The organism is Pseudomonas sp. GW821-FHT09E04, assembly GCF_059416185.1.
This window is the reverse complement of record NZ_JBWKOR010000003.1, coordinates 1-115,343: the sequence shown is the minus strand read 5'-3', so window position 1 is coordinate 115,343 and position 115,343 is coordinate 1. Positions and strand designations below refer to the sequence as shown.

The 115,343-nt window shown below is 60.2% G+C and carries 101 protein-coding genes and 1 tRNA gene (1 of these 102 running past the window's edge); 42 read left to right on the top strand and 60 right to left on the bottom strand.

The window, feature by feature from the left end; genetic code table 11:
• The 9 genes from AC07N4_RS11830 to AC07N4_RS11790 all read right to left on the bottom strand — a co-directional run.
• On the bottom strand, positions 1 to 943 hold the 5' portion of the coding sequence (locus AC07N4_RS11830) for an NAD(P)-dependent alcohol dehydrogenase (RefSeq protein WP_096820620.1). It extends 107 nt beyond the left edge of the window; the window shows 943 of its 1,050 coding nt (coding positions 1-943); the start codon lies at positions 941 to 943; its stop codon lies beyond the left edge, outside the window.
• 127 nt (positions 944 to 1,070) lie between these two features.
• Positions 1,071 to 3,626: a fimbria/pilus outer membrane usher protein gene (locus tag AC07N4_RS11825; RefSeq protein WP_096820621.1), complete on the bottom strand. Its 2,556-nt coding sequence runs from the start codon at positions 3,624 to 3,626 to the stop codon at positions 1,071 to 1,073.
• A gap of 89 nt (positions 3,627 to 3,715) precedes the next feature.
• Positions 3,716 to 4,462, bottom strand: a complete 747-nt coding sequence (locus tag AC07N4_RS11820; RefSeq protein ID WP_493066192.1) for a fimbrial biogenesis chaperone — start codon at positions 4,460 to 4,462, stop codon at positions 3,716 to 3,718.
• A gap of 72 nt (positions 4,463 to 4,534) precedes the next feature.
• Positions 4,535 to 5,125 (bottom strand): fimbrial protein, encoded by a 591-nt coding sequence (locus AC07N4_RS11815; protein ID WP_096820622.1) that lies wholly within the window; start codon positions 5,123 to 5,125, stop codon positions 4,535 to 4,537.
• Between the two features lie 134 nt (positions 5,126 to 5,259).
• Entirely contained in the window at positions 5,260 to 5,907 is a 648-nt protein-coding gene (locus tag AC07N4_RS11810; protein WP_493066193.1) for a response regulator, read from the bottom strand.
• Between the two features lie 43 nt (positions 5,908 to 5,950).
• Positions 5,951 to 9,169, bottom strand: a complete 3,219-nt coding sequence (locus tag AC07N4_RS11805; protein WP_493066194.1) for a hybrid sensor histidine kinase/response regulator — start codon at positions 9,167 to 9,169, stop codon at positions 5,951 to 5,953.
• Between the two features lie 85 nt (positions 9,170 to 9,254).
• On the bottom strand, positions 9,255 to 10,442 hold the full coding sequence (pvrR, locus tag AC07N4_RS11800; protein WP_096820625.1) for a response regulator cyclic di-GMP phosphodiesterase PvrR: 1,188 nt from the start codon (positions 10,440 to 10,442) through the stop codon (positions 9,255 to 9,257).
• A complete protein-coding gene (locus tag AC07N4_RS11795; RefSeq protein WP_493066256.1) occupies positions 10,429 to 13,248 on the bottom strand; it encodes an ATP-binding protein in 2,820 nt (939 codons plus the stop codon). Before AC07N4_RS11795 ends, pvrR begins: the two co-directional genes overlap by 14 nt.
• Before the next feature lie 54 nt (positions 13,249 to 13,302).
• Positions 13,303 to 14,202 carry a fimbrial protein gene (locus AC07N4_RS11790; protein ID WP_096820715.1) on the bottom strand — a complete coding sequence of 300 codons (900 nt, stop codon included), beginning with the start codon at positions 14,200 to 14,202 and terminating at the stop codon, positions 13,303 to 13,305.
• 299 nt (positions 14,203 to 14,501) lie between these two features.
• On the opposite strand from AC07N4_RS11790, the gene AC07N4_RS11785 reads away from it, so the two are divergent.
• A complete protein-coding gene (locus AC07N4_RS11785) occupies positions 14,502 to 15,557 on the top strand; it encodes an alpha/beta hydrolase (RefSeq protein WP_493066195.1) in 1,056 nt (351 codons plus the stop codon).
• A gap of 17 nt (positions 15,558 to 15,574) precedes the next feature.
• Entirely contained in the window at positions 15,575 to 16,726 is a 1,152-nt protein-coding gene (locus tag AC07N4_RS11780; protein ID WP_493066196.1) for a (R)-mandelonitrile lyase, read from the top strand.
• 6 nt (positions 16,727 to 16,732) lie between these two features.
• Here the strand turns inward: AC07N4_RS11780 and AC07N4_RS11775 are convergent, their stop codons facing one another.
• A complete protein-coding gene (locus AC07N4_RS11775; protein ID WP_493066197.1) occupies positions 16,733 to 17,626 on the bottom strand; it encodes a LysR family transcriptional regulator in 894 nt (297 codons plus the stop codon).
• A 215-nt stretch (positions 17,627 to 17,841) separates the two neighbouring features.
• Between AC07N4_RS11775 and AC07N4_RS11770 the strand changes: the two genes are divergently transcribed.
• Complete coding sequence (locus tag AC07N4_RS11770) at positions 17,842 to 19,767, top strand: potassium transporter Kup (protein WP_493066198.1); 1,926 nt, start codon at positions 17,842 to 17,844, stop codon at positions 19,765 to 19,767.
• Positions 19,768 to 19,781: 14 nt separating this feature from the next.
• Here the strand turns inward: AC07N4_RS11770 and AC07N4_RS11765 are convergent, their stop codons facing one another.
• From AC07N4_RS11765 to AC07N4_RS11680, 18 genes are all read right to left on the bottom strand, one after another.
• Entirely contained in the window at positions 19,782 to 21,128 is a 1,347-nt protein-coding gene (locus AC07N4_RS11765) for an ATP-binding protein (protein ID WP_493066199.1), read from the bottom strand.
• Positions 21,104 to 21,769: a response regulator gene (locus tag AC07N4_RS11760; RefSeq protein ID WP_096820631.1), complete on the bottom strand. Its 666-nt coding sequence runs from the start codon at positions 21,767 to 21,769 to the stop codon at positions 21,104 to 21,106. Before AC07N4_RS11760 ends, AC07N4_RS11765 begins: the two co-directional genes overlap by 25 nt.
• 86 nt (positions 21,770 to 21,855) lie before the next feature.
• On the bottom strand, positions 21,856 to 22,293 hold the full coding sequence (locus tag AC07N4_RS11755; protein ID WP_102622160.1) for a hypothetical protein: 438 nt from the start codon (positions 22,291 to 22,293) through the stop codon (positions 21,856 to 21,858).
• A 28-nt stretch (positions 22,294 to 22,321) separates the two neighbouring features.
• Positions 22,322 to 23,086, bottom strand: a complete 765-nt coding sequence (locus AC07N4_RS11750) for a COG4705 family protein (protein ID WP_096820633.1) — start codon at positions 23,084 to 23,086, stop codon at positions 22,322 to 22,324.
• Positions 23,087 to 23,185: 99 nt separating this feature from the next.
• Entirely contained in the window at positions 23,186 to 23,836 is a 651-nt protein-coding gene (locus AC07N4_RS11745) for a 4'-phosphopantetheinyl transferase family protein (RefSeq protein WP_493066200.1), read from the bottom strand.
• Entirely contained in the window at positions 23,833 to 29,979 is a 6,147-nt protein-coding gene (locus AC07N4_RS11740; RefSeq protein ID WP_493066201.1) for an amino acid adenylation domain-containing protein, read from the bottom strand. Before AC07N4_RS11740 ends, AC07N4_RS11745 begins: the two co-directional genes overlap by 4 nt.
• A complete protein-coding gene (locus AC07N4_RS11735; protein ID WP_493066202.1) occupies positions 29,976 to 31,178 on the bottom strand; it encodes an ATP-grasp domain-containing protein in 1,203 nt (400 codons plus the stop codon). The genes AC07N4_RS11740 and AC07N4_RS11735 overlap by 4 nt, the downstream gene beginning before the upstream one ends.
• 86 nt (positions 31,179 to 31,264) lie before the next feature.
• Positions 31,265 to 32,248 carry a cysteine peptidase family C39 domain-containing protein gene (locus tag AC07N4_RS11730; RefSeq protein WP_493066203.1) on the bottom strand — a complete coding sequence of 328 codons (984 nt, stop codon included), beginning with the start codon at positions 32,246 to 32,248 and terminating at the stop codon, positions 31,265 to 31,267.
• A complete protein-coding gene (locus AC07N4_RS11725) occupies positions 32,245 to 33,645 on the bottom strand; it encodes an MATE family efflux transporter (protein ID WP_493066204.1) in 1,401 nt (466 codons plus the stop codon). Before AC07N4_RS11725 ends, AC07N4_RS11730 begins: the two co-directional genes overlap by 4 nt.
• Positions 33,629 to 34,534 carry a class-II aminoacyl-tRNA synthetase family protein gene (locus tag AC07N4_RS11720; protein WP_273541385.1) on the bottom strand — a complete coding sequence of 302 codons (906 nt, stop codon included), beginning with the start codon at positions 34,532 to 34,534 and terminating at the stop codon, positions 33,629 to 33,631. The genes AC07N4_RS11725 and AC07N4_RS11720 overlap by 17 nt, the downstream gene beginning before the upstream one ends.
• A 5-nt stretch (positions 34,535 to 34,539) precedes the next feature.
• Positions 34,540 to 34,797, bottom strand: coding sequence for a phosphopantetheine-binding protein (locus AC07N4_RS11715; protein ID WP_096820639.1), 258 nt, complete (start codon positions 34,795 to 34,797; stop codon positions 34,540 to 34,542).
• Entirely contained in the window at positions 34,785 to 36,536 is a 1,752-nt protein-coding gene (locus AC07N4_RS11710) for a carbamoyltransferase family protein (protein WP_493066205.1), read from the bottom strand. The genes AC07N4_RS11715 and AC07N4_RS11710 overlap by 13 nt, the downstream gene beginning before the upstream one ends.
• On the bottom strand, positions 36,533 to 37,711 hold the full coding sequence (locus tag AC07N4_RS11705; protein WP_493066206.1) for a beta-ketoacyl synthase N-terminal-like domain-containing protein: 1,179 nt from the start codon (positions 37,709 to 37,711) through the stop codon (positions 36,533 to 36,535). Before AC07N4_RS11705 ends, AC07N4_RS11710 begins: the two co-directional genes overlap by 4 nt.
• Positions 37,708 to 38,442, bottom strand: coding sequence for a hypothetical protein (locus AC07N4_RS11700; protein WP_102622168.1), 735 nt, complete (start codon positions 38,440 to 38,442; stop codon positions 37,708 to 37,710). The genes AC07N4_RS11705 and AC07N4_RS11700 overlap by 4 nt, the downstream gene beginning before the upstream one ends.
• Positions 38,435 to 39,298, bottom strand: a complete 864-nt coding sequence (locus AC07N4_RS11695) for a hypothetical protein (protein ID WP_493066207.1) — start codon at positions 39,296 to 39,298, stop codon at positions 38,435 to 38,437. The genes AC07N4_RS11700 and AC07N4_RS11695 overlap by 8 nt, the downstream gene beginning before the upstream one ends.
• 139 nt (positions 39,299 to 39,437) lie before the next feature.
• On the bottom strand, positions 39,438 to 39,671 hold the full coding sequence (locus AC07N4_RS11690; RefSeq protein ID WP_096820644.1) for an acyl carrier protein: 234 nt from the start codon (positions 39,669 to 39,671) through the stop codon (positions 39,438 to 39,440).
• A gap of 52 nt (positions 39,672 to 39,723) precedes the next feature.
• Positions 39,724 to 40,479, bottom strand: coding sequence for a hypothetical protein (locus AC07N4_RS11685; RefSeq protein ID WP_493066208.1), 756 nt, complete (start codon positions 40,477 to 40,479; stop codon positions 39,724 to 39,726).
• A gap of 74 nt (positions 40,480 to 40,553) precedes the next feature.
• On the bottom strand, positions 40,554 to 41,237 hold the full coding sequence (locus tag AC07N4_RS11680) for an SDR family oxidoreductase (protein ID WP_273538080.1): 684 nt from the start codon (positions 41,235 to 41,237) through the stop codon (positions 40,554 to 40,556).
• Between the two features lie 721 nt (positions 41,238 to 41,958).
• On the opposite strand from AC07N4_RS11680, the gene AC07N4_RS11675 reads away from it, so the two are divergent.
• Positions 41,959 to 43,065 (top strand): alkene reductase, encoded by a 1,107-nt coding sequence (locus AC07N4_RS11675; protein ID WP_102622171.1) that lies wholly within the window; start codon positions 41,959 to 41,961, stop codon positions 43,063 to 43,065.
• Positions 43,066 to 43,245: 180 nt separating this feature from the next.
• Positions 43,246 to 44,133: a LysR family transcriptional regulator gene (locus AC07N4_RS11670; RefSeq protein ID WP_102622472.1), complete on the top strand. Its 888-nt coding sequence runs from the start codon at positions 43,246 to 43,248 to the stop codon at positions 44,131 to 44,133.
• 3 nt (positions 44,134 to 44,136) lie between these two features.
• Here the strand turns inward: AC07N4_RS11670 and AC07N4_RS11665 are convergent, their stop codons facing one another.
• Positions 44,137 to 45,357: an MFS transporter gene (locus AC07N4_RS11665; protein ID WP_493066209.1), complete on the bottom strand. Its 1,221-nt coding sequence runs from the start codon at positions 45,355 to 45,357 to the stop codon at positions 44,137 to 44,139.
• A 123-nt stretch (positions 45,358 to 45,480) separates the two neighbouring features.
• Positions 45,481 to 47,448 carry an alkyl/aryl-sulfatase gene (locus AC07N4_RS11660; protein WP_493066210.1) on the bottom strand — a complete coding sequence of 656 codons (1,968 nt, stop codon included), beginning with the start codon at positions 47,446 to 47,448 and terminating at the stop codon, positions 45,481 to 45,483.
• A gap of 103 nt (positions 47,449 to 47,551) precedes the next feature.
• On the opposite strand from AC07N4_RS11660, the gene AC07N4_RS11655 reads away from it, so the two are divergent.
• From AC07N4_RS11655 to AC07N4_RS11645, 3 genes are all read left to right on the top strand, one after another.
• A complete protein-coding gene (locus AC07N4_RS11655) occupies positions 47,552 to 48,463 on the top strand; it encodes a LysR family transcriptional regulator (RefSeq protein WP_493066211.1) in 912 nt (303 codons plus the stop codon).
• A gap of 104 nt (positions 48,464 to 48,567) precedes the next feature.
• Positions 48,568 to 50,772 (top strand): OsmC domain/YcaO domain-containing protein, encoded by a 2,205-nt coding sequence (locus AC07N4_RS11650; protein ID WP_493066212.1) that lies wholly within the window; start codon positions 48,568 to 48,570, stop codon positions 50,770 to 50,772.
• Between the two features lie 76 nt (positions 50,773 to 50,848).
• A complete protein-coding gene (locus tag AC07N4_RS11645) occupies positions 50,849 to 51,304 on the top strand; it encodes a VOC family protein (RefSeq protein ID WP_102622418.1) in 456 nt (151 codons plus the stop codon).
• Between the two features lie 94 nt (positions 51,305 to 51,398).
• On the opposite strand, the gene AC07N4_RS11640 is transcribed toward AC07N4_RS11645, so the two are convergent.
• Together AC07N4_RS11640 and AC07N4_RS11635 are read right to left on the bottom strand one after the other, a co-directional pair.
• Entirely contained in the window at positions 51,399 to 51,863 is a 465-nt protein-coding gene (locus AC07N4_RS11640) for a hypothetical protein (protein WP_102622419.1), read from the bottom strand.
• Positions 51,863 to 52,546: a hypothetical protein gene (locus AC07N4_RS11635; protein WP_102622420.1), complete on the bottom strand. Its 684-nt coding sequence runs from the start codon at positions 52,544 to 52,546 to the stop codon at positions 51,863 to 51,865. Before AC07N4_RS11635 ends, AC07N4_RS11640 begins: the two co-directional genes overlap by 1 nt.
• Positions 52,547 to 52,772: 226 nt before the next feature.
• Between AC07N4_RS11635 and msrA the strand changes: the two genes are divergently transcribed.
• The 5 genes from msrA to AC07N4_RS11610 all read left to right on the top strand — a co-directional run bounded on the left by msrA (position 52,773) and on the right by AC07N4_RS11610 (position 56,682).
• Entirely contained in the window at positions 52,773 to 53,279 is a 507-nt protein-coding gene (gene msrA, locus AC07N4_RS11630) for a peptide-methionine (S)-S-oxide reductase MsrA (protein WP_273538091.1), read from the top strand.
• A 154-nt stretch (positions 53,280 to 53,433) separates the two neighbouring features.
• On the top strand, positions 53,434 to 53,952 hold the full coding sequence (locus AC07N4_RS11625) for a MarR family winged helix-turn-helix transcriptional regulator (protein ID WP_493066213.1): 519 nt from the start codon (positions 53,434 to 53,436) through the stop codon (positions 53,950 to 53,952).
• Positions 53,952 to 55,154 carry an FAD-dependent monooxygenase gene (locus AC07N4_RS11620; RefSeq protein ID WP_493066214.1) on the top strand — a complete coding sequence of 401 codons (1,203 nt, stop codon included), beginning with the start codon at positions 53,952 to 53,954 and terminating at the stop codon, positions 55,152 to 55,154. Before AC07N4_RS11625 ends, AC07N4_RS11620 begins: the two co-directional genes overlap by 1 nt.
• A 164-nt stretch (positions 55,155 to 55,318) precedes the next feature.
• Positions 55,319 to 55,798 carry a hypothetical protein gene (locus AC07N4_RS11615; RefSeq protein ID WP_493066215.1) on the top strand — a complete coding sequence of 160 codons (480 nt, stop codon included), beginning with the start codon at positions 55,319 to 55,321 and terminating at the stop codon, positions 55,796 to 55,798.
• 242 nt (positions 55,799 to 56,040) lie between these two features.
• Positions 56,041 to 56,682, top strand: a complete 642-nt coding sequence (locus tag AC07N4_RS11610) for a LysE family translocator (RefSeq protein WP_102622425.1) — start codon at positions 56,041 to 56,043, stop codon at positions 56,680 to 56,682.
• 22 nt (positions 56,683 to 56,704) lie between these two features.
• Here AC07N4_RS11610 and AC07N4_RS11605 read toward each other — a convergent pair whose 3' ends face one another.
• Together AC07N4_RS11605 and AC07N4_RS11600 are read right to left on the bottom strand one after the other, a co-directional pair.
• Positions 56,705 to 57,613, bottom strand: coding sequence for an alpha/beta fold hydrolase (locus tag AC07N4_RS11605; RefSeq protein ID WP_493066216.1), 909 nt, complete (start codon positions 57,611 to 57,613; stop codon positions 56,705 to 56,707).
• A 58-nt stretch (positions 57,614 to 57,671) separates the two neighbouring features.
• Positions 57,672 to 58,235 (bottom strand): P-loop NTPase family protein, encoded by a 564-nt coding sequence (locus tag AC07N4_RS11600; RefSeq protein WP_102622427.1) that lies wholly within the window; start codon positions 58,233 to 58,235, stop codon positions 57,672 to 57,674.
• Positions 58,236 to 58,399: 164 nt separating this feature from the next.
• Here AC07N4_RS11600 and AC07N4_RS11595 point away from each other — a divergent pair, with 164 nt between their 5' ends.
• A complete protein-coding gene (locus AC07N4_RS11595; protein ID WP_493066217.1) occupies positions 58,400 to 59,527 on the top strand; it encodes a saccharopine dehydrogenase NADP-binding domain-containing protein in 1,128 nt (375 codons plus the stop codon).
• 2 nt (positions 59,528 to 59,529) lie between these two features.
• The gene (locus AC07N4_RS11590) at positions 59,530 to 60,021 is read left to right on the top strand and encodes a DUF2269 family protein (protein ID WP_102622429.1); all 492 of its coding nucleotides are present in this window, start codon (positions 59,530 to 59,532) and stop codon (positions 60,019 to 60,021) included.
• On the opposite strand, the gene AC07N4_RS11585 is transcribed toward AC07N4_RS11590, so the two are convergent.
• Both AC07N4_RS11585 and AC07N4_RS11580 read right to left on the bottom strand, forming a co-directional pair.
• Positions 60,004 to 60,468: a thiol-disulfide oxidoreductase DCC family protein gene (locus tag AC07N4_RS11585; RefSeq protein WP_493066218.1), complete on the bottom strand. Its 465-nt coding sequence runs from the start codon at positions 60,466 to 60,468 to the stop codon at positions 60,004 to 60,006. The genes AC07N4_RS11590 and AC07N4_RS11585 overlap by 18 nt on opposite strands.
• Before the next feature lie 41 nt (positions 60,469 to 60,509).
• Complete coding sequence (locus AC07N4_RS11580) at positions 60,510 to 61,499, bottom strand: zinc-dependent alcohol dehydrogenase family protein (RefSeq protein ID WP_493066219.1); 990 nt, start codon at positions 61,497 to 61,499, stop codon at positions 60,510 to 60,512.
• A 165-nt stretch (positions 61,500 to 61,664) separates the two neighbouring features.
• Here AC07N4_RS11580 and AC07N4_RS11575 point away from each other — a divergent pair, with 165 nt between their 5' ends.
• Complete coding sequence (locus AC07N4_RS11575; RefSeq protein WP_493066220.1) at positions 61,665 to 62,555, top strand: LysR family transcriptional regulator; 891 nt, start codon at positions 61,665 to 61,667, stop codon at positions 62,553 to 62,555.
• Positions 62,556 to 62,571: 16 nt separating this feature from the next.
• On the opposite strand, the gene AC07N4_RS11570 is transcribed toward AC07N4_RS11575, so the two are convergent.
• The gene (locus AC07N4_RS11570) at positions 62,572 to 63,123 is read right to left on the bottom strand and encodes a GNAT family N-acetyltransferase (protein WP_273539647.1); all 552 of its coding nucleotides are present in this window, start codon (positions 63,121 to 63,123) and stop codon (positions 62,572 to 62,574) included.
• Positions 63,124 to 63,326: 203 nt separating this feature from the next.
• On the opposite strand from AC07N4_RS11570, the gene AC07N4_RS11565 reads away from it, so the two are divergent.
• Positions 63,327 to 63,728, top strand: a complete 402-nt coding sequence (locus tag AC07N4_RS11565; RefSeq protein WP_493066221.1) for a DUF8617 domain-containing protein — start codon at positions 63,327 to 63,329, stop codon at positions 63,726 to 63,728.
• A 73-nt stretch (positions 63,729 to 63,801) separates the two neighbouring features.
• On the opposite strand, the gene AC07N4_RS11560 is transcribed toward AC07N4_RS11565, so the two are convergent.
• Complete coding sequence (locus AC07N4_RS11560) at positions 63,802 to 64,197, bottom strand: hypothetical protein (protein ID WP_102622435.1); 396 nt, start codon at positions 64,195 to 64,197, stop codon at positions 63,802 to 63,804.
• Positions 64,194 to 65,117, bottom strand: coding sequence for a LysR family transcriptional regulator (locus AC07N4_RS11555; protein WP_493066222.1), 924 nt, complete (start codon positions 65,115 to 65,117; stop codon positions 64,194 to 64,196). Before AC07N4_RS11555 ends, AC07N4_RS11560 begins: the two co-directional genes overlap by 4 nt.
• 124 nt (positions 65,118 to 65,241) lie before the next feature.
• Between AC07N4_RS11555 and AC07N4_RS11550 the strand changes: the two genes are divergently transcribed.
• The 3 genes from AC07N4_RS11550 (at position 65,242) to AC07N4_RS11540 (ending at position 67,541) form a co-directional block, all read left to right on the top strand.
• Positions 65,242 to 66,672: an aldehyde dehydrogenase family protein gene (locus AC07N4_RS11550; protein ID WP_493066223.1), complete on the top strand. Its 1,431-nt coding sequence runs from the start codon at positions 65,242 to 65,244 to the stop codon at positions 66,670 to 66,672.
• Positions 66,673 to 66,763: 91 nt separating this feature from the next.
• The gene (locus AC07N4_RS11545) at positions 66,764 to 67,117 is read left to right on the top strand and encodes a DUF7660 family protein (protein WP_493066224.1); all 354 of its coding nucleotides are present in this window, start codon (positions 66,764 to 66,766) and stop codon (positions 67,115 to 67,117) included.
• On the top strand, positions 67,110 to 67,541 hold the full coding sequence (locus AC07N4_RS11540; protein WP_493066225.1) for a hypothetical protein: 432 nt from the start codon (positions 67,110 to 67,112) through the stop codon (positions 67,539 to 67,541). Before AC07N4_RS11545 ends, AC07N4_RS11540 begins: the two co-directional genes overlap by 8 nt.
• 75 nt (positions 67,542 to 67,616) lie before the next feature.
• On the opposite strand, the gene AC07N4_RS11535 is transcribed toward AC07N4_RS11540, so the two are convergent.
• A complete protein-coding gene (locus AC07N4_RS11535) occupies positions 67,617 to 69,179 on the bottom strand; it encodes a sensor domain-containing diguanylate cyclase (protein ID WP_493066226.1) in 1,563 nt (520 codons plus the stop codon).
• 225 nt (positions 69,180 to 69,404) lie between these two features.
• Between AC07N4_RS11535 and ycaC the strand changes: the two genes are divergently transcribed.
• Complete coding sequence (gene ycaC / locus AC07N4_RS11530; RefSeq protein WP_085708478.1) at positions 69,405 to 70,037, top strand: isochorismate family cysteine hydrolase YcaC; 633 nt, start codon at positions 69,405 to 69,407, stop codon at positions 70,035 to 70,037.
• Positions 70,038 to 70,117: 80 nt separating this feature from the next.
• Here ycaC and AC07N4_RS11525 read toward each other — a convergent pair whose 3' ends face one another.
• Both AC07N4_RS11525 and AC07N4_RS11520 read right to left on the bottom strand, forming a co-directional pair.
• Positions 70,118 to 70,855 carry a Fic/DOC family protein gene (locus AC07N4_RS11525; RefSeq protein ID WP_493066227.1) on the bottom strand — a complete coding sequence of 246 codons (738 nt, stop codon included), beginning with the start codon at positions 70,853 to 70,855 and terminating at the stop codon, positions 70,118 to 70,120.
• The gene (locus AC07N4_RS11520) at positions 70,852 to 71,115 is read right to left on the bottom strand and encodes a hypothetical protein (RefSeq protein ID WP_102622442.1); all 264 of its coding nucleotides are present in this window, start codon (positions 71,113 to 71,115) and stop codon (positions 70,852 to 70,854) included. Before AC07N4_RS11520 ends, AC07N4_RS11525 begins: the two co-directional genes overlap by 4 nt.
• Before the next feature lie 141 nt (positions 71,116 to 71,256).
• Between AC07N4_RS11520 and AC07N4_RS11515 the strand changes: the two genes are divergently transcribed.
• A tRNA-Lys gene (locus AC07N4_RS11515) sits at positions 71,257 to 71,331 on the top strand.
• Positions 71,332 to 71,356: 25 nt separating this feature from the next.
• The gene (locus AC07N4_RS11510) at positions 71,357 to 73,666 is read left to right on the top strand and encodes a hypothetical protein (RefSeq protein WP_493066228.1); all 2,310 of its coding nucleotides are present in this window, start codon (positions 71,357 to 71,359) and stop codon (positions 73,664 to 73,666) included.
• A gap of 52 nt (positions 73,667 to 73,718) precedes the next feature.
• Here AC07N4_RS11510 and AC07N4_RS11505 read toward each other — a convergent pair whose 3' ends face one another.
• The 5 genes from AC07N4_RS11505 to AC07N4_RS11485 all read right to left on the bottom strand — a co-directional run bounded on the left by AC07N4_RS11505 (position 73,719) and on the right by AC07N4_RS11485 (position 80,215).
• The gene (locus AC07N4_RS11505; RefSeq protein ID WP_493066229.1) at positions 73,719 to 74,981 is read right to left on the bottom strand and encodes an NAD(P)/FAD-dependent oxidoreductase; all 1,263 of its coding nucleotides are present in this window, start codon (positions 74,979 to 74,981) and stop codon (positions 73,719 to 73,721) included.
• 4 nt (positions 74,982 to 74,985) lie between these two features.
• Positions 74,986 to 76,563 (bottom strand): aldehyde dehydrogenase (NADP(+)), encoded by a 1,578-nt coding sequence (locus tag AC07N4_RS11500; RefSeq protein ID WP_493066230.1) that lies wholly within the window; start codon positions 76,561 to 76,563, stop codon positions 74,986 to 74,988.
• Between the two features lie 68 nt (positions 76,564 to 76,631).
• Positions 76,632 to 77,579 carry a dihydrodipicolinate synthase family protein gene (locus AC07N4_RS11495; protein WP_493066231.1) on the bottom strand — a complete coding sequence of 316 codons (948 nt, stop codon included), beginning with the start codon at positions 77,577 to 77,579 and terminating at the stop codon, positions 76,632 to 76,634.
• A gap of 55 nt (positions 77,580 to 77,634) precedes the next feature.
• Positions 77,635 to 78,561, bottom strand: a complete 927-nt coding sequence (locus AC07N4_RS11490; RefSeq protein WP_493066232.1) for a 4-hydroxyproline epimerase — start codon at positions 78,559 to 78,561, stop codon at positions 77,635 to 77,637.
• 22 nt (positions 78,562 to 78,583) lie between these two features.
• Entirely contained in the window at positions 78,584 to 80,215 is a 1,632-nt protein-coding gene (locus AC07N4_RS11485) for an APC family permease (protein ID WP_493066233.1), read from the bottom strand.
• 224 nt (positions 80,216 to 80,439) lie between these two features.
• Here AC07N4_RS11485 and AC07N4_RS11480 point away from each other — a divergent pair, with 224 nt between their 5' ends.
• The 3 genes from AC07N4_RS11480 to AC07N4_RS11470 all read left to right on the top strand — a co-directional run bounded on the left by AC07N4_RS11480 (position 80,440) and on the right by AC07N4_RS11470 (position 82,220).
• Complete coding sequence (locus tag AC07N4_RS11480) at positions 80,440 to 81,210, top strand: AraC family transcriptional regulator (protein ID WP_096820681.1); 771 nt, start codon at positions 80,440 to 80,442, stop codon at positions 81,208 to 81,210.
• Positions 81,211 to 81,274: 64 nt separating this feature from the next.
• Positions 81,275 to 81,547 (top strand): hypothetical protein, encoded by a 273-nt coding sequence (locus AC07N4_RS11475; protein ID WP_102622450.1) that lies wholly within the window; start codon positions 81,275 to 81,277, stop codon positions 81,545 to 81,547.
• A gap of 46 nt (positions 81,548 to 81,593) precedes the next feature.
• A complete protein-coding gene (locus AC07N4_RS11470) occupies positions 81,594 to 82,220 on the top strand; it encodes a DUF3885 domain-containing protein (RefSeq protein ID WP_493066234.1) in 627 nt (208 codons plus the stop codon).
• A gap of 73 nt (positions 82,221 to 82,293) precedes the next feature.
• Here the strand turns inward: AC07N4_RS11470 and AC07N4_RS11465 are convergent, their stop codons facing one another.
• The gene (locus AC07N4_RS11465; RefSeq protein WP_102622474.1) at positions 82,294 to 82,614 is read right to left on the bottom strand and encodes a hypothetical protein; all 321 of its coding nucleotides are present in this window, start codon (positions 82,612 to 82,614) and stop codon (positions 82,294 to 82,296) included.
• A gap of 144 nt (positions 82,615 to 82,758) precedes the next feature.
• Between AC07N4_RS11465 and AC07N4_RS11460 the strand changes: the two genes are divergently transcribed.
• Positions 82,759 to 84,885, top strand: a complete 2,127-nt coding sequence (locus tag AC07N4_RS11460) for a TonB-dependent receptor family protein (RefSeq protein ID WP_493066235.1) — start codon at positions 82,759 to 82,761, stop codon at positions 84,883 to 84,885.
• A gap of 59 nt (positions 84,886 to 84,944) precedes the next feature.
• The gene (locus AC07N4_RS11455) at positions 84,945 to 85,331 is read left to right on the top strand and encodes a DUF5376 family protein (RefSeq protein ID WP_096820685.1); all 387 of its coding nucleotides are present in this window, start codon (positions 84,945 to 84,947) and stop codon (positions 85,329 to 85,331) included.
• A gap of 134 nt (positions 85,332 to 85,465) precedes the next feature.
• Here the strand turns inward: AC07N4_RS11455 and AC07N4_RS11450 are convergent, their stop codons facing one another.
• From AC07N4_RS11450 to AC07N4_RS11395, 12 genes are all read right to left on the bottom strand, one after another.
• On the bottom strand, positions 85,466 to 86,221 hold the full coding sequence (locus AC07N4_RS11450) for an ABC transporter ATP-binding protein (RefSeq protein ID WP_102622453.1): 756 nt from the start codon (positions 86,219 to 86,221) through the stop codon (positions 85,466 to 85,468).
• On the bottom strand, positions 86,215 to 87,276 hold the full coding sequence (locus AC07N4_RS11445; protein WP_096820687.1) for a FecCD family ABC transporter permease: 1,062 nt from the start codon (positions 87,274 to 87,276) through the stop codon (positions 86,215 to 86,217). Before AC07N4_RS11445 ends, AC07N4_RS11450 begins: the two co-directional genes overlap by 7 nt.
• Positions 87,273 to 88,460, bottom strand: a complete 1,188-nt coding sequence (locus AC07N4_RS11440; RefSeq protein WP_102622455.1) for an ABC transporter substrate-binding protein — start codon at positions 88,458 to 88,460, stop codon at positions 87,273 to 87,275. Before AC07N4_RS11440 ends, AC07N4_RS11445 begins: the two co-directional genes overlap by 4 nt.
• Before the next feature lie 64 nt (positions 88,461 to 88,524).
• Positions 88,525 to 90,942 (bottom strand): TonB-dependent siderophore receptor, encoded by a 2,418-nt coding sequence (locus tag AC07N4_RS11435; protein WP_493066236.1) that lies wholly within the window; start codon positions 90,940 to 90,942, stop codon positions 88,525 to 88,527.
• A 93-nt stretch (positions 90,943 to 91,035) separates the two neighbouring features.
• Positions 91,036 to 92,013: a FecR domain-containing protein gene (locus AC07N4_RS11430; RefSeq protein ID WP_493066237.1), complete on the bottom strand. Its 978-nt coding sequence runs from the start codon at positions 92,011 to 92,013 to the stop codon at positions 91,036 to 91,038.
• A complete protein-coding gene (locus AC07N4_RS11425) occupies positions 92,014 to 92,529 on the bottom strand; it encodes a sigma-70 family RNA polymerase sigma factor (RefSeq protein ID WP_039771138.1) in 516 nt (171 codons plus the stop codon).
• Between the two features lie 84 nt (positions 92,530 to 92,613).
• Complete coding sequence (locus AC07N4_RS11420) at positions 92,614 to 93,798, bottom strand: aminotransferase class V-fold PLP-dependent enzyme (protein ID WP_493066238.1); 1,185 nt, start codon at positions 93,796 to 93,798, stop codon at positions 92,614 to 92,616.
• Between the two features lie 14 nt (positions 93,799 to 93,812).
• Positions 93,813 to 95,057, bottom strand: coding sequence for an MFS transporter (locus tag AC07N4_RS11415; protein WP_192560601.1), 1,245 nt, complete (start codon positions 95,055 to 95,057; stop codon positions 93,813 to 93,815).
• A 13-nt stretch (positions 95,058 to 95,070) separates the two neighbouring features.
• The gene (locus AC07N4_RS11410) at positions 95,071 to 96,924 is read right to left on the bottom strand and encodes an IucA/IucC family protein (RefSeq protein WP_493066239.1); all 1,854 of its coding nucleotides are present in this window, start codon (positions 96,922 to 96,924) and stop codon (positions 95,071 to 95,073) included.
• A gap of 45 nt (positions 96,925 to 96,969) precedes the next feature.
• Complete coding sequence (locus AC07N4_RS11405) at positions 96,970 to 98,118, bottom strand: NAD/NADP octopine/nopaline dehydrogenase family protein (protein WP_493066240.1); 1,149 nt, start codon at positions 98,116 to 98,118, stop codon at positions 96,970 to 96,972.
• Positions 98,119 to 98,146: 28 nt separating this feature from the next.
• The gene (locus tag AC07N4_RS11400; protein ID WP_096820696.1) at positions 98,147 to 99,190 is read right to left on the bottom strand and encodes a PLP-dependent cysteine synthase family protein; all 1,044 of its coding nucleotides are present in this window, start codon (positions 99,188 to 99,190) and stop codon (positions 98,147 to 98,149) included.
• Between the two features lie 14 nt (positions 99,191 to 99,204).
• Complete coding sequence (locus AC07N4_RS11395) at positions 99,205 to 100,599, bottom strand: Y4yA family PLP-dependent enzyme (protein ID WP_493066241.1); 1,395 nt, start codon at positions 100,597 to 100,599, stop codon at positions 99,205 to 99,207.
• A gap of 609 nt (positions 100,600 to 101,208) precedes the next feature.
• Between AC07N4_RS11395 and AC07N4_RS11390 the strand changes: the two genes are divergently transcribed.
• The 14 genes from AC07N4_RS11390 to tssI form a co-directional block, all read left to right on the top strand.
• Positions 101,209 to 102,096: an HpcH/HpaI aldolase/citrate lyase family protein gene (locus AC07N4_RS11390; RefSeq protein ID WP_493066242.1), complete on the top strand. Its 888-nt coding sequence runs from the start codon at positions 101,209 to 101,211 to the stop codon at positions 102,094 to 102,096.
• 15 nt (positions 102,097 to 102,111) lie between these two features.
• Positions 102,112 to 102,513, top strand: coding sequence for a ParB N-terminal domain-containing protein (locus tag AC07N4_RS11385; RefSeq protein ID WP_085708451.1), 402 nt, complete (start codon positions 102,112 to 102,114; stop codon positions 102,511 to 102,513).
• A gap of 160 nt (positions 102,514 to 102,673) precedes the next feature.
• Entirely contained in the window at positions 102,674 to 104,878 is a 2,205-nt protein-coding gene (locus tag AC07N4_RS11380; protein WP_273536972.1) for a TonB-dependent siderophore receptor, read from the top strand.
• Between the two features lie 77 nt (positions 104,879 to 104,955).
• Positions 104,956 to 105,333, top strand: a complete 378-nt coding sequence (locus tag AC07N4_RS11375; RefSeq protein ID WP_493066243.1) for a fe2+ zn2+ uptake regulation protein — start codon at positions 104,956 to 104,958, stop codon at positions 105,331 to 105,333.
• 202 nt (positions 105,334 to 105,535) lie between these two features.
• Positions 105,536 to 106,492, top strand: a complete 957-nt coding sequence (locus AC07N4_RS11370; protein ID WP_493066244.1) for an AraC family transcriptional regulator — start codon at positions 105,536 to 105,538, stop codon at positions 106,490 to 106,492.
• Positions 106,493 to 106,633: 141 nt separating this feature from the next.
• The gene (gene benA, locus AC07N4_RS11365) at positions 106,634 to 107,992 is read left to right on the top strand and encodes a benzoate 1,2-dioxygenase large subunit (RefSeq protein ID WP_493066245.1); all 1,359 of its coding nucleotides are present in this window, start codon (positions 106,634 to 106,636) and stop codon (positions 107,990 to 107,992) included.
• A complete protein-coding gene (benB, locus tag AC07N4_RS11360; protein ID WP_493066246.1) occupies positions 107,989 to 108,477 on the top strand; it encodes a benzoate 1,2-dioxygenase small subunit in 489 nt (162 codons plus the stop codon). Before benA ends, benB begins: the two co-directional genes overlap by 4 nt.
• 46 nt (positions 108,478 to 108,523) lie before the next feature.
• Positions 108,524 to 109,531, top strand: coding sequence for a benzoate 1,2-dioxygenase electron transfer component BenC (gene benC / locus AC07N4_RS11355; protein ID WP_493066247.1), 1,008 nt, complete (start codon positions 108,524 to 108,526; stop codon positions 109,529 to 109,531).
• A 27-nt stretch (positions 109,532 to 109,558) separates the two neighbouring features.
• A complete protein-coding gene (locus tag AC07N4_RS11350; protein WP_493066248.1) occupies positions 109,559 to 110,320 on the top strand; it encodes a 1,6-dihydroxycyclohexa-2,4-diene-1-carboxylate dehydrogenase in 762 nt (253 codons plus the stop codon).
• Positions 110,321 to 110,342: 22 nt separating this feature from the next.
• The gene (locus AC07N4_RS11345; protein ID WP_493066249.1) at positions 110,343 to 111,464 is read left to right on the top strand and encodes a muconate cycloisomerase family protein; all 1,122 of its coding nucleotides are present in this window, start codon (positions 110,343 to 110,345) and stop codon (positions 111,462 to 111,464) included.
• Positions 111,465 to 111,482: 18 nt separating this feature from the next.
• Positions 111,483 to 111,773 carry a muconolactone Delta-isomerase gene (gene catC, locus AC07N4_RS11340; protein ID WP_096820706.1) on the top strand — a complete coding sequence of 97 codons (291 nt, stop codon included), beginning with the start codon at positions 111,483 to 111,485 and terminating at the stop codon, positions 111,771 to 111,773.
• A 41-nt stretch (positions 111,774 to 111,814) separates the two neighbouring features.
• A complete protein-coding gene (gene catA, locus AC07N4_RS11335; RefSeq protein ID WP_192560615.1) occupies positions 111,815 to 112,729 on the top strand; it encodes a catechol 1,2-dioxygenase in 915 nt (304 codons plus the stop codon).
• Positions 112,730 to 113,050: 321 nt separating this feature from the next.
• Entirely contained in the window at positions 113,051 to 113,566 is a 516-nt protein-coding gene (locus AC07N4_RS11330) for an Hcp family type VI secretion system effector (protein ID WP_007949952.1), read from the top strand.
• 128 nt (positions 113,567 to 113,694) lie between these two features.
• A partial coding sequence (gene tssI, locus AC07N4_RS11325; protein ID WP_493066250.1) for a type VI secretion system tip protein TssI/VgrG occupies positions 113,695 to 115,343 on the top strand: 1,649 nt, incomplete at its 3' end.

Below are 115,343 nucleotides of genomic sequence, written 5' to 3'. Positions count from 1 at the left end.
CGGACACGATGCCGTGCTCGGCGCAGAAATCCAGCATCTCCTGGGTCTCGGGAATGCCGCCGATCATCGAGCCGGCGATGGTGCGCCGTTTCATGATCAGGTTGAACACGTTCGGCGATGGATGCGGTGAGGCGGGGGCGCCGACCAGTGTCAGGGCGCCGTCACGCTTGAGCAGCACCAGGAACGCATCGAGATCGTGAGGGGCGGCGACGGTGTTGAGGATGAAGTCGAAGCTCTTGGTGTGCGCAGCCATTTCTTCCGGATTGCGCGACACCACCACTTCATCGGCGCCCAGTGCTTTCGCCGCTTCGCGCTTGGACTCGGAGGTGGTGAACGCAACGACGTGCGCACCCATTGCGTGGGCCAGTTTGATGCCCATGTGGCCCAGGCCACCGATGCCGACCACGCCGATCTTCTTGCCCGGCCCGGCGTTCCACTGACGCAGTGGCGAGTAAGTGGTGATGCCCGCACACAGCAGCGGTGCGACGGCGGCCAGTTGTGCTTCGGGGTGTCGGATGCGCAGCACGTAACGCTCATGCACCACGATGTTTTGCGAGTAGCCGCCGAGCGTCCAGCCGGGGGCGTCCGGGGTCGGGAAGTTGTAGGTGCCGATCATGCTGTCGCAGTAGTTTTCCAGGCCGGTTTCGCAGTCTTCACAGTGTTTGCAGCTGTCGACGATGCAACCGACGCCGACCAGATCGCCGACCTTGTATTCGGAAACATGGGCACCGACCGCCGAAACGCGGCCGACGATTTCGTGTCCCGGTACGCAAGGGAATTGTGTGCCGGCCCACTCGGAGCGCACCTGGTGCAGGTCGGAATGGCAGATGCCGCAGAAGGCGATGTCGATCTGGACGTCATGGGCCGCAGGGGCGCGGCGATTGATCTGGATAGGCTCAAGGGGTTTGTCGCCCGCGTGGGCACCGTAGGCTTGAACTAGCATGGGAACGTCCTCGATGGGGTGGTCGAAGGGCCATCTTCCCGTTCTGCCCCGAAGGCACGTTAGTGCATTTCTATCGATTCCTTGCCTGATCCTGCCCGATAGTCGTCGAACGATGAGCCTCGCCCGTTCACGGCTGGCACACCAGACTCACACGCTCGTAGTTCACGGACTTGTCGCGCTCCGGCAACGAATAGGCGGCCGTGCATTGCTGACCATTCCATTTGATCAAGAGCGTGGCTGCATCTTCTTCCACCAGCGCCAGCGCTTTGCCGCCGGGGTCTGAAATCGCAATCTGTTTGCCGGCGCGGTCTTCCAGCGCAGCGCCGAACGGGAGGGGTTTGTGTCGAGCATCGAACAGCTCGAATTGCACGCGTCTGCCGCTGGTGCTGGCGTATCGGGCCAGCACCACGGCGCCGCGCCTTGGCACGACTTGTCGGGTCGCGTTGTCGATCTCGATGTCGGCGCCCAGGTCCCGCGTATCGAGGCTGATCCAGTTCACCCGATAAGGTTGCGCATTGGGCACGACGGCAAAGCCGTTGCGCCCGGTTTCGGCACCGCTGTAGCTGCCGATCTTGACACCGGCGACGCCTGGCACTTCAGCCAGCGCGAAGGTTTCACCCACCGTTTGCCCAAGATTGATCCCGCCTCCGTGGGCCACGACGGCACCGGCAAGGTTGAGGTTCTGCGAGGTGTAGCCACGCCCCTGGCTGTAGCCGGCGCTGACGTTGGCCACGGACGTGCGGGTGCTGAGGTTGGCCGAGGCCGAGTTGCCACCGTTGCTGCTGTTGCCGCCTTGCAGCGAGTAATAGGTGTCGCTGTCTTCCGACAGATAACCGTTGATGCCCACCTGCGTGCTGTCGCTGTCCTTCTGCGTGCTGGCCGAGACGAAGGCACGAGGCGCCCGAGGTCTGGAGCCCAGCGGGAATGACAGGGACAGATTGACCAGAGTGTCGTTGTTCGAAGGACCGAAATCACCGACATCCTTGGTGTAGGTGGCGCCGACGTTGTACGTCATCTCGCCCCAGACGTTGCTGTAGCCGGCCGAGAGGCTCTGGGAGCCCCCGCGATTCCAGTAGCGCTGATCGCTGGCGTTGAGATAGACACTGCCAAATTGCTGTTGACGGCCCAGGCTCTGGTTGACGGTCAGGTCGGTACGGGTTTTCGAGTTGGCGCTGCGTCTTGAGCTGTCGGTGCCGAGTTCTTCGACATGCTGGGTGAGCGTCCGATAGCCCTCGGTGGAGTATCGATAGGCGGCGAGGGTGAAGCTGGTGTCGGTCCCGGTGAACGTTTTTGCATACAACGCCCGCAGGCTGTTGCCCTGGGTGGATTGTCCGGGGGTACGGCTGGCCGAGTGGGTAAGGTCGATCGAAACAGCGCCGATACGGGTGTTGCGCCCGGCACCAAGCGCCAGCGCCTGGAAATTGTCCGAGGCCTGGACACCGACGATCCCGGTCAGGTTGCTGCTGATACCGTAAGCCAGCGTGCTGCTGACAAACTGCGGCGACGTCAGCCCCTCGCTGTTGCTGTTGTACTTGCCCGCCGAGACGCTGTACTTCGCCTGACCTTCACGCACCATGATCGGCAGGCTGGAAAACGCCTGCAGCGTGACTCGGCGACGGCCATCGGCCTCGATGATGGTCACTTCCAGGTCGCCGTTGGAGCCGCTGGGATAGATATCGCTGATCTCGAACGGGCCCGGCGGCACGTTGGCGGTGTAGAGGATGTAGTTGTTCTGACGGATCTCCACCGTGGCGCTGGTTTCCGCCACACCACGGATGATCGGCGCGTAGCCGCGTTCGCTGTCCGCGCGCATGCCTTCATCGGAGGCCAGTTTCAGGCCGCGATAACGCACGCTGTCGAACAGGTCTGTGTCGGAGAAAATGTCGCCCGCACTGAATTGCCCCTTCAGTGCCGTCACATCATGCTGCACGAAGCTGCGGTTGCTCTTGAAGGTGCTCGGTTGCCCGGTGGTGCTGCTGAAGTTCGACTCGTTACGCAGCCGCCAGCCGCCCAGGTTGATCCCGTTACGCAATCCCAGGTTATTGGAAAGTGTGGTGCTGTGATCGGAGCTGTTGCGGTTGCTGCTCAACTGATAGTTGATAAAGGCTGCCGAAACACCCTGATCCCACAGCGCCGGGTCGACATACCCGCGCATGCCGCGCTGCATGGCGATTTGCGGCACGCTGACCATCAGGCGCAGCCGACTGACGTCGTAGCGCACAGTGGCTTTGTCGATCAGCTCGGGAAGGTCATGACACGCGTGCGGATCAAGGGGGTCAAGCTTGCCGGTCGCTTCTAGTTTTTTCATGTCGATGCCCAGTTGCTGGAGCATGTCCAGGGTCAGACAGGCCTGGACCTTGCCGTTCTTCGCATTGCGCCGAAAATCGATATCACGACGCCCCACCAACACCTCGTTGCTGTAGAGGTCTACCCGGTAATTGCCCGGCAGCACGCTGTTGGCCGACAGCAACAGTTGCAGGTCCACGGACGACTGGGCGCCCTGAAGAAACGCGGTGTTGAATTGGTCGAGCGGTTCTTGCTCAGGCTCGGCGGCGGTCGCTGCGATGGGCAGGCAGGACGCAATGATGATGGCCAGCGTTGGGCTCAAGCGTGATAAGGGAATTGCCAGTTGCCAGCTGTGGTTTACGCCACGATCTTGTCTGTCGCGAGTGAGTAAAAACATGCAATTGACCTATATCACCCCCGGTACGCATGACTGAGCGGAGCGAAGTGAAGTACGGTTGATGTACGACTGATAATTAAACAGACGCGTTAAGGCGATTCTTTGGCCAGGCTGGCTTTCGCTGTCGAACTTCCGGCCAGTGCTGTGGCGTAACGCTCTTGCGCGCCGTAGTCGTTGATGCTGGTGAACGACAAGTGGGCGGTTTTGATGTTTGTCAGTTGTTGGGTGGCGAACTCTTTCTGCTCGCCCGGGGCGATCATCAATGAATCAACTACTTTTTCAGCTGATGTTCCTGACTGCAGTTTTATATCCACCATGGACACGTGGTAGAGACCGGGGTTTTTGATGCTCAGGGCTGTTTTTCCTGCCCGTTCCACAAGCGCCCATTGCAGTTCGGTCGGTGCCAGATAAGCGTTGGCGTTCAACCCGGCCGGGCGGAAGAACACTTTGATGCGCTGGCGCACGGCGAGCTGCAGCGTGTTTTGTGTTTTGGCAGCCTGGGGGATCTCCTGGACATTGAGCCAGACCACCGACTCTCTGTCGGACGGCATGCCGGTGCCCTCGTAGATCACCCGCAGCAATTGCTGTTCGTTACCGGTCACCCGGGCCAGCGGCGGGGTCACGGCGAAGGGCACCGAGGCCGTCTCGGACCCGTCGCGGTCGACCCAGGACTGGATAAGTACGTCTTCACCGTTATTGCGCACGGTGATGCCGGCCTCTTTGTGCTTGCCGTCGAACACCAGGCGGGTGGCGCTCAAAGAGATACCGGCGCTGGCCTGGGCAGCCACGAGCAAGCCCAGGAGGCCCAGGCAAAAGGAAAGGGGACGAACCAACATGATGATTACCGATTGATTGCCAAAGAGAGGCGGGGCACCGGGCCCCGCTCCGGGGTCAACGTCTGCGCGGAGTTATTCGTATTGCAGAACGAACGGCAGGGTGGCATCACCACGACCGGCGACAACGGTGTCCAGCGGGCCGGTGGTGACGTAGGCAGCCGAGAACTTCAGGGTGGTGCCGCCATCCTGCAGGGTGTTCTCGATGTGGGCGGTGGCGTCCGAAGACAGATCGATCAGCGCGCCGTTGGCGTCGAGCAGGGCGATACCGATGTTCTTCGCCGCGCCCAGCCCGTCGATCAGTTTCAACACCTTGGTGCCTTCGACGAGGCCCGAACCGGCGCCTTTTTTCGGTTGGAAGATCATCGACACCTTGGTGCCCTTGTTGCAGGTGATCTTCATGTCGAAGTTTTCGGCGCTGAGCTTACCGCTGCCGATCGGTGCGGCTGCGGTGCCCATGTCCTTGATCGACACTTCACCCATCGGCACGGAAATGGTCTTGTTCAAGTCCGAGCTCTGAACCGAGCAGGCGTCGTTGTTGATGATGCCGGAGAAGTTGATGGTGCCGGAGCCGGCCTTGGTTGGAACGACCGGGTCGGCGGCAAATGCATTGCCGGTGGCGCTCAGGATCGACAGGGTCAAAAATGCCAGGGTGAACTTTTTCATTCTGATTTCCGTATGTGTTTGAAGTGCAGCGTTAAAGTGCGCTGCCACGATACGAAAGCTGTTCAGATGAAAAAATCAGACGATCCTTAGAATCACGAAATGCCCATGAATCAACAGTCGCTGATGACGGTTCGTTAGTTGAAAAGTTTGCGCTCGATGCAGTAAGCCAACAAATCCTGATCACTGCTGACTTCAAGTTTGCGCATTGCGGCGATCTTTTGCGTACTGATGGTCTTGGCACTTCTGTTCTGGCCACGGGCAATGTCGCTGACACTTTGGCCTGCAACAAACAGGCGCAGGATTTCATGCTCCTTGGGTGATAGTCGGGCAAAGCGTTCGTCCAGGTCGGCGGTGGACTCGATCACCGAAACCGGCTCTGGGGTCGCACTGCGGAAGGGCCTGCCATTGGCGACAGCCTTGAGCGCGACTTCGATTTCGTTGTGCAACTGATGTTTCTGGATGACCCCGAGGACGCCCAGTTCATGCAGGCGGGTCAGGATCAGCGGATTGGAGATCATGGTCAGCACCAGGATTTGCACATGGGGAAAGTGCCGCTTCAGGTACTCCACCAGTTTGAGACCATCACCATAGGGGGAGTCCGCAGGCATGTTGAAATCGGTGATGACCAGGTCGACAGGCTGGCTTTCGAGCAGCTTGATCAGCCCGTCCGAACTGATGCTTTCGCCCACGACGCTGAAATGCTCGTCCCGTTCGACGAGTTCGCGCACTCCCAGCAACACGATGGGGTGATCATCCGCGATGACAACGTTGAGTTTTTCCATGACCAGGTGTCCGTAAGGTGTCGTTGGGTAAATAAGGGGGAGGTTACTTGAATGTCGCCAGTAACGCGTTCAGGTCTTCAAGAACCTGGTGAACGTCCAGCGTCAGGGTCGGGGTGAGTTTGTGCCCGGTCAGTCGGCATTCCAGCAGGGCGCAGGTCTGGGCGAGGGTGCTGGCCTGAATGACACCCAGTGAGCCGGCGACGCTGTGGAGTTTTTGTGCCGTGCGGTCAGCCTCTTCCTGGTTCAGCGCTGTGCGGATGTCCTGCATGTCCTGTTGCAGGGTGCTGATAAAGAGCTCCTGCATTTTCGCTGACAATTGCACAGGCGCTTCAGTCGAGGAGGGGGCCTCGACTATCGGAGCGCTGTCGGCATGCGCGGCCACGGGCTTCTTGCAGTGTTTGATCAACTGCGTTCGCAATGTTTGCAGGTTCAGAGGTTTGACCAGCCAGGCGTTCATGCCCACGGTGGCACAACGTTCGCCTTCCTCGCGCAGGGCATTGGCGGTGACACCGATAATGGGCAGGTCCGCGCCGCGTTGGCGCAAGGCTGTGGCCAGTTCATAGCCGTTGATGATCGGCATGTTGACGTCAGTCAGCACCAGGTCGAACAGTCCGGGCAGCCATTGGGCCAGTGCCTGTTCTCCGTTGTCGGCCGCTGTTACCGAACAGCCCAGGGCTTCCAGTTGTTCCTTGATGATCGCCTGATTGATCGGGTTGTCTTCGGCCACCAGGATCCGCAGATTCAGATCGGCCGCTGTTTCGGGCAGTAAAAGTGGCTGGTGAACATCCGCACCGTGCAGCGCACGGTTCACGGCCAGGGCGATCGCGCGGACATCGTGAGCGTCGACTTCCCGATCCTGCGTGGTGCCCGACGGCGCTTTGCGGGCGCCTGCGGTGGCGATGATCCGTGGGCCGGGCCAGGGGGCTTCATTGCCAATCGGCAGCATATCCACCAACAGCGCCGACGCCGTGGCGGGTTGACTGTCGCCACCCGCGACCCGGGCGTCCGCACCCAGGCGGTTGAGCCAGGCGCAGAGGTGCTGCGCCAGTTCCTGAGCCTGTGCACGGACATAAACCGGTGGAGTTCCCGGCGTGAACTCGGGGCAATCGGCCAGTTCTCCCGGCAGACACTCCAGTGTCAGTTGCAGGGAAAAACTGCTGCCCAGCCCGGGCTCGCTGACCACTTTGAGCTGGCCCGCCATCAGGTCGCACAGCCACCGGCAGATCGCCAGGCCCAGCCCCGCACCTGCTTCACTGGAGGCATCGCGGACCTGATAGAACGGATCAAACAACTGCACTTGCTGGGCCTGGGAAATACCGATGCCCGTATCGCTGACCTGCCACTGCAGGCTCACGTCACCGGCGCTGCGCTCCAGCACCCGGACCCGCAGAACGACCCGACCGTTGTCGGTGAACTTGATGGCATTGCTCAACAGATTATTGAGGATTTGCCGAATGCGCAGCGGATCACCGCGAACCCGGTCCGGAAGGCTGGCATCCATGCAGGCGTAGAGTTGCAGCCCCTTGGCTTCGGCGAAGGCACTGTAGGTGCGCAAAGTGTCTTCGGTCAGTTCCAGCGGGCAGAAATCCTGGTCTTCCAGCGTCATTTGCCCGGACTCGATCTTCGACACGTCCAGCACATCACTGATCAACTGGAACAAGGTGGCGGAAGACCGCTGGATGGTATTGAGGTACTGCTGCTGACGCGGTTCCAGCGGGGTCAGCCCCAACAGTTCGAGGGTGCCCAGCACACCGTATAACGGCGTACGGATTTCATGGCTCATCGTCGCCAGAAACCGGGTTTTGGCCGCGTTGGCCGAATCGGCGGCTTTGCGTGCGTCTTCCAGTGCGGCGGCATCTTCGACCAGGCGGGTGACGTCATGGATTGCGCACAGCCAGGCATCCTGTCCCTGATAACGGGTGGAGGTGAAGTCGACATGCAGGTGACGGCCATCGATCTCAAGGTCGGTCTGCCCGGAACGGATGAGATCGTGCTGACGATTGAGTACCGTAATCAGTTTGGTGCTGTCCTGCCATTGCTGGGCGCGGCGATTTTCCAGTAACACGGCATGGTCTCTGCGGCGGATGACGCACAGGCCGGCCGGTGCCGTATCAATGACTGTGCGGCTGAACGCTTCGCTTTCGGCGATGCTTTCGTGGGCCCGGTGGGCAGGCAGCACCACGCGGCGCTTGTACCAGCGATTGAACGCCCGGCCACCGCCAATCCCCGCCAGCAGCAACGCGAACAACGCCAGCAACGGCCACAGGGCGTAGTTGAGGAAGCTTTTCAGGCTGATGACGTAAATCCCCGACCAGTGCCGTTCGCCCGGGCTGGAGACTTTGAACACCAGCCCGTCACGGTTGAAGTTCAGTCCTTCATCAATCTTCAGATCAGGTTTTATCGCACCGATCAGCGCTTCACCGGAGGGGGCGATGAGGGTGAAGTGGTCGTAGATCGACCATTGCATGATGCGTTCGATGTTGTTGACCTGAGCCAGGTTCAACAGTGAAGCGACCACCACCCAGGAGCTGGCGCCCTCGATATGCATCGGGGCCGAAGACAAGTCGATGTTGACGTAACCGAGCACGGACGCCTTGGCGCTGTCACCCTCCGCCGCATTGTATTGCACCCAGTGAACCCGGTTATCCAAGGGCTTTGGGTTGGCATCGTGCAGTCGTTGCAGCAACTGCTTCATTACCCCGACAAACTCCCCGCCCTGTATCTGGCCCTCACCGCGCAGACGCCCGGCGGCGGGCACGGCGATGTCGAAGTTGTCCGGGACGTTGAACAGGACAACTTGCGGTGACTGAAAATGCGAGGCCGACCAGAAGGCGCTGTAGTGATCGGCCAGGTGCGCACCGAGGTTGAAGACTTTCAGGTGCTGACTGGGGGCGATCTTGTGCGGATCGACCTTCACACTGAAGGGCAGGGAAAAGGAATGCTGTTGGCCCCGGTAGATATCAGGCCCCTCGTCAGGCATTGCCTGTTGCAGCGACATGGGGATAACCGTCGAGGTCAACATGCCGCCCTCGGCGCTGTGCGCAGACAGCGTTTCGAGAAAGGCTTCCTGTTCGTGCAGATTCTCCAGCAACCGCGCAAAGTGGAATCGCACCGTGTCGTGCTGCTCTTCGAGCGTGCGCTGCACGCCCCAATAGCTGATTCCGATCAGCAGCATGACGGTTGCGCACAGTACGGTCAGGCCTTTGTTCAGGCGCAGCGAACTGTTGGCCAGTTTGTCGAAAATGGCGTTGGGATGATTCATCGCACGGCCACGCGACCGGTGAGCGCAAAGCGGTTGAGCACTGAGACCTCGAAGCAAGAGACGCTGGAACGCACGTGTCTGAGGGTCAATAGGTGCTAGCCGGACCGTCATGGGTCAACAACTGCTGGAACTGATCCGGGGACACGGCATGGGAGATCAGGAAACCCTGAACCTGAGTGCAGTCGATTTTACGCAACAGAGCAAGCTCTTGCGCGGTTTCCACACCTTCGGCGACCACGGTCAGGCCCAACTGCCGTCCGAGGGCGACAATGCTGGTCAGTGCCTGGGCCAGTTCCTCGTTCTCGTTGCAGCCCTGAACCAGCGCCCGGTCAATCTTCAGCTCGGTAAAAGGAGTCGACACCAGGTTCATGTAGGAGCTGTAACCCTTGCCGAAATCATCCTGCGACAGGCCGAACCCCATGATCCGCAACCGGCAGGCACCGGCGTAGAAGTTGCTGATGTCCTGAGGCACCGAACACTCCATCAGTTCAAAGCAGATTTTTCCCGGCACCCCGTGATGGGCGTGCACGAACTCGAGAATCCGGTCGGTCAGGTCATGGCTGTTGAGCAGGTGCGTGGGCAGGTTGATCGACACTGGAATGTCGTACCCCTGATCGCGCCATCGGGCCTGCGCCTCGATCGCCTGACCCAATACGTGCCACAGCAGGTGTTCCTCCAGATTGAAGGCTTTGAGCGCCGGTAGAAACAGGCCCGGCAGCATCAAGCCGTGTTCCGGGTGCATCCATCGCACCAGGGCTTCGGCGGCGACGATGCGCCCGTTGGCGAGGGCTTTCTTGGGTTGAAACCAGGCTTGCAGTTGACCATTGCCCAGGGCGTCAAGAATGGCCTGGCGCTCAATGCCCGGAACGGGCAGTGGCTGAGTGGCCTGGCGCAAACCCATGAGCTGGTCGGTCAGGTCGCGCAGGGCCGTGGATTTCACCGGTTTGGAAATCAGTCCGATGACCTTGACCCCCGAATTGCGCGCCACCAGGCTGGCCCCCATCAACATGCGCCGGGAGGTCGCACTCATGATTGCCAGGGCCGGTCGGGCGTGCAGGGCGGCCAGCCCCTGGATGAACTGCACGCCATCCATGCCGGGCATGAGCAGGTCGGTCAGTACCAGATCGAATTCACGTCGTTGCAGACGGGCGAGCGCTTCTGCGCCATCGCGTGCCGCTTCGAGATGAAAATCACCCAGTTCGCTGAACAGGTGCTGCAAGTACAAATGCTGGAAGGGATGGTCTTCGACAATCAGGATGCTACAGCGCTTCATGGGCAGCTCTTTCATAAGGCACCAGGTAATTGAACAGGGCTTGCAGCGTGAACGGCTTGACCAGGCAGTGGTTCATGCCGGCGGCCAGGCATTGGGCCGCTTCTCCGCGCAAGGCGTTGGCGGTGGCGCCGATGATGGGAAGGGTGCAGCCCAGGCGACGTAGCTCCCGGGCCAGTTCGTAGCCATTGAGGCGCGGCATGTTGACGTCGCTGAGGATGATGTCGAACGGTCCGTCGCGCCACAGCGACAGCGCCTCTTCGCCATCGGCGGCCAGCACCACGGTGCAACCGAGTTCCTCCAGTTGATCACGCAGGATCAATTGATTGATGACGTTGTCTTCGGCTACCAGAATGTGCAGGTTCAGCCGTTTCAGCTCCTGTGGATCGGCGTGTGTCGCAGGTTTTGCCACCCACAATCCCTGTGCCAGGCTGACCGCCTGGTGAATGGCGTGCAGGTCGTTGAGATTGACCTTCCAGCCACCGGACATGATCTGCGGCTCGTGGCTGCCGTCACCGGTGGCGAGCACCAGCGGGCCGGTCCATTCGGATTCAAGGCGTTGCTCGAACGCGCCCGGGTGCAGCTCGATCAGGATGCTCTGGGAGGACGAACCCTGACGCGGAGGGTGGCCGATCTGCGGGCGTGCGCCCCAGCGTCTTAGCCAGCCGCTGATGACTTCGGCCAGCTCGCGGATCGGCGACACCACGTAGACGATCTCCTGCAGCAATCCTTTCAGATTCGTTTGTACTGCGCTGCCCGAGGGTTCTTCCAGTGGCAGGTCCAGGGAAAAACTGCTGCCCAGTCCCAACTCGCTGACCATGCGGATGCTGCCATTCATCAAGTGGGTCAGGCGCTGACAGATCGGCAGGCCAAGCCCCGTACCGGCTACCACATTGGTGCTGCCATCGATCTGATAGAACGGGTTGAAGATCAGCGCCTGATCGTCCTGGGTGACGCCTTTGCCGGTGTCCGAGACCTGCCATTGCAGGCTGGCACGCTCGCCTTCGCGACAGAGCAGCCTGACCCTCAGGACCACCCGCCCGGAGTCGGTGAATTTGACGGCGTTGTTCAGCAGATTATTGAGGATCTGGCGGATTCTCGTGGCGTCACCGATGACCCGTTCCGGCAGTTGCGGGTCCAGGCAGGCATACAACTGCAAGCCTTTGCCCCGTGCCGCGGCGGCATAACCCTGGATCACCTCTTGCACCAGTTGCAGGGTGGAGAACTCGCTCAGTTCCAGCGCCAGTTGCCCGGCTTCGATTTTTGACACGTCCAGCACATCGCAGATCAATTGCAACAGCGTCGCCGATGAACCCTCGATCGCCCGCAGGTAGTCGCGTTGCTGCACATCCAGGGTGGTGCGCGCCAGCAATTCAAGAGTCCCCAGTACGCCATACAGGGGTGTGCGGATTTCGTGGCTCATGGTCGCCAGAAACAACGTCTTCGCATCATTGGCGGCGTCGGCGAGCTGGCGTGCCTGTTGCAACGCTTCTTCGATCTGGGTGCGCGCGCTGATGTCACTGAAGGTGCAGAGCAACACGTCCTCACCCTTGTAGCGGGTGGGCACGCAGCTCAGATACAGATGGCGGCCATCGGCGGTTTCGAAGTAGTCGGTGAGGGGCGGTGCTTCGCCATTGAAGGCTCTGCGAATCCATTCGGGACACAGTTGCTCGCGTTCATCGCCCTGGCCCAGCCATTGTTGGGACAGGGTGTTTTCCAGCACCACCTGGCCGTCGGTGCGGCGCAAAACACACAGTGCCACCGGGGCTGTCTGGATCACGTCGCGGCTGAACAGTTCGCTTTCGACCACGGCCTGGATGCGGTGGATCGTCGGTTTGATGAAGCGATGCTCCATGCGCCGGATCAGCAGCCATACCAGGCTGATACTCAGCAGGCAGAACAGCAGGGCGCCGATCAGTTGCGATGCCAGCGCAGAGAGCAAGGCCCGCAATTCGATGGAGTACACCAGTTGCCAGTCCGATGACTTGAGTTGCTTGCGAATCACCAGATGGTCGGGCAACCAGCCTTCGCCGACCAGACCAAAGAAGTTTTCACGCTGAAGCTGCAAAAGATTCTGGCTCAAGCGTGTGCTTTGGCTATTGGTGAACAGCAACATGCCCTGGGCGTTAAACATCATGAACTCACCCGCGCTCTGATCGTTCAGCGCGTTGGAGACTTTGCGGCCGTCCATTTCCAGTCCCAGCCAGCCGGAACTCGTGTCGCGCTCGTCGAGGCGAATGAAAATGTACAGCTGTGAATGCCGGGCCGATTGATGTGTCAGCCACAGTTCTTCAAGTGCGGGGGCGTTCTCGCGCTTGAGCGTCTCCAGGCGATTGAGCATGGCCTGGGGAAAGTTCTTTGGCATCGGTGTTGCGGTGTACAGACGCTTGACGTTTGCATCGGTGCCGCTGCTGACGTAGATGAGGTTGACCTGTTTGTCCTCCAGGTAATCACGCATGCGCTGGGTCAGGCCGATACGCCACTGCTTGCCGGGCGTGTTGCCCAGCAGCAGATGAATCTCTTCATCGGAGGCCGGTGGTGTGGTGGCGGGTTTGCGCGTGGCCGACAGGCTGAGGCTTTCGAGCAACGCCTCGCGAGTGGTGAAAAAGGTATGCGCTTCGGCGATGGCGCTGCTCATGTAGCCGCGCCGCCGGGACAGTTCGTTGGTGAAGGTGAATAACAGAAAGTTATAGACCCCGCCGAGGATGCCGATCAGCAACACCAGCGCGAAAATGCGCAACAAGCGCCGCGCCGCATTCGGGGTGGAAAGGATCGGGTTGATTTGATGCAGGTACGACTTCAATCTCATGCCCGCACTGTAGGCAGGCATGAGTTCGATCGATATAAGACGATCCTTAAATGACTACAGATAACTCATGATGAAGGTCACGGCAGTGTTCGCCGTGCCCGCTTTCAGCGTGCCTTCGGCGAGGCGGTAGTAGGACGCGGACAAGGGAATCCTGAAGTCGGTGTCGGTGGTGTTGAAGCCGTTGAACGGGTAATTGGTGTCCAGTGCGATAGGTTGCCCCGCATCGTTCATCAACTGCAGGCCGATGCCTTTGGCTGTGGACTCGGCATTCAGCGCCACGATGCCTTTCTTCGAGTCGATGACAGTGGTGGTGGCCTTGAGTTGATAGGTCACTTTCTTGATGCCGCGCTGGCACTGGTTCAAGGCAATGTTGTATTTGATCACGCGCGGTGTCGCGCCGCTCTTTTCGAACTCTTCCAGACGGTAGTCGTCACCCATCGCCACCGGCACGGACGGGGTCTGGCAGGAGGCGGTATTCAAGTGAATCGGGTTGAGCAGGTTGAACTTGATGAACACCAGATCACTGACTTGCAGGTTGCCGAGAAAGCCGGCGGCAATCTCGTTTTTCGGCGACAGTTCGCCGGATTTGAAGATCTCCAGCGTGTAGTTCCCGCCATTGGTGGTGTAAGTGCCTGAGCCGATATTGAACGGCGGAGGCATGTAGGTGATGTTCGGGTTAGGGGTGCCGACACGAAATGAAAGTCCGGTCTTGCCCAGGGGATAGGTCGCGTCGACGGGCGCTCCCAGAGCAGGGTTCACGGCGAATCCGTAGCGTGTGGCCGCCGTGCAGGTAAAGATGTGCTCCGCCGCATTGAGCGATTGCTGGTAGATGATGGTGCCAATGGGCGCGTCCTGGGGGACCGTCAAACTGTCCGCCCCCACGTTGGCGCCGAAATTCAGGGTCACTGTCGTGTTGTGTTTATCCGAATAGGTAAACGCACAGTTCGCGGCCATGGCGCCCGAACCCCAGACGAGCGCCATGACGCAGGCAATGTTTGAAAAAACGCGCATTCGTCGCTGTTTGTCGGGTCGTTCCATATTGACGGCGCCACACGGTGATAGAGGAGCCACGCACTCTAGTGGCCGTGGACAGCGCCGGACATCAGGCGATTCCTAGTTTGCCGGGGCAGGTACGCTGATTTGCTGGACTTATGTGATTCTGATATCAGTGCTATCCAATTAGTGCCGTTTATCAATCAATCGCCGAAGGGTAGTTTGCCTCTCCATACCGTATTGATGGAAAGGAGAGGCAAATGATGCGAACCACGATGAAGGCCGGGGTGCTGGCCGCGATGATCGGGATGTCCGGTGCTGAAGTCGAGGCGGCGGATTACCGGCAGAACCCGTTCACCTTGACTTACGGTGGCGCGATCACCCGCAACGAGCCGGGCAAGGTCAACATTCATCCGGTGACCTACTCGTTCAATGGCCTGGCCATTTCCGCCAACGTCTACACCCCCGCGAACTACGATCCGGCCCGGCACTATCCCGCCGTTGTCGTCGCGCACCCCAATGGTGGGGTGAAAGAGCAGGTCGCCGGTCTTTATGCTCAGCGTCTGGCCGATCAGGGCTACATCACGATCACGGCGGACGCGGCCTATCAGGGTGCGAGCGGTGGCGAACCACGCAACATCGACAAACCGGCCAACCGCGTCGAAGACATTCACGGCATGGCCGACTTCATCGCCAGCTACCCCGGCGTCGACAGTGCTCATCTGGGTTTGCTCGGCATCTGCGGCGGTGGCGGTTACTCGTTGAAGGCTGCGCAGACCGACAAACGCTTCCGCTCGATTGCCACGGTGAGCATGTTCAATTCCGGGCTGGTGCGCCGCAACGGTTATCAGGACTCGCAACTCGACACCATCCAGCAGCGTTTGCAGCAAGCCTCGGCCGCCCGCGCCCAGGAAGCCGCCGGCGGGGACATCCAATACGTCGGCGATGCCAAACTGACCGACGAGCAGATCGCCAAATTGCCGTTCGACCTGTACCGCCAGGGCTTCGAGTATTACGGCAAGACCCACGCGCATCCCAACTCGACCTTCCGTTACACCCTCAGCAGCCTGCTGGATCTGATGAGCTTTGACGCCACCGACCAGATCGAGCTGATCGACAAGCCATTGCTGATGATCGCCGGCAGCAAGGCCGACAGCCTGTATATGTCGGAACAGGCCTTCGCCAAGGCCACCGGGACTCAGGACAAGACCCTGTTCAAGATCGAGGGTGCCACGCACATCGAAACCTATTGGGTGCCGGCCTACGTCGATGTTGCCATGGAACAGCTGACGGCGTTTTACGCCCGAACCCTCTGATTCGAAGGAAGCCATCCATGAACAAAACCTTGTTGGGCCTCGCCATGTGCGCGGCCACACCTTTTGCCAGCGCTGCTGAAGTCGCGGGCGGCGGCAGTGAGCCGTTGAACGCGCAGCAGATCCGTCGTGCAGGTTCTCAGGCTTCATTCGTGGGGCCTGAAGATTATTTCTCCGGTCGGGTGCGCGTCGATCCACTGTTCAACGACACGGGCGAAATCAATGCGTCCGGCGCTTACGTGACTTTTGAGTCGGGCGCTCGTTCGGCCTGGCACACCCATCCTGCCGGTCAACGATTGGTGGTGATTTCCGGTGTCGGGCAGACCCAGGAATGGGGCAAGCCTGTGCAGGACATTCACCCCGGCGATGTGATCGTCTGCCCGCCGGGCGTCAAGCATTGGCATGGCGCTGCGCCCAACAGCACCATGACCCATCTGGCGGTGACCGGCTCGGTGAACGGCAAGAATGTGGAGTGGCTGGAGAAAGTCGCCGAAGACCGGCCGGTGCCGCCGGCAGCTCCGACAGAAGTCGCGGTCTCCGAAGTGCTCTCCGCGAGGCAGCAGGCGATCGTGCCGATTGGCGCGGCCATGGCCAGCAGCAACATGCCGCGTCTCAACGCCGCTTTGAACGAAGGGCTGGATGCCGGGCTGACGGTCAGCGAGGCAAAGGAAATTCTGGTGCAGTTGTATGCCTACGCCGGTTTTCCACGCAGCCTCAATGCGCTGGGTGAATTGATGAAAGTGGTCGAGGCGCGCAAGCAACGCGGCCTCCACGATGAGCCTGGGCGCGAACCCGGTCACGCCGTGGTGACAGGCGACGCCTTGCTGGCCGTGGGCAAGGCCAATCAGACCCGTATCGCCGGGGCGCCGGTTCAGGGGCCGTTGTTCGACTTCGCGCCGGTCATCAACCAGTTCCTGCAGACGCACCTGTTCGGCGATATCTTCGAACGCGACAACCTGGACTGGCAAAGCCGCGAACTGGCCACGGTTTCAGCCCTGGCGGCTACGCTCGGCGCCGAATCGCAGCTGCGCTCGCATATTGCGGCCAGCCTGCGGGTGGGCTTGAGCAGCGCGCAATTGCGTCAGTTGACGCAGGTGCTGACCCAACACGGAGAAGTCGAAGCGGCGGGGCGCGCCAGCGAAGCACTGGAAAAACACCTGGCCCAACCCTGAGCAGCATCAGCTTCCGTAGCGCAACGCATCACGCAGCAGGGTGAAGGCGGGTGAGCTCTGGCGTCGGCTGGGGTAGTAGAGGTGATAGCCGGAAAACGGCTCGCACCAGTCGGCGAGTACCCGAATCAGCCGGCCCTGCGCGACGTGCTCCTGCACCAGGTCTTCCGGCATGTAGGCCAGCCCCAGCCCCTGGAGCGCGGATTGCAGGCGCATGGCAATGTTGTTGAACACCAGTTGCCCCTCGACTCGCACATTCAGGGCTTGCCCGTCCTTCTCGAACTCCCAGAGCAGCAGGCTGCCATGGGTCGGCATGCGCAGGGTGATGCAGTTGTGTTCCATGAGATCGGGTGGAATCAGCGGTTTGCGGTGGCGGGCGAAGTACGCCGGGGAGCCGACCACCGCCATGCGCATGTCCGGCCCGATGCGCATCGCGATCATGTCCTTGGCCACCTGTTCGCCCAGCCGCACACCGGCGTCGAAGCCTTCGGCGACGATGTCGGTCAGGCCGTAGTCGACGATGATCTCGACATTCAGGTCGGGGTTGTCAGGCATCAACTGTGTGAGGACGGGTTGCAGGATCGTGATCGCGGAATGCTCGCCAGCGGTGATGCGCAACTTGCCGGCCGGTTTGTCGCGAAACTCGCTGAGCAAGGCCAACTCGTGATTGATCTCCTCGAACCGGGGCGCGATCACTCGCAACAGGTGTTCGCCGGCCTGGGTCGGCAAGACGCTGCGCGTGGTACGCGCGAGCAAGCGCACGCCCAGGCGCTCCTCCAGTTGACGCATCGCCCGGCTCAAGGCCGGTTGTGACATGCCCAGTTTCGCCGCCGCACGGGTGAAGCTGCGCTCTTGCGCCACCGCCGAAAAGATTGCGAGCAGGTCGTAGCTTTCAACGGACATTGATGCGCCCCTGTTATGAACTGCTGGCGATTATGCCATCAGCCATAACAATCAGCCGACCTTAAAAGCATGCGGGTTTGTCTGGGGCGGATCGATTTTTTACGCATTCTTTACGGTGGAGGATTTTGTTCGCATCGATACTGGCCGCGTTTTTTTGACCGCACCGCAGCCTTGTATGCCTGAAGGCCCCGGTCAGCGTATTGCCCAAGGATGGCATGCATTTTCTTCCCGCCGTTCGAGAGCCGCGACCCTTGAGTAAAAACAACGAAAATTCCCCGTCCAAATCCTCAGGCGCAGCCATGCTGGTTGCGGCTGTCGGTGTGGTTTACGGGGATATCGGCACCAGCCCCCTCTACACCCTCAAAGAAGTCTTTTCCGGCCACTACGGCGTGCAGCTCAATCACGACGGCGTGCTGGGCATTCTGTCGCTGATTTTCTGGTCGCTGATCTGGGTGGTTTCGATCAAGTACGTGCTGTTCATCCTGCGGGCCAACAACCAGGGTGAGGGCGGCATCATGGCGTTGACGGCATTGGCCCGTCGCGCGTCGGCGCCTTACCCGAACATGAGCAAAGTGCTGGTGTTGCTCGGACTGTTCGGTGCGGCGCTGTTCTACGGCGACAGCATGATCACCCCGGCGATCTCGGTGCTCTCGGCGGTCGAAGGGCTGGAGCTGGCGTTCGACGGCATCGAGCACTGGGTGGTGCCGCTGTCGGTGGTGGTGCTGGTGGCGCTGTTTCTGATCCAGAAACACGGCACGGCGCGGATCGGCACGCTGTTCGGCCCAGTCATGGTGCTGTGGTTCGTGGTGCTGGGCGCACTCGGGGTCTACGGTATTTTGCAGCGTCCCGAGGTGTTGCAGGCGCTGAACCCGATCTGGGCGGTGCGCTTCTTTACGGTCCATCCGGGCATGGGCGTGGCGATTCTGGGCGCAGTCGTCCTGTCGCTGACCGGTGCGGAAGCCTTGTACGCCGACATGGGCCATTTCGGTCGCAAACCGATTGCCCGTGCCTGGTTCATGCTGGTCCTGCCCGGTCTGGTCCTGAATTACTTTGGCCAGGGCGCCTTGATCCTCGGCAACCCGGAAGCGGTGCGTAACCCGTTCTATCTGCTGGCCCCGGAATGGGCGCTGCTGCCGATGGTCGCGCTTTCCACGCTGGCGACGATCATTGCTTCGCAAGCGGTGATTTCCGGTGCGTTCTCCCTGACGCGCCAGGCCATCCAGCTGGGCTACGTCCCGCGCATGTTCATCCAGCACACCTCAAGCCAGGAGCAGGGCCAGATCTACATCGGCACCGTCAACTGGGCCTTGATGGTCGGCGTTGTGCTGCTGGTGATCGGTTTCGAATCCTCCAGCACCCTGGCTGCCGCTTATGGCGTGGCGGTGACGGGCACCATGTTGATCACCACCCTCCTGTCCGCTGCCGTCGTCTTGTTGCTGTGGAAGACGCCGCGCTGGCTGGCGATCCCGATGCTGTTCGGTTTTCTGTTGGTGGATAGCCTGTACTTCGCGGCCAACGCGCCGAAGATCCTGCAGGGCGGTGCGTTCCCGGTGATCGCCGGTATCGGTCTGTTCTTCCTGATGACCACCTGGAAACGCGGGCGCAAGATCATCGTCGAGCGGCTGGATGAAACCGCGTTGCCGCTGCCGTTGTTCATCAGCAGCATTCGTGCGCAACCGCCTCATCGTGTGCAGGGCACGGCGGTGTTCCTGACGGCGCGGGCCGACGCGGTTCCCCACGCGCTGCTGCACAACCTGTTGCATAACCAGGTGCTGCACGAGCAGGTGGTGCTGTTGACCGTGGTGTCCGAAGACAGCCCGCGGGTGCCGGTGGATCGTCGTTTCGAAGTCGAGTCCTATGGCGATGGCTTCTTCCGGGTGAACCTGCATTTCGGCTTTACCGAAGAGCCGGATGTGCCGCTGGCGCTGAGCCTTTGTCACTTGGCCGAACTGGATTTCAGCCCGATGCGCACCACGTACTTCCTGAGTCGTGAAACGGTCATCCCGACCAATCGCATCGGCATGGCCAAGTGGCGCGAGTACCTGTTCGCGTTCCTGCTCAAGAATGCCAACAGCAACCTGAAGTACTTCAAGTTGCCGCTGAACAGAGTGATCGAGTTGGGGACGCAGGTCGAAATGTAAGGACGGGAAGCAGCTCAGGGCTGATCGATGCTGACGGTGACACACAGTCCGCTGTTTTCGTTGACGTCGGTAAACCCCAGATCAACCTTGAGCCCCGTGCGATCGGCAATCGCCTTGACGATGGACAAACCCAGCCCCGAGCCCGACTCATCGGTGCCCAGGCTGCGATAGAACGGGTCGAAGACACGCGCCTGTTCTTCCACGGCAATCCCCGGGCCGGTATCGCTGACTTGCAGGACGACCGTCGCTTGCTCCCGTTTGACCGAGAGGTCGATACGCCCGCCGGGCGGGGTGTAGCGGATGGCGTTGTCCACCAGGTTGCGGATCAGGATCAGCAGGTCGGTTTCGTTGATGCTGACCTGCACGTCCTCGCTGCTTTCGACGCCGATATCGATATTCTTGCGGTCCGCCAGCGGCAGCAGGTCTTCCAGAATCCGCCGATAGATGTGCAGGACTGAAACGGTGCTCGGCGCTGCACTTGAATTTGACTGCGCGGCGGCCAGGCTCAGCAGTTGATCGATCAGGTTCCTGCTGCGCTCTATGCCCCGGGACAACGGCAACAGGCGTTCGCGGGCGGCTGCCGGCATTTCCGTGGCGGCCAGTCGTTCGGCCTGCAGGGACAGGGCGGTCATGGGCGAGCGCAGTTCGTGGGCCGCATCGGCGACGAAGCGCCGCTGGTTGTCCACGGACTGGGCGACGCGGCCGAGCAGGCGGTTGATGGCCACCACAAACGGCCGGATCTCGCTCGGCACATGGCTTTCGTCGATCGGGTGCAGGGCTTGTTCGTCACGCTGGTCGATATCGGCCGAGAGCATGGCGATGGGGCGGAACATCTTGCGCACCAGATCGCCGACCACCAGCAACAGCACCGGAAACAGGATCAGAAACGGCAGCAGACTGCGCCAGGCGCTTTCGCGGGCCTCCTTGTCGCGCACGCCGGTTTCCTGGGCGACGACGATGCGCTCGCCTCGGGCCGTGGTTTTGACCAGCACGCGGAAGTCTTCACCGGTCACCTTCAAGGTCGACAGGCCATCGGACAGGGTCGTGGGGAAGGGCAGTGGCAGCAGGGCGTCGTCGTTGCCGACCGCTTGGCTGCCGTCGGCCAGGTATTGCACGATCACCCGGGATTCTTCGTTGTCGTCCACGGCCTGAGCGGCGGGGTAGTGCAGGGTCATTTGCTGGCGGTCGAACAGGGCCGCCACCTGGCGCAAGGACTCGTCCTGCATTTCGTGGGCCTCGTCCAGCGCCGAGACGAAGGCGAAAACCGCCGCCAGCAGCGCGACGATCAGGATGGCCAGCGACAGCGTGACCGACAGCCGCAGTTGCACCGAATCCCTCAGGCGCCTTTTGAAACCATCCATCCCATTCCCCTGACGTTCTTGATGACGTGACTGCCGAGTTTGCGTCGCAGGGCGTGAATCAGAAACTCCACCGCGTTGCTTTCCACTTCGTTGCCCCAGCCATAGAGCCGGTCTTCCAGTTCACTGCGCGAGAGGATCGCCCCCGGCCGGATCAACAGGGCCTGCAACAGGGCGAACTCGCGGCTGGACAATTGCACCTCCGCGTTTTCCGCAGTGGTGGCTTGTTTGGACACCAGGTCCAGCGACACCACGCCATTGTCGAGCAACGACAGGGCGCTGCCACCCTTGCGCCGCAACACTGCACGCATCCGCGCCAGCAGTTCGGCCATGTCGAAAGGTTTGAGCAAGTAATCGTCGGCGCCGCCATCGAGGCCACGCAGGCGATCGTCGAGACCGTCCCGGGCGGTGATGATCAGCAACGGCACCGGGTTGTTGCGAGCGCGAATGCTGTCGAGCACGTCCAGTCCGTCCTTGCCGGGCAAGCCGAGGTCCAGCAACACCAGGTCGTAGTGCTGGGTGTCCAGCGTGGCCAGTGCGGTGAGCCCGTTTTTCACCCAGTCAGTGGCGTAACTGGCGTCGTTCAGCGCACCCTGGATGGCATCGCCGATCATCGGATCGTCTTCGACCAGTAATATCCGCATGACCCGCTCCCCAAAAAAATAGCGCGACGGGCTGGGCCGTCGCGCTTGTATTGAAGCATCTGTGCAAGAGTTTGTCCGGCCCCGGATCAGGCGTTGCCCTTCAGCGAGTCAAAGGCTTTGAGCAACTCGTCCATCCGCGCCTTGCAGTCTTTCTGCTGCGGGGCGCTGGCACGCAAGGTGTCGAGCGAGCGGTCGATAGCCTTGTCCAGCATGTGCCAGTCCCCGGCGGCACGCGGCTTGATCCCGGCTTCGGCCGAGTCCCAGGCAGTTTCCAGATCCTTGATCCGGGTCTTGGCGCCGGGCAGATCGTTTTTGTCGACGAGGGCGGCTACATCGGCCGCAATCGTGCGGAACTCGGACAGATCACCCAGTTTTGAAGCGGCCTGGCCTTGTGTGCTGACTGCACCTGCAGCGGCGTTTGCAGCAGGCTTGTCTGCCGGTTTCGAGCAGCCGGCAGCAATGCTCAGCAGGCAGATGGACGAGACGATGGCGACGTGACGAATGAGGTTTTGAATCTGGCGCATGACGATTCCTTGATGAACAGTTGAAGGTTTATTCAGTGATTGCTTTGCGATTGCCGGTGCTGATCTGCGCGGCCGTCACCAGCAGGACGATGACGCAGAGGAAAATCGCGCTGGTCCAGGTCGCGCCCATGCCGAGGCCACCGTAGGTTTTGGCCTGAGTCAGCAAGTCGCCGAGGGATGCGCCGAAGGGGCGGGTCAGGATGTAGGCGATCCAGAACGTCAGCACCGTGTTGCCGCCCAATCGCCAGGCAATGAAGGTGGCGGCGATCAGTGCACCGAAGATGACGGCACCGACGGTGAAGCCCAGGCCCAGCGCTTCGGTCGCCAGGTCGCCGGCGGCCGTGCCGAGGGCAAAGGTGCAGAGCACCGTGGCCCAATAGAACAGTTCTCGACGCGGGGTGACGATTTCGCGGATCGACAGGCTGCGTTCCGTCCGGTACCAGACCAGGAAATTCACCACCAGCAATACGGAGAACACAGCGGTGCTGGTGTAGAGGCTGACGTCCAGCATGTCGGTCAGGATGTCGGTGATCTGCGTGCCGACGATGCTCACCAGCACCACGGTCAGCCAGTAGATCCAGGGTGTGTAGGCTTTGGTACGCAATTGACCGAACAGCGCAATGGCCAGCAGCGCGGCCATGCCGAGGCTGGTCGGGCCCGCGCCGAAGCCGGCATCGACGGCCAGAAAGTCGGCACCGGTTTCACCCACGGTCGTGGACAGGATCTTGATCACCCAGAAGGACAGCGTCACTTCGGGTACTTTGTTGAGCCAGTCGGCTATGGCGGGTTTCATGGGTGGGATGCCTCTCCTGAGCAGCGCTGGAAGTGCGCAGGGGAGAAGGTACGGAACGAAACTTAGCTGAGCCTGAGGACGGAACCTTGCGGTCTTGTTTCAGCGCTCGCGCAAGGCGACGGCACTGTAGACGCGCTGATCATCAAACGTGTATCGAACATCCACCGTGAAGGGGGCGAGGCAGGATTCCAGATCGGGCGCCAGGCTGTGGATTGCGCAGTGTCCCGGTTCGGCCAACAGTTCCACGATCAGGTCACCGGCACGCACGTGGCGTTGGCAGAAGGAGAAGATGGCTTTGTAGAACGCCTCCTTGATGCTGAACTGCAATGTGCCTTCGCAGAAACCCTGTGTCGCGAAGTCTTTTGTCGGAGAACGGCCCAGCACCCGTCGATATAACGGCGCCTCCAACGGTCGGTTGCTCTGGGCATCAATGCCCAGGGCTGCGATGTGTCGCTTGAGGGCGAGGGCCGCCGCGCAGTAGTTTTCGGTGTGCGAGATGCTTCCGCAGACACCGGGCGGGAACAGCGGTTCGCCCCCGGAACCCTTGCCGATTGGCAGGCCCGGGAATCCGAGGTGTATGAGCGCTGCGCGGGCGCAATTGCGTCCGGCAGTGTATTCGCGAAGGCGCTGCCGGTTCATCCCGACCGTCAATCCGCGTTCCGCTTCGAGCAGGCCCGCAGACCACATAGCGCGGTCGCGGGCCTCGACGATGCAGCAATCTTCCCCGAGCAAGGTCGTAAAGCCCGTCATGCCCGGTCCAGCTCAACCGGCCGTGTGAGCGGCGATGGTTGCAGTTCCTCCTTTATCAACGCACCGAGCGTTTCGACTTGCGGGGTCGTGAGCATGGACATGTGGTCGCCGGGGACATCCTGCAACTCGGGTACCTGGAGCAGGAGTTGCTGGCAGACACGCACAAATCCCGCTCGCAGTTTTTGCCGCAGGTTGGCGTCTTGCGCCAGAAAGACGGCAACCCTTCCACTGAACCTGCCGTCGGGTACATAGCCGGCGAAAATCTGGCAATGCTGCCTGTAGAGCTCTTGAGCGGCGGTTCGTAACTGATGTTGCAATGCGTGGCTGCCCGGATCTTCCTCGGTGGATTCCAGCCATTCGGGAAGCGCATCCGGTTGTGCGCACAGTCCTGCCTGCTCTTCCAGTACTCGCGGGTCGATCAATGTGGCATCCAGCAGGATCAGCCGTACGGTTTTTGATTGCTGTTCCAGCAAGCGTGCCGTCTCAAAAGCGATCGTGCCCCCGAAGGAGTGTCCCAACAGCGTGATCGGTTCCTCGCTCCCACGGTTGAGGATCGCGTTCGCGTAACGATTGGCGAGTTCCTGGACGCCGAGCAGGTGCTCGCCGTCGCGGTAGGTCTCGAAGGGCTCCAGCGCATGGAAGTTGCACGTTGACGCCAGTGCTCTGGCCAACTGGAAATAGGCAATGCCATGCATCCCGCAGCCCGAGAACCCATAGACGTCGGGCAAGCCCGGTTGCTCGAACCAGCGTGTGATTTTGACCTCCCGGGAATCGCTCACGGTGCTCTGCTGATCCAGGAAGCGGCTCAGCGCCTCGACGGTCTGGTGATCGAAGAACGTGCGCAAGGACAGTTGGCGGTCGAATTCGCGGTTGATACGCACCAGACAACGAATCGCCAACATCGAATTCCCGCCCAGTGCGAAAAAGTTGTCGTGCACAGACACCTGTTCGACCTGCAGGACCTGGACCCAGATGGCGGCCAGTCGATGTTGGGTGGCGGTTTGGGTGGCGACGCTGACCGTCTCGCCCGAGGTGGGTGGGGGCAGGCGGCTGCGATCGATCTTGCCGCTGACGTTCAGTGGCAATTGCTCCAGAAACACCCAGGCGCTCGGCACCATGTAGTCCGGCATGACGCGTTGCAACTGCAGTTTCAGGGCATCACGCTGCAGCGTCTGTCCAGGGCGCGGGACGACGTAGGCAACCAGTTTACGGGTGGCGGGATCGTCCCCGTGCGCGGTGACGATCGCCTGCCTTACGCAAGGACAACGTCTCAAGGCGGCCTCGATCTCGCCCAGTTCGATCCGCAACCCACGGATTTTCACTTGGAAATCGATACGGTCGAGGTAGATCAGGCGCCCATCGGGCAATTGGCGCGCCAGATCTCCCGTGCGGTACATGCGACTGTCCGGCGGGCCGAACGGGTCGGGCAGGAACCGTTCTGCGGTGAGGTCAGGACGATTGATGTAGCCCCGCGCCAGGCCATCGCCAGCGATGTGGATTTCCCCTGTGCAGCCCACTGGAACCGGATTCAGATAGCGATCCAGTACATACAGGCGAGTATTTTCCACGGGGCCGCCGAGGGTGGGGGACTGGCCAGCAACGATGTGCGCGCGACTGGAGTAGATGGTGGTTTCGGTGGGGCCATAGAGGTTCCAGACACGGCGGGCGAAGGTACGCATGCCGTCAGCCAACGCATCGTCCATGGCTTCACCGCCACTCATGGCGGTGTCCAGAGTCAGCTCGACCTGGCTGTCGATCAACATGCGCCACGTGGCGGGTGTCGCCTGCAGGACTGTTACGCCGTATTCGTTGGCCAGTCGCGCCAGGGCCATCGGATCAGAAGTGTCTTGCTTGCTGGCGAGCAGGATCCGGGCTCCGCTGATCAGCGGGAGATAGACCTCAACGGCAAAGATATCGAAGGCGGCCGAGGTCACGCTCAGCCAGACGTCCGAAGCCGTCAGCCCCGGTGCGGCCTGCATGGCCGCAAGCAGATTGCTCAGGGCCCGGTGTTCGATCTGCACGCCTTTTGGACGCCCCGTCGAACCTGAGGTGAACAGGCAGTAAGCCAGGTGTTGCTGACCGACCTCGATCTGTGGATCGGTCAACGGCTGGCCTAGAAGGGTCTCCCGATCCCGGTCCAGGCAGATCGTCGGCAGCGCACTGTCAGGCAAGTGTCCGCGCAGATTGTCACAGGTGAGAATCAACCCGACTCCGGCGTCATCCAGCATGGTTGCGATCCGCTGCGCGGGATACATCGAGTCCAGCGGCAGATAAGCCCCTCCGGCCTTGAGAATGGCCAGCAGACTGCTGATCAACCGGGGGCCGCGTTCAACCAGTAGCGCCACGACGGTTTCCGCTCCCACCCCTTGCGCGCGCAAGTGCCAGGCCAACTGGTTGGCCTGACGGTTGAGGGTCGCGTAGCTCCATGCCTGCCCTTCAAAAATCAGCGCAGTGGCCTCAGGGGTTCGTTGGACCTGTTCTTCAAAACGCTGGAACGCCGGCAATTGCTGTGCGGCACTGAGTACTGTGGCATTTCGGGTCAGCGATAGCGAAGGGCAGTCCATCGGGGCCAGAGGCAACGTGTCGATCGGTGCCTCGGGAGTGTGTGCGAGGGCTTTCAGGATGGCCTCGAAGTGCCGTGTCAGGTGCGCCATCGTCTCGACGTCGAATTGATTGGCGTCGTATTCCAGACGGCCTTCGAGCGCGGTCTGAGCTGAATATGCCAGCAGCTTCAGGTCACAGCCGAGGCTCTGAGTCCGGGGCGAATCGGATTCTCCTCGTTCGAACATGACGGGCAGGTGTTCAACGGTCGGGTGATCACCTTGTCGGGCCAGTTCTGCCAGCACACCTGCAAAATCCGCATCGGGATTCTGCTCGGCCTGTGCATGGGCTTCACTTGTCAGAGACACCACCGCTGCAAGGCTGAGTCCGCTGCGAAGGCGGGTGCGCAGAAGCCGTGTATCGACCAGGTTGCCGACACCGCCTTCTGCTTTGCCAGGGTGGCGACGCATCGGGGTGTAACCGAGGCAGATCTCGTCCTGTTGGCTGTAGCGATACAACAAAGTGTTGAATGCCGCGATCAACGTAATATCGAGTGTCGTGCCATGGTGTGCGGCCAGGCGTTCGATGGGCTCAAGCGTTGAGGGCTCGATACGCCAGGCGGCTACGCCGCGCTGACGTGGCCGGGAGGAAGGCGAAACACCGGTTCGAGGCAGCTCCAGGGTCCATGAGCGCTGAGGCGCTGGCGGGCGGGTGATCGACGTTTCGGTGGGGGCCGTGGCGGGTTCTTCCCGTTGCAGCCAGTCCGGAGGCGGCAATGCCTTGCGGTCGACCTTGCCATTGAGGTTCAGCGGCAGGCGCTGCAGCGCTATCCAGGTGTCGGGCACCATATAGTCGGGCAAGCCGTGACGCAGGGTGCGGCTCAGTCGTTCGGGGTCGAGTGTGTGCTGGTCGGCGCAAACGAGGTACGCCACCAGCCGTTTTTCGCCCGGGGAAACGTCCAGCGCGATGACCACCGCTTCGCGGATCCCGTCGCAGGCCAGCAGTTGATTCTCGATTTCCCCCAGTTCGATGCGGTGCCCGCGAATCTTCACCTGGAAATCGATACGGCCGATGAAGTCGAGTGTGCCGTCGGCGCGGCGGCGTCCCAGGTCGCCGGTCTTGTACATCCGGCTGCCGACAGGGCCGAAGGGATTCGCGATGAATTTTTGCTCAGTCAGCTCCGGACGTTTGAGATAACCCTGTCCGACGCCGATCCCGGCGATATGGATTTCGCCAGCCACGCCATCCGGGGCGAGATGCAGTTGTTCGTCCAGCACATACACCTGAACACCAGGAATGGCCTGGCCCAATGGCATTTCTGCAGCGACTGCGGTCGATTGCAGGTCTTGCCTGCACCAAGTCGCAACGTCCGAACACTCGGTCGGCCCGTAAGAGTTGACCAGGGTCAGCGGCCTGCCTCGCAATTGCTCGATCAGCGAGCGGTCGACCGGTTCGCCACCCAGTACCAGCGTGCGCAGGCTGGCGGTTCGGGGCGAGGCGGCAAAGGCCCGGAACGCGGACGGCGCGCAGTTGAGCCAGGTCGGGCGATAGGCCGTGAGGGCCTTCAGGAAACCGCCGGCATTGGCAGGCGAATGGGCCGGAATCATGAGGCATGCACCGGCGCACAAAGGGCCAAGAATGTTCTTCTGGGTGAGGTCGAAACCGATCGAGCTGGCGAGCATCACCCTGTCGTCGGCAGACATCTGCAAACCGTCGCGGACATACCATTGCACCAGGTTGGCAAACCCCCGGTGATAGTTGAGTGCACCCTTGGGACGTCCCGTGGAACCCGAGGTGTAGATGCAATACGCCAGATCGTCCATCGCCACGGGCCATTGCGGGTCCGTCGAGTCGAACGCGGCGAATTGTTCGGGCTCCTCCACGGCGATCGACTCCACCGATTGACCCTCGAAGCGATCCTGCAAATGACGGGAGGTCAGTACCGTTCGAACAGCCGTGTCTTGCAGGATGAAATGGATTCGCTCATCCGGATTGTCCGGGTCGATGGGCAGATAGGCACCCCCGGCCTTGAGCACCGCCAGAATGGCGACGACCATTTGTGGGCTGCGCTCAATGCAGATGCCCACCAGTGCGTTGCGGCTGACACCGGCAGCACGCAATCGCCCGGCCAACTGATTGGCCTGGACATTGAGTGCCCGGTAGCTCAAACGGGTGTCCTGGAAAACCAGTGCGACAGCGTCCGGAGCACGGCGCACCTGTGCTTCAAACCAGCGATGTACAGGCAGGCAAGGGGCAAGTGGCATGTCATCCCCGGCGCACGCGAGCTTCACAGGCGCGAGCAAGTCACTGACGGCGGCGCCCGGATCACTCAGGGAGGCGGACAGAATCCGTTGGTAGTCTCCGGCGAGTGCCGCGACATCGGAGGGGGTGAAAAGCATGTCGTCGAACTCGAACACGGTGTCAAAACCACTGTCGGTTTCGACGATTGCCAGGTTCATTTCGAAGGCGGCGGTGATGTTGGTGCTGGGTAGCAGCTCGAACGTGCAATCGCCGACCTGCACGGGCAGCCGTTGTACGGAGGCATGGTTGAGAAAGATCCGGAACAGCCCGCCCGAGCCGGCTTCCTGGCCCAGACGCAGGTGGCCGACCAGTTCGTGAAACGCCAGATGGCGATGCATCATGGCGCGCAACACTCGCGCCCGAACATGCTGCAACAGCCCGGAAAACGACACTCCGCGCGTCAGGCGCAGCCGCAGCGGAACCACGTTGACGAACAATCCGGTCAGGTCTTTCTGGTCGGCGTTGTCACGGGTGGACAGCGGCATGCCAAAGATCATGTCTTCGGCGCCGGTGTGCCGATGAAGCAGCAGCGCGCAGACGGCCATGTGGACCATGAACGGTGTGAACGTGCCGGGACCGGTCAACGCCCGCAATTGCCCGGTGGTTGTCGGTGTCAGTGTGTTGACCACGTCGCGGGCCTTGCGCGCGCGTTGTCCGCTGGCAGGCCTGGCACAAGGGAAACGCTGGGGGGCAGGGCGATCGGCCAGTTCCGTGAGCCAGTAACCCAGCGAATCCGATGGGGTGGTGGTCTTTTGGCGATTCACGTACTCGCTGTAGGACAGCGGCAGAGGGGACGCTGTATCGGTCCCGCCGGTGATTGCCGTGTAACGGGCCAACAGATCGCGCCACAGAATCTCGATCGAGCTGCCATCGAAAACCAGATGATGGATGACGAACAGCAACACATGCTGCTCGGGCCCGGTTCGCAGCAGCACACAACGCAACAGCGGACCACGGCTGATATCCATCGGCCTTTTCAGCAACGCATCGATGCGCGCGGCAAGGGTATCGCGCTCGCCGTCGGCGATCACCACGTGCTCGAGGGTGGCGTCGAGGGTACCGGAAATGATCTGGCGGGGAGTTTCTCCCTCCAGTACAAACCGCGCGCGCAGGTTGTCGTGGCGCTGTACCAGCCAATCGATGGCTTGCTGCAAGGCCGGGATATCGAGTGGGCCATCAATCGATACACGCACCGGAATGTTGTGGGAGGTGGCGGCCTGATTGACCTGTTCGCTGATCCATAGACCTACCTGAGTGTCGAGCAGCGGCAATGAGCAGTCGTTGGGAAGGGTCGGGTTCATGAGGCTTGTGTCTCGACTTCACAGGTTTCCAGCCAATCGAAAATCTGCAGTGCGCGATCCTTGGATTCGCAGGTGAAAAAGGCCGTCAGCACGGTTTCCAGGGCCACCGGAGGCGCCATGACGAACTCGCCGTTGCTGCGGTGCTGGATGATGGTGCCGGCGCCCATTTCGCGGCATTGCGCGACCGTTTTTTCGATGGATTTCAGCACGCCGCTTTTCTTGACGCTGAAGTCGTACTCCAGGCCGATGCGGCGCTGCGGCAGATCCAGTTTCAGTTGCGGCGTATTCAGTTTGAGGTCGACGTCATAGACATCCAGCCCGAGGCAGATGTCCATCAGATAACGGGACGAGATGCCGCCACCGGAAATTCTCGGGGCCAGTTCCAGGATGTAGACCCGCTGGTCGGGCGTGATGCGAAACTCGGCGTGGAAGGGCGACTGATCCAGCCCGACGGCCGCAATGATCCGGCGCAGCGCAACCAGGAAAGGCTCACCCGCCTGCATGTCGAACGGTCTGGAAATCTGGGCGTTTTCGTGGAATGTCGGGCCTTCCAGACGTGGGTATTTATGGTGCAGCAGCAGGGGAGTGATTTCGCCATCCAGCACATAGCCATCCACCGAGAACTCTTCACCGTCTATGTACTCTTCAATCAGGATCTGCGAGCCGCCACGCTGGCTGGTCATCAATGAGCAGACCCGACGGGTCAGCGTCAGCGCCTTGTTGAACGCGGCCTGGTCATCGACCCGGATCACCCCGGCGCTGTAGAAGCCGTTGGAGGGTTTGAGCACGACCGGCAGATTCAGCGACGCCTCGACCTGCTGCCATGCCTGCTGTGCGCTCACATCCTGAGGCAGGCACAGATAGCGTGAAATGAAATCGGCGGTCGCGGGGACCGACTTGAAGGCCGCTTTGTCTGTCAGCGCGAAAATGGCGTCCGGATCGCGCGCGGGCAGCCCGAAGAGGCGCTTGAGGACATCCACCTGAACCTGGAACCCGTCGTTGAATGAGACGACATGGTCGAACCGTTGCCCGGCGCCGACGGCCTCCAGTGCCGCGGACAACTGTTGTTCCCAGGCGCTCTTTTCGTTCTGCAGCAGTGCGGGCGGTACGAAACAGACGATATCTCTGTCGTGTTCGCGGCAATACGCAACATAATCCTGAAGGTCACTTTCACGGCCAAGGGCCAGAATCTGCATCATCTTTCCATCTCTGAATACAAAGTCATCGGGCGAGACGGCGCCATTCGACGCGCCGGTCCGGTCGGTTGAAATCGCACCTGTTCCGTTCAGGTGTTGTGGAGCGAGTCATGCAGCGTTTGCCACAGCTCCAGCGTGAGGGACTCGATCACGTCGAAACGATCCTCCAGACGCACGAGGATCAACGGTGAGTGGGTTGCCTCGAACTTGAGTGCCAGCACCGACAGCGCCCGCCAGTGGTTGATCAGCGTCTGGGTCAAGGTCGTTATCGACCCCTGGCAGTCTGCGCGCTGCAGCGATTGCGCGAGCAAGGTCAGCCCGGGAATCACGTAAAGCACCACAATGTGATCGAACAGTCGGCGTGCGGCCGTTGCACCGGTTTCCGGCACGTCGCGAAAACGCGACATGCACAGGGCTCGATAAGCCGGAAGGGCACCGCGGTAGGTATCGTTGGTGAGAAATGAACAGGCCTGACGGTACAGACTGGCTCGCACATCGAAGTCGACGGGCCGCCCGGCAGGCTGCATCACGACAAAATGGCCCATGTGGTCGTAGGTTTCGGTGCGTACCCGATCGGTGATTGCCGTCGCGAACGCTTCGATCGGCAGCCAGGCTTCGCAGCCGTGGGGTTCGCGATCGACGATCAGTGAGTCGAAGATCCTTACATGGGTGGCGGCGTCGTTCATGCCGATCACCAGCACCGCATGCAGATAACCCGGTTTACTGCTGTAGACCGGGGCGTAGTCCAGATACGCGGAATTGACCCACACAACGATTCCGGGGTATTCGCCGAGCAGGGCCTGGAGTTGCGCTACCCAGTCTGAAGCAATGGGCACCCGTGTCACCTGGACACCCAACGCCTTGCAGGCGCGAAGACCGACGTCCTCGACGGCGAACGTGTATTCCGGCATACCCCATTCATCCAGGCCGGCGCGCAGGAGGTAACCGTCACCGGCCTCCAGCAACTGCGCCTCGTGGAGCGCGACACCGCTGCGGCCGGACAACTGCGCCAGGCTTCCGGTGAAGCAATTGATGGCCAGGGGGGCGAAGCGCACGACTTCATTCAGGTTCACAGGGCGCCCTCCGTGGCGGGATGATGATTGACCTGCAGGCGGTTTTCGGCACCTCGTACGGCTTTGGCGATCCGCCAGAAGTAAATGAGCCCGATGGCGAGTTCGAATATCGAACCGATGATCCAGCAGGTCACCAGCGACGAGGGATCATCGCGATTGCCCATGGCGACGTAATAGATCAGCGGGATGCTCATGAACCACATCAGCACCAGCCGCACGATCAGGGAAAACCGGGCCATCCCGATGCTCTCGAGAACAGCGGCGCCGGTCATCGAAAAAGCAAAGGCACCGGAAAACGTCCACAGGACGCGCTGGGTATCGATGGCCAGGTCGATGATTTCCTGGTTATGCCCCAGGTCGCCAAAAGCCTTGAGCAAGACTTGCGGCATCGTCACCTGGACGGTGGACACCAGCAGGACGTAGATCAACTCAATGACCACGGTCACCCGCACAATCGTCGCCAGCTCGGCATATTGCTGTTTTCCTGCCGCCGTGGCGCACAGGATGCTGCAGCCGATGCCCAGCCCGATGATCGGGATGATGCCCAGGTAGTTGATCGTCAAGTTGACGTTGTTGGCCGCCAGCGCACTGGCGCCCAGTACCGCAACGATCCAGATGAACGCCGTGTTGCCGAGTTGATCCACCCCCGCCGACAAACCGCTGGGTACGCCTCGGCGCAGCCGGAAAGCCAGGCGACTCCACAGGTGTTCACTGCGGGCGATGAAGATATTCATCAGCTCGCGCCAGACCTCGCGCGGCAGCATGAGCGCGTAGCAGCCCAGCATGGACAACGTACCGATCAGGGTCCCGATAGCCGCACCGGCCATGCCCATTTCGGGCAGCCCGAACTTTCCGAACACCAGGCCCACGGTAAAGATCGAGTCGACCACCTGACCGACAATGCCGACCATCAGTGTTTCACGGGTGCGTCCCACGCCATTGAAGAAGGATGACAACGCCGTATTGATCGCCATCACGCCACCGAAAATCGCGGCCCAGAGCATGTACTGCGACTCAAGGCTGACGATTTGCGCGGGACGCGAGCTCAACTGCGGAATCAACGCAATCAGCGGGGCGGCCATGAACAGCAGCGCACCGCAGGCCAGTCCGAGGAATAATCCCAGCGCCCCTTCACCCCGGGCTTCTTCGATGCCCGAGCGGCCGTTTGCCTGGGCAACGAACGAGCGTGAAACCCCGACGGTGCTGCAGAAGAACGCGATGATCGCCATGCTGGTAAAGACCGCCGGCCCCGATGCCGCCAGCGTATCCGGTGAGTAATGCGCCAGGCATAACCGGTCGACGAGCATCATCAGCAGGTTGCCGACCATTGTCCCCATCAACGGAAACGAGACGACGGCGATACGTTTGGCCACCGCGGCGTCAAACCAGCGCTGCATGCTCGAACTCCTTTGTCCGTTGGCCGGCAGGCTGATCATCGAGTACCTCGTGCAAGTGAGCAAGCAGGCGGTCGGGGTCGCCGATCTGGGCAAGCAAAGACAGCAGCAGGCGTTCCATGCCGAAGGCTACGCAGGCTGAGTGCATGGCGGGCTCAGGGGCTTGCGGGCCGATTTTGAATGCCTGCGTGAACAGGTCGCGGTGCAGGTTGCGCGATCCGACGCTGACCTGGCGCTGCGGCCAGGGAATCACCGCTTCGAGCTTGACGCCCATCGCCAGTTGAACCTTGCGGGTCACCTGGGCCGACTCGCCATAAAAGACATCGCTGGCCCGCTCCACGAAGGTCGATGGCACCAGGCGTCTGATCAGTTCCACGCCACTGTCGAACAGCACTTGACACATGTGTTCGACTTGCGACTGCTGGCCCAACAGTACGAACTCACGCATGGTGAAACTGGCCAGGCGTGTCGGCTCGTCGAGCACGGGCTCGTATCGGTGGCAATGGCCCAGCGCCGTGAAGCATTTGAGGTCCCAGCGCTCTGTGCTGCCGGCCAGGTGGGAGAATGTGTGATAGCAAGTCGAGGGGCTCAATACCCAGTCGCCCTCGTGATCCTTTTCAGAGTGATCACTGCACGCATGCGGGCTGGCGGTCATCGGGATGCAGGGCAGCTTGTTGAAAAAACCGATCTTCTCCAGCGCCTGTCGCTCGATCAGCGTCGTGCACGAGTGTGCCGTGGCGCTGATATGGCGGCTCATGGTGTTGATCAGTGCCCGGTCCAGAGCCTCGTAGGCCTGGTGGAGGGTGTCGCAAAAACGGTAGCCGATCAGGCCATTGCCGGAAGCGACGACCGAGAGCAGGCGACGAGCCTGTAAATCCTGCAGTGCGAACATGTCGATTATCCCGCTTGGTTCATCATGGCGATCACGCTGTCGACCAGCGCCTCGCGGCTGTCCAGACAAAATGGCTGCAACGCGGCATCGTCGAAGACGAATTGCAGGCGGTCTTCGATGGCGACCAGCAGCCGCATCTGATCCAGGGAGTCGAATACGATCATGTCCAGCGGCGATGTCGGGCTGACTTGCTTGGCAGTGGCAAGCGTGTGCAGAACTTCATCGACCACTCGGGTCAGGTCCACGTGAGTCAGGGTTTCCATACGATGAATCCTTCCATGTAAAGCGTGTCCAGGGCGATGGAACGGAACGTCGCGAGTGCGACATCCGGCGACATGATCAAAGGCTGGCCCTTGACGTTGAACGACGTGTTGATGGAGCAGCCATGGCCGCACACCTTGCGAACCTGGGTCAGCAGACGCCAGAAGTTCTCGTTGACGTCCTGGCTGACCACCTGGATCCGCGCACTGCCGTCGGCATGTGCCACACCGCTGACGGCAGCCATGGCGTCTTCCCGGACCCGTGCGGTGCAGAGCATGTAGCGGGTCGGCTGCAGTTTTTTCGACTCGAACAACTGATCGCAATCGATGTCCAGAACTGCCGGCGCGAAAGGGCGGAAGGGCTCTCTGAACTTCACCAGGCCATTGATCCTGGCCTTGATTTCATGCCCGTTGGCCCGTCCCAGAATGGAACGATTGCCCAGCGCCCTCGGGCCGAACTCCATGCGTCCGTGAAACCAGGCAATGATCTTGTCCTCGGCGATGTCCTGGGCAGCCCGGGCGAAGTATTCATCCGTCAGCCCTTCGTAACGCCATTTCAGGCTGCCATCCGCCGCGGCGTCGTCGAGTTGCCGGCGTATGTGTTCGACACTGTATTCAGGGCCCAGGTACGGGGAAAACCCGCTGTCCAGCGGCTCACCCTGTTGCGCCGCCAGATAGAGCGCGGCACCCAGTGCGGTTCCATCATCACCTGACGCCGGTTGCACGAAGGCCCGCTCCACCGATGGCAAGTTGCACAGCCGTTCGTTTGCCTTGCAATTGAGAAATGAACCTCCCGCCAGGCACAGCGATGTTTCACCGGTGCGCTCGAGCCAGAAAGCAACGAGTGACTCCAGAAGCGAGGTGAACACGGTCTGCAAGGCCGCGGCAAAGTTGGCGTGCCGGTCACCGAGTGCCTCGTCGCTGGCTCGAGGTGCCAGGTTGAACAGCGTCGCCAGAAACTCCATCGCCGCGGGATAACCTTCCTCCGCCCGGCCGAGTGCCTGGGCGGGCCAGCGGATGTTGATCGAGCCGGTTTTCGCATCGAATTGTGCAAGCTGATTGAAGGCTTCGAGGTACGCCGTACCGTTGCCATAGGCTGCCAGCCCCATGACTTTGTACTCGTCGCTGTTGAAGGCGAACCCCAGGAATCGGGTGCAGATGGAGTAGAGCAGGCCAAGGGAATTCTTGATGGGTTGACCATGCAGTTTCTTGAGCGTGCGGCCTTGTGCCTGGAACACCGTCAATGATTCGACTTCACCCATGCCGTCGGAGACGATGCACAGCGCACGTTCGTAACCGCTGGTGAAATAGGCCGAAGCCGCGTGGGCAATGTGGTGATCCACGGCTTTGAAACGCGGTGCGACATCCTCCCAGCCGGCTTGCTCCAAAGCCTTGATGACGGATTTTGCACTCAGGACTTCATCGAAGGATTCCGCCGACTGGGTGAAAAAGCGTCGGTAGCGGTCATAGTCGAATCCGTGGGCGATCACTTGAACATCACCCGGTTGCAGGTGTGCCGTGCGCAGGCAATAGTCAATCGCGTGAAGGGGCAGTTCACCTGTGCCTTTGTCACCGGTGAAACGTTCTTCGGCCGCTGCCGCAATGACCTTCCCATCAATGATCAGGCAGGCGGCACTGTCCAGGCCCTGACAGATGCGCTCGTCGATTTCCAGCGCTTGAGGGTGAGCGGCGCGATGGGCGCGCTGCGAGTTGGGTAATCCGCTGATTCCGAGAATGATCATGGTTCGATGACCTTGAAAATGGAGATGGCGTTATTGCCGCCAAACCCGAAGGAGTTGTTCTGGATATGCCGTAGCGGGCGAGACAGACCACCCGGTTGGGTGACCAGATCGATCTCGTATTCGAGGCTGTCCGGCTCGATGTGAGTGGGCGGTAACAATTGATGCCGCAGGGACAGGCAGCTCGCCACCGCTCCGATCGCTCCTGCGGTGGCCATCATGTGGCCAACCGTGCCTTTGATCGCGGTCACGGCCGCCGTGGGGTAGGTGTTGGCGAAGATCGTGCTTTCCGTGAGGTCATTGGCGCGGGTTCCGGTGCCATGGGCATAAATTGCGCTGATGTCCCCGGCTTGCAGACCGGCCTGTTGCAGCACCTTCTGGTGGCAGGCGGACACGCCGGCCAGATCCGGGTTGGTCGGATGCGCCGCATCATTGTTGCTCGCGACTGCCAGCAGTTGGGCATAGGGCGTGGACACGACGTCGCTGGCTCGCTGCAGCACCACGAAAGCGCCGCCTTCGCTGATGGTGATGTAGCGCCGGTCACGGGAAAAAGGTTTGCATTGCTGTTCGCCCAGTGCGTTCAGGGTGTAGAACCCTGACCAGACTTTCTTTGAAAAGGCATCTCCACCGCCCACCACGGCGGTGTCGACCGCACCGCTGCGCAGCATGCGCAGTGCGAACTCCAGTGCCACGTTCGCTGAGGCACAGGTGTTGTGGAAGCACAGCGCCGGGCCTTGCGAACCGATGGCTCGCGCAACATTGCGGGCAATCGCGTGGCTGGAATAGGTGTTTTGGCGCCAGCCTTCGTCATCGTCTTCCAGATGCCGGTCGAGGATGTCGGCTTCGGCCTCGTTGTTGCCGACGCACACCAGCGCATGGCGCAGCGCAGCGGATCCGGCAACCAGGCCGGCGTCCGCGATCGCCTGCATTGCCGCGTCCACCGCGTACAGCGAAGAGTCGGGCACGTTCGGCCCGGTGACCTCAGGCGCGCGCTGTTTGAGCAGGGCTTTTTGTGCCGCATCGATACGGCCGGCCATGAAATTCGGCTTCATCCCTGGATAGACCGCCGCCTGGGCGCTGAAATTGGCCTGGCGGTCGATCAGCGCGGTCCAGAACTGTTCGACATCGAGACCAATGGGGGTCACCGCTCCGAGTCCGGAAACGTAGATTGTGTTCAAGGGGTTTTCCTCTTGACAGAAATAGCGTTGTGAATCACCAGCCTCATGCCCTGTTCATCCCAGGCACAGGCATCCCAGGCGAGGAACGAGCCAAAGTGCCGAACGCGTGTTTTCAGATTCAGGGGGGAGGCGGCAACCTCGCGATTCAGATCGATCTGCAGTGCATCAAACCGGGCAAACACGTAGCTGGCCGCCGCGCCACCTGCACGACGCTGCTGCAGCACCAGGGCGAGATTGCCCAGCGCTTCGGTCAGGACCAGCAACGCCGGATCGGCCATCTGCGCCAGGTAGGGGTGCCGTGCAATGACCTGCTGCAGGTCGATGACAGTCTGGGCATGGGTGCCCTCGTCATTCAGATCGATCTGCTCCGGCAGAAACCAGTACAGCGGTTCACGCGCAGGGCTGACGGGTTGTGTCGATCGACATACCTCATCCATGAACGCCGGTGTCTCGATTAGATCGCCGGCGAGCGTCGAAAACGAACAACAAAGGCCGGCGTCGCCATTGATCTGCGTGTGCGGCCCCTCGTTCACGTAAGTGACGGCTTGCCCCGGGCGCACGAACGATTTGAACAGCAGCCGTTCGACAACCGTGGAGGAGGGGGCGGGTCGAGTCGGTTGCTGCAGTTCTCTGAGCAGCAACATCAGGCCCGGCACGATCGGGTCGTTTTCGAAGTGCACCTTGAACACGTCAAGGCCTGGGTCAAAGATTTCGGCTCGGGTGCTATTCATGATGGCGCGAAATCACGATGCTGGCGGCGTTGTCCGTCTGGGCCAGCAGCAGAGCGGCATGCTGGCCGGGCTTCAAGACCTGTACGCCCTCCAGGAAGGCCGCGAATACAAATGCCCGGTTGTATTCATTCGCCGTGGTGTCGTCGGCGTTGTCGTCCGGCGGACACTGAGCGGCCAGCAGCGCCCGGCTGCCGCTGTCGAGAAACAGCCGCGCATCGCCGGGTAACGTCTTGAGCGACTGTTGCGCGTCCTTTTCAAAGCGGATAACCGCGCTGAATTGATTGCCTTGCTTCAGGGCCAGGTAGCTGACTCCTGAGGACACCCGGGTTGCAGAGGGGGCCTGCCGGGCGATGTCATCGAGTGCTTCGGGGCAATAGGTGTCCCCGACAAACACATGACTTTTTGCCTGATCGTGATCTTGCAGGTGAAGCAGGCCGTGAAGCATGGCCAGCGCCGGTGTGAGTACCCCGGCATTCAGGGTCGCATTGCCACCGCCGATGTGCTGGCTGATGTTGATGAAGGTCGAGGCCGAGCTGGTCGTGGCATAGGGAAACTGCTGAGCCGACAGTGCCTTGTGATCGATTTTGGCCTGGCGCTGAAAGCGCAGCATGGCTTCCAGGTTGCCGTACTCGGTGCCCACGATGACGGTTTCATTGTGGGTCGCGTCCGTCGGGATCATGTAACGCGCGGCGAGGTAGAAGCAGATTCGACTGAAGGTGTCGCGGAACCGATCGCCTTTGGCATCGACCCATTCATTGAAGTCTTCGGGCAGCAGTTCAGCGTCGCCAGACGCCGACGGTGCAGGCGGATACAGCGCGTAACGCTCGATCGAAAATTCGAGAGTCGCTGGGTTCATGGGATGCTCCGAGCGGAAATGCGCAAACGCATTTCGATAGAGGCGGAGGCATCGCGAATCCGGCCATGGGCCGAGCGCGATGCCGCCGAGGGTCCAGGGTTGAGCCGGCGGACGCTTTACAGGACCGCCGATTGACGCGTCAGGCCTTGGCGCCCTCGATTTCACGCCACAGCTCGCCAACCGTGCGCGCACGAACCAATGCATCCTCATCCAGCTCTGTGCCGAACTCGCGTTCGACCGACATCACGACATCGATCAGTTTCAACGAATCGATGCCCAGCGCCTGCAACTCTTGGGACTCATCGATGGGATGGGTGGCATCAAGTTCGGCAACAGTTCTCAGGATTTCTACAAAACGGCTATCAACAGGCATGGTCTGGCTCTCTGGTTTTTGTATGAGTCAAATGCGGGGAACGCTGAAGGTGTCAGGACGCAAGCGCGGCGTGGATGTCGCAGACGAATTCCCGTGTATCGAGGATGGCGGCGTTGAATCCTTCCGCGACCTGGTTCGCTTCGATGGAACCGTCGGCGACCAACTGTTCGATGGATTCGCACGTTGCCTTGGCGTGGGCCTCTTCACCGCTTTCATCCATGTGGATGGTGAAAAACTCGTCGCGGGCGATAACGTTCGGAAATTGCCGGATCAGGGCGTTGTGGATCACGGCGATCTGGAAGTCGGCCTCGGTCTCGACGCCCAGGGCGTAACCCAGCGCAAAGCCCAGGTCTGCGCTGTACCCGGCGATCAGTCTGTCGACGAAGCGTTGCGCGGTGTCGGGTCTTTCACCGACGTCGTAACCCAGGCTGCGAACAAAGTTGCTGAACATCGTGGAGTGGCAACTGGGGGTGTTTTCTTCGCGAATGATGCTCTTGATGTAGGCGCGCCAGTTCTCGTTTGTATGAGCTTTCAACGCTGCCGGCAGCACCTTCTTGTTGAAGCCCTGACTTGAACCCCAGTAATACGGTTGCAGGAACGACTCGAACGCACGGGATGACATCTTTCCGTCCAGCAGCGTCAGGTACATCGGATTTTCGATGTGTTCCAGATCCATGATGCCGTGCTTGAGCAACCGGTTCAGCCAGGGCAGGGTCGAAGGATCGTCTCGCGAGGAAATTCGTTCGTGATAGAGCTGATTGGCCGCTGACCGAGCGGTGCCGGGCGCAATACCCTGCGCTGCGGCCAAGGTTGTTTCCATGGTCGTCATTGCGTTTTACCTTCCTTGCGTCAGTGTTTTCCTGGGTGTGGGGTTGCCCGGTTTCAGCTGGCCAACCCACCGTCGAGCGTCAGTGCCGTGCCGGTCAGGTAAGGGGAGTCGAGCGTGGCAATGCAGAAGTGCGCGACGTCAGCGGGCGTGGCCAAGCGCTTGAGCGAAGGCTCTCTGGCCAACAGCGCTTTTTTCTCCTCCGGCAGATGGGCCAGCATTCCACCGTCGACGTAACCTGGCATGACGGTGTAGGCGCGAATGTTGAAACGGCCATAGTCGTGGGCAATGTTCAGGGCCAGGGCATTCAATGCAGCCTTGGAGCAGGAGTAAGGCGCTGCACCAGTTGCTCCACGTACGGCTGCCGTGGAGGAAATGAACTGAAAAATGCCCTTGCGTGCCTTGATGAAGTGGGGGAGTAGGTGGCGGGCTACGCGAGCCGCGCCAAAGACGTTGACATCGAATGCAGCCTGCCAGGCGTCATCATTGAGCGTATGAATCAATCCGTCGCTGGACAGGGCAGGCGCATAGATAACCGCGTCGATCGTCCCGAAATCCGCGATGACCTGCTGGACAGCCGACCGGACGCTTTCATCGGACGTGACGTCCATGAACAGCCCGCTGGTGTCTGCCGAGCGCTTGGTACTGATGACTTGATAGTTGTTGTTTTCCGCCTCGCGGACAATGGCCGCGCCTATTTCACTGGAACCGCCAACTACCAGAAGATTCTTGTTTTGCATATATAAAGCCATAAATTCAGAGGATTAAAAGGCAACCCTTGCACTGCTGAAACCTAAGTTTCAGGACCTCTTCATCAATATCCGGTTTGATGATTTTCTTGCTGTTCTGTCGAGTGGCTTTTGTCGGCAGTACTTGCACTTTCAACAGTGCAATGAGTTGTAACAATTGGTGTGGCGGAGGGACTATGCAGCAAGCTTAAACGGGCTGTCAAGGATCTTGGATCCAAAAAAATCAGCCCATAATGCAAAATAAAAAAATCATATAATGCTAATAAATCCATATAAAACAACGTCTTAATAAATATGTGAATGAATGGCATGCATAAATGAGTTCTATCGATAGAAAAAATAATTCGACTCTTTGAAAGTAGTAAATGAGGGCAGAGCGCCACTATTCGGCTGTTGTTGCACTTTATTAGTGCATTGATAAGGGCGCACAAGATCAAGGATTGAAAACTTCGGGTTCTTCAACTTTCGTGCGGAGTCATCCGGCCTTTGAGCAGAATTTAATAATTAAATTGAGGTTTTGTTTAAAGTCGGTTAGGTCGTTGTCTTTCAGTCATCTGACGGGACAGCACAAGGTGCGTTGTGACAGGTGATCGACAGGCCTGTCCTGCAGAGGATTGCGGAGCAATCAGTCCAGAGAGACTGGATCGTCGGCCCGTTTTTCTCCCGAGACGCCTGGCCTAAGGTGGCCTCCAGATATTTATTGGAGGTCACCATGAATCACCCAACCCTGTTTTCTTCGATCCAGATCGGCCCGCATGCCTTGTCCCACCGCGTGGTCATGGCGCCGTTGACACGCATGCGTTCCGAGCCGGGCGATCTGCCCGGTGCGTTGATGGCTGAATACTATTCGCAGCGTGCCACCGCCGGCGGCCTGATCATTTCCGAAGCCACTGTGGTCTCGACCACCGGCAATGGCTATCTCGGTTCGCCTGGCCTGTACAACGACGCGCAAATTGCTGGCTGGAAAGCCATCACCGATGCGGTTCACGCCAAGGGCGGGCGGATTTTCCTGCAACTGTTTCATGCCGGGCGCCAATCTCACAGCGACATGCAGCCTGACGGCGCACAACCCGTGGCGCCTTCGGCGGTCGAGTACGACGGCGTGGCCTACACCGCCAGCGGCTGGGTCCCGAGCACACCGCATCGTGCCTTGAGCGAGCCGGAAGTCGTGGCGCTGGTGGAGGATTTCCGCCGCGCCTCGGCGCGAGGCCTGGAAGCCGGATTTGATGGCGTGGAAATCCACGGCGCCAACGGTTACCTGATCGACCAGTTTCTGCAGGACGGCAGCAACCGTCGCACCGATGCCTACGGCGGCACGATCGCCAGGCGTGCGCGGTTCCTGATGGACATCACCCGGGCGGTGATTTCGGTCTGGGGTCATGAGCGCGTGGCGGTACGTCTGGGCCCGAGCGGCAATTTCGGCGACATGAAGGACAGCGATCCTGAAGCGCTGTTTGTGTATGTCGCCGAGCAACTGGCCGAGCTGAAGCTGGCGTATCTGCACTTGATCGAACCGCGCGTGCTGGGCAATTCGATCGATGAAAGCAAGGATCAGAACCCGGTGGCGGCGCAGTTGATCCGCCAGCATTACGACGGCGTGATCATCGCGGCGGGCGGTTTCAATGCCGCGTCGGCCGAGCAGATTCTGCAAGCGGGGGATGCCGACCTGGTGGCGTTCGGTCGCGACTTCATCGCCAACCCGGATCTGCCGGAACGCATCCGTCATGACCTGCCGCTCAATGCCTACGACCGTGACACCTTCTACGGTGGCAGTGCGGTCGGGTTTACCGATTATCCGTTTTACCAGCAGAGTGCCTGATCGGTTTCAGCTTCTGCGTTGAAGGTAATACCGCCATCGCGGGCAGGCCCGCTTCCACAGGCGATTGTGGGAGTGGGCCTGCCCGCGATGGCGTTTTTGTTGGCAAGACGTCTCTTTGCAAATCCCCCGCCCGCATCTACTCTGCCTGAACTCTCCCCACCCCCGAGTACCCCCGCCATGATGGACAGCCTCAGCGGTATCACGGCCTTCATTCAGGTGGCCGAAACCCGCAGCTTCACCGAAGCCGGGCGTCTGCTGGAGATATCCTCGTCCGCCGTCGGCAAGAGTGTGGCACGCATGGAGGAACGCCTCGGTGTGCGGCTGTTTCACCGCAGCACCCGCAGCGTCACCCTGACCACCGAAGGCGAGCTGTTTCTGGACCGCTGCAAACGCATCCTCAGTGAAGTGGAAGCCGCGCAAATGGAGCTGCTGGAGTTGTCCGCCACGCCACGGGGCAAGGTGCGCATCAGCGTGCCGATCCAGAACGTGCTGATCATGCCGGTGCTGGCCGGGTTCATGCGTGCCTACCCGGACATCGAGCTGGATGTGGACATGTCCGACCGCATGGTCGACGTGATCGAGGAGGGTTTCGACGCGGTGATCCGTACCGGCGCACCTCAGGACTCGCGGCTGATGGCGCGCAAGCTCGGTGGCTATCAATTGCAGTTGGTTGCATCGCCCGCCTACCTGGAGCGCAACGGCGCGCCGACGCACCCGGACGATCTGAGCAAGCATGTGTGCCTGCTGCACAAGTTTCCTGCCACGGGGATGATCGAGCGCTGGCCGCTGCGGGTGGGCGACACGCACATCGAGCCGAGCCTTTCGCGTGCATTGACCTGCACCACGATGGACCCGCTGACGTACCTGGCGCTGGATGGGGTGGGGATTGCGTGTCTGCCGGACTTTTCAATCCGTGAGCCGTTGGCCGATGGCCGCCTGAAGGTGGTGCTGGAGGACTACACCGACCACACCGGCAACCTGTGGATGCTCTGGCCTGCGTCGAAGCAGACGGCACCGAGGTTGCGGGTGTTGATCGACTTTTTCAAAGACAACATTCTGAAGGTCTGACCCTCAGCGTTGCAGGGTCTCGGCAATCGGCGACTTGCTCAGACCGAAACTGAGCATCACGGCCAGCCCGAGCAGACCGACCCCGGCGCCCAGCCACAGCGGCGAAGCGATGCCGGCATGGTCGACCATCAAGCCACCGAACAACGAACCCGAGGCGATCGCTACTTGAAATGTGGTGACCAGCATCGCCGAACTCGCTTCCGGCAGTGTCGGCGACGTCAGTTGCATCCAGCTGCTGACACCCAGCGGAATCGCCCCGTATGCCACGCCCCACAGCAACACCGCCAGCGTCACGCCCAGCCCCTGCAAGTGCGGCAAGGCCAACTGCACGATCACCATCAGCAACACCACCGCGCCCAATGACACGCGCAAGTGCGAAGTAATGGTGCCGGCCATGGCAAAGTTCGCCAGCATGCCGACCAGGCCGAAGCCCAGCAGGATCGCAGTAATCGCACTCGGCGAGAAACCGGCTTCATGGCCAAGGAACGGCGCGATGTAGGTGTACGCCGCGAAATGCGCCGCCACCACCGTGCCCAGCAACAGCATGCTGCGACGTGCATTGCCGCGCGACACATAAGCCAGCAGCGCGCGTACTTTCAGGCCCTCGCTGGAAGGCAGCGAAGGCAAGGTCAGGGCTTGGGCAGCGAGCGCGAGCAGTGCAAGCCCCGCCGTCAGCGAGAGCGACATGCGCCATGAAAACAGGCTGCTGATGAACGTCCCGAACGGCACGCCGAACACGGTCGCCAGGGTGATTCCGGCGAAGATCAGCGCCGTGGCCTTCGCCGCGTTAGAGGTGTTGACCAGTCGCCCGGCCACTGCAATCGCCACAGCCCAGAATCCGCCCAGTGCTATGCCGACAAGTCCACGTCCGACCAGCATGATCGCCAGTGACGGTGCCAGCGCCGAGATCAGGTTGGCGGCCACCAGCAGCAGCGTCAGCAGCAACAACAGATGCCGTCGGTTCATGCGTCCCGCGCCCAGCATGATTGCGGGCGCCGATACCGCCGCGACCATCCCCGGCACGGTGACCATCAATCCCGCGACACCCACGGTGACGTTCAGGCTATCGGCGATCTGCGGTAGGATGCCGACCGGCAGGTATTCCGTGGTGACAAAAGCAAAGGCGCCGAGGGCTACGGAGTACACCGAGAGCCAGTCGCGCCAGGAGGAAGGGACCTCTTGTGTGGCCGTCGCCGTAGTGGGTAATGCCTGTAGATCGTGCATGGGAGAGCTCCACAATAATGAGTGGAGCCATGCTAGGCAGCGCGTGCCTGCGGAAAAACGGGGCACAGTTCCAATCACTGCGGAGCGATTGCTCCACAATCGAATGGCGCTGGCCCCGGTCGATCAATTGCGATCCTGAGCGACGATTGCAAAGTTGCCCGGCGCTTTTTCCAACAACCCCAGGAATCTCACCAGATCGACCGTGCTGCCATCGACCTTCAGGTCTTGCGAAGTGAGCGCATCCTTGATTCCCGCAGTACCACCCAGCAGTTGCACGAACAGGTCTTTGGTGACGGTCAGCGTTGCGTTGGCATTCGCTGCCGACGGGCCTTTTCGGTAGTGCAGCACGGCGTTCTCGATCCACAGCACGAAGGATTCGCGGGTATCGGTCAGCAGCAGATTGAAGGTCCAGTTCTTGCCGTTGGCGGCCGGCCCGTCGAGGCTCGCGGCCATGGCTTCGAGGAAGCGCTCGGTGGGTGTCTGCTTCATCAGTTCTATCAAGTCCGAACGTCTGACGCCTTTGGTGGGCGGGCCGTTGCGCAGTTCCTGGGCGGCGGTCAGGTAGCTGTTGCGCCAGGTCGCGGACTCCGATTGGTAGCCCAGCTGTTCATAGGTCTGGGCCAGCAGTTCCTTGGCGGCCTTGTCGTCGGGTGCGTCGAGAACGGCCTGATCCAACAGTTCGGCCACCCAGCGGTATTCGCCTTTGTCATAGGCCACGCGTGCGGCCTCGACCACTTTGGCGTGACCGCCCATCAATTCGACATAGCGTTTGGCGGATTCCTTGGGCACCAGCGGATTCAAGTGCGCCGGGTTGCCGTCGTAGGCGCCCAGGTACATCTGGTAGATCGCTTTGACGTTGTGTCGCACATCGCCGTAATAACCACGGGTGCCGAAGTACGACGCCAGTGAGTCGGGCAATTGGATTTTGTCGGCGATCTCGTTGGGCGTGTAGCCAGCGTTCATCAGCCGCACGGTCTGATCGTGCATGTATTTATAGACGTCGCGGTGCTTGGTGATGAATTCGCGAATCCGCTCATTGCCCCAGATCGGCCAGTTGTGTTGGCCGAAATAGACTTCTGTGTCGCCGAGTTCGTCGAGGGCGATCTGCGTGTAGTCGGACCAGCGCAGCGCATCGCGAACCTTGGCGCCGCGAATCGGCAGCAGGTTGTGCATGGTCTGCGCCAGCAATTCCGCACCGCCGTAGGCCTTGCGTTCGGGGATCGAGAAGGTCAGCTCGGCCGGGGCTTCGGCGCCCGGTATGTTGTGAAAGACGAAGCTGACGCCGTCGAGTACGAGTTCCTGCATCGGCTGATCGATGATTTGCGTCGGCGCCAGAATGCCGATGCTGCCGTAGGCGACGTTTTTGCCCAGCCCGGTATCCACCATGCCGGTTGCGCCCGGTGTCAGGTTCTTGCCGAACTGATACATCGAACGGCGCGACATTGCCGGCCCGGCCAACACGTTTTCGCTGGTGGCTTCCTCCATGAAACCCACCGGCGCCACTACAGGGATCTTGTGCTCGGCGACTTCCGCGACCGAAGTAATGCCCAGCACTCCGCCGAAATGGTCAGCGTGGTCATGGGTGAAGATGATGGCGGTCACGGGCTTGTCGCCCAATTGTGCGCGGGCGAATGCCAAGGCTGCGGCGGCGGTTTCCTTCGAGGTCAGCGGGTCGACCACGATCCACCCGGTTTGCCCTTCGATCAACGTCATGTTGGCGATGTCGAAACCGCGCAACTGGTAGATGCCGTCGGTGACTTTGAACAAACCGATCTGGGCGTTGAGCATCGCGTGGCGCCACAGGCTCGGGTTGACCGTGGCGGGGGCCTTGCCTTCGACGAATCTGAATGCATCGAAATCGATCAGCACGGTGCCGTCGGAACCGAGGATCTGCCCGGTCGGCCGGGCGATGAAGCCGCGTTGGGCATCTTCCATGTCCCGGGTGTCATTGAGGTCCAGGCCCTTGATCGTGGCTTCGATCACCGCTGCGGTCGCTGGCGTTGCTTCGCCATTGGCAACGCTCGGTGGTTTGTCACAACCGGCGAGGGATACCAGCGCCAGGGCGATGAGTGTGTGGCAGGTCGATCTCATTCTTGTTGTTCTCCGATGATCAATCAGCAGAGAGTAGGGAGAGGAGGGTGATGTATCCAATGCATTGTTTACATCCAGCCAATGCGTGGCTAGCATCGGCGACATGGATCTCAAACGACTGACACATCTTCTGGCGCTGGCCGATGAACGCCATTTCGGCCGCGCCGCCGAACGCGTGCACCTCAGCCAACCGGCCCTGAGCCGCAGCATTCAAGCGCTGGAGAGCGAAACCGGCCAGCGCCTGTTCGATCGGGACACCGGCGACGTTCGCCCGACGCCGGCTGGGGAGTTCCTGATCGAGCGGGCGCGGCGCCTGTTGTTCGATGCACGCTCGCTGGAACGTGATCTGGCGCTTTACGGTGATGGCCGGCTCGGCAACCTTGCGTTCGGCGTCGGGCCGTTTCCGGCGGCGATGTTGATGCATCAGGTGGTGCCTCGGTTGCGTCGGGAGTATCCGGAAGTCACCCTGCGGGTAGAGATCAACAACTGGCAGATTCTTGAAGCCCGTTTGCGGGATGAAGCGATCGAGTTTTTCGTCGCGGACATTCGCAATTTCTCGGCCGACACCGATCTGCTGATTCGTTCGCTGGGACAGGTTTCGGCGGGGTTCTTTGTCCGGCCGCAACATCCGCTGGCCGGGCGCGCGGTGACGATGAGAGACCTGGAAAAGTACGGCATCGCAACGACGCGCCTGCCAGCCGTGGTGAAGGAAGAGACTGCGCATACCCTGGGCATTTCCACTCGCCAGGCCTTGCCGCTTGCGCTTGAGTGCGACGATGTGGCGTTGCTCAGAACGGTGGCCTGTTCGACCGATACCATCCTCGGCGTAATCCACGGCGCAGTGGCTGAAGACCTGCGCATCGGTAACCTGATCGAATTGCAGGTCGTGGACAGACCCGGGCTGCATTCCGAAATCGGCGTCGTCAGCCTGCCCAACAGAAGCCTGTCACCGACCGCCCGCTGTGTGATCGACGCCATCGTCGACGAGATGGCGCAACGCAATATCTCGACCTGAGCGAGGCTCCGGTCGGCGGCCAAAACGCCAAAGCACAAGACTTCCCGCTCAAAAACCGGATAATGGCGGCCATTCTGTTCAGCTCGCTATTCTGGTAGTCCCCCATGGAAATCAAGGTCAACTTTCTCGACAACCTTCGACTTGAAGCCAAGTTCGACGACTTCACGGTGGTGGCCGACCAACCGATCCGCTACAAGGGCGACGGCTCGGCACCGGGTCCGTTCGACTACTTCCTGGCCTCGTCGGCGTTGTGCGCGGCTTACTTCGTGAAGCTGTATTGCGAAACCCGCAATATCCCGACCGATAACATCCGCCTGTCGCAGAACAACATCGTTGACCCGGAGAACCGCTACAACCAGATCTTCAAGATTCAGGTCGAGTTGCCGGCAGACATCTCCGACAAGGACCGCCAGGGCATCCTGCGCTCCATCGACCGCTGCACCGTGAAAAAAGTGGTGCAGGCCGGTCCTGAGTTCGTGATCGAAGAAGTGGAAAACCTAGACGCCGACGCCCAGGCACTGCTGATGCCGGGCGCGAACTCCAGCGTGAGCACTTACATTCCGGGCAAGGATCTGCCGCTGGAGCAGACCATCGCCAACATGTCGGGCATCCTCGCCGACCTCGGCATGAAGATCGAAATCGCCTCGTGGCGCAACATCGTGCCCAACGTGTGGTCGCTGCACATCCGCGACGCGCACTCGCCGATGTGCTTCACCAACGGCAAGGGCTCGACCAAGGAAGGCGCGCTGGCGTCGGCACTGGGCGAGTTCATCGAGCGCCTGAACTGCAACTTCTTCTACAACGATCAGTTCTGGGGCGAAGACATCGCCAATGCGCCGTTCGTGCATTACCCGGACGAGCGCTGGTTCAAGCCGGGCAGCAATGACGAGCTGCCGACCGAGATCCTCGATCCGTACTGCCTGAAGATCTACAACCGCGACGGCGAGCTGCGTGGCTCGCACCTGATCGACACCAACTCCGGCAATGAACAGCGCGGTATCGTTTCCCTGCCATTCGTTCGCCAGTCGGACGGCGAGGTGGTGTATTTCCCGTCGAACCTGATCGAAAACCTGTACCTGAGCAACGGCATGAGCGCCGGCAACACCCTGGCCGAAGCCCAGGTGCAGTGCCTGTCGGAAATCTTCGAGCGCGCCGTGAAGCGCGAAATCATCGAAGGTGAATTTGCATTGCCGGACGTGCCGCAAGAAGTGTTGGCGAAGTACCCGGCGATCATGGCCGGTATTCAAGGCCTGGAAGCACAAGGCTTCCCGGTTCTGGTGAAGGATGCATCGCTGGGCGGTGAGTTCCCGGTGATGTGCGTCACGCTGATGAACCCGCGTACTGGCGGTGTGTTCGCTTCGTTCGGCGCGCATCCGAGCTTCGAAGTCGCGCTGGAACGCAGCCTGACCGAATTGCTGCAGGGCCGCAGCTTCGAAGGCCTGAACGATCTGCCGCAGCCGACCTTCGAAGGTCAGGCGGTCACCGAACCGAACAACTTCGTCGAGCACTTCATCGATTCCAGCGGAGTGGTGTCGTGGCGCTTCTTCAGCGCGCAGGCGGAATACGAGTTTGTAGAGTGGGACTTCACCGGCCAAGGTGAAAACTCCAACGTCGAAGAGGCCGAAACCCTGTTCGGCATCCTCAAGGGCATGGGCAAGGAATCGTACATGGCGGTCTACGAGCACATCGGCGCAACCGCCTGCCGCATCCTGGTGCCGGACTACTCGGAAATCTACCCGGTGGACGACCTGATCTGGGACAACACCAACAAGGCGCTGTTCTTCCGCGAAGACATCCTCAATCTGCATCGCTTGAACGAAGAGGAACTCCAGTCGCTGGTCGAGCGTCTGGTCGAAAGCGAGCTGGATGACTACACCGACATCACCACGCTGATCGGCATCGAGTTCGACGACAACACCGTGTGGGGTCAACTGACAATCCTGGAACTGAAACTGCTGATCTGGCTCGCCCTGGGACAAATCGAGGAGGCTAAGGAAGCGGTAGAGATGTTCCTCCAGTACAACGACAACACCGTCGAGCGCGGTCTGTTCTATCAGGCCGTCAACGGGGTGCTGGAGATGCAACTGGACGAAGACCTGGAGCTGGCCGACTACGAAGCCAACTTCCGCCGCATGTTCGGCAACGAACGGATGGACGCCGCGATCGGCTCGGTGGACGGCAGCGTACGCTTCTACGGTTTGACGCCGACCAGCATGAAACTTGAAGGCCTCGATCGCCATCTGCGACTGATCGACAGCTACAAGAAACTGCACGCGGCCCGGGCCAATGTGACGGCTTCGGTTCGCTGACAGCGATGACAACAAAAAAGCACCTTCGGGTGCTTTTTTGTTTTTAAGATGGACGCCTGTCAGAAGGAGCGATGCAATGGATCTGAAGTTCAGTCACGTCGACGTACTGGTCAACAACCTCGAAGAGGCCTGCGCCTACTACGCGCAAATCCTGAAAGCCAGAATCTCCCGGACCCTCGTCTGGGAGCGGGGTGGCCTGCATGTTCGCTACGCAGTAGCGCTGATCGGTCAGGAGCGTTTCATGCTGGTCCAGCCGTTGGCGGGCAACCTAAAGGAGCTGCTGGATTCATCGGGGGAGGGGATGATCTACCGTCACTGCTATTCGACCCCGGACATCGAGAAGGCCTACGACGAACTGGTGATCGCCGGCGTGCAGCCCGAAGACGAAAACGGACAGCCACTGGAACGCGCCAACCTGCAATCACCGTCCGGGACACGCATCATCTGGCTGCCCAAGCGCTTCGGGCATTTCTCTATCGAGATTCTCGAGGAGCAGACGCTGGAGGCGTTCATCGAGTCTGCGTTTGCCTGAGTTTTTAATGGGGACAGATTTATTTTTAAAATAGATCTGTCCCCTTTAACTTTCTTTAACTCAGACGTGGCTCGTTTGAAGTCTAGTTGGCAGCCTATCCGCGGTGATGGTTTTGTTTTGTTAATGAAACGAACTGATTCGGCCCCCGATAGAGCAAGTCTATGTCGCGAAAATTGATATCGCCGCGATAAATGATTTCCCTGACCCAACTGTACTGGCTGATCGGAAAATCTTCGACCACGACGGCATCGCGAAACGCAAATATGAAACAGTGCGTCGCACTCTGGGCGTAACGCGGCTCGTCAAAAAACAACAGTGTATGTGCTTCCTCAGGGCTGAATGGTTGGGTCGACGGATTCAGGTATATCCCCTGTTTCGCGGCTTGCCCGCGTCGAGCCGTGTTGGGGGCGCACGAAATCTGGCTGGCATTGTTTATCGCCGTATAGCCCAACAGCGAAGTCATGTGAATGTAGATTGGCCGCCCGTTGAATATCCCTGTATTCAACCGTACGTCCACCAAAGTGTCCCGGCCGCCGGTAGGTTTCCATTCGCCTGGCATCAATTCATCCCACTGCTGTACGAAATCAATTGTGCCTTGACCGAGGTCACGACCGATTGATGGGCAAAGGCTGCGGAGTACGCCTTATTGAGTGCAAGCACGTCAGCTGCCATATCGGTGTGATTGTTATACATCCCTTGTCCGATATTGGGATCAAACATGGCGCAGGGATAACTCCAGTTCAGGTACCCGCCGGTTGAGCTTTGATTGAGTTTCAAGACCACCGCGTGCGCCCATTGGGCCCCGCCCTTGAGTGTCAGCATCAAGAAGTTCGCGTGGTTTGTTGCGTAGCCGTTCAGGCACGTCAGGATAGAGCCGGCGCTCGTCAACAGACCTGGAACATCTTCGTAGATACTCTGCTGTCCAGCCAATGCCAAAAGCAACGCGTTGTTGGTGTCAGAGGTAGCGTGACGGCCCATCATGTCCCGTTGCAATGTTGATGCAGAAACATTGTCGAGGGTTTTTACCAGATAGCGTTTGTTGGCCTTGATGTTCCGCACCCACAGGCAGCAATACGCCCAACACATGCCTTCAGACACGGGCGTCACTGTTTCGGAGTGGGCAATACCTCCCTGACTTCCCATCGTCAGCACGACAACGTCGTTGCCTCTGCCCAGATAGTTGCCTTGGTCGAAGTTCGCAAACTCTTTTGCGTGAGAGAAGCACGTTCTATCCAGTGGCATTTTTATATCCTTATAGTCGCTCTCACTGCTGTGGGCTTTCCTTGCTTTTCATTCAAAAGATTAGGTTAGTACTGGATCAGTCGTTCAACCAGTTAGAGTGAATAGAGCGGTAATCATTTTCAAAGGGTGGTCATGCTGCTTGATTTGCGCAGCTCAACCTTGGAATTGGCCAACGCGCCCTCATAACGATGGTTACCTCCAATATCCCTGAAGGGAAGGACAGACCATGACCAGCCAAACCGAAACTGCCATCCTCGCCGGCGGCTGCTTCTGGGGCATGCAGGATCTGCTGCGGCGCTATCCCGGCGTCCTGCAGACGCGCGTCGGTTACACCGGTGGCGATGTGCCGAATGCGACCTACCGCAATCACGGCAATCACGCCGAAGCCATCGAAATCGTCTTCGATCCTGCCGTTATCAGCTATCGGCAAATCCTGGAGTTCTTCTTTCAGATACACGATCCGACCACGCCCAACCGTCAGGGCAATGATCTTGGCCCCAGCTATCGTTCGGCGATCTATTACCTCAACGAACAGCAACGCGACGTCGCCGAAGACACCGCCGCCGATGTCGACGCCTCACGGCTGTGGCCTGGACGAGTGGTGACCGAAATCGAACCGGCCGGGCCGTTCTGGGAGGCGGAGCCGGAGCACCAGGATTACCTGGAGCGTATTCCGAATGGCTACACCTGCCACTTCATCCGCCCGAACTGGAAGCTGCCGAAGCGCGCCTGAGGTTCTTTAGCGTCAGTGTGAATGAGGGGAACCGGTCTGTTTTCTGAAAAATGGACCGGTTCTTTTTTGTCCTTGAGTCTGAAAGGTAGCTAAGCAAGTTAGCTATATGCTAGTTTCGCGTCCTCATCACGACCAGCCCGGACCGATCCTGCACATGACGTTACCTTCATCACCGCCAAATCCGACTGAAGATCCCCGTAGCCTGCAGATCGCCAGTGATGTCGTCGGCCAGCAGTTGCAACAGATCGCCATCCTGACGCGCAAGGCTGCCAGCCATCTGGGCACAGCGCTGGGCATCAATCAGACGGATGTGGCGACGCTGGAGCACTTGATTACCGACGGACCTCTGCCGCCGACCGAACTTGCGGCGCGCCTTTCAGTGACCACCGCTGGTATCACGCAGGTCATCGATCGACTGGAACGGGCCGGGCATGTGGTCCGCGAGCGGCAGCTCAATGACAAGCGCCGGGTGCTGGTGTGTCCGGTTCCGGAGTCGGTGGCGCAGGCCTATCGGCATATCGCGCCAATGCTCAATGGCCTGAGCGCCGTCCTCGGAGCACTCGACGGCAAGGATCGCGCCGTGGTTGAAGCATTCCTGGGCCAGGTGATCGAGGTTTACAGCACCACGCTGCCGGGCAGCTCTGTGGCCACGTCTGAAAACCAGGACGCGTGATGAAACCAAAAAAAATACTGGTGACCGGTGCAAGTATCGCCGGGCCTGCTTTGGCCTATTGGCTGTCCCGGCAGGGTATGGACGTTACGGTGGTCGAGAGGGCGCCTGCGTTTCGCGATGGGGGGCAAACGATCGACGTGCGGGGCGCCGGGCGTGTGGTGATTCAGCGCATGGGTCTGGAAGATTTGATTCGGGCGAACACGACTCAGGAACAGGGCATCGCCTTCGTTGACCAGGATAACCGGACCCAGGCGTTTCTGGGTGTCGATGCGTTCGACGGGGAGGGGCCGATTGCCGAACTGGAGATCCTGCGGGGCGAGCTCGCCAGGCTATTGATCCAGCACAGTCAGGATCGAGTGACCTATCGATTCGGCGACTGCGTTGCAGCGATGGAAGACGATGGTGAGCAGGTTCATGTGCGTTTCGAGCAGGGTGCCGAGCAGGTTTACGATCTGGTGATCGTGGCTGAAGGGATCGGTTCGACAACGCGCAATCAGGTGTTCGGCAACGAAGTCCAGCGCCGTCCGCTCAATCTGTATACGGCCTATTTCACTGTTCCTCGACAGCCGAGCGATGGCCAGGTCATGCGCTGGCACAACATGCCAGGTGGGCGCTGTGTCTGTTTGCGGCCTGACAATCTGGGCACCATACGCGCGTTTCTGTCTTTTCAGCAGGCGCCGTGTGGATACGAAAAACTCGCGCAGGACGAACAGAAATCCTTGCTCAGGCAAATATTCGCTGACGCCGGTTGGGAGACGCCCCGCGTGCTGGCTGCGCTGGAGGAGGCCACCGACCTTTATCTGGACGCGGTGGGGCAGGTCAAAATGCCTCGTTGGTCCAAGGGGCGCATCGCGCTGGTCGGGGACGCGGCTTATTGCGCATCGCCCATCAGTGGCATGGGCACCAGCCTGGGTCTGTGCGGCGCCTACGTGCTGGCCGGTGAACTGGGGCGCCATGCCGACCACATCCAGGCGTTCTCGGCCTATGAAAAACGGATGCGGCCCTTTGTCGCCCAGGCGCAAAGCGTGCCCGGATTCGCCCCCAGACTGGCCTCACCGCATTCGCGCCTTGGCATCGCCCTTGGTCACGCGGTGTTGAGGCTGGCGAGTGCGCCGGGGTTCAAGCGCCTGTTCGGGAAGATTCTTTCGCCGAAGGCTGATGCTATCGAATTGCCGGAGTATGACGAGCAGCCGTGGGTTTAGAGCGAGAGCATTCAATGGGGACAGATTTATTATCAAAAAATAAATCTGTCCCCATTTTGTTTAGAATTGCGCCCCCTGCAGTTCTGCAGGTTTGCCATGGAACGCAGCCGTCCGCACCTGCGCCAGGCAATCGGTTTCTACAAATTGAACAAGGATAAAGGCTCATGGGAATGAGAACGGCAGCGTTGGTTTTGTTGCTTGCAACGTCACTGACCGCCTGTGGAGGAAGCAAGGACAAGGCCAGGGAACTGGTCGATATCAGTGGCGCCTTCAAGGAACATTACGATGAGGTGGTGGAAACCGTAATGCGAGATTACTCGCCACGTTACATGGCGGTGATGGATGAAGAAATCCGCGAGGTTGTGGAAGACAAAGTTCCCTTCGATGAGATCAGAAACCTGCGGATCGATACCTTGGCGGCTCACTTGCAGCCGGATGAACTCAATGCGGCGATTCGTGCCCACGATAACCCCGCGCAGGGCAAAGATATTTTGAACAACACGCCTGAGGGCCGCAGCTTTCTGGACAAGATTTTCGACGCTGAAGACTCTGTCGAAAATACCTTCCAGGCCCTATTGAAGGAGCGTGAACCCGCCATCCTTAAAGCGCTGGATACAATCAATAACAAGAGGCTGGATGGCTAGGCGTCCCTGACGCACGCTCAATCCACCTTCACCACCGCTGGCGGAGTCCACTGCCCGTCGAGCGTCGCCGCCATGAAGCATCCTTACTTCATGGCCGCCACCCGCTGGCGGCGAGTCGCTGAAACGATAGCTCATGTTTGATCGAGTCAAATGGCGGTGACGGTCATGCTGCCGATTCAACCGGTCGATGCGCCACACCGGTTCCTGTACCCTGCAGCCTTTCACTCCCACGAGCATGGAAAATGGATTCTCACTCGATTCTGGCTTTTACCCTGGTGGCCGCGATTGCCATCGCCAGCCCAGGCCCCGCGACGCTGATGGCGATCAACAACAGCCTGGCCCATGGTCAGCGCAGCGCGATCTGGTCGTCGCTCGGCAATGCCAGTGGCCTGTTCTGTCTTTCAGCCGCTGCGATGCTCGGGCTCGGGGCGTTGCTCGCCAGTTCCGAAATGCTGTTCAACGCGGTGAAGATCATCGGCGCCGGTTATCTGTTCTATCTCGGGATCAAGCAACTGTTCAAAAAGGACGCGATGCTTCAGGACAGTCCTCAGGACGATTCGAAGAAAGCCCGGCCCACGCGCCTGAAACTCTACAAGTCTGCATTCCTGACGGCCGTGACCAATCCCAAGGCGACGATGTTTTTCACCGCGCTGTTCCCGCAGTTCATCGACCAGGGCGCGACGCTGCTGCCGCAGTTCCTGATCCTGACGTCGATTTTCATGGCGCTGTCGGTGACGTCCCTGACGCTCTACGCCGCGCTCGCATCCCGGGCCAAAGGCGTGTTGACCCGTCCGGCGTTTTCCCGTTGGGTCAGCCGGGTGGTGGGATCGACGTTCATCGGCTTCGGCGCCGCCATTCTGACCATGCGCCGGCAGGCTGCCTGAGGGGCAGCGTCCATCGCCAGCGTCAGCGGGTCATAAAGCTGCGAATCGCCTGCGTGGTTTCCACCGGCGCTTCTTCCATCAGCCAATGGCCCGCTCCGGCGATCACCACTTCGGTGACGTTGTCGGCGGCGTTGCGCATCACGATCGCTTCGTTGTTACCGAAGGACTTTTCACCGCCGACGGCCAGGACCGGCATCGTCAGCTTGTTCTTTGACGACGCTTCGTTGTCCACCGCGTCCTGGCGAATGGCGCGGAACTGAGCGAAGGCCGCGTGCATCGCGCCGGGGCGGGCGTAGAGTTTGGCGTAATGCTGGCGGGTGGCTTCGTCGACTTTTTTCGGGTTGCCGGCGAACTCGTTCCAGAACCGATCCAGGTAAATGCGCTCACGGCCGGCGACCAGTCGCTCCATGTCCGGGCCTCCAAAATCGAAGTGCCAGAGCATCGGCGAACGCACGATGTCGTTCCACGGCGCAATGCCCGGAACAGGCGCATCCATCACCACCAGGCGATCGGTCTGTTGCGGATACCGCGAGGCATAGGCGAACGCGACCATGGTGCCGATGTCGTGACCGATGACGACCGAATGCTCGATGCCCAGCGAGGCGAGCACGGCGCGGATGTCTCCCGCCTGGGTCTTCTTGTCGTAGCCACCGTCGGGAATCGACGACAGCCCCATGCCGCGCAGATCAGGGATCACCACGGTGTGATCCTTCGCCAGATCGGTCGCCAATGGCACCCACATGTCCCCGGTATCACCAAAACCATGCAACAGCACCACGGCCGGGCCTTTGCCGCCGATGCGCGTGTGGATCTTCGCGCCGTCCACGGCAATGTCTTGTGTGCGGAACGAGGAGGGGAAGGGTTTCACGTCCGCATGGGCCGGAACACTCAGGGTCACCAGCAAGGAAGCGGTCAGCAAGGCGCGGATCATCACGGTGACTCCAGAGGTGTAGGTGGGTGGAGCGTAGACCGCTTTTAGAACGCTGCCTTTACCGTTGAGTGTTTTGCGCGGGAGTCGGCCTCTGGCTGACTTGAGGTGTGGTGCAAAGCCTGTCGAGAAAGGTCGAAACCTGCCGTTTGCCACGCAGATGCACCACCGGGACGTCTGGCCCGATTGACTGGCGCACGTTGTCGATACCCGGGCGGTAACCCCGGTCAAAGGTCCATACGAACTTCAGAAACGTCAGGAATTTCCGGTCGATTTTTTCTCTGCAGCCTGCCGCGAGATCCGGGCGCGGGCGGTTCATGATGCTGCGCCGGATCACGCGGGCGAAGCAGGTGAGTCGTCGCGTATCGAGCCAGATAATCAGGTCGGCGCGGGGCAGGCGAAGGTCGAAGGTTCGCCGGGCATAGTTGCCTTCACACACCCATGAATCCGCGTTGATTGCCTCGCGGACCCGTGTGCGGAATTGTTCTGCGTCGGGTTCGACCCAGTCTGGTTCCCAGAACAAGGTATCCAGATGAACCACGGGCAGGTTCAGGCGCTGGCCGAGGGCGCGGGCGAGGGTGGATTTGCCACTGCCGGCGTTACCCAGAATCACAATCCGTTGCATAGGGACGTCCTGTCGAAAAAAGCCGGCAATTGTGCAGGTTGCGGATGTTCAATCAAAGCGGATTCAGTCGTATTTCTTGCCTGACCCGCCGATATCAGGGAAGCTCCCGCGAATCCTGTCTCGGGCAAGTTGGCTGTACGATCGAATCGTTAGGGAAGCGTTGAATGGCGTTCAAGGTGTTGGTGGTCGGTGGGTATGGAAACTTCGGCAGCATCGTCTGCCGGCATCTGGCGTCGATGCCCGATGTTGATCTGGCGATCTCGGGTCGCGATCCGCACAAGTTGCTGCGCAAGGTCGAGGCGTTGCAAGCCGCTTCAGGAAAAGCCTGCGCCAGTTGGTGCGGTGATGCCATGGGGCCCGGGTTTCAATCTGCGTTGGGCTCGATGGGAATTGAGCTGGTCGTCCACACCGGCGGCCCGTTTCAGGGGCAGTCCTATGCGGTTGCCGAAAGCTGCATCGAGGCCGGGGTGAACTATTGCGACCTGTCCGACTGCCGAACCTTCGTCAACGGTATCGCTGTACTCGATGTGCGCGCGAAAGAGGCGGGCGTGGCGATTTTCAGTGGTTGCAGTTCGGTGCCGACCCTGTCTTCGGCCATCATCGATCAGCAGCGGTATCGCTTTCAGCGCATCGACTCGATCGAACATGGCATTTCCTCTTCCGCGAAGATGCCGGGACTGTCGACTGTCGAAGGTGTGCTTGCCTACGCGGGCAAGCCGATCAAACAGCTCAAGGATGGCCGGGTTCACGAGGTGCCGGGCTGGCAGGATCTGACGTTGCGCAAGATGCCGCATCTGGGCACCCGCTTGCTGGCCAATGTCGACGTTCCGGACATGGACATTTTCGCCGGTCGTTATGGTGCCCGGACACTGAGCTTCAAGGCTGGAGCGGGGTTGAAACTCGGCGGTGTCGCCAATGCTCTGTTCGCCCAGGCCCAGAAGATGGGGCTGATTCGCGACCATGCGCCCTGGGCCGCGCGACTGCATCGTTTGGGCACCTGGTTCGAGCGACTCGGCGATGGCAAAAGCGCGATGTACATCGACGTGCAAGGTATCGGGGTTGAAGGACAACCGCTGTCCATGACCGCTCAGCTGACGGCATGGAATGACAAGGGCCCGGAAATCCCGAGCTGCGCCGCTGTGGCCCTGGCCGCCAAAATGGCCCAAGGGTATGTGCCTGAACCCGGCGCCCGGCCTTGCGTCGGCGAAATCACCGTCGACGAATACATGGCCGCGATCAACGACCCTGAAAACCTGAGCCTGTCGGTGCATTTCTCTGACGGGCAGCGCTGACCATGCTTTACCTGTGCCTCAAGTACATCCATGTGATTGCTGCTGTGTTCCTGTTCGGCTTCGGCATGGGCTCCTACCTTTACCTGATCGCCGCCAGCCGCACCGCCAATCCTCAAGTGATCGCTCACGTGGCGAAAATGGTCGTGCGTTTCGACGCCTGGATCACCACCCCGGCAGGCTTCATTCAGATCGCATCGGGCTATGGGCTGATCAAGCTGGCCGGCCTTCCGTTGACCACGGAATGGGTGCTGACGTCGTTGATCATCTTTCTTTGCGTAGGATCACTTTGGCTCCCGGTGTTGGTGCTTCAGAAGCGCCTGTATGTGATGGCTTCGAGTGCAATCGAGACCGGAGGAGGGCTCGCGGACGAGTACGGGTCGGTGTACCGCCAATGGTTCTGGATGGGGGTGGCCGGTTTTCTGGGGATGTTCGTGATCGTCTTGATGATGGTGACAAAGATGACGCCCGTGCAGGTGTTAGGGCTGTTGCTGTAGCGAAGCCTTCAGAAAGCGTTGCTCATGATCGGGATCAGGCAGAAGACAGGTGTCATATTGTCCAAACAGCCGATAACGATTCAGTGCAATACGATCGTAGGCCCAGTTCCGAAGCCCGCGCGGGAAAATGCGCAAGCATTGCAATGGACGCCAGCGGGCGGGCAGTAGGGCAACGACTTCGAAAAAGGCATCGGAGCGCTCCCAATAGTGTCGGTCGCGGATGACCGCCATGGTGTCGAACTGATCGAGGGGTAAATCTGCCCAGGCGAGCAGCGCCTGCCCTTCGGGAGATTGCACCGCCGCCAGCCGGACTCGCTGATGGCGGTCATGACGAATCAGGAATTTCGCCCAGCCATTGCACAACTTGCAGACGCCGTCGAACAACACCACCGTCTCGCCGGGTTTCAGCAGGGGAGCCGGTGACGGGCGAATCCGGGAAACGGGCATAGATATCGGTCCATTGAGGCCTGGTTTCCCGGATCATATCCTTAAACAGTCACGACAATCTTTCCGACCTGCTGGTTGGCTTCAAGAAAGCGATGCGCCTCCTGAATGTCTTCAAGGGCGAACGTCTTCGCGATGATCGGCTTCAGCGCGCCCGAAGCGAGGCCGTCGCTGATGAACGTCTTGGCTCGGGCCAGAGCCGCAGGGTTCGCGACGACCTCTGCGTAAAGGTAGCCCTTGAGCGTCAGGCATTTGCCCAGCACGGTGAACAGCGGGAACGGCGTGGGCTCCGGGCTCAAGGCGCCGTACTCAAGCAGAATGCCGCCCCTGGCCATGCTCTGGGTGAGCTGTTCGAAAGCCGGGCCGCCGATGGGATCGAACACCACGCGCGCGCCCTGACCATCGGTCAGCGCCATGACGGCGGCGACGATATCCTCTTCATCGCTGACGATGACGTGCGCGGCGCCGGCGTCCAGCAAGGCCTGTTTCTTGGCCCGGGTGCGGGTCACGGCAATCGAAGTCGCGCCCACCATTCGGGCAATCTGGAAGGCCGCCAGGCCGACGCTGCTGGAGGCGGCAGTGACCAGTACAAAATCGTTCTTCGTCAGTTTGGCTTGTTCGACCAGCGCGCCCCACGCGGTGACGTATTGCATCCATGAGGCTGCGGCCTGTTCAAAGGACAGGTTCGACGGGTGTTTGACCGTCAGATCGGCGGGCACGTTGGCCAGCTCGCCGTAGGTGCCCCATTTGGCGATGTCCAGCGGCGGAATCAGGCTGACCGCATCACCGACCTTGAACTCGCTGACACCTGCGCCGACGGCAACCACCACACCGGCCGCTTCATAACCGAGGCGGCTGGGAAACTGCGCTTCCTGCAGATAGGCGTGATTGCGGAACATGACCTCGGCCCGATTCAACCCGAAGGCCTTGACCTCGATTTGCACCTCGCCGGATGCCGGAGCCGGCACATCGACCGATTCCAGTTTCAAAACGCTTGCGTCGCCGTATTCATGAATCCTGACAATGCGTGCCATGGTTACCTCTTCTGTGATCAATGAGGCCGGTGTGAACGACCTGAGTTCCAGTGATAACGCGCCTGTTGGAGTTGGGCGCGTCGTTGCCATGGCCGTCAATTTAGGCTTTGGCCCGGGTCGGATAAAGACCTACGATAGCGCAACACTAGAAACGCAGGGTTGCCAATGGATCGCCTCACCTTGATGGCCGTCTTCGTCAAAGCGGTGGAGCTTGGCTCCTTCAGCGCAGTGGCGGATGAGCTCAATCTGTCCCCGCAACTGGTCGGCAAACAGGTCAAGATGCTCGAGCAGCATCTGGGTGTCTCGCTGCTCAATCGCACGACCCGCAAACAGAGCCTCACCGACTTCGGCCGTACGTTCTATCAACGGGCGAAGCTGATCCTGGCCGATATGGACGCCGCGGAAGAAATGGCCGCGATGACCCGAGGCGTACCCAGCGGCCGGCTCAGAATCAACGCGCCAGTCACCTTTGGCGTCAGCACGCTGTCGCCTCGGCTGCTGGAGTACATGGTCAGGTATCCGCAGGTGTCGGTGGATCTGACCTTGTCCAACGAACTCGTTGACCTGGTGGAGGGCGGATATGACGTGGTGTTTCGAATCGGTGAGCTGTCCGACAGCGGTCTGAAGGCTTTGCCTTTGAAGCCTTATCAAATGGTGCTGTGCGCGGCGCCTGCCTATCTGGCCAGACGTCCACCCATCACGACGCCACTGGATCTTCAGGAACATGAATGCCTGGCGTTTGCCTATTCGGACGGTCGTTCCCACATTCGCCTCGAAGGGCCGGACGGTGGCATCGACGTGCCGATTAAAAGCAGATTGACGATCAATCAGGCCGACCCGTTGCTGTCCGCGGCGGTGGCAGGGCTGGGGGTCGTGCTGTTGCCGTTGGAGCTGGTCAAGGATGCGCTGAGAAGTGGAACGCTGGTGAACCTTCTGCCGGATTACAACGTCCCGGTTTCCCCGATGAATCTTCTGTATGCACCGGACCCTCGGTTGACGCCCAAGCTGCGAAGCTTCGTGGATTTTGCCAGGGCTGCGTTTGGGGCTGATGCGTGAAGGGGGAGCCTGGCTGTCATCTCTGATTTTGTGCCTGGCTTGTAGCCCATTGTGCCCTGGTCAGCCCGTAACACTTGCACCAGGCCGGTGTCGTGGACAGCGTCAGCTCGGCATCATACAAGTGCACCGCGCCGATCTTCATGGCGGCTTTCTGCGAGCGGATGTTCGACGGTGCGATGTGAAGATAGACAGTGTCGTACGCCTTGAAGGCGTGTTCCACCATCAGCTGCTTCAGTTCGCGATTGGTCTCGCCACCCCATTTCGCCCGCACCAGAAAGGTATACCCGATAGCGATACTGTCCGGCAGGTCGGGCGGGGTGTAATAGCTCGACATGCCCACGATCAGCCCCGAGTCGATATCAATGACGGCCAGCGTTTTGCCGGTGGCTAGCCGCGCGGCGAAGTACGCTTCGAATACCGGCCGCTCATAGCGGTCACTGGCGGGATGGCCTGCCCAGATGTGCGGGTCTGAGGCTGCCAGAAACAGTCCTTCAAAATCGCTTTCGGAAAGAGGCTTGAGCCTAAGCGTTTTCCCGCATAAAACGGGTTGGCAGTCGAAGTCGTGCACTAGAATGGTTTCCTTTCCAGGCGAGTCGTGGGAAGGAAACCAGTCTAGAGCCACGGATTTTCAAGAAAAGAGCCAATGCGACTGATATTGATGGAGCCATCACGCTCGAGTCCGGTGTGGTTGGGTTTCCAGTGCTTCGAGGCCTGGATGACCAAGGCCGCCCGTTTAACCAACCGATCAAACCTGTAGGTATTGAACTGTAAATGAGCAAAATAGGTTGCAAGTGTGGCCATGTGATTGTCGATCAGACCGACAGCTTGCCCTACAAGGCCAGCTTGCTGCGCGACCAGGAAGAAGATGCATTCTGGGATGAGTTGCGTCGTGAAATCGCACCTCTGGTGGCGGCTGCGGAGTCAGGAGACAAGGCCGCGATCGCCAAGGCCTATGGAGCACTCGCGCCTTGGGTCGGCGCCGCTGATACCCTGGAGGACCGGATATCCAGCATCCATGCCAGCCGAAAAACAACCGTTTACGAATGCCAGCGCTGTGGTCGGCTTTTGCTGGAAAAGGCCATCGGCGGTCGGTTTGTTTCATATGCCCCTGAAGTCGGGGGATATCAGGGGGTTCTGTCACAGGAGTCCGGGGAAACCGATCACTGTGATTGAGCGTGTGTTTTGGCCGGAAGTCGTCGCCGACAATTGACTGCCAAAGGCCCAAAACGCTCATGCCAACGCAAGTTCAAACCTGATCAGGCCCCACGACTTGCAGGATCATTTGCAATGATTCCCCGGCCAGGTCATGAAGAACGTCTATTTGTGACGCGTTGATGAAGAAAGTCGATCCTGATGGAGTCTCTGCCGGCATTGCAAAATACGGAGACAATCGGCGTCGCAGTTTTTCCGGATAAGCGATGAGCAGCGTGCAGTCCATGACGGCAACAACGGCGGAACCCGTGGTGCACCGGATTTCCAATGACGTGAATGGCGACTGGCTGCTTTCCAGCGGCAGGTGGATGCTTGTGCCCACCTTGCATTTGCGGATAGCCCGGGAAACGGTACTGAACGCCGAGGGAGTACCGAACAGTCGGGCTTCGTTCCCCGTGACAGATACCTGCAATTTAACGCCCGTTATCAATGCTGCTTCTTCCTGAGATCGCACAAGGTCGGCCGCAACTCGTGCACCAGATCAATCAGCGCACGCAATCGCGCCGGCACGAAGCGATGGCCCGAGTAATAAAGCCTCAATCCGCCAAACGACGGACACCACGGCATCAGCACCGGCACCAATGCGCCGCTTGCCAGTTCTTCCTGGATGAACCATTCGGAAATGAAGCCGATACCAAGGCCCAGCACCACGGCCTGCTTGATCGCCAGCAATTCGTTGAACACGAAGCGCGTCGGCAGATCCATCTGCAATTTCTCGCCATCGCGTTCCAGCTCCCAATGGTAGATACCTCCGTGGGCCATGCGCATGCCGATGCTCTGGTGGGTGAGCAGATCCCGCGGGTGTTCGGGCACGCCGTGGCGTTCGAGGTACTCGGGCGTTGCCACCATGAGCATCCGGATGTCGCCTGACAGCGCCACCGCAATCATGTCTTGCGGTACCGACTCGGCCAGGCGAATCCCGGCGTCGAAGCCCCCGGCGACGATGTCGACCATGCTTGCCTCGCTGACGACGTCGATGCGCACCTCGGGATAGCGCCGAGCGTACTGATCGAGCAGCGGCTCCAGCAGCAGGTAGGCCGCGCCGTGCGGTGCATTGATGCGCAGTGTGCCGCTGGGTTCGTCGAGACCGACGCTGGCTTCTTCGCCGGCACTCTTGATCTGCGCCAGGGCGGGGGCGATGCGCTCCACATAGCGCTGCCCGATGTCGGTGAGGGCAACGCTGCGAGTGGAGCGATTGAACAGGCGCACCTTCAGGCGCGCTTCGAGTCCGGCCACCGCACTGCTCACAGCCGTGGTGGACATGCCCAGTTCCTGGGCCGCGCCGCGAAAACTGTTGCGTCGGGCAACGGCCAGCACCACTTCCAGATCGGTCATTCCTGTTCTGTGCATGGATTGTCCTGAAAATAGGGATGCTTCATCAGCCAAAGGATAGCTTATCGGAACAATCAACTCTTCTTAGACTTCGCTTCATCGAGGCTCGCTTCAAGCGAGTCATTTTCAGCGAGGAGTTGCCATGCAGCGCATTGAACACATCTACATCAACGGCGAGTACGTCCTCCCACACGGTCAGGAGTGGTTCGACCTCCATAACCCGAGCACCGAGGAAGTCATCGGTCAGGTCCGGTTGGGCGATGCACTCGACGCCCAGCGCGCCATCGCCGCCGCCAAGGCTGCGTTCCCGGCCTGGTCTCGTACCACGCGCGAGGAGCGCATTGCCGCCCTGCAACGCATGCATAAGGCCGTGGCGGCCAGAGAGGAAGAACTGCTGGAAGCCATCCTTGAAGAGTACGGCTCGCCTGCGGTTCGCGGGCGCTGGATGGCGACGTATCCGGCGGATGTGATTGCACAAGCGATCGAGGCGCTGGAGGCGTTCGACTTCGAAGAGCAGGCCGGTATGGCCAAAGTCATTCTGACGCCCGTGGGCGTGACCGGTCTGATCACGCCGTGGAACAGCAATGCCGGCTTCATCTGCAACAAACTGGCCACCGCACTGGCAGCAGGCTGCACCGCCGTCATCAAGCCCAGCGAGATGAGCGCGTTGCAGACGCAGGTCGTGATCCGGGCGTTGCACGAAGCGGGACTGCCACCGGGTGTCTTCAATATCGTCAACGGACGGGGCGATGTGGTGGGCGAGGAGATCGCCCGCCATCCCGACGTTGCCAAGATCTCGTTCACGGGGTCGTCCGCAGTCGGTCAGCATCTGCTCAGAACCGGCGCCGACACTTTGAAACGCGTGACCCTGGAACTGGGTGGCAAGTCGCCCACCGTGGTACTCGATGACGCGGATTTCCAGGCGGTCATGCCGTTGGCACTGCACGCCGGATTCCTCAACAGCGGCCAGGCCTGCATCGCGGGCACGCGCATTCTTGTCCCGCGTTCACGGCTCGCAGAGTTCGAGCAGGTCGCGAAGGAGGGCGTCGCACAGTTTCAATCGGGCGACCCACGCAACGCCGACACCGATATCGGCCCGATGGTCAGCCAGAAACAATGGGAGCGGGTGCAGCGCTACATCCGTATCGGCCAGGAAGAGGGCGCAAGGTTGCTGGCGGGTGGCGAAGGTCGTCCGGAAGGCCTGCATGCCGGATGGTTCGTCAAGCCCACGATCTTCACGGACGCCAACAACCAGATGCGTATCGCGCGTGAGGAAATTTTCGGCCCGGTGCTGACGATTATCCCTTACGAGGACGACGCCGATGCGATAAGAATCGCCAACGATACGGACTATGGACTGAGCGCTCTGGTGCTGGGCCAGAACCCCGAACGTTGTGTGAATATCGCCCGTCAGATCGATTCGGGACGCGTGCTCATCAACACCCTGGCCCACGAACCGCGCGCCCCTTTTGGTGGCTTCAAACATTCGGGCCTGGGGCGCGAAATGGGCAAGTGGGGGATGAACGCGTATCTGGAGCCGAAGACATTGATCACCCATGACGCGGTGAAGTGAACGCTGTGTGTGGCATCGGAAACCCGGCGGAGTTCATTCCTGGTTTCCAGCAGCGTTACGAATGATTGCCCGGGTTTGAAGTTGACCGTCCATGCTGCTGTATCGCAGCATGGCGCCTCCCGAACACCAAGCCTGGAAACTCATGTCTGACCCTTTGGATCTTGATGAATTGTTGGTACATGTCAGCGATGAAGCCTCGTTCATTCGCTTCATCCAGGCGCTGGGTGCTGATTTTGCCCACGAGCGATCACTGGAAGAGCTGTCACCTTCAACGCTCGATTGGGCCGGCGCTTCAGAGTGGGAAAACGGATCCGTTGACTCGTTTCTCGATGCCGCGGCCGCGTGGGCTGATTCAAGCAGCCGGTCCATCTCAAACGAAAGAGCGGTATCGAACGTGTGGCAGCGTTGCGCAGCCATTCTGCTGGCCGGAAAGTTTTATGAGTGAGCCGGGCGCTACCTTCGCGTCTGGCCGGAAGAGCCCCATGCCCAGGATGCTACCGGACAACGAACTCAAGGCGCTTTCGGTGGAAGCCGAGGTCAATGGATTAACGCTGAGTGATCTTGCCGTCACGTGCGCGAAATTCGGAATGACACCGCGAGATCTACTGAACGAGCTCTCCGTAGCGATTGCGGAAAGCTATCTGGAGAGATCGCTGGACTATGAATTTTGCGATGGTGTGATGAACGGAGTCATCAATGCCGTGGTTGAGGTCGGCATGACTGACGATATGCCTGAGCCCGCCTTCTCGCTCTATCAGGCGTTTGATCTGGGTGAATGGATCCGCAGCGAGGATCCGCCGGGGACTGATCCCAGTGAGAAATACGCGAGGCCGGTGGTTGAAGAAATAATGCGTGCGTTCAGGGGCTGAGGTTCAGTTTCGATTCTGACGGGCAACTGACGTGGAATCGAGCTTGTACCACCGGCCGTCACCCGCTGCCATCGATCACACCGACTCATCCGCCGAACACCAACGATTGCGCCCCAGCCGCTTCGCCTGATACAGGCAGGTATCCGCCGACTGCAGCAGCATGGCCGGCGTCACTGTGTCGTCAACCGGATGGCGGGTCGCAATGCCGGCGCTGGCCGTGACGTACCCGAGGGGATGCCCGGAGTGTTCCAGTTCCAGCGAGCGGATGGCTTGCAGGATGTCCTCGGCGACTTGAATGGCGCCGGCGTTCTCGGTGTTGGGCAGCAGCACGGTGAACTCTTCGCCACCGTAGCGGACGGCGAGGTCGCCGGGGCGTTTGACCGCTTGCTGGATCGCGCGTCCGACGGCGTTCAGGCAGTCGTCGCCGGCGGCGTGACCATAGCGGTCGTTGTAGCGTTTGAAGTGGTCGACATCGAGCATGATCAACGACAGCGATGAGCCCTGGCGCCGGGCCAGACGAATCTCGTCCGTCAGCGCGTTGTCCAGGCGCCGGCGGTTGCCGAGCCCGGTGAGGCTGTCGGTTAGTGCCATGTCGCGCATGGCCTGGTGGGCGGAACGGATCTCCCGCTCCATCGCGATCCGCTGGCGCAACTGGCTCAGCACGATCAGTCCAAAACCGGCGAGGACCAGGATCAGAAAAATCAGCACGAAGCCGTTTTTCAGCAAGTCCCGACGCCATGGCGCGGTGATGGAATCTTTCGACAGGCCCGCCTCAACCACTAGCGGATAGGTGGTCAAGGCGCGATAGCCATAAAGCCGTTCAGTGTCATCGACCACCGCTCGGATCTGGGCGATGCCTTCGTTGGAGGCGGGCAGGTAAGTCTTGAAGATCTCGCTGTTCGCCAGGCTTTTGCCCACCACGGAGGCGATGAAAGGACGGCGAACCAGAATCGTGCCGTCACGCATGGCCAACACCAGTGCGCCTTTGTCATCGATGCGGAAATCGCCGTAATAGTCGACGAAATAACTGACCTTGACCGTCCCCAGCAGCACGCCTGCGAACGAGCCATCAGGGTTGTTCAAGCGACGGGAGATGGGAATGATCAGGTCATGGGTGGAGCGGCTCTCGACCACCTGGCCGATGCGCACTTGCCTATCCTCGTGAGTGCGGTGGTACTGGAAATAATCGCGGTCGGCGTTGTTGGCTGTTTCGGGGGTGACCTCTTTGTCGGTCACGATCCAGTGGCCGTCCGGGCCGTAGATGAACAGGCCATGCAACTGCGGCATGATTTTCGATTGCTGCACCAGCAGCTTGTGAATGCGCGGGACATCGAGGTTCTGCAGTCCGTCACCTTCGACACGCTCGGCCAGCCCGGCGGTGACCACATCGACCTGGCGAATCGTGTCTTCGGCGTGCTGGGCCGTGGCGCGGGCCAGGTTGGTCACCGAATCGCGCGCAGACGCAAAGACCGAACGATAGTCACGCCACGTCCGCCAGCTCTCGACCGCCAGAAACGCCACGACCACAACCAGCATGAAGCTGACCGTCAGCCGGAAGGTCGAGCCGGCCTTCACGGCTTTGCTGGCGGGGTGCTGCGCCTTGTTTGCAGTTGGCTCTTGCGTGTTGCGTCCGAGCATCAACTTTTCCTTGAATGTCGTTCTGAACGTAATGCTGGCGGACATTATGACAAGGATCGGCAGGAAGTTCGGGACCGCAGCGTGATTGAGCCTCGGTTTGCGCTGATTGTCTCTTCTGAGTTGACGGTTAAACGCTTTGCAGGTGATTTATCGCTTTCAGGCGAGTCATTAATCTGTGCCCATCTTGAACGCAAGCGAACTTCCACAACTAAAAAGGGATTCAACATGAGCACTGCAACCTACAACCGCCTGAACAAAGACGACGCCGTGGTTCTGCTGGTCGATCACCAGACCGGTCTGATTTCGCTGGTCCAGGACTTCTCGCCGAACGAGTTCAAGAACAACGTGCTGGCATTGGCCGACCTGGCCAAATTCTTTGAGTTGCCGACCATCCTCACCACCAGTTTCGAGCAAGGCCCGAACGGCCCGCTGGTGCCGGAACTCAAGGAAATGTTCCCGGATGCGCCCTACATTGCCCGCCCGGGCCAGATCAACGCCTGGGACAACGAAGACTTCGTCAAGGCCATCAAGGCCACCGGCCGCAAGCAGATCATCATTGCCGGTGTGGTGACCGACGTGTGCGTGGCGTTCCCGACCTTGTCGGCGCTGGCGGAAGGGTTTGACGTGTTCGTGGTGACCGATGCCTCCGGCACCTTCAACACCACCGTGCAACAAGCCGCGTGGAACCGCATGACCCAGGCCGGCGCACAGATGATGAACTGGTTCTCGGTGGCCTGTGAGCTGCACCGCGACTGGCGCAACGACATTGAAGGGCTGGGCAACCTGCTGTCGCAGCGGATTCCGAACTATCGCAATTTGATGAATGGCTACGCGGCGCTGACGGCTCGTCAGGGTTGATCGAATACTGCGAAAAATGTGAAAGGCCTGCTCTCAAAAGCAGGCCTTTTGTTTCTACTGCGGTCCTCTAAACGTGAAGGTCATTCGATGGGCAGTGTTCTATACGTTTTATAGAGCCGCTGCACTTCTGGACTGTCGAGGTTCTCGTAGGTAATGCCTTCTTTATCCAGCCCATCCAGACCCTTTATTCCACCGATCATTTCCGGCCATTCGTCACGGCTGGAGATATCGAGAACGTAGGGCTTCAGATAGTCGTCGAGATGGCCTTTGAATGGGTTTTGGATCTCATCACTGAGTGCTCGCAGGTAGTCGTCTTTGTTCGTATTTGACCAATCAATGGCGAATCTTGTGCGGTAGCACAGTTCCATGTAAATGAGCAGGATCGTGCGCCCATTGCCATCCAGAAAAGGGTGAGCAGATGCGAGCTGGCCCATTACTTCTCCCGGACGTTCTCTGAAACGCTCTTTGTTTGCAGCAAGTTCAAGGGCGTATTCCACAGACCTTCTGATGAGGTCGGGACGTTCAAAAACCGTGTGGCGAGGATCGTCTTTTGATCCCTTGAAAACGGCGAGGTGGGGTACGAGTTCGTTCCTGTCCTTTCCGGCCCATGGATAGAAACCGGAAAACAGGATTTCGTGCGTTTTGAGGACAGATTTGTAATCGATGGGTTTTCTCTTGGCCAGATAGGCAAGAGCGTCTTCGAGACTCGCTTCGAAAGCGAGATGTTCAGATTCTTTTACCTCGAGGGGATCTTTCAGCTTCAGTGAATTTTGAAGATAGCCGTTAGTGTCAAAATCGCCGAAAGGGTCGAACATCATGCGCTCAGCTTCTTTTTGGACCGCCTCTTTTCCTCAAGATAACGCCCTTGAAATGTCATGATTTCCGATTTGTTCAGAACACCTTTCCTTTTGAGATTGACGAGTAATTGCTCAACGCCATCCAGCTCAACGACATCACCCGCCAGGCGCGTAATGGTCACCGCCATGCAGCTCATGCTGTCACGGTCGGCGGTGACGTGATGTTCCTTGGCAAGCTTGCGAACCTCGGTTGCAACACTGTCAGCGGCTGGTTTAGTCATTTGGAAAACCCTTGTCTACGTGTTCTGAGCATAGCATGACGCCGGTTCATCAAAAGATGAAGGATCAGAACCAAACTGCAACAAAATCCCCAAGATTGAGCTTCACATCTTTTCATTGCCAGTCGACAATGCGCGCTCTGTTCCGGGGTAGTTCAGCGGTAGAACACTCGGCTCTTAACCGGGTGGGCGCTGGTTCGAATCCAGCCCCCGGACCCATTACAACGCAGGGTCGCAAGGAAGTATGTCCAGGCACGATAGTGAATCGGATGCGTTTGTCGGGATAAATGACGGTTATGCGCACTTTCAACTATCTCGAGCGCTGACCGCGGCACGAGAAAACGACGCTGACCCACAAATGCTTGATCGGATTGAGCGTTGGCGACAGGTTGTCGAGCATCTCGTGCAGGGCAACGCGCTGTACGGTTCACGCACACCGTTTGCGGATTTGCCCGAATGGGTCACGTTGGAGGTGGCCACTGGCGGCTTTGCCACTGGCAAGCTTCTGGCCGGCGGCGAGTTAACGCTTTATGAGCGCCGGTTGGCTGCATTGATCCCCGGCATTCGCGTCGGGTTTGAACGACTCGATTTAAATACCTGGCATCTTTCAGATGAAGGCGTTGGATCGCTGCAAGAGTGTCTGGCGAAAGGGAATTATCAAATCGATGTGCCGGAAGAGGCTGCGCTGCTGACAGTTGCCTGGTTTCTGAAGCACCAGCGCATCGAGGAAGCACGAACGCTGATTGAGCGGATTGCGCCTTTTTTCGAACGACTACGTTTCTTTCCGACAGTGACTGACAAGCAAGCATTCTCGGTGGCTGAAGTTGAGGTTTTTAATGTCGGTTATATCAGCCAGCGTTTGGCCACTCTTGCACCTCAACCGCGTGTGGCTGTTCAAAAACACGTTGTCGAAAACAGCTTGCCTCTCTACGACGCAGCCATCTCGCTTTTCCTTCTGACCTATCAGGAAAGCTGGCCTTGCAGGTATTACCCTGAGGGTTGGTTCGAACGTGCAATTGCGCTTGGCGCACAGTTTGAAAAGACATTGGAGTCTGATCCCCGCAGTGCAGGCTCCTCCATGAACCGGGTGGTGGAGTTGCATGCATTGCTCAAACAGTGCTCCTTTGATCCGGCATCGCTGACGGGGCGTCAAGTGGGACGCATCCGGAAGATTGTCGATGACTTTCTGGCCAAGCATGGCCATCCAGAATCCGAAGCACACTCCAATAAGCGAGCAAAGCAACGCCATCACGTGAACGCGTCGGCACATCATCTGATTGCCAAGGCTGTCTCCGCGCGTCTGACGAGTTATCCAGACTCTGAAGGTATTTCTGACTTTTCCCCTCTGTTGGAACCCATCACCAATGAGGAAGCGAACCTACATGCATTAATGGTTGGAGACGCCGTTCCCCCCTCGGTTCGTCGACGCCTCGAACGCTGTCGCAAGGGAACCGTCGCGGAGTTGATTGACCAGGGTGTGATTACATCCGGAGATACGGTGGCGCGAGTACTGCCGGCCATGACAGCGGAAATCTGTAGTGCGGGATATCGAGATGCAACGCTGAAGACATTGTCTGTCGCTACGTATCGAGCTTTCAGGCGTCGACGCTCTTTGTTGCTATTGGATATGCAACGTCAGGTGAAAATCGGAGATATTCCGTGGGTGTCTGCGCTTGAAAGTGAGTATGAAGCGAACGTATCTGCGGTCGAAGGCGCCAAACAGGCCCTGATCGAAGCGTCAGCACTGACTCTCTCGGCGTTTCCACAAGCGATTATTCCGAACAAATTGCTTCAGGAATTTTCGTCCCTGGTTGAAACGGCGAAGCTGGATCTTCCAATCGTGGAGGAGGTCGCGGCAGACATCTTCATGGGCGCTTTCTCGAATAAATTCGTGAAGGCCGCCAGGCAATCAGCCCGTATGTTGACTGGATCGCTTTACGCCCGATATTACGATATCGATACGGATCAGTTGGCAGGCCTTCCCGACCCGCCGAAATCGAGGCGCACCAAAACGTATTGGCAACGTTCGACAAACAACAACGATGCGCTGGCCCGACTGTGCGCTCAGCGTGCAAATGTCGATATCGGTACCCGGCATCCTGCAACCAACGGCACCATTATCGAGCAGCAACAGATCGTGACAACACAGAATCTGGCAACGCTGTTTGGTGTTCTGGGACTGAGAGAGGTGTTGCATGATCGCCTGAGTGCAATGGCTCAGTCGTGCTTCGAATGGGTTTGCCGTCGCCAACAAATTCAGATCCGGCTTTACCACGCACGCTTGGTCATGTTGAAAAATACGGCCTATGCCTGGCGTCAGATGTTGTTTTATTTGTCGATGCTGGATCCGGTTCAGTTGCAGGGTGCACTCAAGACCATTGAAATGCATTTTGCGGCTCAATCCAGTGAGTTTCAGGAAAAGTTTTTACCGGCCATGATCGGGTTGCGTATAGCAGCATCCGGGCATCCGTTGACTGAGAGTCGCCAGAAGCGCGAAGGCGGGAAGGTGTTTCTCGGATGGACCACTGAACGACACTGGCTAATGCCTTCCTGAAAATTTATCGCCAAGCGAAAGGCCTGCCCTCAAAAGCAGGCCTTTCGCGTTTTCAGAAACGATCCAGCCTGTAAGGCTCGACACTCGGCAGTTCCTCACCCCGAGTCGCTGCCAGCGGCGAAACCATCCGCAACACGAGCTCCGCCGTCACCGCCGCCTGGGTCAACCCCAGATGCTGATGACCGAACGCGAGCAGTACCTTGCCGTCGTCTGTCTGATCGATGATCGGCAGCGAGTCCGGTAGCGAAGGCCTGAACCCCATCCACGGAGTGGCCGCCTCGGCACTCAACGCCTCACGGAACAACCCCTTGCTCAACCGATGCAACTGCCAGGCGCGTGCCATGGTCGGCGGCGCTTCAAGCCCGGCGAATTCGACGGTGCCCGCCAGGCGCAAGCCTTCGGACATCGGCGTCATGATGAACTTGCGTTCCAGTGACGTAACGGGGAAGGGCAGCCGGTTGTGTTCCTGAGGCAGCATCAGGTGATAACCACGCTCGGTGTCCAGCGGCACTTTCTTGCCCGTCAGCGCTGTCGTCAGCCTGGCCGAGTGAGCACCGCAGGCGATCAGTACTCGACGGGCGTTCAAGTTGCCGGTTCCGGTATTGAGCGAAACGCCCTGTGCATCCAGTTGCCCGCCCTCGACCCGTTGCTTCACAAACTGCACGCCGCTGGTCTTCGCGGCGCTGACCAGTTCACACACCACTCGGTACGGATCGATGAAGTGCCCGGTGCTCGGGAAAAACAGCCCGCCCTGAAGGTGTTCGCTCAGTTGCGGTGCGCTGTCACGCACCGTAGCCGCCTGCCATAAATCGACCGGCACCTGCTGCTGACGCAACCGCGCCTGCAACGCTTCAATGGCCGGGCGCGAGTCGGGACGTTCGAACACCAGCAGCGAACCTTCCACTTTCAGCAGGTCGGGCCGCTGGATGTCACCGAGCAACCGGTGCCAGGCCTCCAGCGAGCTTTCATTGAGTGCTCGCAGACCCGCCACGGTGCGCTGGAACGGCGCCGACCGCAGATTCAGCAACAGCCGAGTGAACCAGGGCAGGGCGCAGGGCAGGTATTTCCAGTCCAGGCGCAGCGGCCCCATCGGGTCCATGAGCATGGCCGGCAAGCGCTTGAGGATCGACAGATCGGCAATCGGAAAAACCTGCTCGGTCGCCAGGTGTCCGGCGTTACCGAACGATGCGCCGTGACCGGGTTCCTGCGGGTCGATCACGACCACCTGCAAACCCTGTCGCGCCAGACGCAGGGCGCAGGCAACGCCGATGATGCCGGCGCCGACCACGGCGATGTCATGGGTGATGTTCGGCATGGTTTCAGGCTTCCCTTTGGCCATCGAGCAGGCGTCGCAGTGCCAGTGGATTGGCCTGTTTGAGTGCGGAGGGCAGCAAGGCGTCGGGGAAGTCCTGATAGCAGACCGGGCGCAGGAATCGCAGGATCGCCGCCGTGCCGACCGACGTGGTGCGCGGGTCGGACGTGGCCGGGAACGGTCCGCCATGCACCATCGCATCGCACACTTCCACACCGGTCGGCCAGCCGTTGACCAGCAAGCGTCCGGCCTTGCGTTCCAGTGTCGGCAGCAATGAACGGGCCTTATCCAGATCCGCGTCATCCAGATGCAGCGTGGCGGTCAGTTGACCTTCCAGCTGTTCGAGCACCTGACGGACCTCATCGTGGCCGGCGCATTGCACGACCAGAGACGCCGCGCCAAACGCTTCGGCTTGCAGCGCGTGATCGGCAAGAAAGTCCGCAGCATCGGTGACGAAGACATGGGCCTGCCCCTGATTCGCACCTGTTCCTCTCTGGCCGACCACTGCAAGACGTGCGCGCGGATTTTCCGCCAGTGCATTCACGCTGCACTCGTAAGCATTGAAGATGCCGGGGGTGAGCATGGTCTGGGCCGGGCTGCGCTGGATGAGCTCGGCGGCGGCGCCAATGAAGGTGTCCAGCGCTGGCCCCTTGAGGGCGATCACCAGCCCGGGATTGGTGCAGAACTGCCCGGCGCCCAACGTGAGCGAGGCGACAAATCCTTCTGCCAGCGCTTGCGGGCGATTGTGCAACGCGGCGGGAAACAGTAGCACCGGGTTGATCGAACTCATTTCCGCATACACCGGAATCGGTTCGGGGCGAGCCTGAGCCGCTGTGATCAGCGCGAGGCCCCCACTGCGCGAACCGGTGAACCCCACCGCTTTGATGCGTGGATCGCTGACCAGCGCAATGCCGACCTCGCGCCCGGAACCGTACAACAACGAGAACACGCCCTCAGGCAAACCGCACGCCTTGACGGCCCGAGCCACGGCGCGGCCGACCAGTTCGCTGGTGCCGGGGTGGGCGCCGTGGGCCTTGACGATCACCGGGCAGCCGGCGGCCAGTGCCGAAGCGGTATCGCCGCCAGCGACGGAGAACGCGAGGGGGAAATTGCTCGCGCCGAACACCGCCACCGGCCCCAGCGCAATCTGACGTTGACGCAGATCCGAACGTGGCATTGGCTGACGCTGTGGTTGGGCGCTGTCGATGCGCACATCCAACCATTCGCCGGCTCGTACAGTACGAGCGAACAGCCGCAATTGCTGGCAGGTACGCCCGCGTTCGCCCAACAGGCGAGGGCGCGGCAGGCCGGTTTCGGCCATGGCGCGTTCAATCAACTCATCGCCGAGGGCTTCGATTTCGTTGGCGATGGTTTCGATGAATTCGGCGCGTGCGTCCAGCGCTGTCTCGCGATAGCGGTCGAACGCAGCCCAGGCCAGAGCGCAGGCTTGTTCGACGTGCTCGGCGGAGCCGCCGGCATAAGCCGGTTCCAGCGGTGCATCAGTGGCCGGGTTGATCCCCCGGATGATGTCGCGGTCGCCGGTGATGGTGTGCTGACCGATCAGCAGTTTGCCCGTAAGAGACATGGCAGGTTCCTGGAAAAGAATGAAGGCCCGCCGCGGATGTGGGCAGCGGGCTGAAGCGAAGCGGCCGGTCAGGCGAATTTCTGTTCCGCCGACCAGTTTTCGTACCAGTGACGGAACAGCGCGTACTGGGCTTCCGCGTAGCGACGCTGCGAGTCGCTCAGGGCATCGGTCTCGTTGAAATGCAGGGTGTATTCCTTGTCGCCGTTGAGCACCATCAGGTGTTTGTAATACAGCACCAGATCCGTGCCCTCGTCGAAGGACGACAGCACCGCCAGCGCCGATTCCAGCTCCCGGGCCTGACGTCGTGCCTTGGCGTCACCCTTGGCCGCCTGTTTGCTCAGCGCCACCAGTTGCAGCACTTCGTGGGGCAGGGCGTTGCCGATGCCGGTGATCGCACCGGTGGCGTTGCAGTTGACGAAGCCGTGCACCACTTGAGTATCGACACCCACCATCAGGGTCACGTCATCGTCCTTGGAGGTGATGTGCTCGGCGGCGTAGCGCAGGTCGGCGGCACCGCCGAATTCCTTGAAGCCGATCAGGTTCGGGTACTCGCGGCGCAGTTCGAAGAACAGGTCGGCGCGGGTCGCGAAGCCGTAGTAAGGGCTGTTGTAGATCACCGACGGCAAGTTCGGCGCGGCCTGCAGAATCGCGGCAAAGTGGGCTTTTTGCGCGGCGAGCGAAGCACCACGGGACAGCACCCGTGGAATCACCATCAAACCCTGAGCACCGACTTTTGCGGCATGGGCAGCATGGGAGACTGCTTCACGGGTGTTGATGGCGCCCGTACCGACAATGGTCGGAATCCCGGCGGCCACCAGGCGCGCCACGCCTTCCTGACGCTCGGCCTCGGTGAGCAGCGGCCAGTCACCCATGGAACCGCAATAGACCACGGCGCTCATGCCGGTATCGATCAGCTCGCGACCCTTGGCCACCAAGGCGTCGAAATCCGGTTTGCGTGCGGCGGTGCACGGGGTCATCAGGGCGGGCATGCAGCCGGTGAAGATGTTGTCGCTCATTATTGTTCTCCTTGGAACGGTCATTCGGATTGGATTGGAAAAGCAGCGCAGCGGCTCAGATGCCCCACGCGAATGGATCTGTTTCGTCGATCAGCAGCGTGCTGTCGGCGGTCATATAGGCGCGACCGGTGATGAACGGGCGCACGCGTTCGCCTTCCCATTCGAAGCGGCCTTCGAACTGGCTGCCGGTGATGCTTGCCTGTACCCAGCGCTCGCCGGGCGCCAGTTTTTCGTCGGCGGCCAGGCAAGCGAGTTTGGCGCTGGTGCCGGTGCCGCACGGTGAACGGTCGTAGGCTTTGCCGGGGCACATGACGAAGTTGCGGCTGTCGGCGTGGTCGTCATCGGCGAACAGTTCGATGTGGTCGATGACAGCACCGTCCTCGCCATGAATGCCCTGGTCCTCGAGGGCCTTGAGCATTTTCCAGGTGAAGTCGGTCAGGGTTTCGACGTTGTCCATCGTCAGCGTCTGTCCGTGCTCCGACACCAGGAAAAACCAGTTGCCGCCATAGGCGATATCGCCGAGGAAACGGCCGTACCCCGGCACCTCAACCGCCACTTGTTTGCGCAATCGATAAGCCGGCACGTTGCCCAAGGTCACGGCACCGTCTTCATGCAACGTCGCGCTGACCGGGCCGACCGGCGTGTCGATCTTGTGCACGCCCGGGGCGATAAGCCCCAGGTGCTGCAAGGAGGCCACCAGACCGATGGTGCCGTGGCCGCACATGCCCAGATAACCGGCGTTGTTGAAGAAGATCACGCCGCAGGTGGCGTCCGGCGACACCGGTTCGCAATACAGCGCACCCACCAGCACATCGTTGCCGCGCGGTTCCAGCAGGCAGGCCCGGCGCCAGCAGTCGTGCTGGTTGCGCAGGGCGTCGCGTTTTTCGGCCATGGTGTTGCCGGGCAGATCGGGGAAACCCTTCATCACCAGGCGCGTGGGTTCGCCGCCGGTGTGCGAATCAATGACGTGTACTCGTTTCATGGACGTGTCCCTTCAAGAGATTTCAATAAGCGCCGGCAGCGCGCGGGTTGGAAGTGGAGGCCGGGGACGTCGAAGTGACTTCGCTTTCATCCTCTTCGGACTCCAGGCGCAGCAGATGCGCCGGTACGCCAGTGGCGGCGCCCCAGTAATAAATGCCGGTGGCGAAAGCGGCGACGACCAGCGTGTCGAAAGGGTGGGCGAGGATGCCCAGACCACCGAAGGTGCCGAGTTTCGACAGGACGATGGTCACGGCGTAGAAGGCGATCAGCCACGCGGATGAGCGCACTTGATGGGCAAGGCTCAGATGCTGGGTCGGTACGAAACGACCACACAGCAGGTACACGACAAACATCAGGATCTGCAGGCCGAGCAGCCAGGACACGGTGTCCCAGCCCGACCAGTAGACGATCAGCGCGGCGATGATGAACGACACCGGCCCCAGCACGCCCATGCACTTGACCCGGAACGGGCGCGGCATGTCGGGTGCATTGCGACGCAGCGCGGCGACGGTGACCGGGGCCACGGCGTAGCTCAATACCAGTGCGGCGGACACCACGTTGATCAGCGCTTCCCAGGACGGGAACGGCAGGGTCCAGAACACTGACAGGGCGAAGGTCAGCCACAGTGCCGGGCGCGGGATGCCGGACTTCTCATCGATGCGGGTGAAGATTTTGAAGAAGGTGCCGGTCTGCGCCCAGCCGTAGATCACTCGTGGCGTGGCGTTCATGTAGATGTTGCCGCAGCCGCTGGGCGAGATCACCGCGTCGGCCACCACCAGATAGGCCAGCCAGCCCACACCGAGCGCCAGGGCGATGTCGCGATACGGCAGGGCAAATTCCTTGGAAACCCCGGCCCAGCCATTGGCGAGCAATTCGGTAGGGATGCCGCCGAGGAAAGCCGTTTGCAGCAACACGTAGATCGCGGTGGACAGCAGCACGGAAAGAATCAGCGCAATCGGAATGGTGCGCTGTGGATTTTTCACTTCACTGGCCACCGAGATGATCGGGGTCAGGCCGAGGTAGGCGAAGATGACGCCGCCAGCGGAAACGGCCATCTCGATGCCCGAGAGCCCGAAGGGGGCGAAGCCTTGAACCTGGAAGTTTTCGGGTTTGAAGAAGGTGAACAGCACGCCGATCACCAGCAGCGGCACGATGAACTTGAACACGCTCACCAGATTGTTGGCCTTGGCGAAGGTTTTCACGCTGCGGTAATTGAGCAGGAAGAACACGCAGAGCAGACCGAACTGCACCAGCCAGCCCAGCACTGTCGGATCACCGCTGCCGGTCTTGGTCAGGCCGGGAAACCACGCCGCCGCATATTGGCGCGAGGCAACCACTTCGATCGCCACCAGACTGGAAAACGCGATCAGCGTGATGAAGCCCATCAGGTAACCCAGCAGCGGCCCGTGGCTGTAGACCGGATAACGCACCACACCGCCGGCGCGGGGCAACGCCGCGCCCAGTTCGCAGTAGACGATGCCCAGCAGCAACACGGCGAAACCACCCAGCAGCCAGGAGAAAATCCCGGCCGGCCCGGCAATCGCGGAGACGTGACTGGCCGCGAATAACCAGCCCGAACCGAAGATCGCCCCGAGCCCGATAAAGGTGAGGTCGATCAATGAAAGTTGTTTTTTGAACTTGCCTTGGCCTGACATGGCATCGCCTTCTTGTGAGTTATTGGATAGGCAGGTGTGAAGTCACTGGAACGGCTAAACAGTGAACTCATCAGGCGTCGGGCGATTGATGTTTTGCGCAGGTCTGGATGACGAAATCAGCACAATTGCACTGAGCGACAGCAGGCCTCGACAGTCTGCGGACGTTGCTGCAATCTGCACGCGAACGCCGTACAGCCGATCCATCCGCGAAGGAAAAACTGACGATGCAGAACGCATTTGCGATCCTGTGCGAGGGTGATGAGCGCAATCGCCCCCAGACTCTCGAAGCCTTGGTGGCGGGCGTGGCTGCGTTGTTGCCGATGCTGGATGTGATTCCGAATGCAGCGATTTTCATCAAGGATGTCGAGGCGCGTTATGTCATGGCCAACCGCACGCTGGTGCAGCGATGCGGGTTGAAAGACCTGAAGCCGTTGCTCGGTAAAACCAGCGCGCAGGTATTCCCGGCGCAACTGGGGCCGGGCTACACCGAGCAGGACCGTCGGGTGCTGGAAGAAGGGTGGGTGCTGGAGGATCAGCTGGAATTGCACCTGTACGGCAGTCGCGAACCGGGCTGGTGCCTGACCCATAAACGACCGCTGTACAACCGCGACGGCGCGATCATCGGTCTGGCGGGGATTTCGGTGGACCTGCAATCGGCCAGCGAAACTCACCCGGCCTTCGAGCGTCTGGCCGCTGTCGACGAACACATCCGCGCGCATTTCAATCGCCGGGTGACGCTGGGTGAACTGACCCGGATCGCCGGTATCTCGGTGGCGCAGCTGGAGCGCTACTGCAAACGGGTGTTCCACCTGACGCCACGGCAGATGATCCAGAAAGTACGACTGGAACATGCCCATCGCTTGCTTCACACCGACATGCCGATCACCGAGGTTGCACTGCAATGCGGCTATACCGATCACAGCGCTTTTACCCGACAATTCAAGGCCTCGACCGGATTCACGCCGCGTCAGTATCGACAGGCGACGGAACAATGAGCGGCTTGCGAGTCATCGCGGCTAGACTGAACACGTCAGCCCCCTTTGCTGCAGGTGAAACGAGATGAGCGAAATCTGGGTACGCCGATGCTCGTATGGCCTGTGCGCGATCCTGTTGACGCTCACAGCGTCCTGCTCAAGCAAGGCTCACTACGCGACCACCGGTGATCGCTGCTATGCCAAAGCGGTGCCGACGATGGGCGAGGGTGGTCTGGCCTGGGGATCGACCCTGGGCCAGGCACAGAAAAAATCCATGGATAACTGCATGCGCTACGCCGGCCGCTCCGGCGGGACACCCGGTACCTGCCAGGTGGTGGTGGCCAAGTGCAAGAATTGATAAGGCGCGATAGCCGCCCGAGCCATATTGACCGGAAAGGACTTCAGTGAATCTTCATCTTGAAATCGAGCGGATTTTTACCGACCAGGCCTTCGCAAGGCCGCTGTTTTATTCCTGCCCGGGAGGACTGCGTTTCGAACTCTCCGAAACGGGAGGGATGATCGAACAGTTCCTGTTGGCCTTGCGAAAATCGACCGAGATCTGCACCGACATTTTCAGTGGCGAGCCCACGCTGGTGACCTGTCTGCGCTTTCACTCCGGCGGTCAGCGATTTGCCCATCGAGCGTTGCTTCAGGCCCTTCGGTCGGCTGGCATCGAGATACCTGCAGCACGCTCGATCTGGAGTGAACGCACTGATCCGGATGACTGGTTCTGCGAAAGCGAACCCGAGTACTGGATCAACCTCGCATTCGAGGCGCCCGTAAGGTTGCTTCAAGCATTGCTCTGGTGCGCACTGGCCACGGATTTTGGCGCCATTGCGCCGAATCCACGCTGCGCGGTCTACCTGTTCAATTTGAAGGCCGAAGTGATGGTTTTCCCTTACGACGACCGAGGAATGGACGTGGTCGGGCCCAACAAGGATCTGCTTTCAAGGCTGTATCACCGGCATCAAGCGTATCTCCTCGATTACGACCGGCCCGCGATGGACGCTGACTTCGCGGGCGCTGCCTGAGATTGGCCCCGAGCCCTTGATGCCGATCAGAGAGGTCCGAGGGCTCAAGGGCATTTGAATCAAGTCCCGTTCACTAGGTGCGTTGCAAGGCCCGCGACACGTACATTTTGGTAATCATTGACACCATCTCTTTCGCCCCGAAACAACGGAAGTAAAAGTAGCCGTAGTCGGTTTCCAGACACACAATCTTGGTCATGAACCCCCATTCCAGGCTGACCTTTCGAATCGATGCCATGGGGATTTCAATATCCAGAACCCCGTCCTGAACCATACGGTTCATGGCATTGGCGTTCATGAAAATCGTGGAGTGGGTCACCGTCACCTTCCCGCCAACCCAGAGTCCGCTGGGGGCCAGAAAATTGACCAGTTTCGTCTTCAATACTGCTTCGGCCATCCCTGCATCTCCCTCGTTCAAATCACAATCCAGCATTTCAGCCGCCTGTTTACCTGACAAAAAACAAAATCACCATGTGTTTACTTCGTTCATTCATACGTCGCAGTTCTCACTGCCCGTTTCTGTCTGTCTGGAGTTCTCTCGATGCCCTCGCTCAAAACACTGCCCGCTGCATTGCTGGGGCTGGCCCTTGCTTGTCCGGTGGAAGCCGAGTCTCAGGGCATGGAGTTGGGGCAGGTGCTGATCGGGGCTGAAGACCAGAGCGGCGAAGACCTTTCGCTGGAGGAGGCCAAGGCCCGCTTGGCACAGGTGCCCGGTGGCACCAACGTGGTCGATATGCGCCGCCCGATGCAGGGGCGGGTGGCGAGCAATCAGGATGTGCTGGCGTATCAGCCGGGGGTGTATGCCCAGTCGGCGGGCAACGAGGGGGTGAAAATCTCGATTCGTGGTTCGGGCATCAATCGGGCTCCTGGTGCTCACGCGTCGGGGCTGTACACGATGCTCGACGGTCTGCCGCTGACCGGCCCCGGCGGTACGCCCTATGAGTTGCTGGAACCGCTGTGGCTCGACCATGTGGAAGTGCTGCGCGGTGCCAACGGTTTCGATCGTGGGGCCCTGGCACTGGGCGGTGCAGTCGATTACGTCAGCCACACCGGCTACGACGCACCTCGGTTGAATGTGCGCTACGTCATGGGCAGCCACGGTTATGCCCAGCGGCAAGTCAGCTCGGGCCAGGTGCTGGGCGACTTCGATTACTACCTGTCGATGACCGATGCACACTCCGACGGTTATCAGGATCACACCGCGAGCAAGAGCCAGGGCGTGATTGCCAACTTCGGTTATCGCTTCAATCCGAATCTGGAAACCCGCTTCTACATTCGTCACCGCGAGACCGACAACGACCTCGCCGGGCGGGTGACCAAGCACGCCATCGAGCACGATCCACGGGCGGCCAACCCGGCCTACGTGACGCGCAACGACAGCCGCGATCAGCCCGGCAGCACCTTCATCGGCAACAAGACCACGTATTACATCGACGACGATTCGAGCATCCAGACCGGCCTCGTTTATCACGACTACCCGATGGACCTGCGCGAAGGCCCGAACCGTCTGAAAGTGGCGTACACCGATGTCAGCGGCACGTTCGACTACAAGCGCCGCGACACCCTCTGGGGCCTCGAAAGCCACAGCACGGTCGGCCTGCGGGTGACCAAACATTTGCCTAACGACGGTGCGAGCGAGCTGGTGCGGATTCCCACCGGCAACACCGCCGGCTATGCGCCGGGTACGCACATGCGCAACTTCACTTATCAGGGTTCGGATTCTGTTCTGCATGTGGGCAACGACCTGGAAATCGCCGACGACCTGTGGCTGACCACCGGCCTAGCCGCGATCTACACTCGCCGCGAAAGTGCCGTGACCTACCCGGAGGGTGGCGGCAAGACCAGCCTCGGTGACTGGGACTACGCGCCACGCCTGGGTCTGCGCTATCAGGTGACGCCAGACCTGCAACTGTTCGGCAACCTCAGCCGCTCGGTTGAAGCGCCGCATCCGTGGTCGCTGATCTACAGCTCCAACGTACGGTTCCCGGCCGGCAGCGGCGCCGCCACCGGCACCCAGCGTGATCCGGTCAAACTGCAGAACCAGACCGCGACCACCCTGGAACTCGGCGGCCGTGGCGACAGCGCACTCGGCGAATGGAGCCTGGCGTGGTACTACGCCCAGGTGCGCCACGAATTGCTCTCGGTATTGCCGGATGCTAACGCCACCACGCCTTATGAACTCAATGCCAGTCCTACGGTGCACCAAGGTGTGGAGGCGAGCCTCAACAGCAATCTGTGGTCGGCGAACGATGGCGGCAAGCTGAGCCTGCGCCAGGCCTACACCTTCAGCGATTTCCATTACCGCGACGACGATCGCTTCGGCGACAACCGCTTGCCGGGCTTGCCGATGCATTACTACCAGGGCGAACTGCGCTACGACTTCCCGCAGGGCTTCTTCGCCGCCGTCAACACGCAACTGGTGTCGAAAGTGGCGGTGGATTACGCCAATAGCTACTACGCCGACCCTTACGCCACCTTCGGCGCGACCCTCGGTTACAACGCACCCAAGGGCGACTGGCAGACCTGGCTGGACATGCGCAACCTGACCGACAAGCACTACGCCGCTACAGTTACGCCGGGCTATGACGATAAAGGACTGGATGCCGCACGCTCAACGCCGGGCGAGGGCATGGCGATGTATGTCGGGGTGTCGTGGAGTCTGCTCTGAGGCTGGTGCTTGAGTGTCAAACCCTATCGATCAGTTATCTCTGGTGCATGGAACCAAAAATGAAATTGCGATTCTCCTGGGAAGAAGCGTTCGACGACTTGTTTCCGCACTGTAGTTCAAACGTCATGAAGGACGATGGTGCGAGCCCTTTGTCTTGCATCCTGACCGATGATGGGGGCTGCGGGCATATACACTCGCTGGAGTGGATAGACGTGGGTCTGGCGCGGATCAAATCGGTGAAGGAGTCAAAGGTCGAATTCGATAGCTGGGGTCGTGAAGATTGGGGATCAGAGTTTTCAAAGGACTCCGTAAAGATCTATTTCCTGATGGAAGACGATTATTGTGAATTTCTCAGTCTGGAATCCTTTGAAAAAGCCTTGATGGCATGGCGGGATTTTATTGTGTTGCCACCCGATAAAGAGGTGACACGAGAGCTGGAAATTTGAGCCTGGCCGGCGATCGGGAGAGTGTTCAGCCATCCAGCAATGGCGTACCAAGACCGGTTTCGCTTGCCTGACGTTTTTACCCGACACCCAATAGCTTTCGGCATCCCTGCCTTTGCAGTCTGACGGGGTAACCCTCAAACAATATCGTCGATCAGAATATGGTGCTGCCCGCGGCTGCATTGCTCGATTCGTGCCTCGACCTTGTAAACCGTGCGCAGCATCGGCTCGGTGATGACTTCATGGCTCGGCCCGCTGCCATGGGCCGTGCCGCCGGCAATCACCAGCACCTGATCGGCAAAGCGCAGCGCCTGATTCAGGTCGTGAATGGCGATGAATACGATCACTTCGCGCCGGCGCGCCAGGGCTTTCATGAAGTTCAGCACCTGAACTTGCCGGTGCATGTCGAGTGCGCTGGTGGGTTCGTCCATCAACAGGATTTCCGGCTCGCGCACCAGGGTCTGGGCGATTGACACCAACTGTTGCTGGCCACCGCTCAGTTCGCCGAGGTTGCGGAACGACAGTTCGGTGATCCCGAGCGCATCGAGAATCTCGTCCACCAATTGCAATTCATCGTCGTGAACCGACCAGTTGGGCGTCAGTTGCTTGCGCGCCAGCAGCACCGATTCATACACCGTCAACCGGGCGCTGGCGTTCAGGCCCTGGGGCATATAGCTGATGCCTTGGGTACCTTTCTTCGAACCTTCGAGAATCACTTCGCCCGGGCCGTCGATCAGCCCGGCCATGCGTTTGAACAACGTCGATTTGCCCGCCGCATTGGGCCCGACCACCGCCACGACCTGGCCGCCGGTAAACATCGCGGTGCTGACACCGGAAATGATCTCGCGCTGCCCGTAGCGGGCGCCGATGTTGTCGAGCCGGATCTTCACCATGAGTTTTTCTTTCCGTTGAGAATCAGAGAAATGAAGAACGGCACGCCGATCAGTGACGTGACCACGCCGATGGGGAATATCGCCCCCGGGATCAGCGTCTTGCTGACCACCGAACTGGCGGACAGGATCAGCGCACCGGTCAGCAACGAGGCCGGCAGGAAAAACCGCTGATCCTCGCCAATCAGCATCCGCGCAATGTGCGGCCCGACCAGCCCGATAAAACCGATCGTGCCGACGAACGCCACCGGAAACGACGCGAGCAGGCTGACCATGATCAGCGTCTGAAAACGCAGGCTGCGCACGTTGATACCGAAACTGGCGGCCTTGTCATCGCCCAGGCGCAGGGCGGTCATCGCCCACGCGCGTTTGGCGAAGATCGGCAGAGTGATGAGGATCACCACGCAGATCACCCCGAGTTTCGGCCACGTGGCTTTGGTCAGACTGCCCATGGTCCAGAACACCACGGCCGCCACGGCTTGTTCGGTGGCAAAGAACTGCACCAGCGCCAGCAGCGCATTGAAGGTAAACACCAGGGCGATACCGAGTAGCACGATGGTTTCGGCCGTCACTCCGCGACGCATGCTCATGAAGTGAATCAGCAGCGCCGAGAGCATCGCCATGATGAACGCATTGAGCGGCACCATGTATTGCGCCGCCAGCGGAAACAGCGCCACGCCAAACGCCAGCCCCAGCGCCGCACCGAAACCGGCCGCCGCAGAAATGCCGAGGGTGAAGGGGCTGGCGAGCGGGTTGTTGAGGATGGTCTGCATCTGCGCACCGGCCAGCGACAGCGCCGCGCCGACAGCGACCGCCATCAACGCCACCGGCAGACGGATGTCCCACATCACCACGCGCACTTGTGCCGATGCGGTATCCGGTGAAATCAACGCGCCAAGCACTTCGCTGAGGCTGTAACGGGCCGGGCCGAGCGCCAGGTCGAGCAGCACGCTGAAGATCAGCAGCACGGACAGCCCAAGCAGAATCAGCCGTTTACGCAGCACCAGTCGACGGTAAGTGACACTCTGCACAATCGGTGCTTCGCCCAGCGAACTCATGGTTTGGCCTCGGTTTTTTGCAGACTGACGAAATAGCCTGGCTCGTAAGGCACTGGCAGAAACCGCTCGTGCAACTCGCGAAACGCGGCATCCGGGTCAAGATCGGCGAACAGTTCCGGGTGGAACCATTTGGCCAATTGCTGGATGGCCACGAACTGGTAAGGGCTGTTGTAGAACTGGTGCCAGATCGCATGAAAGGCTTGAGTGTTCTGCGCCTTGATGCCGGCATAGGCCGGGCGCTGGGTGTACCAGGCCAGTTTGCGCCGGGCTTCGGCCAGGTCCGCGCCCGGGCCGACGCCGACCCAGTGGCCGCCCGGCGCAAAGGCTTCCCAGTCGGCGCTGGTAACGACGACATGGTCGGGATTGGCGACGATCACTTGCTCAGGGTTCAGTTGCCCGAAGGTACTCGGAATGATCCGACGGGCGATGTTGTTGCCGCCGGCCATGTCGACGAAAAGACCGAAGTTCTCGTTGCCGAAACTCAGGCAGCAGTCATCGGTGTAGCCGCCTATGCGCTCGATGAACACGCTGGGACGGGCAGGGTGGCGCTTTTCGATGACGTCGGTGACGCGATGGATCTGCTGGTTACGAAAATCGATGAAGGCCTCCGCGCGTTGTTCCTTGCCGAACAACTTGCCGAACAGGCGCATGGTCGGCTCGGTGTTCTGCATGGGGTTGTTGCGAAAGTCGACGTACACCACCGGAATGCCCAGGGCGTCGAGTTTCTCGATGTAGCGTGCATCCTCGGTCGCGTGTTGGGCTTCGATGTTGAGGATGATCACGTCAGGCTTCTGGGAAATCGCCTGTTCGATGTCGAAGGTGCCGCTCTCGAAACCGCCGAAGGTCGGGATCTTGGCAATGTCGGGGAATTTGCGCAGGTAGGCGTTATAAGTGTCCGGGTCCGACTGGATCAGGTCCTTGCGCCAGCCGACGATGCGTTCGATGGGGTTCTGCGTATCCAGCGCGGCCACCAGATACAACTGCCGACCTTCACCCAGGATCACCCGGCGGACCGGCAGGTGAACCTTGACCGTGCGGCCCTGCAAATCAGTCACGGTGCCCAGGGCCGGATCCGGCTCGGCAGCCTGCGCGCTGCTCGGCATCAAGGAAGACAAGGACAGGCCCAGCAGCCCCGCAAACAGCAGGGCGGCGAAGGTCTGGCGGCGGCGAAAAACGTTAACCATGGTGTATGCCTTTGCAAAAGCCGGATCGGACCACGACGCCAGGCGCCGCACCGGGCCGGACGTTTCAGAAATCGACAGTGGCCGAGAGCAACAGGGTCCGAGGTGCGCCTTGAGAGAACGCGCCGTAAGAGGCGACGCCTGACCAATATTCTCGGTCGAACACGTTCTGCACGGTGGCCCGGAAAGTGGTCGGTCGTTCGGCGATGCGCGTGGCGTAGCGGGCGCCGACATCGAAGCGGGTCCAGGCGTCCAGTTGTTGGGTATTGGCTTGATCGACGTATTGGCTGCCGGTGTAAATGGCGCCGCTGGTCAACGTCAGGCCTTCGACTTGCGGGACGTCCCACTCGGCCCAGAGGTTGGCTTGCACTTCGGGAACGCCAACCGGTTTGTTGCCACGGTTGGCGGCGACGCCGGTGCGGGTCAGTTCGCCGTCGAGCAGCGTCACGCCACCGAGCAGGCGCGTGCCTGATGCGATCTCGCCGGCCATGTTCAGTTCGACGCCACGGTTGCGTTGTTCGCCATTGACCGCGAACACCCCGGATGCCAATTCGCCGCTGGGCTTTTCAAGCTGAAACAGGGCGATGGTGGACATGAAACGGCCGTAGTCGAGCTTGACCCCGACTTCCTGCTGCCGGGACACATAAGGGGAAAAGATCTCGCCCGCGTTGGAGGCGGCGGACGGCGCGATGTCACCCTTGCTCAGGCCTTCGACGTAGTTGTAGTAGAACGCGACATGATCCCAGGGCTTGACGACAACCCCGAACAGCGGCGTGGATTTGCTCTTGTCGTAATGTGTGGTGACGAAGCCGGCCGCGTTGTAGTTATCCGATTTGATGTTTTGCTGGCGCACGCCGAGCGTGACTTGAAGGCGTTCGTCGAGCACCGACAGGGTGTCGGCGAGGGCCACGCCCGACAGTTCGCTTTCGGAGACCTTTGGCGTATCCGGTTTGGCGATCGCGGGTTTCGGACGGTCGATCGGGTGGTAGATGTTCGACAGGATCGCCGGCCCGGAAATAATGCCCCGGGACAAGTTATCGCGGTAACGGGTGACTTGCAGGGCAGCGCTGTGACTGATCGGCCCGGTGTCGAAACGCAGGCGTGCACCCGCGTCGACGGTGTAGCGCTGGACTTCGAATTTGTAATAGCCGGGGATCGACGAGGTGTCGCCCGCTTCGTTGATGATGGTCGGTGTCTGGTCGGACATGCGCGCGACATCCGATCGGCCTCCGCCAGCATGGGCGAACACTGTCAGGTTATCGTTGAGGTCGTACTCGCCACCCAATAACGCCGATTTATCGCGGGTTTCCGACCAGCCCCATTCCTGGCTGACGCTGGTGCGCCCGTTGGCTGCTGAAGGAATCTCCACGCCGGGAGCGATCAGAAACGGTCGGGACGCGGCGTCAAAGCTCTCTTTCTGGTTGATCAGATCCAGGGTGGTGCGCAGTCGGTCGCCCTGATAGTCGAGGGAAATCGCGCCGATGCCGACTTCCCGCGATTGTTTGTCGATGGCCGTTTCACCTTGCTGGACGCTGCCATTGATTCGCACCCCGAACCGGCGTTCTTCGCCGAAGCGGCGGCTGACATCGACGTGACCGCCGACCTGGGTATTCAAGGCGTAACTGGTGGTAAAGCGGGTCAGGTCTTCGTCCAGCGAACGTTTGGGTACCACGTTGATCACGCCGCCGACGCCGCTGTTGGGTGACATGCCGTAGAGCAGGGCGCCGGGGCCTTTGACCAGTTCGATGCGTTCCGCGTATTCGGTGAACACCCGGTAATTGGAGGCCACGCCGTACACGCCGTCGAACGCCAGTTCACCGAGGTTGCCTTCGCCGACGGGAAAGCCACGGATGAAGAACGAGTCGACAATCCCTCCGGCCTGTCCCGTGGAACGCACCGAAGAGTCACGCTCCAGCAAGTCGCCGACGGTGACAGCCTGCTGGTCCTTGATCAGCGTCGAGGTGTAGCTGCTGACGCTGAACGGGGTGTCCATCGCGTCGCGGTTGCCCAGCATGCCGAGACGTCCGCCGCGAGCGGCCTGACCGCCCGGGAGCACCGATGGCAGGCTGTCGCTGCGCTTGTCGGTGCCTTCGATCGTGGTGTCCGACAGCGTGACCCGGCGTACCACCAGCGTCCAGGTGCCGTCGCTGCGGGCGACCATTTCCAGGCCGCTGCCTTCCAGCAGACGGGACACCGCGTCCTGGACCGAGTAGCTGCCTGACAGTCCCGGGCTGACGAGGCCTTCGGTGATCGATGGTTGAAACGACAGGGCAATCCCGGCGTCCACAGCAAAACTCGACAGGGTCACGCCGAGCGGCCCAGGCGCGATGTTGTAGGCTCGAACGGTCACCGCATCCAGTTGCGCCGGTCCGGCGGCCAGAGCGAACGTGCCACCGGCCAGGCCCAGCACAACGCTGAGCAACACACTGCGTAGAACGGGCTTTAGTAGCAGACGATCCGGAGGCAAGGGTCGTGCAACGAGCATGAAGGAGTGACCCTATGGACGAGGTGGAATGGTTGTTCCTTTCATTGCCAGCCGAGATCAAAAAAAGTATCACCTGCGAGGTGATTTTTTTGCTCAGGCGGGTGAGAGCGTCACCCAGTAACCGCTCAAGTGCCCGGAGATGTGCACGGGATAGGTCTGCGCCAGCATGTTCAGCGAACGTTGGGTGTCACTGATGGGAAAGGCCCCGGAAATGCGCAAGTCGGCAATGGCCGGGTCGCAGCGCACGAAACCCCGGCGATAGCGCGCCAGTTCGACGACGAAATCCGCCAGGCGCATCTTGTCGGCCATCAGCATGCCTTGGGTCCAGGCGCCGACGTTGCGGTCGGTCGGGTTCAGTGAGCCAAAAGCCTGCGATGAAAAGTCGGTACGTTGCCCGGCGTTGACGATGATCGGCGCGCTCTGGGGGCTGTCGGCCAGCTCGACCTGCACAGCGCCTTCGAGTACCGCGAGTTGGGTGCGCGGCTGCCATTCACGAACGGTGAAGCGCGTGCCCAGCGCCTGCATTCGGCCTTGACGGGTGCTGACCAGAAAGGGCCGAGGCTGCGCGGCGTTGTCCGGCGCGGTCTGCACGAGGATTTCGCCTTCGCGCAGATTGATGAGGCGCTGCCGGGTGTCGAAAAGGACGTCGATGGCCGTGTCGGTGTTCAGGGTGATTTGCGAGCCATCGGCCAGGGTCAGTTCGCGGCGCTGGCCCACGGCAGTGTGGTAATCGGCGGACCATTGTTGCGATTGCGCCAGTTTCCAGCTGCCCCAACCGGCGGGCACCGCCGCCAACAGCAAGGCCAGTTTGCCGAGGGCTGCGCGGCGTTCCGGGTTGCTCGGGCGATCCAGTGCCGACATCGCCAGCGACGGTGGCAGGCCGCCAAACTTGCTTTGCAGCAACTGCGCGCGTGCCCACGCCCGATTGCGCTCGGGACTGCTGACTTTCCAGTATTCCCATTCCGCGCGCTCGGTTTCGCTGAGGTCGTTTTCACTCAGGCGCATCAGCCACTCGGCGGCTTCTTCGAGGATCTTCGGATCAAGCGGCGGTTCACTGCGACGCGTGAGCATTCATTCCACCAGCATCAGGCACTGCACGAAAGCCTGTTTCATGTAGCGCTTGACGGTGATCAGCGAGACGTCCAGCTGCTCGGCGATGTCGGCGTATTTCAAACCGCCGATCTGCGACAGCAGGAATGCGCGTTTGACCAGCGGCGGCAGGGTGTCGAGCATTGCGTCGATTTCGTGCAGGGTTTCCAGCACCACGAAACGCAACTCGGGTGAGGGCACTTCCGGCGCAGGCAAATGCGCGAGGGCATCAAGGTAGGCGCGTTCCAGTGCCTTGCGCTGATACCAGTTGATGAGGATGCCCTTCGCCACGCAACTCAGGTATGCCCGGGGCTGCTCGATGGTCGTGACCTGGGAGGCGAGGATCCGGGTGAAGGTATCCTGCGCCAGATCCGCCGCATCCATGGCGTTACCCAGTTTTTTCTTCAGCGTGGCGTACAGCCAGCCGTGATGACCGCTGTACAGCGCTTCGATCACGCGCAGGTGGTTGTCGTTGTTCGCGGGAAGGGTTTCGCTCATGGCTGCAGTGTTTTGCAATTGAGAAGTATTCCCAATGCTAGTGTACAAAGAGCCCGCGACGCAAGCGCGAATCAGCATCCGTTTTCAGGTGCGGGGCATTCTCAACAACGCGTTTACCATGGCATCAATTTCAGCCTCGGTGTTGTAGGCGTGCAGCGATGCGCGGCTGACTTCCAGCAGGTCCCGTTGCTGCATGTCGAGCAGGGTCGAGCGGAAGGTCGAGGTGGTGACGTTGATGCGTTTTTCCTGCTGCGCCAGCCATGTCTGGACTTGCGCCGCGCTGGCGTCCTCGCAGGTGAAGGTGACGATGCCAGACTTGACCGCGCCCCGATCCTGCGGCGTGACGCCGGGTACGTCGTTCAGGCGATTGCGCAGGTGAGCTGACAATCCTTGAATGCGCTGCCACATCGGCTCGATGCCTTGCATCAGGGCATACCGGGCCGCCGCACCCATGCCCAGTTTCGCGGCAACGTTGCATTCCCAGTTTTCGAAACGCTTGGCATCTCCACGAATCCTGAAGGTGTCCGGGGTCAGCAATGAAGCCGCGTGCAGGTCGAGAAACGCCGGTTCGAGGTTTTCGCACAAGGTCTTTTCGACATAGAGAAACCCCATGCCCCGAGGGCCGCGAAGGTATTTGCGGCTGGTGGCAGCGAGCATATGACAGCCGATTTTCTGCACATCGATCGGCATCTGCCCGACGCCCTGACAGGCATCCAGCAGAAACAGAACCCCGGCCGCGCGGGCGAGGGCGCCGATCTGTTCGATGGGCTGCACCGGGCCGCCGTTGGTGGCGATCACCGGCAGCGACACCAGGGCAACCCGGTCATCGCCGAGCATGTCCCGCAGCGCCGGCAATGACACCTGGCCCTGTTCATCGTTGGGAATGACCCTGATCTCGATCCCGCGCTGCTGCTTGAGTTGCAAATAGGGAATGTAGTTGCCGGCGTATTCGGTGGTCGACGTCAGCACCACATCGCCGGGCCGCAGCGGCAATGAATAGAAGGCCATGTCCCAGGCGCGGGTCGCGTTTTCAATGACAGCGATTTCTCCGGGCAGAGCGTTGATCAGTTGGCCGATGGCGTCGTAGACGTCTTCCACTTCTCGGGCCTGTTGCCCGGCGGCTTCATAGCCGCCGATCCGGGCTTCAAGTTGCAGGTGACGGGTCATCACCTCGATCACCGGATCGGGCATCAGCGCTGCGCCGGCATTGTTGAAGTGAATGAGTTGCTCGACACCCGGGGTGTCGGCGCGCAGTTGTTCAATGTTCAAAGCAAACTCCTTGATCAGTCGCCCGGCGGGATCTGGCTCGGTTGCATGACCATGGGCCGGTAGCGCAACGCAACGATGGGAATCAGCGCGAGGATGTAGGCGAGGCAGACAAACAGGTAGGTGTACTGCAAACCGTAGACCTGGCTGAGCAGCCCACCGGCCGAGATGCCGGCGATGGACGCAAACTGTGCGGTGCTCTGGGCAATGCCCAGCACATAGCCCTGGCGTGAGCTGTCGGCGGTTTTGGAGATCAGCGCCATCAGTACCGGCGTCGTGGCGCCCAGCAATACGCCCCAGATGAAGTAGGCGCCGACGAATATGATCGGGTTGCGGGTGACGCCGGCGAGTGCTGTCAGCGCAATGCAGCCGAGGACGACATAAGTGATGCGTTGCAAGGTGTCCTGTTGGGTACGGTGTTCGAAGTAACGCGACCACGCGGTTGCCGACAGAATGAAACCCAGCGCCAGTAAGCCGTAGCACAGCCCGACCACCGAATTGCTGACCTCGAACACCGAGCTGACATACAGCGAAAAAGACGTCTGCGGCAGCATCCGCGCCAGCAGCAAAATGCCCATGACGCCCAGCAGCGACAGCAGGGGCGTGCCTTGCCAGACGCTGGTGTTGTGGCTGACCGGAGCTTCTTTATCGGCAACCGGTGCTTTCTTCACTGGCGGCACGTCCGGCAATGTCACGGCCGCGACCACGGTGCAGATGGCGCACAGCACCGCCGCGATCATGTTGATCCAGAAGAACGTCGCGTAATCGAGGATCAGGCCGCCCACCACTGCGCCCAGCAACGAGCCGACGTTGGTGGAAATCTGCAGGATCGCGAACAGCCGCGCCCGCCGCGAAGGCGCTTCGATGCTTACGCCATAGGCCTGGGCCGGGGCGATGTAACCGGCGAAGGCGCCTTGCAGGAAGCGCAGGATCAGGATCACCCAGATGTCACTGCACAGGGCCAGCCCAAGCTGGGTCAATGACAGGCCGGCGAGGGCGCGGATCATCATCAACTTGTGGCCGTAGCGGTCGCCGATACGGCCCCAGAATGCACTGGTCAGAATAATGCCCAGCATCGGCCCGACGTACACGGCGATGCTGGCGAAGCTGAAGAGCGAGTCCGAAGACGTCAGCCCTCGCAGGTGGACAGGCCAGAACGGCCCGCTCATTTCCATCGCGCCCATCGAAATGAGCTGGATCGCGAACAGAAGATAAATCAGGACTCTTACGCGCGAACCCGCGATGGCACCTGCATGGGTCATGAGTCAGCCTCGGTTATTGAACGACATTGAGCGGGTTGGTCAGCGTGTGCTGAATCCGGTAGTTGGAGTACTGCATCATGTGCATGCGCAACAACGAACGGGTCGGCCACGGATCATTGAGGAAGGCCTTGCGTTCGACTTCCCACAGATCCGGCGCGACACGCTCGCGCACCGCGGCAAAAGCCTGCTCGGTTTCTTCACGCAGAATGTCCCACATCCGATTGTTGTCCAGCGCGTACTCCTTGGTCAGCCACAAGGCCATTTCATGCAGATGCGTGAGGAACGCCGCGTCAAGCACGAACATGCGCACCGGCTCGATATCGCCCTCGAACACCGTTGGCAGAATGCCCGGCTGCACATGCGGTTGCAGGGTGTAGCCGCGTCCTTCCAGCAATGGAGCGTAGGTCCTGCCATCGCCAAAATCGCGGATCAGCAGACTACGTGCTTTGCCATCCGGGGAAAACAGCACCATCGTGTTCTGCTGGTGCGCCTCAAGCCCGATGCCGTACATCAAGTAGATTGCAATCACCGGATGGGTGACCACTTTGGCGTACTGACGAAACCAGTCTTCGACCTGGGCGGCATTGGCCCGAACGCCATCGCGCTCGATCAACTCGGTGAACAACGGCCGGCCGCTGTCCGGCAAGCGAGTGAACAGAGAAGCCACGGTGATCGGCAGACACTCATCGGTGCGCTCGAACGCTTGCTGGCTGGCGCGGAACACCACTGACAGATGCCGGCCGGGGTGGTCGTCCTGAGTGATCGCGTTCTTGTAGCGCACGCCGATTTCTTCCGGGAAGATTTCCAGTCGCTGGTCGAAGCCGTTTTCGACCTCGAGGATTTTCGTGATGACGGTGCTGATGCGCGGGCCCATGTGGATCGACTTGGCCTGCAGGCTGCGCAGCTCGCTGGTCATCCACACGGCAATCGGCAACTTGATCAGCGGCGCGCTCTCCTTGAGCACCGGCATCATCGTGCGGTACGACATGGTCGGCAGGGTCTGGATGTCCGGGCCGTCGATGATGAGGATGCCTTCTGCGATTTCCGCCGCGAAATTTTTCAGCACGTAAGCCTGCAGATGCCATGAGTGAATCGGCAGTGGCAGCCACTGGGATTCGTCCAGGCCCTTGTCGTTCAGCGACGCTTTCCATTGCTCCCATTGAGTCGGGAAGTTGCTGGCGAACCAGGTGTGGTAGTCCGTCACGTGGGGCATGCTTTCGCTTTTCGCCATGTCGGCGCGCAACGCGGCAATGCGCAGTGGCACCTGGGCGTTGAACTCCGGCGACAGTTGCTCGACTTCTTCGTCGCTCAGGCCCGGCCGGGCTTTCCACGTCGGATAATACGGGTGACCTTCCAGCGAGCCCCACTGGTCGAGGAGGATCGCGGCGTCCTTGGTGCTGGCGTGCTGGCGCAGGTAATCGGTCAGGCTGTCGAGGCCCTGTTCCCGGGCGGCGGCAGCCAGTCGTGCGTTCCATTGCTGGCGATGCTGACGAGCATGGGCGTCGTTCATCAGGCTGTTTTCCATGTCCGACTTGAGCCCGGCGATGCCTTCATCGGTCGGCTCGAAATCGAAGCTGTCGCGCAGCACATCCAGCAAATCCTGATGGGTGTAGATCACCTGGCGCACGCCTTCATCGGTCATCAGGATCACGTCGCCGTCGTTGACCACGGTGTCCGCCGGGCCCTTGGCGATGTTAGAAAAGTACACTTGGGAACGGCCGTCTTTCAGCGCGTACGTGGCCTCGTTGCCGGCTGCGGAGAAGCGCAGGCCCGAGCGATCCAGAATGTTTTCGGCAAACAGGCAACGGATCATCCGTCGCAGGGCGTTCTTGCGGGAGTAGGCGATGAGTGTCTTGAAGTCATCCATATCAGCTATCTGCTCGTCGAGAAATTAATGAAAAGTTGAACCCGCTCACGCCGTGCGCGGCCATTGGCTGGGGAAGTAGTCGAGCGCCGAGTCGCGCAGGCCCTGCATGTAGGAAACGCTCCATTGCAGGACTTCTTCGATGTAGGGGACTTTCAGTTCGAAGCGCCGGGCCATTTCCACCAGCAGCACCAGGCCGTAGGCGACGTCTTCATTGAAGGCGCGGCTTTCACGTTCGATCACGTAGCCGGCGCGGTTGTCATCGGCTGGAATCATCGGGGCGAGGATGTCGTTGTAGGCCTGGTTGGTGCGCAGGATCGACAGCATGCTGCTCTGATCGCGGATCTGTTCGCCGTAGGCCTCGACGATTTCCTGCTTGAGGGATTTGACCGACGACAGGTCGATGCCCATGCGCTGGCTGATCACGCTGCACAGTTCCTGGCTTTCCTGATCCATGCGCTCGAGGAAATAGGCGCCCAGCTCGGGGCACTCGGTCCACCAGCACATGCGCTGCGGGAAGATCTTGCGATGCCACTGGCCGTAGGGACCGATCAACCCGTAAATCACCGAGCTGTGCATGATCGGATTGCCCGGTGTCAGGGTGATTTCCAGGTAGTGGTCGAGCATCGTCACGCAGGGGCCGTACAGCGTGGTGAGGATTTCTTCCAGGTGTTGGCGCGATGCCAGGGTTTCCCGGGCGTGAGTCGCCACATACAACTGGCTCTTGCCGCCGCCCATCTTCACCGACACGCCAGGCTTCAGATCGAACGCGGTGTGCGGCACATCCTTCATGCCCCAGATCACCACGTTCGAACGTTCGCCCAACGTGGCTTCCGCCAGCCAGTCGAAGCCGCAGAAACCCGGAATGGCGCCGACGTACACCGGTTTGCCCGAACTCAAATGCGGCGCGATGGCTTGCAGGGTTTGTGGTCGGGCATGGGCCGGAACCGTGATGATCACGATGTCGGCGTCGGCCACCACGACACTGGCATCGGTGCTGACCTGATCCGGCCGCGCGCTCAGTGTCGAGCCGTCCGGCATCAGCGCCTGCATCGGCAGGTTGGCGAGGTGCCGGTCGACCACCTCCTTGTTGTTGGTGAGCATCGAGACCTGAACATTGGGCAGCTGTTTAAACAGGATGGCATTCAGGTGCCCGGTCCGGCCTGCGCCGCAGATGGCGACTTTCAGCGGTTTCATACAGAGACTTTCCTGTGTGGGAGACGCGTCAGGCGACGCTCAATTGCAGGGGAGTGGCGTCGGATTCCAGCCAGCGGGTCTTGCCCAGCCAGCGATCCAGTTGCGGTGCGACGCCCGGGTCCAGCAGGTCCCGTTCTTCCAGCCAGTTGTCGTCGAATACGGTGTGCAGGTATTTCTCGCCGCCGTCGGCAATCGGCACCACGACGTTGCCGGTCAACGTGCCTTTGTGAATCAGCTCCAGCGCCTTGAAAATCGCGCCACCAGTAGAGCCGCCGACCAGCAGGGCCAGATTGCGCGCGATGTAGCGGGCGGTTTCGAAGGCCTGTGAATCGGTGACTTGCAAGCCCAGGTCGATGCAGCTGTAGTCGAGCACCAGGCCGACGGTGTCGCCGGCAGGGGTGCCGGTTCCCGACTGGTAATACGGATAGCCGGGATGACCGAAGACGATGGAACCGGCCGGCTCGACGGCCACGGTGACGATGTCCGGGTTGTGCAGTTTCAGACCGCGGGCGATGCCGGTCATTGAGCCGCCGGTGCCGACGCAACCAACGTACGCGCCGATGTGGCCACCGGCCTGGGCAATGGTTTCACGGACGAAATCGCTGTAGCCGCCGGCGTTGGCCGCGTTGTCCGACTGGTTCATGAACACCGCGCCGGGGATCTGCGAGGCGAGCTCGGCGGCCAGCCGTTGACGCTCGACCACGGCCACTTCGTCTTCCCGGTAAGTGCCGGCGACAAAACGGATTTCGGCCCCCAGTGCCTTCATCACCGCGATCTTGTCCTGCGCCGCATGGTGATCGACCACGGCAATGAAATGCAGGTCGAACTCAACGGCTGCCATGGCCAGGCCGATGCCGGTATTGCCGGAAGACGATTCCACGACCACGCCACCGGGTTTCAGCTTTCCGGACTTGAGGGCCGCCAATACCATGTTTCGTGCCATACGGTCTTTAATACTGCCGCCGGGGTTGTTCTTCTCTATCTTCAATAAAAGCCGGGCGTTGGTATCTGGAACATCGATGCCCAACATTGGTGTATTGCCAATAAGATCCGAAACTTTATTCAGTATCATCTGGACGTCTTCCCTTAATAGTCAGGTGTGAATGCGTAGTTACCTTCCGTACAACACGTCGCCCTCAGTCGTTGTGGCAACGGGTGGCGATGAAATTCGTTTTCCAGCAAGTCCATCTGATAACCGGCGGTGTTGGCGTAGATCAATAAGTCGCCGGTTTGTGGTGGTGTATCGAAGTTGATCAGGCGATGAGTGATCACGTCGTCGTCAAGGCAACTATGCCCGGCAATGTAGGCTTGCATTGGAGCAAGTTTCGACTCTTTCGAAGTGATCAAAATTGGATCGACAAGGTATTCAGATGAGAACCATGTTTCGCACGCGCTGAAACTGCTGCCTTCGGCGAAGATCACAACTTTGTTGTCGGTCAGTTGTTTTGTGCGGGTGACGCGAAAGACGGTGATGGCGGCTTGGTCAACCAGACTTCGGCCGGGCTCCAGTGCCAGTTTTATATTCTGAGTTTTCAAGTAACTCGCAATGGTTTTTCCCGGGGAGTTATCCGATTCCAGGAATAACTCCAGCCACTGGCAAGCCGTCAGACTGCTGCCATAAGGGTAATAAGAGTCGGGCACTCGACGATTCTGATAATGACCAGGATTGTTGTCGTTCTGCAAAAAGCTGTTGTAGTCCTGCGGGTCTACATACCGCATCGGCAGGCCACCACCGATATCGATCATGACCGGGTCGAGGCCCATTTCCCTTGCCGCATCGATGAAGCTGGTGACTTCACGGAAAGCCTGTACCCGGGTTTCGTAACCGTAACCGCCGAGGTGGAAATGGAAACCTTCGAAGCGGAACGACTCACGTTGTTCGATCAGGTATTGCAGGCACTGAAACAAATCATCCGCACCCATTCCGAATCGGCTCGCCGGGCAACTTGTCGGCCTGTAACGCAGCAGGATCCGGGCTTTGGCCGGTGGTTGCGAAGTGTCGAGCAACGCTTTGAGATGGCTGAACTCTTCCAGTGAGTCCACACAAATCAGCGATCCGCCTTGCACCAGTGCGTTATGAAACGCTGCCGTTTTGGCCGGCCCGGTCGCACACAGATGTTCCGCCGGGGTTCCGGCGCGCAGTGCCGCTTGCAGCTCGAAGAGACTCGATACATCGGTGCCGATGCCCGACGCCGATGCCGCAGCCAGCAGGCATTGTGACTTGTTGGCTTTGGCACCGTAGAAAATCGTGTAGTCGACGTCGTGTCGTTTCAACACCGATTGCAGCGCTTGAGCATTGGCTTCAAACGCATGCGGCCACACGAGGTTCAGTGGGGATCCGTGTTGTTTAACAAGTTCGGCAAGTGCTTTCGGAGAATGTTTAAGAAAGTTATCGATAACAGGATCAAGTAACGGTTTCAGCACTTTTGGGTATTGGGTTTCGATTGTTTCTTTAACTGTCGGCGCAATTAATTCAGGCATAGAAAACCTCTGGCGTCGATAATCGCCATGTGCAGGTCGACAACTAATGCTTGTCGAGTCGTGTGTTCTTGCTGCTCGTCAGATACGAGTGTTTAAAGAGGTGGCGGCGGATGACAGATCCGCTCTGCAAATAACCCCGGGGTATGTTCTTTCATAAAATTTTCACAAAACTGTTTCATGAGAACCCCACTCCTTAAGGCTCAGGCAGGCAAGGAGAAGGCCAATAACTGATGGCCTTGTCTCTTTTGAAGTGCCATTACCTGACATGTAAATGACATCATTGCGCCGAACTTTTCGTGAACAAAATTTCAGGTCTTGATTTGAGTCTTGACCCTGTCAGCGGCTCGAACAATATTGCGAACAGGAATGATTATCAAGTAAGGTTTTCAAATATTTTTGAATGAACACACACAACAGAGGAGTGCGAAGCCGCTTATTCGCATGCTCAAGTAAGCGCTCGCGTGTTGATTTTAAAAACCGTCAACGCCTTGTTATTCAAGGTGTTGGCGGTTGATTCAAGACACCCGGATGCAACCTGGTTTTCCCCCTGTAACAGGTGTTCGAATTTTTTTGAAAACCCACGACTGAAGCACGCTCAGGAGAGTCCCGATGACTGTTCGTCACAGCACCAACGCCACGCTTCCCATCAGCTACCTGTTCGTTCCCGGTAACCGGCCGGAACGCTTTTCCAAAGCGGTCGAAGCCGGGCCGGATGCGATCATTCTCGACCTCGAAGATGCCGTTCATCCGAACAGCAAAGCCGTGGCCCGGGCATCGATCTGGGCCTGGCAGCAGAGCACGCCCGAAACCGCCTGCCAGCGTTACATCCGGCTGAACAGCGTCGGCAGTTCGCTGTTTCGCCAGGACATGACCTGGCTGGGTGACATGCGCTATCCCGAGCGCTGCGCCGGGATTTTCCTGCCCAAGGCCGAATGTCCAGAGAGCCTGTCCCGTGTGGTCGAGCGCCTGCTGGCGTGGAACCCCGACCTGCAAATCGTCGCCATCATCGAGACCGCCAAAGGCTTGCATCAGGTCGAGGCAATTGCGGCGATTCCCGGTTTGGCACGGCTGGCATTCGGTTCGCTGGATTTTTCCCTGGACATCGATTGCAGCCAGATTCCCGAGGCGTTTCTGTTCGCTCGAAATCGCATCGTGCTGGCGTCGCGCGTAGCCGGTCTGCCGGCACCGATCGATGGCGTGACCCCGGCCATCAGCGACATGGCGGTGGTCGAGCGCGACTCGCGTTACGCCCGGTCGCTGGGGTTCGGCGCCAAGTTGTGTATCCATCCTTCGCAGCTCGCCACGGTGCAGAAAGCCTACCTGCCCAACGCCCGCCAACTGGCGTGGGCGGATCGGGTCCTGAACGCCGTGGCCGGGGGCAGCCACGCGGTGCAAGTCGACGGTGAAATGGTCGATCTGCCGCTGATCGAGCAGGCGCAACGCCTGCGGGACATGGCCAGCCAGTACGCGCTGGTCGCCAACGCGGATGCCTGCTGAAACGGGGGACGCATCATGGGACATGGTTACCAGATTGCCCTGCGGCCACTGTGCGACGTGCGGCAATCCGAGCAGGTCGATCCGCTCAACGTGCAGCGGCTGCGCGAGGCGATCATCCAGGCCGGACACTGGCTGGAACCGATCATCGTCGAGCGCTCCCGGGGCATCGTGATGGACGGCAATCACCGGTTCAACGCGGCGCGGGCGCTGGGGTTGAAACGGGTGCCGTGCATCCAGCTCGACTACGCCGATCCGCGAGTCTGTGTACGGCACTGGCAAACCGGGCAGGCGTTCGAAGTGGCGCGGATATTCACCACCATCGAGCGCGGCGAACTGTTCCCGTACAAGACCACCCGGCACGCGTTCGACCCCGCGCTGCCGGTGATCTCCATTCCGCTGCAATGCCTGTACGACTGACCGGCGTCGGAGGGTGGGTTTCGCAGCCCATCCTCCGGACGTTCTCTTCCGAGCCATCCGCTCGCAAAAAAATAATCAACGACGCTGATACTTTTTCGATTGTCGACTGGCAAATAGGAGTCATTACCATTTTCAGCCATTCGAGAAGGACCCCATCGTCATGTCTGTTGCACGTCGACCTTGCAGTGAACGCGCGTTAACGCTGGCTATTCGCACCGCCATGCTGAGTTCTATTCTGGCCGCAGGAAGCGCCACTGTCTGGGCAGCAGACCCCAAGCAATCCGAGCAACAGGACGTCGCCGCCACGGAAGGGCTGACGCTGGATACCACCAACGTTTCGGGCAGCTACAACGGCGCGACTGCCTTGCCGGAAGTGCTCGCCGGAGGCCAGGTCGCCCGAGGCGCAAGGCTGGGGATGATGGGCAACAAGGACGTGATGGACACGCCGTTCAGTGTGACCAGCTACACCGCCAAGACCCTCGCGGATCTGCAAACGGTGACCGTGGCCGATGCGCTGGAACGCGACCCTTCGGTACGCTCCACCGGGCAGACCGGCGGCATCGTCGATTCGTTTTTCATCCGTGGATTTGCAATAGGCGAGGGCAACCTCGGCGAGCTGGCCTACGACGGTGTGTACGGCGTCGCGCCCAACTATCGGGTGTTCACCGAATACGCCGAACGCGTTGAAGTGCTCAAAGGGCCGGGCGCGCTGATGTACGGCATTTCCCCCAACAGCGGCGTCGGTGGTGTGATCAACATCGTGCCCAAACGACCACTGGACGAAGACCTGACCCGCTTCACCGGCACTTACGCGTCGGACTCGCAAGTGGGCGGGCATCTGGACGTCAGTCGGCGTTTCGGCAGCGAGAACCAGTTTGGCATCCGCTTCAACGGCAGTACCCAGGGCGGCGACACCGCGATCAACGATCAGGAACGCGCGCTGAACATCGGCGCCATCGCACTCGATTACAAGGGCGAGCGGTTGCGCCTGAACCTGGATTACATCAGCCAGAAAGAGAGCTTCGACGCGGCCTCGCGACCGTTCACCATTGCACCGGGTGTAAAGGTTCCATCGGCGCCGAACGGCCGCACCAACCTGCCGCAGGACTGGGGCTGGTCGGACACCAAGGAACAGTCGGCATTGCTCGGCGGCGAGTATGACCTCAACGATAACCTGACCGTGTTCGCCCACGCCGGCGGCGGTCGCTCCGACGTCAAGCGCATGTCCGACCAGGTGCCGAGAATCCTCAACGACGCCGGCGACACCAGCAACATCCCCGGTTACTACAAATTCAACGTCGACCGTTCGACGGCTGACGTGGGGATGCGTGCACTGTTCGCCACCGGCCCGGTCACCCACACGACCACGGTCATGGCGACCCGTTATCAGGACGAATTGTCCCGTGGCATCAACAACGGCACGGAAATCCGCTCGAACATCTATCACCCGGTAGACGTGCCCAAGCAGTACATCAGCTCGCCGAAAGTGCTGCGCATTTCCGAATCGGAACTGTCTGGCGTCGCACTGACCGATACCCTCGGCTTTCTCGATGACCGGATTCAGTTGACCCTCGGCGTACGCCGACAGGACATCGAATCGCGTAACTACAACGCCTCGGGCTCGGTCAGTTCTCGTTATGACGACAGCGCGACCACACCGCTGGCGGGCGTGGTGGTCAAACCATGGGAAGACGTTTCGTTGTACTACAACTACGTCGAAGGCCTGAGCAAAGGTGATATCGCTCCAGGCACCGCAGCCAACTCCGGCGAAACGTTCGCCCCGTACAAGTCCAAGCAGCACGAAATCGGCGTGAAGTACGAACACGGCACGTTCATGACGACTCTGGCCCTGTTCCAGATCGAGAAACCGAGTGGCGAAATCGGCGCCGGCAATGTGTTCTCGGTGCAGGCCGAACAACGTAACCGTGGCGTCGAGTTGAGCATGTTCGGTGAAGTCGCGCCGGGCACTCGCCTGATGGGCGGCGTGACCTTGCTGGACGGCGAACTGACGGACTCGGCCACCGCCGCCAACCGTGGCAACAAACCGGTGGGCGTGCCGGATGTCCAGGCCAACCTCTGGGCGGAGTGGGATACACCGTGGGTCGAAGGTTTCACCCTGACCGGCGGCGCGATCTACACCGACAGCCAATACGTCAATCAGGCCAACACCCAGGAGCTGCCTTCCTGGACCCGCATCGACGCCGGCGCTCGCTACGCCACCAAGATCGAAGGTCGGCCGACGACGTTCCGCGCCACGGTGCAGAACGTGTTTGATCGTGAGTACTGGTCGGGTGTGGCGTCCTACGGCGCGTTCTCCCCGGGCTATCCACGCACGTTGCAGTTGTCGGCGACCGTCGACTTCTGATCGGGGGCGCACTGCTGAGTGCGCCTTCTTCTATATAGAGCTACGCACAGCGGCTGATCATAAAAAGGAGCATTTGCATGTTAACCAGCCCGGCATCGACGTCCTCTGGCAAGCAATTGCAGTTCCCGTTGTCGAAGGGGCAGCGGGCCTTCGATTTCGAGCGCAGCACCAATGAGCATATCCGTGAGCTGCTGCATTATTACGGGCTGCGCACCAGTCTGATCCGGATCAAAGTGATCGATGCCTTGCTGGTTGCAACACGCGAAGGACGCGCCGTTGGCGGGCGCGGGGTGCATGGGTATCTGCAGGCGTTTGTCAGCGGCATTCAGTTCATCAGCGTCAGGGAAGTGCTCAAGCGTTTGTGCGAGGAGGGCGTCATCGTGTTTCAGCCTGACAAGAGCTACCGGTTTACCGGCGAAGCCTACGCCTTGCTGGAGCAGCATGCCGACCGCTGAATGACTGCGTTTGCTGTCCTGATCAAAACCACCTGCTCGCGGGTGGTTTTTTCGTTTGGGGCCGTCAATCCCGATTCGATGAAAGCGTTCGATCACCGGACAGCCAAACCTTCGTCCAATTGCCCACCCCGACACTCCGGCGTACTGTGACCGGTGAACCACCCGTGATCACACAATAAATAGAAGATCGAGTGCCTTGCCCATGGACAACCGCCTGCTGAGCGACCGCAGCAGCGTGTTTCGCCACGCTGACCCGTATGCCGTCTCCGACTATGTGAACCAGCACGTCGGCCAGCATTTCATCGGCCTGTCCCGGACTACCCATCCCCAAGCCAGCCTCAACCATCGCAAACTCGCCGACCTCGATCTGTGTCGTATCAGCTATGGCGGCAGCGTTCGCGTCACTTCGGTGGCGCTGGAAACGGTCTATCACTTGCAAGTCCTGCTGCAAGGCAACTGTCTGTGGCGCGGGCCCAAGCGCGAGCATCATCTGGTGCCGGGCGAATTGTTGTTGATCAACCCGGACGATCCGGTCGATCTGACCTATTCCGACGATTGCGAGAAATTCATCCTCAAGGTGCCGGTCAGCGTGCTGGAGTCGGTGTGCGACGAGCAGCGCTGGTTGCATCCTGCCGGTGGCATCCGGTTTCTGCGCAATCATTACCGGCTCGATGAGCTGGAAGGTTTTACCAACCTGCTCGGCATGATTTGCCAGGAAGCCGAAGCCAGCGATCCGTTGCTGCGGGTGCAGGAGCATTACGCGCAGATCGTCGGCAGCAAACTGATCTCGCTGATGAACACCAACGTCAGTCGCGAGTGCCTGAGTTCACCGAGTGTCAGTTTTGAACGCATCCTCGACTATATAGAGCGCAACCTGAAACAGGATCTGCCTGCCGACCACCTGGCCACACAGGCGAACATGAGCCTGCGTTCCCTGTACGCCCTGTTCGAACGCCAGCTCGGCGTGACCCCGATGCAATACATCCGCCAGCGCAAGCTGGAACGTATTCATGCCTGCCTCAGCGATCCGAGTTGCCCGGTGCGCAACCTCACCGAACTGGCGCTGGACTACGGCTTCCTGCACCTCGGGCGTTTCTCCGAAAGCTATCGCCAGCAGTTCGGCGAACTGCCGTCCGTGACCTTCAAACGCCGCCACTGAATTCCCGCCCCGAAACAACCTGAAGCACCTGCCGCGCCGTCCTGCACAAAACGGATAACGCTCTGCAGGATTCGGATATTGCCTCCCGCGTTGCCTCCCTAATCTGACCTGGCCTGAACAATAACAATGGAGGCCCCGGCCATGTCCCTGGGAATCGACTACCTCAATGCCATGCTTGAAGAGGACCCCGAGAAGGGTGCCTACCGCTGCAAGCGGGAGATGTTCACCGATCCGCGGCTGTTCGAACTGGAGATGGCGCACATCTTCGAAGGCAACTGGATCTACCTCGCCCATGAAAGCCAGATCCCCAACGTCAATGACTTTCTGACCACCACGATGGGCCGCCAACCCGTCTTCATCGCCCGCAACAAGGCCGGTGAACTCAATGCCTTTCTCAATGCGTGCAGCCATCGCGGCGCCATGCTATGCCGGCACAAGTCCGGCAACCGTTCCAGCTACACCTGTCCGTTCCACGGCTGGACGTTCAACAACAGCGGCAAACTGCTCAAGGTCAAAGACCCGAGCGAGGCCGGCTACCCCGAAGGCTTCAACTGCGAAGGCTCCCACGACCTGACCAAAGTCGCGCGTTTCGAATCCTATCGCGGCTTCCTGTTCGGCAGCCTGAATGCCGACGTGAAGTCTCTCGTCGAGCACCTGGGCGAGTCGGCCAGGATCATCGACATGATCGTCGATCAGTCCCCCGAAGGCCTTGAAGTGCTGCGTGGTTCCAGCTCTTACATCTATGAAGGCAACTGGAAACTCACCGCCGAAAATGGCGCCGACGGCTATCACGTCAGCTCCGTGCACTGGAACTACGCCGCCACTCAGAACCAGCGTCAGCAGCGCGACGCCGGTGAAGAAATCAAGACCATGAGCGCCGGCAGTTGGGCGAAGAAGGGGGGTGGTTTCTACTCGTTCGAGCACGGCCATCTGCTGCTCTGGACCCGCTGGGCCAACCCCGAGGACCGTCCGGCGTACGAGCGTCGCGGTGAACTGGTCCGGGACTTTGGCCAGGCTCGCGCCGACTGGATGATCGAGAACTCGCGCAACCTGTGCCTGTACCCCAACGTGTACCTGATGGATCAGTTCAGTTCGCAGATCCGCATCGCCCGGCCGATCTCCATCGACAAGACCGAGATCACCATTTATTGCATCGCCCCCAAAGGCGAGAGCGCCGAGGCTCGGGCCAAACGCATTCGCCAATACGAAGACTTCTTCAACGTCAGCGGCATGGCCACCCCGGATGACCTCGAAGAATTCCGCTCGTGCCAGACCGGCTACGGTGCCGGGCGCGGCTGGAACGACATGTCCCGTGGCGCGACCCATTGGGTCGAAGGCGCGGACGCGGCGGCCGAGGAAATCGACCTCAAACCACTCCTGTCCGGCATGCGCACCGAAGACGAAGGCCTATTCGTGCTGCAACACAAGTACTGGCAGGAAATCATGCTCAAGGCCGCCGCCAGCGATAAAAAGCTGATCCCCGTGGAGGCCGTGCAATGAGCAACCTCTACGACACCGTGCGCGATTTTCTCTACCGCGAAGCACGCTATCTCGACGATGGCCAGTGGGATCAGTGGCTGGAGCTCTACGCTGCCGACGCCAGTTTCTGGATGCCGGCCTGGGACGATCACGACACCCTGACCGAAGACCCGCAAAGCGAAATCTCGCTGATCTGGTACGGCAACCGTGGCGGCCTCGAAGACCGGGTATTCCGGATCAAGACCGAGCGCTCCAGCGCGACCATCCCCGACACCCGCACTTCGCACAACCTCAGCAACATCGAGATCGTCGAGCAGGGCAAAGGGCAATGCCAGGTGCGCTTCAACTGGCACACCCTGAGCTTTCGCTATCAGGTCACCGACAGCTACTTCGGCAGCAGTTTCTACACCCTCGACCTGCGCGGCGAACAACCGCTGATCAAGGCCAAGAAAGTCGTGCTGAAGAACGATTACGTCCGTCAGGTCATCGACATCTATCACATCTGATCGAGACGGCGGCGAGCCGGGCTCGACGCTGTGAGCGAGGTGCACCATGAGTTTCCAGATCGCACTGAATTTCGAAGACGGGGTCACTCGTTTCATCGAGGCCTCGGGCCACGAAACCGTCGCCGACGCGGCGTATCGCCAAGGCATCAACATTCCGCTGGACTGCCGCGACGGCGCCTGCGGTACCTGCAAATGTTTCGCCGAGGCCGGGCGATACGACATGGGCGACAACTTCATCGAAGACGCCCTGAGTGAAGACGAACTGGCCCAGGGTTACGTCCTGACCTGCCAGATGCGCGCCGAAAGCGATTGCGTGGTGCGGGTGCCGGTCGGCTCGCAGGTGTGCAAGACCGAACAGGCGAGTTTCCAGGCGTCGATCAGCGATGTTCGTCAGCTCTCCGAGAGCACCATCGCGCTGTCGCTCAAGGACGAATCCCTGAGCAAACTGGCGTTCCTGCCGGGGCAATACGTCAACCTGCAAGTGCCGGGCAGCGAGCAATCCCGTGCCTATTCCTTCAGCTCGTTGCAGAAGAACGGTGAGGTCAGTTTCCTGATCCGCAATGTCCCCGGCGGCTTGATGAGCAGCTTCCTGACCGGGCTGGCCAAGGCCGGCGACAGCCTGAATCTCGCAGGGCCGCTGGGCAGTTTTTACCTGCGGGAAATCAAGCGGCCGTTGCTGCTTTTGGCGGGCGGCACCGGGCTCGCCCCGTTCACGGCGATGCTGGAGAAAATCGCCGAGCAGGGCAGCGAACATCCGGTTCACTTGATCTACGGCGTGACCAACGATTTCGATCTGGTCGAGCTAGACCGCCTCGAAGCCTTCGCCGCGCGCATCCCGAATTTCAGCTTCGGCGCCTGCGTGGCCAATCCGCAGAGCCAGCACCCGCTCAAGGGCTATGTCACCCAGCACATCGAACCACGTCACCTTAATGAAGGCGATGTCGACGTGTACCTGTGCGGCCCGCCGCCGATGGTCGAGGCGGTCAGCCAGTACATCCGCGAGCAGGGCATCACGCCGGCGAATTTCTACTACGAGAAGTTCGCGGCGGCCTGAGTCTTTTTTTTGAATTGCGAGGTTGTCATGAACAACAGATTCGCCAACAAGGTCGCGCTGGTCACCGGCGCGGCGCAGGGCATCGGTCGCCGGGTGTGCGAGCGCTTGCTGGAGGAGGGCGCGCAGGTCATTGCTGTCGACCGCTCCGAACTGGTCCACGAACTGCAAGGCGAGGGCGTGCTGTCGCTGACCGCCGACCTTGAGCAATACGCCGATTGCGCCCGGGTGATGAGCGCCGCCGTCGATACGTTCGGGCGCCTGGATGTGCTGGTCAACAACGTCGGCGGCACCATTTGGGCCAAACCGTTTGAGCACTACGACGTCGAGCAGATCGAGGCCGAAGTGCGCCGCTCGCTGTTCCCGACGTTGTGGTGCTGCCACGCCGCATTGCCGTACATGCTCAAGCAGGGGCGCGGCGCGATCGTCAACGTGTCGTCGATTGCGACCCGCAGTCTGAACCGCGTTCCCTACGGCGCAGCCAAGGGCGGGATCAATGCGCTGACTGCCTGCCTGGCCTTCGAGAATGCCGAGCGCGGGATCCGGGTCAACGCCACCGCGCCCGGCGGCACTGAAGCGCCGCCCCGGCGCATCCCGCGCAACACCACCGAACAGTCCGCGCAGGAGCAAGCCTGGTATCAGGAAATCGTCGCGCAAACCCTCGACAGCAGCCTGATGAAACGCTACGGAACCCTCGACGAACAGGTCGGCGCGATCCTGTTTCTGGCCTCGGACGACGCCTCCTACATCACCGGTGTAACCCTGCCGGTCGGTGGCGGCGATCTCGGCTGACACCTATTGAATGGACACCTCAATGAACCGAACCCTGATTGAAAGCCTGTCGACGATCGTCGTCGACTTGCCGACCCTCCGCCCGCACAAACTGGCGATGCACACGATGCAGAACCAGACGCTGGTGATCCTGCGCCTGCGCTGCAGCGATGGCATCGAAGGCATTGGCGAAGCCACCACCATCGGCGGCCTGGCCTATGGCTACGAAAGTCCGGAAAGCATCAAGGCTAACATCGACGCGCACCTGGCGCCGGCGCTGATCGGCATGGACGCGAGCAACATCAACGTCGCCATGCAGAAGCTCGACAAAATCGCCAAGGGCAACACCTTCGCCAAGTCCGGGATCGAGAGCGCATTGCTCGACGCCCAAGGCAAACGCCTTGGCCTGCCCGTGAGCGAACTGCTCGGCGGACGGGTCCGCGACAGCCTCGAAGTCGCCTGGACACTGGCCAGTGGCGACACCGCCCGCGACATCGCCGAGGCCGAGCAGATGCTTGATCTGCGACGGCATCGGATCTTCAAACTGAAGATCGGCGCCAACCCGCTGGAGCAGGATCTCAAGCATGTGGTGGCGATCAAGAAAGCCTTGGGTGATCGCGCCAGTGTGCGGGTCGACGTCAACCAGTACTGGGACGAGTCCCAGGCGATTCGTGGCTGTCAGGTGTTGGGCGATAACGGTATCGACCTGATCGAGCAGCCGATCTCGCGAGTCAATCGTTCCGGGCAGATTCGTCTGAACCAGCGCAGCCCGGCGCCGATCATGGCCGACGAATCCATCGAAAGCGTGGAAGACGCGTTCAGCCTCGCCGCCGACGGCGCCGCCAGCGTCTTCGCCTTGAAAATCGCCAAGAACGGCGGTCCGCGCGCCGTGTTACGCACCGCGCAAATTGCCGAAGCCGCCGGCATCGCCCTGTACGGCGGCACCATGCTCGAAGGCTCCATCGGCACGCTGGCCTCGGCCCACGCGTTCCTCACACTCAGGCAACTGACGTGGGACACCGAGCTGTTCGGCCCGTTGCTGCTGACCGAAGACATCGTCACCGAGCGCCCGCAGTACCGCGACTTTCACCTGCATATTCCACGCACCCCAGGCCTGGGCCTGACGCTGGATGAAGAGCGTCTGGCGCGTTTTCGCCGGCACTGATTCCCCAAGGAGAACGCCATGCTGTTCCACGTAAAAATGACCGTGAAATTGCCCGCCGACCTGGACCCGGCCGTTGCCACAAAGCTCAAGGCCGACGAGAAAGAACTCGCCCAGCGCCTGCAACGCGAAGGCCAGTGGCGACACCTCTGGCGCATCGCCGGGCACTACGCCAATTACAGCGTGTTCGACGTACCCAGCGTCGAGGCGCTGCACGACACCCTGATGCTTTTACCGCTGTTTCCCTACATGGACATCGAGATCGACGGCCTTTGCCGTCATCCCTCGTCGATCCACGCCGACGACCGCTGAGCCCGGACTCAACCCCACAACAACAAGATGAGGTGAACATCATGACCGTGAACATTGCCCACACTGCCCAATTGCAGAAGTTCTTCGAAGAAGCCGCCGGTTTTGCCAACGATGGCGGCAGCTCGCGCTTGAAAACCATCGTCCTGCGGGTGTTGCAGGACACCGCCCGGATCATCGAAGACCTCGACATCAGCGAAGACGAATTCTGGAAAGCCGTCGATTACCTCAACCGTCTGGGTGGCCGCTCCGAAGCCGGGCTGTTGGTGGCCGGCCTCGGCCTCGAACATTTCCTCGACCTGTTGCAGGACGCCAAGGATGCGCAGATTGGCTTGACCGGCGGCACGCCACGCACCATCGAAGGCCCGTTGTACGTGGCCGGCGCGCCGCTGTACGAAGGTGAATGCCGGATGGACGACGGCAGCGAGGAAGGCGTCGCCACGGTGATGTTCCTTGAAGGCCAAGTGTTCGACCCGCAGGGCCAACCGCTCGCCGGCGCCACGGTCGACCTGTGGCATGCCAACACCAAGGGTACTTATTCGTTCTTCGATCAGAGCCAGTCTGACTACAACCTGCGCCGCCGGATCATCACCGACGCCGAAGGCCGCTACCGTGCCCGCAGCATCGTGCCTTCCGGTTATGGCTGCGATCCCCAGGGCCCGACTCAGGAGTGCCTGAACCTGCTCGGCCGCCACGGCCAGCGCCCGGCTCATATTCACTTCTTCATTTCCGCGCCTGGGCATCGACACCTGACGACGCAGATCAATCTGTCGGGGGACAAATACCTGTGGGATGACTTCGCCTATGCGACCCGTGAAGGGTTGGTCGGGGAAGTCGAGTTTCGTGAAGATGCCGCGGGGCGTCGTGCCGAATTGAAGTTCGACTTCCAGTTGCAGCAGGCGCCGGATTCGGCAGCCGAACAGCGCAGTCAACGGCCACGGGCGTTGCAGGAATCCTGATCCCAGAGCTCTGACCGGATTGGTTGAACTGCGCAAAAAGTTGCGCAGTTGTCCGTAATAAAACCCCACTCAAAACCGCTGCAGGCCTTGCCGATAAAGGCCTGCAGCCAAGTGCGCAAGAAGTTGCGCAGTACTGCGCAACTTCTTGCGCACTTTTTAGCTTTTTCCTACAGAAAAAAACGAAAAACCCCCACGCGAGCTTCGTAAACCCTTGATAGGCAATGGCCATATGATGGCTGGCACGACTTTTGATTACTCCTTTGCCACCTGGACAGGCAATCACGCCGTCCGGTCCTGTCTTTTGAGCAAGGAGCACACCCCATGGCAACACCAGCGTACATGTCGGTTACCGGCGAAAAACAAGGCCTGATCACTGCCGGCGCCTTCACCGCCGACTCCGTTGGCAACACCTATCAGGAAGGCCACGAAGACCAGGTCATGGTTCAGGCTTTCACCCACGACGTGATCATCCCGCGTGACCCACAATCCGGTCAGCCAACCGGTCAGCGCGTGCACAAGCCAGTCGTGATCACCAAGGTCTACGACAAGGCTTCGCCTCTGCTGCAAGCCGCTCTGACCTCCGGCGAGCGCATGAGCGAAATCGTTATCCAGTGGTACCGCACTTCGGCGCAAGGCACCCAAGAGCACTACTACACCACCAAACTGGAAGACGCGATCATCGTCGCCATCAACAACAAAATGCACAACTGCCAGGATCCAGGCAACGCGCACTTCACCCACCTGGAAGAAGTGCAGTTCACCTACCGCAAAATCACCTGGACCCACGAAGTATCCGGTACTTCGGGTTCCGATGACTGGCGTGCTCCAGTCGTTTAATCGCGGCTGATGGTTGTACCGCCTCGGCCGGGTTCGCCGGTCGAGGCACCTTCACTACTCAAAGAATTTTCAGCGTCAGATCCTTATCGATCTGGCGTGCGCTGCAGCACAGCACGAGGGACAAGGGAATGTTCTCACCGGCCAACCAGGCTCATTTCAACCTGACCATCGATGGCGCGGACAGCGATTTCCAGGTGCTGTCGTTCACCGGTCGGGAGGCCCTCAACACGCCCTTCGAATTCGAGCTGGAACTGGTCAGCGAAAAGGCCTCGATCAACCTCGAAAGTCTGCTGCACAAACTGGCGTTTCTTCAGCTGTCGCCGAGCGGCACCGGCATTCACGGGCTGATCTACAGCATCGCTCAGGGCGAGGCGGGCAAGCGCCTGACCCGTTACAAGATCTCGCTGCGCCCGCAGCTTTCGTACCTCGCGCACCGTTTCAACCAGCGCATTTTCCAGCAGATGACCGTGCAGCAGATCATCAGCCAGGTGCTGGAAGAACACGGCATCCTCGCCAGCGACTACCACTTCCAGCTGAGCGCGATCTATCCCGAGCGCGTCTACTGCACGCAGTACGACGAAAGTGACCTGCATTTCGTCCAGCGCCTGTGCGAGGAGGAGGGGATTCACTACCACTTCCAGCACACGTCCAGCGGCCACAAACTGACCTTCGGCGATGACCAGACGGTGTTCCCGAAACTGGCGCCCGTGGCCTATCAGCAGGACTCCGGGCTGGTGGCGGACAAACCGGTGGTCAAGCGTTTCGGCTTGCGCCTGGCGACCCGCACCAGCCGCACTACGCGGCGCGATTACGACTTCGTCAAACCGAAGATCGAGCTGGAAAGTGACGCCAAGAGCAGCGCCCAGCCGGACCTGGAAGACTACGATTACCCGGGGCGTTTCGTGGACCGCGAGCGCGGCAAGCATCTGGCCAACCGCAACCTCGAACGCCACCGCAGCGACTATCGGCTGGCCGAGGGCAACAGCGACCAACCGATTCTGGTCACCGGGCATTTTCTGGCCCTGACCGACCACGCCAACCCGACGTGGAACGACCTCTGGCTGCTCACTGAAATCTTCCACGAAGGCAAACAGCCGCAGGTGCTGGAAGAGTCGGTGACCAGCGACACCACCGACAACAAAGACGATTTCCATCAGGGCTATCGCAACCGCTTCAGCGCCATCCCCTGGGACGTGCCGTACCGTCCGCCGCTGGATCACCCGAAACCCAAGGTTCTCGGTTCGCAAAGCGCCGTGGTCACTGGGCCGGAAGGCGAAGAGATCTTCTGCGACCAGTACGGCCGGGTGAAGGTGCAGTTCTTCTGGGACCGCGAAGGCCAGCACGATGACAAGACCACCTGCTGGATGCGCGTGGCCTCCAGCTGGGCGGCTGAAACCTTTGGCTCGATCAACATTCCGCGGGTCGGCATGGAAGTGCTGATCACCTTCCTCGAAGGTGATCCCGACCAGCCGCTGATCACCGGTTGCCTGTACCACGGCGCCAACCTGCCGCCGTACAAACTGCCGGATTTCAAGACCCTGGCCACGGTCAAGAGCAAGGAATACAAGGGCAGCCGCGCCAACGAACTGCGCATCGACGACACCACCAGCGAAATCAGCATTGCGTTGCGCAGTGACCACGGCGCCAGTGCGATCAACCTTGGTTACCTGACCCATCCACGTCCTTCAGGTGGGCAGCCACGCGGCGAAGGTTTCGAGTTGCGCACCGACCGCCACGGCGCCGTGCGCGCCGGTGCCGGCCTGCTGATCACCACCGA

Bases quoted from the DNA above. Each gene is read 5' to 3' on its own strand.
- AC07N4_RS11825 (WP_096820621.1), bottom strand. From the start codon at position 3,626: ATGTTTTTACTCACTCGCGACAGACAAGATCGTGGCGTAAACCACAGC.
- AC07N4_RS11820 (WP_493066192.1), bottom strand. From the start codon at position 4,462: ATGTTGGTTCGTCCCCTTTCCTTTTGCCTGGGCCTCCTGGGCTTGCTC.
- AC07N4_RS11815 (WP_096820622.1), bottom strand. From the start codon at position 5,125: ATGAAAAAGTTCACCCTGGCATTTTTGACCCTGTCGATCCTGAGCGCC.
- AC07N4_RS11810 (WP_493066193.1), bottom strand. From the start codon at position 5,907: ATGGAAAAACTCAACGTTGTCATCGCGGATGATCACCCCATCGTGTTG.
- AC07N4_RS11805 (WP_493066194.1), bottom strand. From the start codon at position 9,169: ATGAATCATCCCAACGCCATTTTCGACAAACTGGCCAACAGTTCGCTG.
- pvrR (WP_096820625.1), bottom strand. From the start codon at position 10,442: ATGAAGCGCTGTAGCATCCTGATTGTCGAAGACCATCCCTTCCAGCAT.
- AC07N4_RS11795 (WP_493066256.1), bottom strand. From the start codon at position 13,248: ATGAGATTGAAGTCGTACCTGCATCAAATCAACCCGATCCTTTCCACC.
- AC07N4_RS11790 (WP_096820715.1), bottom strand. From the start codon at position 14,202: ATGGCCGCGAACTGTGCGTTTACCTATTCGGATAAACACAACACGACA.
- AC07N4_RS11785 (WP_493066195.1), top strand. From the start codon at position 14,502: ATGATGCGAACCACGATGAAGGCCGGGGTGCTGGCCGCGATGATCGGG.
- AC07N4_RS11780 (WP_493066196.1), top strand. From the start codon at position 15,575: ATGAACAAAACCTTGTTGGGCCTCGCCATGTGCGCGGCCACACCTTTT.
- AC07N4_RS11775 (WP_493066197.1), bottom strand. From the start codon at position 17,626: ATGTCCGTTGAAAGCTACGACCTGCTCGCAATCTTTTCGGCGGTGGCG.
- AC07N4_RS11770 (WP_493066198.1), top strand. From the start codon at position 17,842: ATGCATTTTCTTCCCGCCGTTCGAGAGCCGCGACCCTTGAGTAAAAAC.
- AC07N4_RS11765 (WP_493066199.1), bottom strand. From the start codon at position 21,128: ATGGATGGTTTCAAAAGGCGCCTGAGGGATTCGGTGCAACTGCGGCTG.
- AC07N4_RS11760 (WP_096820631.1), bottom strand. From the start codon at position 21,769: ATGCGGATATTACTGGTCGAAGACGATCCGATGATCGGCGATGCCATC.
- AC07N4_RS11755 (WP_102622160.1), bottom strand. From the start codon at position 22,293: ATGCGCCAGATTCAAAACCTCATTCGTCACGTCGCCATCGTCTCGTCC.
- AC07N4_RS11750 (WP_096820633.1), bottom strand. From the start codon at position 23,086: ATGAAACCCGCCATAGCCGACTGGCTCAACAAAGTACCCGAAGTGACG.
- AC07N4_RS11745 (WP_493066200.1), bottom strand. From the start codon at position 23,836: ATGACGGGCTTTACGACCTTGCTCGGGGAAGATTGCTGCATCGTCGAG.
- AC07N4_RS11740 (WP_493066201.1), bottom strand. From the start codon at position 29,979: ATGAACCCGACCCTTCCCAACGACTGCTCATTGCCGCTGCTCGACACT.
- AC07N4_RS11735 (WP_493066202.1), bottom strand. From the start codon at position 31,178: ATGATGCAGATTCTGGCCCTTGGCCGTGAAAGTGACCTTCAGGATTAT.
- AC07N4_RS11725 (WP_493066204.1), bottom strand. From the start codon at position 33,645: ATGCAGCGCTGGTTTGACGCCGCGGTGGCCAAACGTATCGCCGTCGTC.
- AC07N4_RS11720 (WP_273541385.1), bottom strand. From the start codon at position 34,534: ATGTTCGCACTGCAGGATTTACAGGCTCGTCGCCTGCTCTCGGTCGTC.
- AC07N4_RS11715 (WP_096820639.1), bottom strand. From the start codon at position 34,797: ATGGAAACCCTGACTCACGTGGACCTGACCCGAGTGGTCGATGAAGTT.
- AC07N4_RS11710 (WP_493066205.1), bottom strand. From the start codon at position 36,536: ATGATCATTCTCGGAATCAGCGGATTACCCAACTCGCAGCGCGCCCAT.
- AC07N4_RS11700 (WP_102622168.1), bottom strand. From the start codon at position 38,442: ATGAATAGCACCCGAGCCGAAATCTTTGACCCAGGCCTTGACGTGTTC.
- AC07N4_RS11695 (WP_493066207.1), bottom strand. From the start codon at position 39,298: ATGAACCCAGCGACTCTCGAATTTTCGATCGAGCGTTACGCGCTGTAT.
- AC07N4_RS11690 (WP_096820644.1), bottom strand. From the start codon at position 39,671: ATGCCTGTTGATAGCCGTTTTGTAGAAATCCTGAGAACTGTTGCCGAA.
- AC07N4_RS11680 (WP_273538080.1), bottom strand. From the start codon at position 41,237: ATGCAAAACAAGAATCTTCTGGTAGTTGGCGGTTCCAGTGAAATAGGC.
- AC07N4_RS11675 (WP_102622171.1), top strand. From the start codon at position 41,959: ATGAATCACCCAACCCTGTTTTCTTCGATCCAGATCGGCCCGCATGCC.
- AC07N4_RS11670 (WP_102622472.1), top strand. From the start codon at position 43,246: ATGGACAGCCTCAGCGGTATCACGGCCTTCATTCAGGTGGCCGAAACC.
- AC07N4_RS11665 (WP_493066209.1), bottom strand. From the start codon at position 45,357: ATGCACGATCTACAGGCATTACCCACTACGGCGACGGCCACACAAGAG.
- AC07N4_RS11660 (WP_493066210.1), bottom strand. From the start codon at position 47,448: ATGAGATCGACCTGCCACACACTCATCGCCCTGGCGCTGGTATCCCTC.
- AC07N4_RS11655 (WP_493066211.1), top strand. From the start codon at position 47,552: ATGGATCTCAAACGACTGACACATCTTCTGGCGCTGGCCGATGAACGC.
- AC07N4_RS11650 (WP_493066212.1), top strand. From the start codon at position 48,568: ATGGAAATCAAGGTCAACTTTCTCGACAACCTTCGACTTGAAGCCAAG.
- AC07N4_RS11645 (WP_102622418.1), top strand. From the start codon at position 50,849: ATGGATCTGAAGTTCAGTCACGTCGACGTACTGGTCAACAACCTCGAA.
- AC07N4_RS11640 (WP_102622419.1), bottom strand. From the start codon at position 51,863: ATGCCAGGCGAATGGAAACCTACCGGCGGCCGGGACACTTTGGTGGAC.
- AC07N4_RS11635 (WP_102622420.1), bottom strand. From the start codon at position 52,546: ATGCCACTGGATAGAACGTGCTTCTCTCACGCAAAAGAGTTTGCGAAC.
- msrA (WP_273538091.1), top strand. From the start codon at position 52,773: ATGACCAGCCAAACCGAAACTGCCATCCTCGCCGGCGGCTGCTTCTGG.
- AC07N4_RS11625 (WP_493066213.1), top strand. From the start codon at position 53,434: ATGACGTTACCTTCATCACCGCCAAATCCGACTGAAGATCCCCGTAGC.
- AC07N4_RS11620 (WP_493066214.1), top strand. From the start codon at position 53,952: ATGAAACCAAAAAAAATACTGGTGACCGGTGCAAGTATCGCCGGGCCT.
- AC07N4_RS11615 (WP_493066215.1), top strand. From the start codon at position 55,319: ATGGGAATGAGAACGGCAGCGTTGGTTTTGTTGCTTGCAACGTCACTG.
- AC07N4_RS11610 (WP_102622425.1), top strand. From the start codon at position 56,041: ATGGATTCTCACTCGATTCTGGCTTTTACCCTGGTGGCCGCGATTGCC.
- AC07N4_RS11605 (WP_493066216.1), bottom strand. From the start codon at position 57,613: ATGATCCGCGCCTTGCTGACCGCTTCCTTGCTGGTGACCCTGAGTGTT.
- AC07N4_RS11600 (WP_102622427.1), bottom strand. From the start codon at position 58,235: ATGCAACGGATTGTGATTCTGGGTAACGCCGGCAGTGGCAAATCCACC.
- AC07N4_RS11595 (WP_493066217.1), top strand. From the start codon at position 58,400: ATGGCGTTCAAGGTGTTGGTGGTCGGTGGGTATGGAAACTTCGGCAGC.
- AC07N4_RS11590 (WP_102622429.1), top strand. From the start codon at position 59,530: ATGCTTTACCTGTGCCTCAAGTACATCCATGTGATTGCTGCTGTGTTC.
- AC07N4_RS11585 (WP_493066218.1), bottom strand. From the start codon at position 60,468: ATGCCCGTTTCCCGGATTCGCCCGTCACCGGCTCCCCTGCTGAAACCC.
- AC07N4_RS11580 (WP_493066219.1), bottom strand. From the start codon at position 61,499: ATGGCACGCATTGTCAGGATTCATGAATACGGCGACGCAAGCGTTTTG.
- AC07N4_RS11575 (WP_493066220.1), top strand. From the start codon at position 61,665: ATGGATCGCCTCACCTTGATGGCCGTCTTCGTCAAAGCGGTGGAGCTT.
- AC07N4_RS11565 (WP_493066221.1), top strand. From the start codon at position 63,327: ATGAGCAAAATAGGTTGCAAGTGTGGCCATGTGATTGTCGATCAGACC.
- AC07N4_RS11555 (WP_493066222.1), bottom strand. From the start codon at position 65,117: ATGCACAGAACAGGAATGACCGATCTGGAAGTGGTGCTGGCCGTTGCC.
- AC07N4_RS11550 (WP_493066223.1), top strand. From the start codon at position 65,242: ATGCAGCGCATTGAACACATCTACATCAACGGCGAGTACGTCCTCCCA.
- AC07N4_RS11545 (WP_493066224.1), top strand. From the start codon at position 66,764: ATGCTGCTGTATCGCAGCATGGCGCCTCCCGAACACCAAGCCTGGAAA.
- AC07N4_RS11540 (WP_493066225.1), top strand. From the start codon at position 67,110: ATGAGTGAGCCGGGCGCTACCTTCGCGTCTGGCCGGAAGAGCCCCATG.
- AC07N4_RS11535 (WP_493066226.1), bottom strand. From the start codon at position 69,179: ATGCTCGGACGCAACACGCAAGAGCCAACTGCAAACAAGGCGCAGCAC.
- ycaC (WP_085708478.1), top strand. From the start codon at position 69,405: ATGAGCACTGCAACCTACAACCGCCTGAACAAAGACGACGCCGTGGTT.
- AC07N4_RS11525 (WP_493066227.1), bottom strand. From the start codon at position 70,855: ATGATGTTCGACCCTTTCGGCGATTTTGACACTAACGGCTATCTTCAA.
- AC07N4_RS11520 (WP_102622442.1), bottom strand. From the start codon at position 71,115: ATGACTAAACCAGCCGCTGACAGTGTTGCAACCGAGGTTCGCAAGCTT.
- AC07N4_RS11510 (WP_493066228.1), top strand. From the start codon at position 71,357: ATGTCCAGGCACGATAGTGAATCGGATGCGTTTGTCGGGATAAATGAC.
- AC07N4_RS11505 (WP_493066229.1), bottom strand. From the start codon at position 74,981: ATGCCGAACATCACCCATGACATCGCCGTGGTCGGCGCCGGCATCATC.
- AC07N4_RS11500 (WP_493066230.1), bottom strand. From the start codon at position 76,563: ATGTCTCTTACGGGCAAACTGCTGATCGGTCAGCACACCATCACCGGC.
- AC07N4_RS11495 (WP_493066231.1), bottom strand. From the start codon at position 77,579: ATGAGCGACAACATCTTCACCGGCTGCATGCCCGCCCTGATGACCCCG.
- AC07N4_RS11490 (WP_493066232.1), bottom strand. From the start codon at position 78,561: ATGAAACGAGTACACGTCATTGATTCGCACACCGGCGGCGAACCCACG.
- AC07N4_RS11485 (WP_493066233.1), bottom strand. From the start codon at position 80,215: ATGTCAGGCCAAGGCAAGTTCAAAAAACAACTTTCATTGATCGACCTC.
- AC07N4_RS11480 (WP_096820681.1), top strand. From the start codon at position 80,440: ATGCAGAACGCATTTGCGATCCTGTGCGAGGGTGATGAGCGCAATCGC.
- AC07N4_RS11475 (WP_102622450.1), top strand. From the start codon at position 81,275: ATGAGCGAAATCTGGGTACGCCGATGCTCGTATGGCCTGTGCGCGATC.
- AC07N4_RS11465 (WP_102622474.1), bottom strand. From the start codon at position 82,614: ATGGCCGAAGCAGTATTGAAGACGAAACTGGTCAATTTTCTGGCCCCC.
- AC07N4_RS11460 (WP_493066235.1), top strand. From the start codon at position 82,759: ATGCCCTCGCTCAAAACACTGCCCGCTGCATTGCTGGGGCTGGCCCTT.
- AC07N4_RS11455 (WP_096820685.1), top strand. From the start codon at position 84,945: ATGAAATTGCGATTCTCCTGGGAAGAAGCGTTCGACGACTTGTTTCCG.
- AC07N4_RS11450 (WP_102622453.1), bottom strand. From the start codon at position 86,221: ATGGTGAAGATCCGGCTCGACAACATCGGCGCCCGCTACGGGCAGCGC.
- AC07N4_RS11445 (WP_096820687.1), bottom strand. From the start codon at position 87,276: ATGAGTTCGCTGGGCGAAGCACCGATTGTGCAGAGTGTCACTTACCGT.
- AC07N4_RS11440 (WP_102622455.1), bottom strand. From the start codon at position 88,460: ATGGTTAACGTTTTTCGCCGCCGCCAGACCTTCGCCGCCCTGCTGTTT.
- AC07N4_RS11435 (WP_493066236.1), bottom strand. From the start codon at position 90,942: ATGCTCGTTGCACGACCCTTGCCTCCGGATCGTCTGCTACTAAAGCCC.
- AC07N4_RS11430 (WP_493066237.1), bottom strand. From the start codon at position 92,013: ATGCTCACGCGTCGCAGTGAACCGCCGCTTGATCCGAAGATCCTCGAA.
- AC07N4_RS11425 (WP_039771138.1), bottom strand. From the start codon at position 92,529: ATGAGCGAAACCCTTCCCGCGAACAACGACAACCACCTGCGCGTGATC.
- AC07N4_RS11415 (WP_192560601.1), bottom strand. From the start codon at position 95,057: ATGACCCATGCAGGTGCCATCGCGGGTTCGCGCGTAAGAGTCCTGATT.
- AC07N4_RS11410 (WP_493066239.1), bottom strand. From the start codon at position 96,924: ATGGATGACTTCAAGACACTCATCGCCTACTCCCGCAAGAACGCCCTG.
- AC07N4_RS11405 (WP_493066240.1), bottom strand. From the start codon at position 98,118: ATGAAACCGCTGAAAGTCGCCATCTGCGGCGCAGGCCGGACCGGGCAC.
- AC07N4_RS11400 (WP_096820696.1), bottom strand. From the start codon at position 99,190: ATGATACTGAATAAAGTTTCGGATCTTATTGGCAATACACCAATGTTG.
- AC07N4_RS11395 (WP_493066241.1), bottom strand. From the start codon at position 100,599: ATGCCTGAATTAATTGCGCCGACAGTTAAAGAAACAATCGAAACCCAA.
- AC07N4_RS11390 (WP_493066242.1), top strand. From the start codon at position 101,209: ATGACTGTTCGTCACAGCACCAACGCCACGCTTCCCATCAGCTACCTG.
- AC07N4_RS11385 (WP_085708451.1), top strand. From the start codon at position 102,112: ATGGGACATGGTTACCAGATTGCCCTGCGGCCACTGTGCGACGTGCGG.
- AC07N4_RS11380 (WP_273536972.1), top strand. From the start codon at position 102,674: ATGTCTGTTGCACGTCGACCTTGCAGTGAACGCGCGTTAACGCTGGCT.
- AC07N4_RS11375 (WP_493066243.1), top strand. From the start codon at position 104,956: ATGTTAACCAGCCCGGCATCGACGTCCTCTGGCAAGCAATTGCAGTTC.
- AC07N4_RS11370 (WP_493066244.1), top strand. From the start codon at position 105,536: ATGGACAACCGCCTGCTGAGCGACCGCAGCAGCGTGTTTCGCCACGCT.
- benA (WP_493066245.1), top strand. From the start codon at position 106,634: ATGTCCCTGGGAATCGACTACCTCAATGCCATGCTTGAAGAGGACCCC.
- benB (WP_493066246.1), top strand. From the start codon at position 107,989: ATGAGCAACCTCTACGACACCGTGCGCGATTTTCTCTACCGCGAAGCA.
- benC (WP_493066247.1), top strand. From the start codon at position 108,524: ATGAGTTTCCAGATCGCACTGAATTTCGAAGACGGGGTCACTCGTTTC.
- AC07N4_RS11350 (WP_493066248.1), top strand. From the start codon at position 109,559: ATGAACAACAGATTCGCCAACAAGGTCGCGCTGGTCACCGGCGCGGCG.
- AC07N4_RS11345 (WP_493066249.1), top strand. From the start codon at position 110,343: ATGAACCGAACCCTGATTGAAAGCCTGTCGACGATCGTCGTCGACTTG.
- catC (WP_096820706.1), top strand. From the start codon at position 111,483: ATGCTGTTCCACGTAAAAATGACCGTGAAATTGCCCGCCGACCTGGAC.
- catA (WP_192560615.1), top strand. From the start codon at position 111,815: ATGACCGTGAACATTGCCCACACTGCCCAATTGCAGAAGTTCTTCGAA.
- AC07N4_RS11330 (WP_007949952.1), top strand. From the start codon at position 113,051: ATGGCAACACCAGCGTACATGTCGGTTACCGGCGAAAAACAAGGCCTG.